The following is a 115,343-nucleotide window of genomic DNA, read 5'->3' as shown; positions in this document are numbered from 1 at the left end:
GCAGGTCGCACAGAAGTTGTGGCTGTGCGGGGAAATGAAACCGATGCGCGTGCCCGGCGCCTGGGGGATGCGCCAGTAGCGCGACGGGCCCTGGGTGGAGTCGGCGGACGGCAGCAGCTCGTAACGCTCGGCGATGCGTGCGCGTACCTGATCACTCGAGTAGAAGGCTTCGGCGCGGCTGTGCTCGCTGATGGCCCCCAGGGGCATCTCCTCGATGAAGGAAATGTCCAGGCCGCGGTCGATGGCAAAGCTCACCAGGTCGACGACTTCGTCGTCGTTGCGACCCTGCATGACCACGCAGTTGAGCTTGGTATGGTGGAATCCGGCCGCGTTGGCCGCGTCGATGCCGGCAATTACCTTGTTCAGGTCGCCGGTACGAGTGAGCTCGCGAAAACGCGCTGGATCGAGGCTGTCCAGGCTGATGTTCAGGCGCTTGACGCCGGCGTCGAACAACGGCTGGGCCAAGGTTTCCAGGCGCGAGCCGTTGGTGGTCATGCACAGTTCCTGCAGGCCGGGCAGGGCAGCGATGCGTCGGCACAGGTCGACGATGCCCGAGCGCACCAAGGGTTCACCCCCGGTCAGGCGAATCTTGCGAGTCCCCAGGGCGACGAAGCTTGCGGCCACCTGCTCGAGTTCCTCGAGGCTGAGAATCTGCTGGCGCGGCAGAAACGTCATGTCTTCGGCCATGCAGTACACGCAGCGAAAATCGCAGCGATCGGTGACCGACAACCTCAGGTAATCGACTTTGCGGGCGAAGCCATCGTGCAGGGTGCGCTCAGGGGTGTGCATCGGGGGTACCAGTAAAGGGCATGACCATTTCGACTGCCAACGCCATGCAGGCGTTGCAAAAAAAATACAGACCTTGAAGGTACGCGCCACACCGGGGTCAAGCCAATCGCTTTTTTCAATGCGGTCATCGACAGGATTGATCGGCCCCCGGTGCACTGCCCGATCATGGCATCTGCGGCAACTCGTTGGGGCGCAGGTCGAATACCAGCACCTCGGCGTCGACCCCGTTGGTCAACCGCAGCACGGTTTCCTCACGCAGGCGCACGCCATCCCCTTCATTCAGACGCTGGCCGTTGAGTTCGACGCTGCCCGTGGCGACGTGCACATAGGCGTAGCGGTTGTCCGCCAGCGTCAGCGTGGCCTGTTCCGCGCCGTCGAACAGGCCGGCGTAGACCCGCGCATCCTGGCGCACTTCAAGCGAGCCTTGCGCGCCATCGGGCGAGATGATCAGTTGCAGGCGGCCACGTTTCTGCTCGGGCGAGAAGTGTTCCTGCTGGTAGCGAGGCTCGGCGCCTGCTTGCTCGGGTACGATCCAGATCTGCAGGAAATGCACGGGGTCGACATCGCTGTGGTTGAACTCGCTGTGGGCCACGCCATGGCCAGCACTCATCAACTGCACGTCCCCTGGGCGAATGACCGAGCCGGTGCCCAAGGTGTCCTTGTGCGCCAGCGCGCCTTGCAGCACGTAGGAGAAGATCTCCATGTCGCGGTGCGGGTGCTGACCGAAGCCCTTGCCGGCGCTGACCCGGTCGTCGTTGATCACCAACAGGTCGGAGAAGCCCTGCTCCTGTGGGTTGCGGTAGTGGCCGAAGGAAAAGGTATGGAAGGATTGCAACCAGCCATGGTTGGCGAGACCGCGGTCCGAAGCTTTGCGAAGTGCGAGCATGGTGTTCTCCCGATTCTGGTGGGGGCGCAGCGTTGGAGGTGCTGTGCGATGGGTAAAGATTATGCGTTCGCCGCGCCGGGATAAATCGTTCCGGCAGCGCAGCACTGTCGCGCTCAGGTTGACAGTCATGAAGTGCAGGCTTGCTATGCGTGATCGAGTGGCGGTTATAAGCTAATGCTGCATAGTTATAATTGGCTATATCAGAAATTGTTATCCTGCCGCCCGGCTACCGCTCCCGCGATGCTGAATCTGATGTGTAGGACGTAAGAATGGACGTAGGTACCTGGGGTTTCACCGTGGCCGGGCTGGTGGTCGGTTTCATCGTCGGCATGACGGGTGTGGGCGGCGGCTCGCTGATGACGCCCATCCTGCTCTGGTTCGGCATCAATCCGGCCACGGCCGTCGGCACCGACCTGTTGTACGCCGCCATCACCAAGGCCAGTGGCGTCTGGGTGCATGGGCGCAACAAGAACATCGACTGGAAGATCACCGGCTGGCTGGCGCTGGGCAGCGTGCCCGCAGCGGCGCTGGTGCTCTGGTATCTGAAAAGCCTGGATGCCGAACCGCAGGCCATGGGCGCGGTGATCAAGCAGGCATTGGCTGCGGTGCTGTTCCTGACCGCGTTCGCCATCCTCTTCAAGAAGCGCCTGCAGGCCTTCGCCAGCCGCCATGCCGGCGACCGCTACAACCTCAGTGCCAGCACCCTCAACGGGCTGACGGTGATCACCGGCGTGGTCCTTGGTGTGATGGTTTCGCTCACGTCCATCGGCGCCGGTGCGCTGGGCACCGTGGCCCTGTTCCTGCTGTATCCGTTCCTGGCGACGCGGCGCCTGGTCGGCACCGAGATCGCCCACGCCGTGCCCCTGACCCTGGTGGCGGGCATGGGCCACGCCAGTATGGGCAACATGGACTGGTCGTTGCTTGGCCATTTGCTGCTTGGCTCGCTGCCGGGCATCTGGCTGGGCAGTCATCTGTCCGGGCGGGTGTCGGACGACATCCTGCGGCCTTGCCTGGCGGTGATGCTGCTGCTGATCGGTTTCAAGCTTGCTTTCTGAGCCCCTCCCACTGGCGCGGGTTATCTCATGTGCAGAGCAGATTCCATGAACGCGATAGACATTCGCCCAGTGCGATCGGATGAGGTCGCTGCAACCCTGGATTACGTCATGGCTGCGCGGGCCTCGATCTTTCCGCAGCTGGATGCCACGCAAGTGCCGGATGACCTGGCGCGCTTTGCCGAGGTTTACCTGGGCTCCGCCCAAGGCTGTTTTCTGCTGGCCTGGCAGGCGGGTCAGATCGTAGGCAGCATCGGTTACCTGCCCTACGACCAGCGCTTCAATCAGCTGCAGCTGCCGCTCGAAGCCACCGTCGAGGTCGTCCGGTTGTTCGTTTCGCCCAGCTGTCGTGGCGCCGGCGTGGCCAAGGCGCTGTATGCAGCGCTGCTGGCGCAGGCGCGTGCGGCAGGTGTGCGAACCCTGTACCTGCACACTCACCCATTCCTGCCCGGAGCCATCGCCTTCTGGCAGAAACAGGGGTTCGAGGTGCTCGACGTCGAGTCCGATCCCGTGTGGCAGACGACTCACATGCGCTGCGCCGCTTCAAGCTGAACCAACGGCCAGGGGCGCCGGTCGGTGATAGACATACCGAACGCCTTGGAGCCGCCAATGAAGCCCTATGTAATCTGCCACATGATGTCTTCCGTCGATGGTCATGCGCTGACCGACGGTTGGGCGCGGCCGTTCAAGAACGCCGCAGGTGAGCTGTACGAGCAGTTGGCCAAACAGTTCGAGTTCGATGCCTGGGCCTGTGGCCGGGTGACCATGCAGGAGATCGCCCACGACGAGGGTTATCCGTCCGGCCTGGCCACCGGGCCGATTGCGCGTACTCCGTATTTTGCCGATCGCGCGGCGAGCGCCTATGCCATTTCCATCGACCCGAAGGGCAAGGTCGGTTGGAAATCCAACACGGCGCTGGACTCGCACATCGTCGAAGTACTGACCGAAGGCGTCAGCGACGACTACCTGGCCTATCTGCAGTCGATCCAGGTGTCCTACATTTTTGGCGGCCAAGACACCCTGGACTTGAGTCGAGTGCTGGACATTCTCGGCCGTGAATTGGGCATCAAGCGCCTGGTCGTCGAAGGCGGACCGCACGTCAGTGGCTCCTTCGTGAATGCAGGGCTGGTCGATGAAATCAGTGTCCTGCTGCTGCCCTTGGTAGACGGCCGCGGCGAGCACCCGGCGTCGTTCGAGATCGACGCCGGGCAATGGCAGCAGCCGACCTACCTGGCCCTGGACAGTGCCGAAGTGCAGGAGGGCGGTGCGGTGTGGCTGCGCTACCGGCAGCAAGCACTGCCGGGCTGAAGGCCGGACGCGCTTAGCTAGGCCAGGGTCTGAGCGGGGACGCGTACCCAGCCCTCCATCAGGACTCGCGCGCTGCGGCTCATGATCGCCTTGGTCACTTGCCACTGGCCCGCGACTTCGTTGGCCTGGGCGCCGACACGCAAGGTGCCCGAGGGATGGCCGAAACACACCGTACTGCGCACGCCACCCCCGGCCGCGCGGTTGACCACGGTGCCGGGGATGGCCGCGGCGGTACCGATGGCCACCGCCGCAGTGCCCATCATCGCGTGGTGCAGCTTGCCCATCGACAGGGCGCGTACGGTCAGGTCGATATCGGCCGCGGCAACGGGTTTGCCGCTGGACGCGAGGTAGTCGGCCGGTGGCGCGACGAAAGCGACCTTCGGCGTGTGCTGGCGGGTCTTTGCATCCTCCAGGCGACTGATCAGGCCCATGCGCAGCGCGCCATGGGCGCGGATGGTTTCGAAGCGAGCGAGGGCCTGTGGATCGCCGTTGATCGCCTCCTGCAGTTCGCAGCCGTTGTAGCCCAGGGCGGCGGCGTCGATGAAGATGGTTGGAATGCCCGCGTTGATCAGGGTCGCCTCGAAACGACCCACGTTCGGCACGTCCAGCACATCGATAAGGTTGCCGGTGGGAAACATCGCCCCCGCCGCGCCCTCGGCCTCGGCAGCCGGATCGATGAACTCCAGTTGCACCTCGGCGGCCGGGAACGTCACGCCGTCGAGTTCGAAATCACCGGTTTCCTGCACCACACCGCCGCTCATGGGCACGTGGGCGATGATCGTCTTGCCGATGTTGGCCTGCCACACGCGAACCGTAGCGATGCCGTCGTGGGGGACGCGGGAAGGATCGAGCAGGCCAGTACTGATGGCAAAGGGGCCGACGGCGGCGGACAGGTTGCCGCAGTTGCCGCTCCAGTCGACGAACGCGCTGTCGATGGACACCTGGCCGAACAGATAGTCGACGTCATGCCCCGGCTGGCTGCTCGGGCTGACGATCACCGTCTTGCTGGTGCTCGAGGTGGCACCGCCCATGCCGTCGATCTGCTTGGCGTACGGGTCCGGGCTGCCGATCACCCGCAGCAGCAGGGCGTCACGCAGTGGCCCTGGCTGGCGCGCAGGCTCGGGCAGGTCGGCGAGGTTGAAGAACACGCCCTTGCTGGTGCCGCCGCGCATGTAGGTGGCGGGAATGCGAATCTGCGTCATGGAGCTGTCCTCAGTGAGCGCCGGCGGCATGGGGAGCAGGCGCGGTGGCCTGCAGGAAATCCTGGGCGAAGCGCTGCAGCACACCACCGGCTTCGTAGATCGAGACCTCTTCGGCAGTGTCCAGTCGGCAGGTCACAGGCACTTCCAGGCGCTCGCCATTGCGCCGTTCGATGATCAGCGTCACCTGCGCCTGGGGTGTCAGTCGGCCGATCACGTCGAACACCTCGGTGCCGTCGATACCCAGGGTCTTGCGGTCGGTGCCGGCAGCGAACTGCAGCGGCAGCACACCCATGCCCACCAGATTGGTCCGGTGGATGCGCTCGAAGCCCTCGGCGGCAATTGCCTCGACCCCGGCCAGGCGTACGCCTTTGGCCGCCCAGTCGCGCGAGGAACCCTGGCCGTAATCGGCCCCGGCAATGATGATCAGCGGCTGCTTGCGCAGCATGTAGGTTTCGATCGCTTCCCACATGCGCATCACCTGGCCTTCGGGTTCCAGGCGGGTCAGCGAACCTTGGCGAACCTTGCCGTTTTCCACCACCATTTCATTGAACAGCTTGGGGTTGGCGAACGTCGCGCGCTGGGCAGTCAGGTGGTCGCCGCGGTGGGTGGCGTAGGAGTTGAAGTCTTCTTCGGGCAGACCCATTTTGGCCAGGTATTCGCCCGCAGCGCTGTCGAGCATGATCGCGTTGGATGGCGACAGGTGATCGGTGGTGATGTTGTCCGGCAGCACGGCCAGGGGGCGCATGCCCTTGAGCGTGCGCTCGCCGGCCAGGGCGCCGTCCCAGTAGGGCGGACGACGGATGTAGGTGCTCGCCGGGCGCCAGTCGTAGAGAGGCGCGACCTTCGGCCCGGTGTCCTCGTGAATGGCGAACATGGGGATGTACACCTGGCGGAACTGCTCCGGTTTCACCGACGACTTGACCACGGCGTTGACTTCTTCGTCGCTGGGCCAGATGTCCTTGAGCCGAATGGGTTGACCCTGCGGGTCGAACCCGAGCACGTCTTTTTCGATGTCGAAGCGGATGGTGCCGGCGATGGCATAGGCGACTACCAAAGGCGGTGAGGCGAGGAAGGCCTGCCGGGCATACGGGTGGATGCGCCCGTCGAAGTTGCGGTTGCCCGAGAGCACCGCCGTGGCATACAGGTCGCGTTCGATGATCTCCTGCTGGATCACCGGGTCCAGCGCGCCGGACATGCCATTGCAGGTGGTACAGGCGAACGCCACGATGCCGAAGCCCAGGGTTTCCAGTTCCTCGGTCAGGCCGGCTTCGTCCAGGTACAGCGCCACGGTTTTCGAGCCCGGTGCCAGGGATGACTTCACCCAAGGCTTGCGGGTCAGGCCCAGGCGGTTGGCATTGCGCGCCAAGAGGCCGGCGGCGATCACGTTGCGCGGGTTGCTGGTGTTGGTGCAGCTGGTGATGGCGGCGATGATCACCGCGCCGTCCGGCATCTGCCCTGGCACGTCGGTCCAGGGGCCGGCGATACCTTGGGCGGCAAGGTCGCTGGTCGCCACCCGCGCGTGGGGGTTGCTCGGGCCGGCCATGTTGCGCACCACGCCCGACAGATCGAAGCTCAGGTCGCGTTCGTAGACGGCGGCGTCCAGGCTGTCGGCCCACAGGCCGGTAAGGCGCGCGTAGTCTTCGACCAGCTGCACTTGCTGCTCCTCGCGGCCGGTCAGGCGCAGGTAGTCGATGGTCTGCTGGTCGATGGCGAACATCGCCGCCGTGGCGCCGTATTCCGGGGCCATGTTGGAGATTGTGGCGCGGTCGCCCAGAGTCAGCTCGCGCGCGCCTTCGCCGAAGAATTCCAGGTAGGCACCGACGACTTTCTGCTGGCGCAGGTATTGGGTCAGGGCCAGCACCATGTCGGTGGCGGTGATGCCGGGTTGCAGCTGCCCGGTCAGTTCGACGCCGACGATCTCGGGCAGGCGCATCCACGAGGCGCGACCGAGCATGACGCTTTCGGCTTCCAGGCCGCCGACACCGATGGCAACCACCCCCAGCGCGTCGACGTGGGGCGTGTGGCTATCGGTACCGACACAGGTGTCGGGGAAGGCCACGCCTTCGCGAACCTGAATGACCGGCGACATCTTCTCCAGATTGATCTGGTGCATGATGCCGTTGCCCGGTGGGATGACGTCGACGTTCTTGAAGGCCTTGCGCGTCCAGTCGATGAAATGGAAGCGGTCTTCGTTGCGACGGTCTTCGATGGCGCGGTTCTTCTCGAACGCCTGGGGGTCGAAGCCGGCGCTTTCTACCGCCAGCGAGTGATCGACGATCAATTGGGTCGGCACCACCGGGTTGACCAGCGCCGGGTCACCGCCCTGGGAGGCAATCGCGTCGCGCAGGCCGGCGAGGTCGACCAGCGCGGTTTGGCCGAGGATGTCATGGCACACCACGCGCGCCGGGTACCAGGGGAAGTCCAGGTCGCGCTTGCGCTCGATCAGCTGGCGCAGCGAGGCGTCGAGTGTGGTGGGGTCGCAGCGTCGCACCAGGTTCTCGGCGAGTACGCGGGAGGTGTAGGGCAGGGTGGCGTAGGCGCCAGGCTGGAGGGCTTCGACGGCTTCTCGGGCGTCGTAATAGTCCAGTGGCGAGTTCGGCAGGGACTTGCGGTGTTGTGTGTTCATCAGGTCGGCTCACGGTGCAAGGCATGGTCAGGCATGGCAAAAGTTCGGCGGGGCGGCCTTCGCGGGCAGAGCCCGCTCCCACATAAAACCCAGCTCCAGATTCGGAGGATTGTGGGAGCGGGGCGGGCGGCGAGCCATCTACCCGCGAAGAGGCCCGCCAGGTCAGCGACGATCCAGGGGCACGAATGCGCGCTGTTCCACGCCGACATACTCCGCGCTGGGCCGGATGATCCGGTTGTTCGCGCGCTGCTCGAATACGTGCGCCGCCCAGCCCGTCACCCGCGAGCAAACGAAGATAGGTGTGAACAGTTCGGTGGCGATGCCCATGAAGTGGTAGGCCGAGGCATGGTAGAAGTCGGCGTTGGGAAACAGCTTCTTCTGTTCCCACATGATCTTGTCGATGGCCTCGGACACCGGGTAGAGCACCTTGTCGCCGGCTTCTTCGCTCAGCTTCTTCGCCCAGCCCTTGATCACCTCGTTGCGCGGATCGTTGTCCTTGTACACGGCATGGCCGAAACCCATGATCTTGTCCTTGCGCTCCAGCATGGCCAAGGTGCCGCGCACCGCCTCCTCGGGCGAAGCGAACTTCTGGATCATCGCCATCGCCGCCTCGTTGGCGCCGCCGTGCAGCGGGCCGCGCAACGAGCCGATGGCGGCGGTCACGCATGAATACATGTCCGACAGGGTCGATGCGCAGACGCGGGCGGTGAAGGTCGAGGCGTTGAATTCGTGCTCGGCGTAGAGAATCAGCGATACGTCCATCACCTTGCTGTGCAATTCACTCGGCGACTTGCCATGCAGCAGGTACAGGAAGTGCCCGGCGAACGTCTCTTCGTCGCTGCTGCAGCTGATACGCACGCCATGGTGGCTGTAGCGGTACCAGTAGCACATCATCGCCGGGAACGCCGCCAGCAGGCGGTCGCTCACGTGTTCCTGCTGGCCGAAGTTGCGCTCAGGCTCCAGCGTGCCGAGGAACGAACAGCCGGTGCGCATCACGTCCATCGGATGGGTGCTCGACGGAATGCGTTCGAGCACTTCCTTCAACGGCTGCGGCAGGTCGCGCAGGCTGCGCAGCTTGCCCTGGTAGGCAGCCAGTTCGGCAGGCGTGGGCAGCTCGCCATGCAGCAGCAGGTAGGCGACTTCCTCGAACAGGGCATGTTCGGCCAGTTCGCGCACGTCATAGCCACGATAGGTCAGCCCGGCACCGGGCATGCCGACGGTCGACAGGGCGGTCTGTCCGGCCACTTGGCCACGCAGGCCAGCGCCACTGAGTACTTTTGCTTCGGCCATGGGTTTTCTCCGATCTTGGATTTGTTATTGGAATGCAGTGATCATTTTTTCTGCGCAAACAGTGCGTCCAGCTTGCGCTCGAAGTCGTGGTAATCGATTGCCTCGTACAGCTCCATGCGAGTCTGCATGGTGTCGATGACATTCTGCTGAGTGCCGTCGCGGCGTATCGCGGTGTAGACGTTCTCGGCCGCCTTGTTCATGGCACGGAACGCAGACAGTGGGTAAAGCACCAGGCCCACGCCAACGCCACCCAGTTGCTCGGTGGTGAACAGCGGGGTGGCGCCGAACTCGGTGATGTTGGCCAGAATCGGCGCCTTCACCCGGCTGGCGAACAGCTGGTACATCTGCAATTCGGTGATGGCTTCGGGAAAGATCATGTCCGCACCCGCCTCGATGCAGGCGGCGGCGCGGTCCAGGGCGGACTCCAGTCCTTCCACCGCCAGGGCGTCGGTGCGCGCCATGATCACGAAGCTGTCGTCGGTGCGGGCGTCCACGGCCGCCTTGATGCGATCGACCATCTCCTGCTGTGAGACGATTTCCTTGTTTGGCCGATGGCCGCAGCGTTTGGCGCCCACCTGGTCCTCGATGTGCATGGCCGCTGCGCCGAACTTGATCATCGACTTGACGGTGCGCGCAACGTTGAACGCCGACGAGCCGAAACCGGTGTCGACATCGACCAGCAAAGGCAGCTCGCAGACGTCGGTGATGCGGCGCACGTCGGTCAGCACATCGTCCAGGCCGGTAATGCCCAGGTCGGGCAGGCCCAGCGAACCCGCCGCGACGCCGCCTCCGGACAGGTAGATGGCCTTGAAGCCAGCCCGTTGCGCGAGCAGTGCGTGGTTGGCGTTGATGGTGCCGACCACCTGCAGGGGTGACTCTTCGGCGAGTGCCTGGCGGAAACGTTGGCCGGGGCTGGACGGCTGATTCATGGTTGGGCTCCTGGGGTGTTGTTGTGGTTGGGTTCCAGGTAATGGCGCTCGATGTTGCGCTTGGACGCGGCGATGTGCCTGCGCATGAGCAACTCGGCCAATTCGCCATCGCGCTCGGCGATGGCGTCGAGAATACGGTGGTGTTCGGCAAAGGCCTGATGGGGGCGGTTGGGCGTGGCCGAGAACTGGATCCGGTACATGCGCACCAACTGGTAGAGGTCGTCGCACAGCATCTGCACCAACGTGCTGTTGCCGCTGCCCTGGATGATCCGGTAGTGGAAGTCGAAATCGCCTTCCTGTTGGTAGTAGCCGACGCCGGCCTGGAACGCGGCATCGCGCTCATGGGTGGCCAGCACCTCGCGCAGTTCGTCGATCTGCACCTGGCTCATGCGCGTGGCGGCCAGCCGGCAGGCCATGCCTTCAAGCGATTCGCGGATTTCGTAGAGTTCGATGAGTTCGGCGTGGTTGAGCGATACCACCCGCGCACCGACGTGCGGAATGCGCACCAGCAGGCGTTGGCCTTCGAGGCGGTGGATGGCTTCACGCAGGGGACCGCGGCTGATGCCGTAGGTGCGTGCCAGTTCGGGCTCGGAAATCTTGCTGCCAGGGGCTATTTCGCCGTTGACGATGGCCGCCTGGATACGCCGGAAGACGTTTTCCGAAAGCGTCTCGGTTTCACCCGCAACACTGGAAACGTGCGGCGCGTCATTGTTGGGCAGGACGTGCAACGAAACAGACGTGGCAGACATATTGTCGACACCTGGGCAGGTAGTGACAAAAAAATAGCCCTGTTTAAGCGGCTAGTCAATACGTCATAGGCGAAGTGTCGACAATCCTTGGTAGTGACCGGGGGCACTGGCCCCCGATACCGTGCTGCGCTCACTCGGCTGTGGGGTAGTCCACGTAGCCTTCGGGCCCCTGGCTGTACCAGGTTTCCATCACGTCCTTGTTTAGCCGCAAGCCTTCGGCGAACCGATGGGGCAGGTCAGGGTTGGCCAGGAACGGTCGGCCGAAAGCGATGGCGTCTGCTTCACCGGCGTCCAGCGCGGCCTGCGCTTTCTCATGGGTGTAATCGGAGTTGAGCACCAGTGTGCGGCTGAAGGCCTTGCGGATGACCGGATGCACGGGCGGGCGGTCGGCCTTGCCGAAGGTACCGTCGAGCGGTGGCTCACGCAGTTCCAGATAGGCGATGCCGATCGTGTCCAGCGCAGCGGCAGCAGCGGAGAACAGGGTTTCCGGATCGCTGTCGTTGACCCCCTGCGAATCGCCGTTGGGCGACAGGCGCACACCAGTACGTTCGGCACCGATGGTGTCGACAACCCGCTGTGTAACCTCGGTCAACAGACGGATGCGGTTTTCCACCGAGCCGCCGTAGGCGTCCTCGCGGAAATTGCTGTTGTCGCGCAGGAACTGATCGATCAGGTAACCGTTGGCCGCGTGGATCTGCACGCCATCGAAACCGGCGCGCATGGCGTTTTTCGCGGCATGCTCGTAGTCGTCGAGCAACCGTGGAATTTCGTGGATGCCCAACGGACGCGCCTGCACATAGGGCTGCTTGCCATCGTAGGTATGGGTCTGACCTGGCGCAGTGGTTGCCGATGAGGAAACCGGCTGCGCGCCACCTAGGAAGCTGGGGTGAACAATGCGGCCCATATGCCACAGCTGCAGGTCGATGCGGCCACCGACCTCATGCACCGCAGCGGTGATCTTCTTCCAGCCCTCGACCTGCTCGTCGCTCCAGATGCCGGGCGCGTATGGCCAGCCCAGGCCTTCCTGAGTGATTCCGGTGGCTTCGGTGATGATCAACCCGGCGCTCGCACGCTGGGTGTAGTACTCGATCATCAAGTCGGTGGGTACATGGTTGCGCGTGGCACGGCCGCGGGTCAGCGGCGCCATCAGGATCCGGTGGGGCAGTTTCTGCGCGCCGACCTGGATCGGGTCGAATAAAGAAGGCATCTGGTCTCCCTGGTCTGTGGGTTGAAAGGCGGCTCAGGCGGTGGCGAGGGCTTTGATGATGGCGTCATTGAAGGCCGGGATATCCTTCGGGTTGCGCGAGGTGATCAAGGTCCAGCCGTTGGCCCCGCACTGCTTGACCTCTTGATCCACCCAGCCAGCGGCACCGGCGTTGGTCAGGTCGAGGCTGACGCTGGGGTACGAGGTCAGGGTTTTGCCGGGGATCACGCCAGCATTGATCAGCAGCCATGGACCATGGCAGATGGCGGCCACGACCTTGCCGGCATCGGCGAATGCCTTGACCAGTTGCTGGGCATCGGTGTCCTGGCGCAGGGTGTCGGCGTTCACGGTGCCGCCGGGAATCACCAGGGCGTCGAAGTCGCTGGCGTTCAGGCCCTGGATCTTGCCGTCGGATTCAACGGTACGGTCTTTCTCGGTGTCCTGCTGGAAGGTCTGCACGGTGCCGCCTTCGCTCGAAGCGTGGGTCACGGTGGCGCCTGCTTCGCGCAGCGCTTCGAGAGGCTTGAGCAGTTCATCGCGTTCGATGCCGGTGTTGGCAGTGATGAACAGGACTTTCTTGCCTTGCAGTTGGGTACTCATGAAGGTCTTCCTCGGCTCAGTGGGTGCCTGGCACGCCAGGCGATCAGGAAATCTGAGCGCGGAGGAAAATGGAAAGTTCAGGCGGATTCTTCTTCGGTGCGGCGGGCGGGCAGGCCCGATTGCAGGCCTGCCTTTGCGTTTGCCGGCTCAGTAGCCTGCGGCAAGACCAGTGTTGCGGCGGGGATCGTTGGCGCCGTAGAAACGGTTGTTGGCCACCGGTTTGGCGCCCAGTGCCGGCGCGCCTACCAGGATCGCGGCCAGGTGATTGGCGTCCTGGGGCTCACCGAACTTGTGCCCCCAGCTTTCAAGAATCTTGCGGGTGTCAGGGCTGATGGCGAAGTTTTCCAGGTTGGTGACGTCGGGCATCCACTGCTGGTGGAAACGCGGCGCATTGACCGCCTGCTGGATGTCCATGCCGTAGTCGATGACATTGAGCATGGTCAGCAGGGTGGCAGTGATGATCCTGCTGCCGCCGGGCGTGCCGAGCACCATGACTGGCTTGCCGTCCTTGGTGACGATGGTCGGGCTCATGGAGGACAGCGGCGTCTTGTACGGCGCGATGGCGTTGGCCTCGCCCTGGACCAGCCCGTACATGTTGGCCACGCCGACCTTGGAGGTGAAGTCGTCCATTTCGTCGTTGAGCAGGATGCCGGTACCGCTGGCCATGACCCGCGCGCCGAACCAGCCGTTGAGGGTGTAGGTCACCGACACCGCGTTGCCCCATTTGTCGACGATGGAGTAATGCGTGGTGTTGCTGCCCTCATGGGGCGCCACACCCGGCTTGATTTCGGCGGAAACCCCAGCCTTGTTCGGTGCGATGCTGTCGCGCAGCTTGGTCGCGTAGTTGGCGTCGAGCAGGTGCGCGATGGGGTTCTTGACGAAATCCGGGTCGCCCAGGTAGCTGTTGCGGTCCACATAGGCGTGGCGCATGGCTTCGATCTGGTAGTGCATGCCCTGCGCCGAGCCATAGCCCAGCTCGGCCATCGGGTAACCCTGAAGGATGTTCATGATCTGGCAGATGACCACGCCGCCGGAGCTGGGCGGTGGCGCGGAAACCACATGGTAGCCACGGTAGTCGCACTCGATCGGGTCCAGTTCGCGGGTCTTGTACTTGTCGAGGTCGGCCTGGGTGATGATGCCCTTGCCCGCCTGGCTCGAATCGACGATGGCCTTGGCCACCCAGCCTTGGTAGAACCCGGCGTTACCCTTCTCGGAGATTTCCCGCAGGGTCCGCGCCAGGTCCTTCTGCACCAGCTTCTCGCCGGCCTTGAACGGCTGGCCCTGCTTAAGGAATATCTTTGCCGAATCCTGGCTGTCCTTGCGGAAGTCCTCGGTGGCGGTTTCCAACAGGTCGACATCGCCCTGGGCCAGGGTGAAACCTTCGTCTGCCAGCTTGATGGCCGGCGCCAGCAGATCGGCGCGTTTGAAGGTGCCGTACTTCTGCAACGCCAGCTCCATGCCCGACACCGTGCCGGGTATGCCTACCGACAAGTGGCCGTCGGTGCTCAGGCCCTCGATGACATTGCCGGCCTTGTCCAGGTACATGTCGGCGGTGGCGGCCAGCGGTGCCTTCTCGCGGAAGTCGAGGAAGGTCTTGCGGCCATCGGCCATCTGCAGGGTCATGAAGCCACCGCCGCCGATGTTGCCCGCAGCCGGGTAGACCACGGCCAGGGCATAGCCTACGGCCACGGCGGCATCGACGGCATTGCCGCCGTCCTTGAGCACATCCACGCCAATGTGGGTGGCCAGTTGCTGTGCGGTGACCACCATGCCGTTCTCGGCAGCGACGGGGGCGGGAGAGGCGGCGAACGTACAGGCGGGCACCAGCGCGAACGCAAGGGCGATCAGCGACTTGGGCAAGGGTTCGAGTTTCAAGAGGTGGCTCTCTTCTTCTGCGGATGGGGAGCAAAAAAGCGAATGGCTTCGCCAATCGCAAGAATAGCCGTGTTTCTCAATGTTGCTGGCGGCCGGCGGCCAACGCCGTCAGCTGCTGGCCGGCAGCATCGAAGTTATCCGTCGCCAGCCACCGCTCGAAGGCTGCGCGCAGCGCCGGCCATTCGCTGTCGATGATGGAAAACCAGGCCGTATCGCGGTTGCGACCCTTGTACACCAGCGCTTGGCGGAAGATGCCTTCGAAGCTGAAGCCCAGCCGTGCCGCGGCCTTGCGCGAGGGCTCGTTGAGGGCGTCGCATTTCCACTCGTAGCGGCGGTAACCCAGTTCGTCGAACACCCGGCGCATCAATAGGTACTGGGCTTCGGTCGACAGCGGGGTGCGTTTCATCAGCGGCGAGAACGTCACATGGCCGACCTCGATGACGCCATTGGCCGGGTCCATGCGCATCAAGGCCAGGGTGCCCACCGCGCGCTGGGTGCGCAGGTCGATCACCGCCCAGTGTTGCGGATCCTGGCTGGCTGCCGCGTGTCGCAGGTGACTGCGGTAGCTGTCCAGGTCGGCAAACGGGCCGACCGGCAGGTAGGTCCAGTCGCTGCCATCGGTCTGTTGGCAATAGCCGCTGAACAGGTCTTCGGCGTGGGCCGCAGCGTTCAGTGGCTCGAGCCGGCAATAGCGTCCTTCGATAACGTCGTGGGCCGGGCGAGGGCGAGGGCTCCACTCGGGAAGGGCGTGACCGACAGGCTGGTGGTGCTCGTTGCGGCTGTTCTGGTTGCTGGGCATGACGACTCCTGACGTGAGCAGAGTGAGGCAATAAGGTTGCACCGACCTCAGCGCGGATCCAGCACGATGCCGAAGCCTGTCTTGGCTTCGCTGACGATACGCAGGTGCTGGCGCTCGCCGGGCTGCGCCTGCAGGCGCAGTTCGCGGTTCAGGCGGCCTTTGCTGCACAGCAGGCCACCCTGCTTGTCGGTGGTGATGCCGACGATGTGTTCGCCCGGTGGCAGGTGAAAGGTCGCCACTTCACCCACGGCCAGCAGCGCGGCGGGTTCACGGTCGATCAGCAGTGCCACGTAGCAGCCGCCGCCCAGCATGCCGATGTCACGGTCCACCACCAGCTCGCTCGATGGCGACAGCGTTTGTTGCCAGGCCGACAGCCGTTCGGCCGGCACGGCTTTCAGGTGCTCCGAATCAGCGCGAAACGAGGTACAACCTGACAGGCTTGCCGCGGCCAGCATCATCCAGAACACACGCATCGTTCGATTCCTCATAGGGCACTGTGCTCCCACTCTAGCTCAAGCGAGAAGGGGTGCCGAACACTCGCAACGTGGCCAGCTTCAGAAAAGTTTTGAAACAGGTTCCCGCCAAGGTGCGCGATGGGCAAGAATGGCCAGGCTTATCCGTACGGACTGACCTGAACCTGTGGAGGTACCGTGGCACCTAGAGACCTGATGTTGGCCCTGGTCGTGATCGTTGTCTGGGGTTTGAATTTCGTGGTGATTCGCTACGGTCTCGATGGCTTGCCGCCGATGCTGCTGGGCGGCCTGCGCTTCACCCTGGTGGCGATTCCCGCGGTGTTCTTCATCCGCCGGCCGAACCTGCCACTGCGCTGGCTGATTGCCTATGGCGCGACCATTTCCCTGGGCCAGTTCGCGTTTCTGTTCGAGGCGATGGCCAATGGCATGCCCGCCGGCCTGGCCTCGCTGGTGCTGCAATCCCAGGCCTTCTTCACCTTGTTCTTCGCTGCGCTGTTCATTGGCGAGCGCCTGCGCGCCGCCAGCGTGGTGGGCTTGCTGGTAGCGGCCGGAGGGCTGGCGATGATCGGCCTGGAAAGCGATCAGGCCACGCCGTTGATGGCGGTCTTGCTGACCCTGTGCGCAGCGTCGATGTGGGCGATGGGCAATGTCATCACCCGCCGCTTCGGCAACATCGACCTGGTCGCTCTGGTGATCTGGGGCGCATTGATTCCGCCCTTGCCGTTCTTCGCCTTGTCGCTGTGGCTGGAAGGTCCGGCACTGATCCAGCAATCGCTGTTGGGCATCGGCTGGAAATCCATCGGTAGCCTGGTCTATCTGGCTGCCGTGGCTACGGTGCTTGGCTACAGCTTGTGGAGCAAGCTGTTGTCGCGCTATCCGGCCGGCAAGGTAGCGCCGTTTTCATTGCTGGTGCCGGTGGTGGGCTTGAGTTCTTCGGCCTGGATCCTGGGCGAGCGCCTGGGTGCCCTGCAGTGGTGGGGTGGAGCGCTGGTCATGGTCGGGCTGTTGATCAACGTGTTCGGCAGCAGCCTGTTCAGCCGCCTGGGCACGGGTCGCACCGAGGCGAAATCTCTGCAATGATGAGGCCATCGATACGTCAAGGAGATGCAGCATGATGATCCGGTCGCTGACCCTCGCCACACTGTTCGCGTTCGCGGCGCCCTTGCTGGCCGCCGATGGCGACAGCCCTCTGGCCCAGGACCGCGGGAGGGCCCGGCCGCTGGTGGTCATTGCTCCCAGCTCGGTGGATCCCAACCTGCTGAAGCTGCGCAAGGCTCTGGAAGAACCCGCCAACCGCGACGGCTTCAAACAGCGCGGCATGGTCCTGTACACCGTGATCAATACCATCGGCCAGCGTGACGGCAAGGATCTCGACCCACAGGCCACCATGTCGCTGATCCGCGACTTAAAACTGGGTGCCGGGTCCAGCCAGAAGTTCGTGCTGTTGGGCAAGGATGGCGAGAAGAAGCTCGAACAGGCGGGTTACGTCGAGCCTTCACAGCTGTTCAGCACCATCGACCAGTTGCCGGCAGCGGAAAAGGACGCCAGTGCACCCGCGGCGGCAGTGCCTGCTGCACAGGAGCCCGCCAGCAAGCCGGGCAAGGCGGCCAAGCCGAGCAAGGCGCCGCAGCCGCTCGACGATTGATCCGTCAGCGCTCTACGCCGCGTTGCGGCCTCGGATTCCTGCGTTCAAACCATGTTGAGGCGCTGCTTGCGCAGGGGTGGTGGGTAAGCGGCATCCAGCGAGGCTAGATCTGCTTCGTCGAGCTTCACCTGCAGTGCCCCGGCATTCAGCCTTACATGCTCGGGCGTGGAAGCCTTGGGGATCGCGATCACGTTGTCGTGGCGCACCACCCAGGCCAGGCATGCCTGGGCCGGCGTGATGCCGTGACGCTCGGCTACCTGGCGCAAGGCGGGTTGGTCGAGCAGGCGACCGCCCTGGGCAATCGGACAATAAGCCATCAATGGCATCGCGTGCTTCGCGCACCACGGCAACAGGTCGAACTCGATGCCGCGCTCTTCCAGGTTGTACAGCACCTGGTTGGTCGCGCATCCGGCGTCGTCCAGCTCGGTCATGTCATCGACATCGAAATTCGACACGCCCCAACGGCCGATCTTGCCCTGGGCCTGCAGCCGCTCGAACGCTTCCACCGTTTCGCTCAGGGGATACTGGCCGCGCCAGTGCAGCAGATACAGGTCGATGCGCTCGGTGTTCAGACGCTGCAGGCTGCGCTCGCAGGCCTTGATCACGCCCTGGCTGCTGGCGTTGTGCGGGTAGACCTTGCTGACCAGCATGACTTCGTCACGACGCCCTTGGATGGCTTGCCCGACGATTTTTTCGGCGCCGCCTTCGCCGTACATTTCAGCGGTGTCGAGCAGGGTCATGCCCAGGTCGATACCTTGCTGCAGCGCGGCGATTTCCTGTTGCGCACGGGCAGGGTCCTCACCCATGCGCCAAGTGCCTTGGCCGATTCTCGCGACCGGCCTGCCGGCCAGGCTGATGCTGTTCATCGCAATGCTCCGTGATTATCAACGTAATAGACGCGCCGCTGCTACAGGAGTTGGGCAGTGCGATGAAGCTGCGGTTCAACCCAGTAGGCGCTGCGCCGTGTGCTCCAGCAGCACCTCCATCAACGCGTGCGCGGCGGCCGACAGCTTGTGATCGGGCAGGCGCATCAGGCCGATGCGCCGTTCGATGCGCGGTGACTCCAACGGCACGCAGCGCGCACCCAGTTCATGCATCTGCTCGACACACAATGCCGGCACCGCGCTCACCCCCAGGCCGTGGGCAACCATGCGGCCGATGGTGCTTAACTGGTGGCTCTCGAATGCCACCGCAAGCTTGCCGTGCTGCTCGCTGATGGCGCTTTCCAGCAGCAGGCGAACCGCAGAAGGGCGCTGCAGGGCAATGAAATCATGAGCGAGCAGGGTCTCCCAGGTGAGCATCGGTTGCTCGGCCAGCGGTGAATCGGCCGCCACCACCGCCACGAACCGATCGGTGTAGAAGGGGGTGAACACCAGCGACGAGGTGCTTTCCGGCTCGAAGCCTATGCCCAGTTCGACCCGCCGATGGCGGACCATCTCCACCACGTGCTCGTTGATCACATCATGCACGGCAACATTGACCCTCGGGTGCCGGTCGCGAAAGATCCGCAGTGCTGCCGGCAGCAGGTTGCCGGCGAACGACGGCATGGCCGCGATGGACACTTTGCCCAACTGCAGGGTGAAGTGCTGGCGCAGCAGCTCTTCGGTATTGTCCCAGTCCGCCAGCAAGCGGCGGGCCAGTGGCACCAGCACCTCGCCTTCCGGCGTCAGGCTGACGCTGCGCGTGGTGCGGATCAGCAGCGCGCCGCCCAGGTCTTCTTCCAGGCCTTTTATCGTCAAGCTCAGGGCGGGCTGCGAGAGATGCAGTTTTTCACCAGCCTGGGCGAAGCTCAGGGCTTGGGCGACAGCGAGAAAAGCGCGCAGCTGTTTGACGTTCATCTATTTGCAAAACCAATCAATCCCCAAGAAAAACAAAATTAACAAATTACCATCGTGGGGAGAAGATACCGTCACGCTTGCCGTTGCCGACGTGACGGCGCCATAACAAACAAAACAAGGCGAACAATCATGGCTGGACTCGATAAACGAGTGGCAACCTATGCCCAGGCACTCGAAGGCCTGCGTGATGGCATGACCGTACTGGCCGGTGGGTTCGGCCTGTGTGGCATTCCGGAAAACCTCATTGCCGAAATCAAGCGACTGGGTGTCCGCGACCTTACGGTGGTGTCCAACAACTGCGGCGTTGATGGCTTTGGCCTTGGCGTGCTGCTCGAAGACCGGCAGATTCGCAAGATGATCGCCTCCTATGTCGGCGAAAACGCCCTGTTCGAGCGGCAGTTGCTCGATGGCGAGCTGGAAGTCGAACTCACCCCTCAAGGCACCCTGGCGGAAAAGATGCGCGCAGGCGGCGCCGGCATCCCCGCGTTCTTCACGGCTACCGGCTATGGCACACCGATAGCGCAAGGCAAGGAAATACGTGAATTCGGTGGCCGGCAGTACATTCTGGAGCAGGCCATCACCGGCGACTTCGCCATCGTCAAAGGCTGGAAGGCCGACCATTTCGGCAACGTCATCTATCGTCACACCGCCCAGAACTTCAACCCGCTGGCGGCAAGCGCCGGGCGCGTCACCGTGGTCGAGGTCGAAGAAATCGTCGAACCCGGCGTGCTCCTCCCCGAGCACATCCACACGCCAGGCATCTACGTCGACCGAGTGATCCAGGGCACCTTCGAGAAGCGCATCGAAAAGCGCACCCTCAAGGCCTGATTGCTCCCATCTGCTCTGCTACACAAGAGGTATTCCAAATGGCACTTACTCGCGAACAGATGGCCCAGCGCGTGGCGCGCGAACTGCAAGACGGTTTCTACGTGAACCTGGGGATCGGCATACCTACCCTGGTGGCCAACTACGTGCCGGCCGGCATCGACGTCATGCTGCAGTCGGAAAACGGTCTGCTGGGCATGGGCGAATTTCCCACCGAGGCTACCGTCGACGCCGACATGATCAACGCCGGCAAACAGACCGTGACGGCACGCGCCGGCGCGTCCATCTTCGACTCTGCGCAGTCGTTTGCGATGATCCGCGGCGGCCATGTCGACCTCACCGTGCTCGGTGCTTTCGAAGTGGACGTACAGGGCAACATCGCCTCGTGGATGATCCCCGGCAAGCTGGTCAAGGGTATGGGGGGGGCGATGGACCTGGTGGCCGGCGCAGAGAACATCATCGTCACCATGACCCATGCCTCCAAGGATGGCGAGTCGAAACTGCTGCCGTTGTGCACGCTGCCGCTGACCGGTGCCGGGTGCATTCGCAAGGTACTCACGGACCTGGCCTACCTGGAGATCGAAGACGGCGCGTTCATTCTCAAGGAGCGTGCGCCCGGTGTCAGTATCGATGAGATCAAGTCGAAGACGGCCGGCAAGCTGATCATCGCCGACGACGTCGTTGAAATGAGTTTCTGATTACGTTCCACCACTGCCTTCAGCCGATCTCATACCTATAAGAACAAGGGAAACACCACCATGTCTGCACAACTTGAAGAGAGCCGCTACGCTCGCTTCGCCCTGCGTTGTTCGAGCTGGGCCGAGCGCTGGTTCCCTGATTCCTACGTATTCGCCGCCGTTGCGGTGTTGCTGGTGGCACTGGGAGCACTGGCCATCGGCGGCACGCCGACCGCAACGGCAACAGCCTTTGGCGACGGATTCTGGAGCCTGATCCCGTTCACCATGCAGATGGCCTTCGTGGTGATTGGTGGCTATGTGGTTGCCAGCTCGCCACCTGCGGTGAAGTTGATCGATCGCCTCGCGCGCATCCCTCGCAATGGCCGCTCGGCCGTGGCCTGGGTGGCGTTGATATCGATGGTCGCTTCGTTGCTCAACTGGGGGCTGTCGCTGGTATTCGGCGGGCTGCTGGTGCGGGCATTGGCACGACGGACCGACCTGCGCATGGACTACCGCGCGGCCGGCGCGGCGGCGTACCTGGGGCTGGGTGCGGTTTGGGCGCTCGGGTTGTCGTCGTCGGCGGCGCAGCTGCAGGCCAACCCCGCCAGCCTGCCACCGTCGATTCTGTCGATCACCGGTGTGATTCCGTTCACCCAGACGATTTTCCTCTGGCAGTCGGGTGTATTGCTGCTGGCACTGGTGCTGGTTTCGCTGGTGGTGGCCTACGCCACGGCCCCGGGCCCCAACTCTGCCCGGGACGCCGAGGCCTGTGGCATCGACCCGGCTTTCAGTCTGCCGCCCCTGAACAAGCGCAGTCGACCTGGCGAATGGCTGGAATACAGCCCGCTGATCACCATCTTTCTGGTATTGCTGGCCGCGGGGTGGCTGTTCCACGAGTTTTCCACCAAGCCGGCGATCACCGCCATCTCCGGGCTCAATACCTACAACTTCCTGTTCATCATGCTGGGCCTGCTGCTGCATTGGCGTCCGCGCAGCTTTCTCGATGCAGTGGCGCGTGCAGTGCCGACCACCACCGGGGTGCTGATCCAGTTTCCCCTGTACGGCTCGATCGCCGCGATCATGACCACGGTCAAGGGTGGCGATGCGCAGACCCTGGCCCACCACATCTCCACCTTCTTCGTACAGATCGCCTCGCACGATACCTATGCGCTGTTGATGGGCGTCTATTCGGCAGTGCTCGGGTTCTTCATTCCGTCGGGCGGGGGCAAGTGGATCATCGAGGCGCCCTACGTCATGCAGGTGGCCAACGAGCTGCAATATCACCTGGGCTGGGCCGTGCAGATCTACAACGCTGCCGAAGCCTTGCCGAATCTGATCAATCCGTTCTATATGCTGCCTCTGCTCGGCGTGCTGGGCTTGAAGGCGCGCGATTTGATCGGTTTCTCGTTCGTGCAGCTGCTGGTGCATGCGCCTTTGGTGCTGTTCCTGCTTTGGGCGCTGGGCACGACCCTGGCCTATTTGCCTCCCGTTGCACCCTGAGACAGGCGTGATCTGCGCGCGACGTTGATCGGGAATATGCTCCCGCCGAGCGATTGTTTGCGTAGTGGCTATTGCGAAGTAGCCAGCGCTCGGGGTACACATCTAGGTTGAATGGGATATGGGCTGGACGCCCACCCATCGTGAACCGATGAAGGGAGATCTTGAAATGCTTGATAACGGCGCGGGCGGGGGTCCGGACCAAGGTGAACAGGTCAGTCGGATTATTTCCCAGGAAATACGCAACCTGCATACCGCAGCGTCCAGGGACCTGGATCAGGCAGCGGTGCAGATCATTGGCAAGGTCGAGGGTTTCAGGGAGCAGGGTCTGATCAGTTCGGAGGTCGCTCGGCAGCTGATCTTCGACGTGCGCAACGAGCGCAGCCGTATTAGCCGCTGAGCGAATGGTCAGCCGAGGTGGCGGCGTGAGTCAGCCGCCTGCTGTGTCGATATCGGCGTCGGTTTCTTCGTCGTCCGCACTGCCGGGGTCGACTTCAGGCTCCGATTTGAAATCGGGACTGAAGCGATTGCCTTCAGGGGTGGTTGGATCCCCGGTCTCGTCAGGCTTTGAGTCGAGTGGCGGTTCTTTGGGGCGGTTGCCCTGCGAATCGTCGGTATCACGCTCGACCGTATTCGGTGCAGGTGTGTGTTCGCTCATGGTGTTCTCCCGAGGTGGCTGGATGCGTGGCCGATCAGCGCTTGCCGCCTTCGGACCCGGTGCCGTCGCCACCGTCCATGGTGCCCGAACCAGGCTTGGTCACCGCGCCGCCCATCGAACTGCCTTCGGGGTTGCCGGTGTTCTGCGGCTTGATGTCGGTGCTGGTGCCGTTTCGCGGCGCGGCAGTGCCGTCGGTATTGCGATTGGTCATACCGCTATCGGTCCCCGCCGGCACGCCTACCGCTGAAGGTACGGTGCCCTTGGCGGCTGGGTTGGTCGGACCGGTGCTGTTGTCGGCCATGGCCGGTACGGCTGCAGCAGCCAACAAGCCTGCGAGTAACGCTGTGGTGATGTATTTCTGGCTTTTCATGGAGCTCTCCTTGTTCGTGAATGCTTCATGCATTGGGCTATGAGGGAGGCCAGGAGGTGCCCGCATGCCGACGAACGGCATGCCTGGCAAACTTGGTGGGGGCGGCCGTCGGCCGCTCACAGGGGGGAAGGGGCGATCAAGCGAGCAATTGCATGCCCAGCTGGAACGCGACCCATACGGCGAGGATGGTGGCGAAGCCCAGCGCGATGTTTTCGAACCAGTTGTTGCGATATTTACCGAGCAGCTTCTTCTGGTTGGACATGATCAGCAGGCCAAGGGAAATCACTGGCAGGCCAATGATGTTCAGCGCATTCACGCCAATGGTCAGGGTCACGAAGTCGGGCATGCCTGGCAGCGACCACACCAGCGGCGTAACCAGAATGAACAGCATGAACCATTTGTGCATCGGGTCATGGTGGAATTCCTTGCCGTACTTCTCGCGACGCTCGGGACGGATGTGCTGGAAGGCATCGGTGATCAGCATCGGGAAGGCCGTGGTCTTGCCGGCGATGCTTGCGAACAGTGTGGCGAACACGCCGACGAAGAAGATCAGCCAGCCGCCAGTGCCGAAGAACATCTGCAGTGCCGAGCCCAGGTCGTCCAGGGTCTTCACTTCGATACCGTTGGGACGCAGGATTTCCGCACCCACCACCCAGATGGCCAGGTTGATGATAATGCCGACGAACACCGCGAACAGCAGGTCGTTACGCTGGATGCGCTTGTGTTCAGGGCCTACCCAGCCTTTCTGGCGCATTACGTAGGGGTGGACGAAGTTGGCGATCGAGCCGGCCACCGCACCGATCACCGATACCGCGACCAGCAGCGCGCCATGCACGCCTTCATCAGGTGGAATGCTGAAGCCGATAGTCCCGGCCAGGATGCCGCCCACGTCCGGTTTGGACATGATCGCCAGCGCCATGAACGCCAGGGTCATCAGGGCCAGCAGACCTTTCATGACGCCTTCGATGAGCGAATAGATGTTGCGCCCCACCAGCAGCCACACACCCAGTACCACGGCAAAGGACGCCAGCAGTGGCTGATTGATGTGGAGCAGGGTGGCCAATGCTTCGCCGGCGCCCTTGATCATGTAGGCGTTGGTCAAGTGGCCCATGATCAATGCGTAGCCCAGCATGAACCAGGCAAAGAACGGGTGCAGTTGTGCATAACCCTGCAGGATGGTCATGCCTTGGTTGTTGCACAGCTGAAAGCGGGCAATGATGTTGACGATGAGGAATCTGAGCAGTAGCGATACTGCCAGCACCCACATCATGGCATAGCCGTAGTTGGCGCCCGCTACGGAGGAGGTGATCAAGTCACCGGCGCCCAGCCATGACAACACGGCGATAATGCCCGGTCCGATGATCTTGGCAAGGCGGCCCATGCGAGTCGTGGGAGCGGCCGCCTTTTTTTCGAGCGAGTGGGTACTCGTCATTGGGTGAATTCCCTTTGTTGTTTTTGTGGATGGATCAGGGGGTCATTCAATCATGAGTTAGGATGTCATATGACCTGACAAGTTGCAAAAAGGTGTAAGGGGATATTTCACATTTTTACGCTTTTAGTGACCGTACCCGCCGGTCGGTTGCGCTGAACCAATCCCGCCGCAGGCTTTCCGATGAGCCTTACCGCAAAAGGAATGCAGCCATGTCGCAGATCATCGTCGATGACATTCAGACGCCTGCCAAAGCCGACGCGGCAGCCGATGTGCTGATGTTCGGCAGCCCCAAGGATCGCCTGGACTTCTACCGCAAGGAGATCCAGTACGAAACCTCCATTCTTTCCAACCGCACCGACGCCTATCTGTCCGCACAGTCTTTCCTGGTCATTGCCTATGCCTCGTCCATGGCCAACCTGAACCCGGAGTGGGGCAAGCTGTTCACCTTGGTCGTGCCGCCGCTGCTGGCGCTGTTCGGCCTGGTCAGCTCGCTGCATGCCTGGCCGGGCATCCGCTCGGCCTACGACATCATCGACCATTGGCATTTCAAGCAGAGCCAGTTGTTGGACAGCGAGCCGGCGATGGGCGCGGCCTATGACGAGTCGCCGCTGTTCAGCGAGCGCGAGTCGAGTGAAAAGCGCTGGCGCGGAGCGTTGCTGTTCTCCATGAGATCGCCGTTCCTGTTCAGTGTGCTGTGGGTGTTGCTGTGTGTGTTCGCGGTGTATGCGCAGTACACCAATCCGGGCGGTTAGAACGAAAAAGGCCCCTGCATGTGCAGGGGCCTTCGGGTGATGCGGGGGTAGATCAGCGCACTGAACTGAAAGCCTCCTGGCGACTGCGCTCATACGCCTGCGAGTCCACTGCAGCGGCGCCTGGCTTGCCCAGCTCGTTCAACGGGATGCGATAGGTCTCCTTGGCACAGAACGCTGCCAACGCTGCGATGCAGCACACACCCAAGGCCAGTGAACCCACTACCATGGGGATGTTGGCGGAGCCCGGTGGAGCCATCGCGGCGAACAGCACCGGAAGCATGGCGGTGATCAGCGTGCCGACATTCTGCGAAATGGCCATGGCCGAGACGCGGTAGCGGGTTTCGAAAAGCTCAGGGTAGAAACTTGGAAACACCGCGTTGTAGCCCTGGTAGAACACGCCCCACATCAGAATCGACATGCCGATGGCCAGCGGTACGTTATGCACGCTGATCGCATACAGGTAGAAGAACGACAGGATGCCGGAGCTCAGTGCGCCACCGATGATCATCGGACGGCGACCGATCCGGTCCGAGAGGTTACCCACGAACGGGATCACGCATACCGCCACGATGTTGCCGATCACCGGGATCCACAGGTACACGCTCTTCGCGAAACCGATGCCGTAGGCCGGTTGCACCGCGTACGCGGCGCCGAAGATGGTCGCGACCACCGGGATCACGTTCATCAGCGCCATGCACATGACCAGACCCATGTTCCGCCAGCTGTGCTTGAAAGCCTCCAGGACCGGCGACTTGGTGATGGTGGCGCGCGCTTCCTGAGTTTCGAAGGCTGGGGTTTCATTGACCTCGCGGCGAATGATGTAGCCGGCGATCAGCACCACGGCACTGAGCAGGAACGGAATACGCCAGCCCCACGAGTTGAACGCTTCGTCGGGCATGAAATAGGCCAACGGCAGGAAAATCGCTGCGGCAAAGATTTGTCCGGCCTGCACGCCCTGCAAGGTGAAACTGGCGTAGAAACCTCGCCGTCCGAACGGCGCGTGTTCCAGGACCATGGAACTGGCTCCGGATATCTCCCCTGCGACCGCGAAGCCCTGGATCAAGCGCAGTACCACCAGCATGGCCGGTGCCCAGAGGCCGACCTGGCTGTAGGTCGGCAGCAGGCCGACGGCCATGGTGGCGAAGCCCATCAGGAACATGCACAACAGCAATACGTTCTTGCGGCCGCGGGTATCGCCCCAGTGGCCGAGGAAGAACGCGCCGATGGGGCGTGCAACGTAGCCTACGCCGTAGGTGGCCAGGGAGGCGACGATGGCGACCTTGGGGTCGGTGTTGGGAAAGAAGATTTGCGGAAAGATCAACGCCGCGGCCTGGGCATAGATGAAGAAGTCGTAGTATTCCAGAGCGGAACCGACCCAACCGCTGGCGGTGGCCTTCTTGGTTTGCTGCGAGCCGTGCGATTCTGACTGAGCATGCGCCATGCTGTGTCTCCGTTGTTTTTATTATGAAGCATTGGAACCGTTGGCTTCGTTTTCACCCCATTGCAGGCGACGCTGCGTGCGCTGGAGTGAGGCAAAACTAACTGGGTAGTTAATGTTTAGCAGTGGTGCCGAATGGGTGTCAATACGGCTGCATGCCAGGGTTGGAGCGGTCCGTGGGCCGGGGTGCATGCAAGACTGCCCCAAGTGGGTTCGGGTTTCAACCGACAGTGCCGGAATAGAGCGCTGCGCAGGCGCATGGAGCGGGTTGCCCGCGGGCGTGATCGTTGCCTAGCTTGCTTGCTATTGTAGCCGCTGATCGCACACATTTGATTTTTGATCCGCGCCGGTGCGCGGCGCTCCCGGACGCGGCTTGCGCCGCTGCTACAGGTTCTCGGTTCCACCGTATCCCCCGGTCGGCCAAGAACCCGAATCCCCCGTAGGAGCGGTCAGCGGCCGCGAAGAAGGCGCCGCAGTACGTCGTTCAATGCACGGTGTGTCATTTGCTGCAGCTGCTTGCGCGTGCGGCTCAGGCCAACTCGCGGACCAGATTGCCCAGCGTCTGTATCGCCGCCAGCTGAACCTTGCCCATAGGCGAGCCGTAGTTCAAACGAATGCAGTTGCCGAATCGGCCGCTGGCGGAAAAGATCGGGCCCGGCGCTATGCTGATGCCTTGCGCCAACGCCAGGCGAAACAGCTGCAGCGAATCGACTCTCGTCGGCAATTCGAGCCACAGGAAGTACCCGCCCTCGGGACGACTTACCCGGGTGTCCTCGGGAAAATAGCGTGCGATGGCTGCCATCATTGCGTGCTGCTGGCCCTGCAGTGCACCGCGCAACCGATGCAGGTGTCGATCATAGCCGCCGTGTTGAAGGTAGTCGGCAATGGCCGCCTGACCCGGCACCGAAGCGCAGATCGAGGTCATGATCTTCAGGCGCTCGACCTTCTGCGCAAAGCGTCCGGCAGCGACCCAGCCGATCCTGTACCCGGGTGCCAGGCTTTTGGCGAACGATCCGCAATGCAGCACCCAGCCATCGCTGTCATAGGCCTTGGCCGGGCGCGGCGCGTGTTGGCCGAAGTACAGCTCGGCGTACACGTCATCTTCGATCAAGGGCACCTGGTGTTCATGCAGCAGCGCTACCAGTTGACGCTTGCGCGCCTCTGGCATGCTTGCACCGATCGGATTCTGGAACGTCGGCATGCACCAGCACGCCTTGATCGGCAGGCGCTGCAGGGCCTTCGCCAAGGCATCCACGTCCAACCCGTCGCGCGGATGGGTGGGAATCTCCACCGCCTTGAGCTTGAGCCGCTCCAACACCTGCAGGCAGGCGTAGAACGCCGGTGCCTCGATGGCCACCATGTCACCTGGCTCGGTCACCGCCTGCAGGCACAGGTTCAAGGCTTCCAGTGCGCCGTTGGTGATCAGCAACTCATCGACCGGCAGGTTGATGCCGGCGATGTTGTAGCGCAAGGCGATCTGCCGGCGCAGCTCGGGGCTGCCTGGCGACAGATCGGTGACCGTTTCGCGCGGGTGCATGGCTCGGCTGGTACTGGCCAGCGAGCGCGCCAGGCGCGGCAATGGAAACAGGTCAGGGCTGGGAAAGGCAGACCCCAGTGGCACCGTGTTCGGATCCTTGATCGAATCGAGGATGGAAAACACCAGCTCACTGACGTCGACATCGGTCGACTCGGCCAGCACCTGCGAGGTCGCCGAGGGCTCCTCCAGCGATCGTTCGGCCAGCGCATTGACGAAGTACCCGGAACGCGGCCGGGCGCGGATCATTCCGCGTCGCTCGAGCAGGTAATAGGCCTGGAACACGGTAGAGGGGCTGACACCCTGAGTCTGGCTGGCATGCCGCACGGAGGGCACGCGCTCGTCGGGCTTCAGCACGCCGGTGCGAATGAGCTCGGCGATGTGGTGGGCAAACTGCTCGTAGCGTTTCATGACCGGCCTGGGTCCATGGGCGAGGGCCGCACTATGCCACAGCGGTGCGCACAGCCGGCAGGCCATGCGCACATGGCTTGCCGGTGATGCGTGCCGGGTTCAGGCCTGGATCGGCGCAGGGTCGATGGGAGGATCGACAATCGGGGTGGGTGGCACGGTCGGTTGCACCGGGACACCGTCCGGATCGTCTTGAGGCACCGTGGGTGGCACGTCCGGCAGGGGAGGATTGTCGATGTTCGGATCCGTTGATTCAGGCGGAAGAGGAAGGTTCATGGGGCGGCCTCTGGTAGGTAATGGACATATGCCTGTGGTAGACATCGTTTACAACGATTTCGGTCCGTCCAAGCGCGTTGCAACGTGTAAAAGCATATGAACTTTCCCTCGAGGCTTGGCTCCGAACCTAAGCGAAAGACAAACCCGGTTCACTTCACCGCTTGCACAAGCACAACAGCGTCCAGGTGACGCACAGGAGCGAGGCTCGATGACGGCTGATCAGACTTTCCAAGCGGACCAGAACGCGACCGACGAACAGACGCCAGACCACGTGCTGAGCCTGTCCCAGGCGCTGCTGCTGCCTCGGATCGTGATCGAAGACACGCAGCCTGTCATTGACGGTGGTCAGTTTGCCGTCAAGGCCATCGTCGGCCAGACGGTCACGGTCAGCACCAAGGTCTACGCTGACGGTCACGACAAGCTGGCCGTGGTCTTGCGCTGGCATGAGGCGGGCACCGACACCTGGCACAGCACTGCCATGCGCGAGCTGGGCAACGACAGCTGGGAAGCCGAGCTGGTCGTCGACAGCGTCGGCACTCATGCCTATTGCATCGACGCCTGGATCGACCAGTTCGCCAGCTACCGCTACGAACTGGAAAAGAAGTACGCCGCTGGCGTGACCATCGACCTGGAACTGGAAGAAGGCCGCGTGCACCTCGAGCAGGCCGCCAGCCGCAGCCAGGATACCCTGGCACGCCAACTGCGCCAGTTGCACGACGAATTGCAGGGGCTGGATCAGGACGCCAAGGTCGCGCTGCTGTTGCAGCGTGACACCCAGGCCCTGATGTCCCTGGCGGACTCGCGCGCGTTCCTCTGCTCCAGTGTCGAATATGCCCTGGACGTAGAACGCGAACTCGCGCAGTTCGCCAGTTGGTACGAGTTGTTTCCGCGCTCGATCACCGATGACAAAGCTCGTCATGGTACCTTCAATGACGTGCACAGCCGTCTGCCGATGATTCGCGACATGAACTTTGACGTGCTGTACTTCCCGCCGATCCATCCAATCGGACGCGCTCACCGCAAGGGCCCGAACAACTCCCTGACCGCCGGCCCGGACGATCCAGGCAGCCCTTATGCCATCGGCAGCGCCGAGGGTGGGCACGAGGCCATTCACCCGCAGCTGGGCACGCGTGAAGACTTCCGCAGGCTGGTGGCCGCGGCGGCCGAGCACGGTCTGGAAATCGCGCTGGACTTCGCTATTCAATGCTCCCAGGACCACCTGTGGCTCAAAGAGCACCCGGGCTGGTTCAGCTGGCGCCCGGACGGCACCATCCGCTATGCGGAAAACCCGCCGAAGAAATACCAGGACATCGTCAACGTCGATTTCTACGCTGCCGACGCGGTGCCGGGCCTGTGGACCGAGCTGCGCGACGTGGTGTGGGGCTGGGTCGAGGAAGGCGTGAAGATCTTTCGCGTCGACAACCCGCACACCAAGCCGCTGCCATTCTGGCAATGGCTGATCGCCGATATCCGCAGCAAGGACCCCAGCGTGATGTTCCTTGCAGAGGCGTTCACCAAGCCAGCCATGATGGCGCGCCTGGGCAAGGTCGGTTACTCGCAGAGCTACACCTACTTCACCTGGCGCAATACCAAGCCGGAGCTGACCACCTATTTCACCCAGCTCAACCAGGCACCGTGGGCGCACTGCTACCGGCCGAACTTCTTCGTCAACACGCCGGACATCAACCCGTTCTTCCTGCACGACAACGGCCGCGCCGGGTTCCTCATCCGCGCCGCGCTGGCGACCATGGGCTCCGGTCTGTGGGGCATGTATTCGGGTTTCGAACTGTGTGAATCGGCGCCCATCCCTGGCAAGGAAGAGTATCTGGACTCGGAGAAGTACGAGATCCGCCCGCGTGACTTCACCGCCCCCGGCAACATCATTGCCGAGATCGCCCAGCTCAACCGGATTCGCCGTCAGAACCCGGCGCTGCAAACTCATCTGGGCGTCGAGTTCTTTCAGTGCTACAACGACAACGTCCTGTATTTCGGCAAGCGTACCGCTGACCGCAGCAACTACGTATTGGTCGCAGTGAGCCTGGATCCGCACAACGTCCAGGAAGCCCACTTCGAGTTGCCGCTGTGGGAGTTGGGCCTGGACGACGATGCGGCCACCAACGGCGAAGACCTGATGACCGGGCATCGCTGGACGTGGCATGGCAAGAGTCAGTTCATGCGGATCGACCCTGCCTATCAACCGTTCGGCATCTGGAGGATCACCCGCGTACAGCCGTAGGCAAGTGCCACGTCGTACGTCGCACTCGGTGTCTCACGCTGCTCCAGGCGATGTCCAGCCGCTCCAGACACGCTGCTCACTACAGGGAATCCACAATGGCGAAAAAGCCTCGGTCGCAAGCGTTCATCGATGATCCGCTCTGGTACAAGGATGCGGTTATCTATCAGGTCCACGTCAAGTCGTTCTTCGACTCCGACAACGACGGCATCGGTGACTTTCCGGGGTTGATCGCCAAACTCGATTACATCGCCGATCTGGGCGTCAATACCATTTGGCTGCTGCCGTTCTACCCGTCGCCGCGTCGCGACGACGGCTACGACATCGCCGAGTACAAGGCGGTGCACTCGGACTACGGCACGTTGGCCGATGTGCGACGTTTCATCAGCGAGGCGCACAAGCGCGGCTTGCGTGTGATCACCGAGCTGGTGATCAACCACACTTCCGACCAGCACCCCTGGTTTCAGCGCGCGCGCAAGGCCAAGAAGGGCTCCAAGGCTCGCGATTTCTACGTGTGGTCTGATAGCGACGAGAAATACGACGGAACGCGAATCATCTTTCTCGATACCGAGAAGTCCAACTGGACCTGGGACCCCGTCGCAGGCCAATACTTCTGGCACCGTTTCTATTCGCACCAGCCGGATTTGAATTTCGACAACCCGCAAGTGATGAAAGCGGTCATCGACGTCATGCGCTACTGGCTGGACATGGGCATCGACGGCTTGCGCCTGGATGCCATCCCGTACCTGATCGAGCGCGACGGCACCAACAACGAAAACCTGCCCGAGACCCACCAGGTGCTCAAGCAGATCCGTGCCGAGATCGATGCCAATTACCCGGACCGCATGCTGCTGGCCGAGGCCAACCAGTGGCCAGAGGACACCCAGCTGTACTTCGGCGATGCTCACGGCGACAACGGCGACGAGTGCCACATGGCGTTCCATTTCCCGTTGATGCCACGCATGTACATGGCACTGGCGCAGGAAGACCGCTTTCCGGTCACCGACATTCTGCGCCAGACGCCTGCCATTCCAGCCAACTGCCAATGGGCGATCTTCCTGCGCAACCACGATGAACTGACCCTGGAAATGGTCACCGACCGTGAGCGCGATTACCTGTGGAACTACTACGCGGCCGACAGCCGCGCGCGGATCAACCTCGGCATTCGTCGTCGCCTGGCGCCGCTGCTCGAACGTGATCGCCGCCGGGTCGAATTGCTCAACAGCCTGCTGCTGTCCATGCCCGGCACACCGACCCTGTATTACGGTGACGAAATCGGCATGGGCGACAATATCTACCTGGGTGACCGCGACGGTGTGCGCACGCCCATGCAGTGGTCGATCGACCGAAACGGCGGCTTCTCGCGCGCCGACCCGGCCAGCCTGGTGCTGCCGCCGATCATGGATCCGCTCTATGGCTACCAGTCGGTCAACGTCGAAACCCAGGCCAACGACCCGCACTCGCTGCTGAACTGGACCCGGCGCATGCTCGCCGTGCGCCGTCAGCAGAAAGCGTTCGGCCGCGGTACCCTGACCATGCTCACGCCGACCAACCGCCGCATCCTGGCCTACGTGCGTGAATACACCGGCAGCGATGGCAAGACCGAGATCGTGTTGTGTGTCGCCAACGTCTCGCGTGCCGCCCAAGCGGCTGAATTGGATCTGTCCCCGTACGCCGGCATGGTGCCGGTAGAGATGCTCGGCGGCAGCGCCTTCCCACCCATCGGTCAGCTGAATTTTCTGCTGACCTTGCCACCCTACGGCTTCTATTGGTTCCTGCTGGCCAGCGAAACCCAGATGCCGAGTTGGCACGTCGAACCGGCCCAAAGCATGCCTGACTTCCAGACCCTGGTTTTGAAACAACGGATGGAGGAGTTGCTCGACGAGCCGTCGCGCAGCACTCTGGAAAACACCTCTCTGCTGCAGTACCTGCCCAAGCGGCGCTGGTTCGGCGGCAAGGATGTCGCCATCGACAACCTGCGCATCGCTTACGGCGTGCGCTTCGGCACGCCGCAAAGCCCGGTGCTCCTCAGTGAGCTGGAGGTCACTGCTGGTGGCCAGACCAGCCGCTACCAGTTCCCGTTCGGCTTCATTCCCGAGGAGCACAGCGGCTCGCCGCTGCCCTTGCAACTGGCGCTGTCGCGTGTTCGGCGCGGCCGTGAAGTCGGCCTGATCACCGACGCCTTCGTCCTGGAAAACTTCATCCACTCGGTGATCGAAGGGCTTCAGGTCGAGAAGACCCTGGCGACCGGCGAAGGCGAGATCCGCTTCCAGGCCACCGAGCATCTGACGGCCCTGAATCTCGACCAGACTTCGGTGATCCGCTACCTGTCGGCCGAGCAGTCCAACAGCTCGGTCGTGGTTGGCGGTAGCCTGGTGCTGAAGATGATTCGCCGCGTCAGCGGTGGCATCCATCCAGAGCTGGAAATGGGTGCCTACCTGACCGCCGCGGGCTACGCCAACATCTCGCCGCTGATGGGGTCCGTCAGCCGTGTGGATGCCAGCGGAACACCGCACTTGCTGATGATTGCCCAGGGTTACCTGAACAATCAGGGCGACGCCTGGGAATGGACCCAGAACAACCTCGAGCGCGCGATTCGCGACGAGATGGCCTTCGCCCATTCCGAACAAGGCCAGCGCTACGACGCACTGGGCGAGCTGGCAGACTTTGCCGGCATGCTCGGCCAGCGCCTGGGCGAGATGCACGTCGCCCTGGCGGCGTCCGAGGCCCAGGCCGATTTCCTCGCCCGGGTGAGCAACCAGAAAGATGCCCAAGGCTGGGCTACAAGCATCGCCAGCCAGGTCGAGCGGGCGCTGGGCCTGCTCGAGCAGCGCCGCGCCGAATTTGCCGAGCAGGACCAGGTTTTGGTGGCCGAGCTGCTGGGCCGACGCGAAGAGTTGCTGGCCCAGGTCGAGCGCCTCAGCGCGCAGGCCACTGGCGGTCTGATCATGCGGGTCCATGGCGACCTGCACCTGGGCCAGATGCTGGTGGTGCAGGGCGATGCCTACCTGATCGACTTCGAGGGTGAGCCTGCACGGCCACTCGAAGAGCGCCGCGCCAAATACAGTCCTTACAAGGATGTAGGAGGCGTATTGCGTTCGTTCGACTACGCTGCGGCCATGGCGATCCGCAATGTACAAAGCACCGATGCCTCCGAGGAAGCGGCATCGGCGCGCCAGCGCGTGGCCCAGCGCTACTTGGCCGATGCCCGCCATGCGTTCATCGGCGCCTACGACCTGGCGACCCAGGCCGTGCCACATCAGTGGCAGGACCCGGACGGCGCGCGCGCGGCACTGGATTTGTTCAGCCTGGAAAAGGCTGCCTACGAGATCGCTTATGAAGCGGAGAATCGCCCGAGCTGGTTGGCCGTGCCCTTGCACGGACTGTTCGGGCTCTTGAGTACGAGGGAGAATAAGCAATGAGTGCGCACAGCGAACATGGCAAGCGCGATTCCGGCGCGTTGCCGGCAAAAGCCGATATCGAGGCGCTGATCCGTGCCGACCATTCCGATCCGTTCTCGGTTCTGGGTGCCCATAGCGATGGCGGCACAGGCAGCTACATCCGTGCCTACCTGCCGACGGCCCTGAGCGTGCAGGTATTGGCCAAGGACGGGGGGCATCCACTGACGACCCTCGACCAGGGCGACGTGCCCGGGCTGTTCACTGGCCATATCGAGCAAAGCCAACCCTACCTGCTGCGCGTGCAGTGGGCCGGGGGGGTGCAGGTCAGCGAAGACCCGTACAGCTACGGCAATCTGCTCGGCGACATGGACATCTACCTGTTTGCAGAGGGCAAGCATCGCAACCTGGGCAGCGTCTTCGGCGCCCAGTTCATCGAAATCGAAGGCGTGCAGGGCGTGCGCTTCGCCGTCTGGGCACCGAACGCCAAGCGGGTTTCGGTGGTCGGTGACTTCAACGTCTGGGACGGTCGCCGTCATCCAATGCGCCAACGCTTCCCGGCCGGCGTCTGGGAGTTGTTCATCCCCGGCCTGCAGCCTGGCGAACCGTATAAATACGAGATTCTTGGCCAGCACGGCATTCTGCCGCTCAAGGCCGACCCGATTGCCCTGTGCACCGAGTTGCCGCCGTCCACCGCCTCGCGGGTGGCCAAGCCGATGCAGTTCGCCTGGGACGACAACGCTTGGCTGGATATCCGCGCCGAGCGTCACGCCCTGGGTGCACCACAGTCGATCTACGAACTGCACGCCGGTTCATGGATGTGCGAGCTCGACGAAGCAGGCGAGGTGGTTCGTCCCTACAACTGGCATGAACTGGCCGAGCGCCTGATTCCGTACGTGCAGAAGATGGGCTTCACCCACATCGAGCTGCTGCCGATCATGGAGCACCCATTCGGCGGTTCGTGGGGTTATCAGCCACTGTCGCAGTTCGCGCCGTCGGCCCGCTATGGCACGCCGGAAGACTTCGCGGCGTTCGTCAATGGCTGCCACAAAGCCGAAATCGGTGTGATCCTGGACTGGGTCCCGGCGCATTTCCCCACCGACGAGCACGGCCTGGCGCGTTTCGACGGCACTGCGCTGTACGAATACGACAACCCGCTGGAAGGTTTCCATCAAGACTGGAACACGCTGATCTACAACCTGGGCCGCACTGAAGTGCATGGCTTCATGATTGCCTCCGCGGTTCACTGGCTCAAGCAGTTCCATATCGACGGCCTGCGCGTCGATGCCGTGGCGTCGATGCTGTACCGCGACTATTCGCGCAAGTCAGGGGAATGGGTGCCCAACGAGTACGGCGGCCGTGAGAACCTGGAAACCATCGCGTTCCTGCGTCACCTCAATGACGTGGTGAAACAGGAAGCACCGGGGGCCATGGTGATAGCCGAAGAGTCCACCGCATGGCCGGGCGTGACTCAGCCCACACAGGAAGGCGGCCTGGGTTTCGACTACAAGTGGAACATGGGCTGGATGCATGACACGCTCAACTACGTCCAGAACGATCCGATCCACAGGCCGCATCATCACGGGCAGCTCAGTTTTGGTTTGGTGTATGCCTATTCAGAACATTTCGTGCTGCCGATTTCCCATGATGAGGTCGTGCATGGCAAACACTCGCTGATCGACAAGATGCCCGGTGACCGCTGGCAGAAGTTTGCCAACCTGCGTGCCTACCTGAGTTTCATGTGGACTCATCCGGGCAAGAAGCTGTTGTTCATGGGTTGCGAGTTCGGCCAATGGCGGGAGTGGAACCACGATCATCAGCTGGATTGGTACCTCACCGAGTACTCCGAACACAAGGGTGTTCAGCAGTTGGTCGCCGACCTCAACAGGCTGTACCGCGAAGTACCGGCACTGCACCAGCAGGACTGCCAGCCCGAGGGCTTCCAGTGGTTGATCGGCGACGACGCCACCAACAGTGTCTTTGCCTGGCTACGTTGGAGTGCCAATAACGAGCCGGTGCTGGTGGTTGCCAACTTCACGCCGGTTCCGCGCGAGGCCTACCGGGTAGGCGTGCCGTTCGGTGGCGAGTGGGAAGAGCTGCTCAACAGCGACGCCGAGCAGTACGCTGGCTCCAACTACGGCAACGGCGGCAAGGTCTTCGCCGAAGAGGAGGGCAGCCATGGCCAACCTCACGCCATCAGCCTCAACCTGCCACCGCTGGGTGTATTGATCCTGCGTCCTACGCGGGCCGATATCCAAGGCTGACGGTAATGAAAAGGGGCTCCTTCACGGAGCCCCTTTTTTTCGACTGAGTATCAAGTCTGCGTGTTCCAAGGGTCAGCGCAATCCCTCGTGCTGGGCGACGGTCGTCGACTCGCAGCTCCACAGTTCCAGTAGAAAATCACCCTCCCTGTGTTCCACCAGCCGGTGCATGCCCAATTCCGCGTGCAGCTGTTCATGGACCTGGGCGGCCGTCTGCGGCGCACCCTCGATACTCGCCAGCCAGTGACAGGCAACCACCTGGCCACCGGGGTTCAAGCAAGCACGAGCTTTCTCGATGACCTGGCTGAGGTCGGCGCGACTCAGGTAGTAACCCAGTTCATTGAGCACGATGAGGTCGAAGCGCTCGCTTGGCCAGTCGGCGGGCAGGGCGGCCTGTCGCGCCTGGGCGTGGGCGATGTCGCTCAGGCGCGCCTGGGTCAGGCCCACCGCGCGGGTGTTCATGTCGCAGCTGAGCAGGGCGTCGCAGCGCGTGGCCAGTGCCAGGCTGGTCTCGCCGTTGGCACAACCGGGCTCGAAGATCGCGCCATAGCGCTCCTTCGGCAGGCAGGCGAGCAGCAATGCCCGCTTGCGCCGCTCGTACCAGCGATGACGCATGGCCCAGGGGTCGTCGTTGCCCTCGTAGAGCTTGTCGAAATACTGGTTGTCGACACTTTGTCCGCTCATAGAAACACCACCTCGAACGGCTGCAGCAACCGCTCCAGTACGTAGGGGGGCAGCACAGGCGCCAGGCCTATCTGTGGATCGCCTTCCAGCTGACTGGCGAAGGCATGCACCGCATGGCTCTTGCGCGCCACCATCACCTTGTCCAGCGGCAGCTTGCGCGCGCGCGACCACGGGATCCGATCGTCTTCGGGCTGCGCCCAGTGCCAGGTCCAGATCGGCAGTTCATGATGGCTCGCGCCAGCAGCCGCGGCCGCCGTTGCGCCCGCACGGCCTACCGCCTCATGGTCGGTGTGGCCATCGTTGCACCAAGTGCTGAACACCACATCGGTGGGCTTGAGGTAGCGCTGAATGAACTCGGTCAGGCGTTGCTCCTCGTGCGCCACACCGCTGTCGGCAAAGCCTCCGCGAATCCATTGCAGGCTGTGCAACGGCAGGCCCAACCGGTGCAGCGCCTCGGCGCTCTCCTGCGGGCGCACTGCACTGAGGCGTTCGGCCGGCCACGTCTGCGAGCCCGGATGGCTGGCGCTGCCGTCGGTGACGGAGATGATCAGGATCTGCCGATCCAGCCCTGCCAGCAATTGCAAAAGCCCACCACAACCGAGCACTTCATCGTCCGGATGCGGGGCGATGATCACCGCCCGCGAGCCGGCCGGTACCAGAGTCTGGGCGTCGATCAATGGCAGTTCGGCCAAGTGCCGCGAGCCGCGCCAGGCCTGCAGGGGCGTGCCCTGGCCTACGATAGGGTTTTCTTTCATAAACTCCAGGTCCGCGTCGTGGGGGCGCCGAGCAACTGGCCCAGCGCAGCGAGGTCGCGCTCGGCATGGCTCTGTCGCAGGTATACCGGCAGATCGGCGATCAACCGGGCGAAATGAGGATCCTTGCAGTACGGGCCCGCGCCCAGGGCTCGGCCGACATGGCTGATGACGGTGTCGGCGGTGTGTTCAGCCACCGCGCGGCACAGTCGCGCCGAATGCTCGAAATGGCCATCGGGCTGCTGGTCGGCAGCAATCGCGGCCGAGCGCAGGACGGCAATGCAGGCCGCCAATGCTCGATCCACTGCGCCCAGGTGCGCCAGTGCATGAGGTTCGGGCCGGGCATGGCAGTGCTGGGCCAGATAGCGCCCAAGCTCACGGGCAGCACCGAACCAGCACGCGGCGATGCCGATGCCGCCCAGCCAGAAACCGGGGCGGTTGAGGTAGCTTCCTGCGGTTCCGACGTACCAGCCCTCGGCATTCTCCAGCAGGATCTCGACGCTGCCGGTGTTGGCCATGCCCACGGCGTTCCAGCCGTCGTCGGTGACGCACAGGTTGGCTTGGTCCATCGGCACCGCGACCAGTTGTTGCTGGCCATCGTCATCCCAGGCCGTGAGCAGGCCATGGGTGACGACGCTGGCGCCCGAACACCAGGCCTTGCGGCCGCTGAGCAGCACGCGGTCACCTTCGTGGCGAACCATCACCCGTGCCTGGGGCGGCTCCGAGGCCCAAGTGCCCCAGATCGAGCCCTCGGGCGCGGGATCGGCGCCCAGTTCCTGCATGATGGCCAACGCGTCAGTGTGGCCTTCGTACAGTTTGCACAGGCCCAGATCATGCCCGGCCACGGCCGCCAGGCACTGCCAGCGCTGCAAAGTGTCGCCACCGGCGGGCAGCGGCAGGCTGTCCAGGCCCGAGGCGCACAGCCGCCGCAGTTCCTTGCCCAGCGCTGCAGTGTCGGCGTAACCCTGCGCCGGCCAGGTCAGAGCCTCGGTCAGGGTCGGTTTCATTCTTCGACATCCCGGTGCAGTTCGAACATCAGCATCGAGCGACCGGTCACCTGGAATTCGCTGCCGAATTCCAGACGCTCATGCTCACCCAGGTCCGGGCGGTTGGTGTCGATGCGGCAATTCCAGTATTCACCTTCCGGTACTTCGGGAAGGGTGAAGTTGACGACGTCATGGTGAGCATTGACGATCAGCAGCAGGGTCGCATCGGCGCCCGGTTTGCGAATGCCACTGGGCTGCGCGCGGCCATCGAGCATCATCCCCAGGCAGCGGCCATGGGCGTCTTCCCATTGCTCGGCGGTCATCTCGTTGCCCAGCGGGTCAAGCCAGGTCACGTCCTTGACGCCGATGGCTTCGTTGTACTCGCCGACCAGAAAGCGATTGCGGCGCAGGATCGGGTAGCTGTTGCGCAGCTTGATCAGGCGTTTGACGAAACGCAGCAGGCTCTTGCCGTCTTCGTCGAGCTCCCAGTTGACCCAGCCGATCTCGCTGTCCTGGCAGTAGGCATTGTTGTTGCCACCCTGCGTGCGCGAGAACTCGTCGCCTGCGACGATCATCGGCGTACCTTGGGAGAACAACAGGGTGGTAAAGAAGTTGCGCATCTGGCGCAGGCGCAGTTCGATGATTTCCGGATTGTCACTGGGGCCTTCCACACCGTGGTTCCAGGAGACGTTGTTACTGGTGCCGTCCTGGTTGTCTTCGTCGTTGTCTTCGTTGTGCTTGTCGTTGTACGACACCAGGTCGCGCAGGGTGAAGCCATCGTGCGCAGTGATGAAGTTGACCGAAGAATAGGGCCGGCGACCGCGTTGGTTGAACATGTCGCCCGAGCCGGTCATGCGCGCGGCGAAGTCGGCAAGCTGGCCGTCGTCACCTTTCCAGAACGCCCGTACGGTGTCGCGGAAGCGATCGTTCCATTCGGCCCAACCCGGCGCGAAGCCGCCCACCTGATAACCACCGGGGCCACAGTCCCACGGCTCGGCGATGAGCTTCACCGAGCGCAGCACCGGGTCCTGGCGACAGGCGACGAGGAAGCTGTGCCGTTCCGAGAAGCCGTCGTGGTAGCGGCCGAGGATGGTTGCCAGGTCGAAGCGGAAGCCGTCGACGTGCATTTCCGAGGCCCAGTAGCGCAGCGAGTCGGTGACCATCTGCAACACGCAGGGATGGCTCAGGTCCAGCGTGTTGCCGGTGCCTGAGTCGTTGATGTAATAGCGCTTGTTCTCGGGCATCAGGCGATAGTAGGAGGCGTTGTCGATGCCGCGCATCGACAGCGTCGGCCCTTGCTCGTTGCCTTCGGCGGTGTGGTTGTAGACCACGTCGAGAATGACTTCCAGGCCGGCGTCATGCAGGTGCGCGATCATCTCCTTGAACTCGGCGATCTTGCCGCTGGCGATGTAGCGCGAATGCGGCGCGAAGAACGCGATGCTGTTGTAGCCCCAGTAGTTGTTGAGGCCTTTCTGCAACAGGTGCTGGTCGTTGACGAAGCCATGGATCGGCAGCAACTCGATCGACGTCACCCCCAGGTTCTTCAGGTGGTCGACCACTTCCGGCACGGCGAGGCCGGCGAAGGTCCCGCGCAGGGACTCAGGCACGGCAGGGTGCTGCATGGTCAGGCCACGCACATGGGCCTCGTAGAAGATGGTCTTGTCCCACGGCACACTGACGCGATGGTCGCGGCCCCAGGTGTAGGCCGGGTCGATGACTTTGCTCTTCGGCACGAACGGAGCGCTGTCGCGTTCATCGAAACTGAGGTCACCATCGGGATGGCCGATGGTATAGCCGAACAGGGCCTCGGACCACTTGAGTTCGCCTACCAGCTGCTTGGCGTAGGGGTCGATCAGCAGCTTGTTGGGGTTGAAACGGTGGCCGTTCTCGGGATCGTAAGGGCCATGCACACGGTAGCCGTAGATCAGCCCTGGGTGGGCGTCGGGCAAGTAGCCGTGGTAGATCTCGTCGGTGTACTCGGGCAACTCGATGCGCTCGATTTCCTCTTCGCCACTGGCATCGAAGATGCAAAGTTCGACCTTGGTGGCATTGGCGGAAAACAGCGCGAAGTTCACACCCAGACCGGTCCAGGTGGCGCCAAGCGGGAAGGGCAGGCCTTCGCGAATACGCGACGGTTCGGTCGGTTCTGGCGCGGGTGCAGCTTTCTTGTGCGGACTCATGGTCGATCCTTGCTCTTGGTTTGCACGCATACGGCGCAGGCAGATGTCATAGCATCATCGGTGTCTTCAGAGTCGGGAGGTGCTGAGGCAGGCAACGGGTCGGTGAACGTGCCGTCCGGGTGACGGGCACGTGAAGTTCGGTAACTGCAGTCATCCAGCCCTGGGGCTGGACCGACGGAAGATGTGCCCGCGTGCCAGGTGGCGGCAGTACGCGGGCGGGTGTCACTTTGCAGCGGGCTTTTTCGGTGGACGCGGCTTCTTCGGTGCCGGTGGCTTGCCAGCACCGTCGGCCTTGGCGGCGGGATCCGCTGCTGCATCGGCTGGCTCAGCAGCCTTGCCCGGGGCCTTGGGTTTGGCAGCAGGACCCTCGCCAGCTGGCTTGGGCTTGGGCTGAGCGGCCGCCTTGGGCTTGGCCGCAGCTTTGCCCTTGGCCGGCTTGGAAGGCGCTAGCGCCTCAGCCTCGGCCAGTTTGCGTGCCATCTCCCAATGGCGCTCGTCCTGCCCTTCGGGCTGACCTTCGGATTCCCAGATCTGATAGGCGAATTCGCGGACTCGTTTATCGTCGGCACTCATTTCAACGCTCCTTATTACAGCTCACTTTGTAGGAAGAGATTGACGGGAAACTCTTTCAGCGCAGTGCTCACCAACAATTCCTTCTCTGCTGTGACTGCGTGGTCGGAGAAAAGTCCCTTCAATGTAGCCCCGGATCGCACCGATGGCAAAACGACACGGGTGTCGCCCCAAGCGCTGGCATCGATCAAAGGCGTCTGTGCATCGGCCAACAGGCCGCTGGCCAGACGGGGCACGATCACTATGGCCGTCGTGCCGTCCAGTACGCGAGCGAACGCGTGAATGCGATCGGCATGCACACCCTGGACGTCGAGCTTCTGGTAGCTGCCGTCCCGGAATAGCGCCGGGTGTGCGGCACGCGCCTGAAGCGTGCGCTGGATCATGGCCTGCTTGATGCGACCATCGTGCCAGTCTTGCAGCAATTCGCTGACCGCAGGGCGGGCATCGAGCGAATGTTCGCGTGCGGCGTAATCTACCGGACGACGGTTGTCCGGATCGACCAGGCTGAAATCCCAGTACTCGGCACCCTGATACAGATCGGGGATGCCGGGCACGGTCATGCGTAGCAGGGTTTGCACCAGGCTGTCCAGCGCGCCGCTGGGCGCAATGGTGCGACTGGCGGCGGCAATGGCATCGCGCAGCGGGCGACCCTTGTCGCTCAACAGCAATTGCTCGAGAAAGTCGCGGCAAGCTTTTTCATAGGCTTCGTTCGGCGCACTCCAGCTGCTGATCAGCTTGGCTTCGCGCAACGCCTTCTGTTGCCATTGGTACAGGCGCTCGGCGTAGGCGGTCAGGCCTTCGACGTCGTCACTGCGCAAGTCCAGCGGCCAGCTGCCCAGCAGTGCCTGGTAAAGCATCAGCTCGTCGCCACCACTCGGTGCATGGCCGTCGCCGAAGGCACTGCGCAGGGGCGCAGCCAGCTCCAGCCATTGCTGCACTTGCTCGACGTACCAGGGTGCGCGCTCGCTGAGCACGGCCAGGCGCGTACGGGTGTCTTCGCCCCGCTTGTGGTCGTGGGTGGCAGTTGCCAGCAGATTGTCCGGGAAATGCTCGAGGCGCTGCTGACAGGCCTGGTCGAACGCTTCCGGGGTGCCGGCGAACAGTTCGGTCTCGAAACCGACGTCGTTGCGCGAAAGCAATACGGCAGAGCGGTAGAATGCAGTGTCCTCGACAGCCTTGGCCGCCGCCGGCGATGTCAGTTGCTGGAAGCGCACGCAGGCGTGGCGAATCAGCTTGCGTCGACGGCCGATGGGCAGCGCGCGCCAGCGTTCGCCACCCAGCCACCGCTGCAGGTAATCGAGTACCGGCCAGTCGGCTTCGCCCAAGGTGCCGCGTGCGCCGTCCATGGCCTTCTGGAAGAAAGCTTCGTCTTCAGCCGGGCGTCCGCACGGGTTGATATAGGTACGGTACACCGGGAAGTGCACGATCAGTTCTTGCAGCGCTCGGCGGATGGCGCCCAGGGTCAGGTCGCGGCTCATCAAGTCGCCACGGGCCACTTGCAGCAAGGCCTGGGCCACGGACTCGAAATCGCCGGCGAGGGAACCGTTGAGTACCAGGTTGCGAGCCACGTGGGCTTCTTCGATGAACTCGCTGGGGCGGCCACTGACGCGGCTCCACAGCTCGCCCAGTGGCTGCTCGCCGTCAGGGTCATGTTGCAGCAACGACACCTGGTTCATGAACTCGTAGCCGGTGGTGCCATCGACCTGCCAGTCACGGTGCAGTGTTTCGCCTGCGCCCAGAATCTTCTCGACGTAGATCGGTACGTGATCGATGCGCGCGGACTCCGGGCGCTGCTGCAACAGGGCGTTGACCCGACGTCGCAGTTTACGCGAGTAGCCACGCGGGTCGGCCAGGCCGTCGATATGGTCGATACGCAAGCCGTCCACCAGGCCTGCGCCGATCAGTTCGAAGATCTTCGCATGGGTCGCTTCGAACACCGCCGGCCGCTCGACACGCAGGCCACCCAACTCGTTGACGTCGAAGAAGCGCCGCCAGTTGATGTCGTCACCGGCGGTGCGCCAGCTTGCCAGGCGATAGGATTGTCGCTCCAGCAGCTCGTGCAGGCGGTTGAAGCCTTCGTCGCTGGTGGCATCGAACTGGGCCAGGGAGGCTTTAATGCCATCGTTCAGGCCGCCGCTGGCGACACGGGTCGCCAGGTCGGCTTGCAGCGCGCGAGCCTCGCCGTACGCGTCGTCGCTGCCATGCAGATTGGCGAAGCGCGCGCCCAACTCGCTGACCGGTGCATTGCCCGACGCCGCCAGGATGTGCGGGTAGTCGATCGGACAGATCGGAAAGCGATGCTCGTAGTGCTCAACGAAAAAGCTGCCTTGCTCGGCGTCGAACTTGAGCACCAGTTCACCGCCCTGCAGGGCCGCGCCGTAGTCGCTGCCCAGAAAGGGCAACAGCAACTGGCCTTCGAGCAATGGGTCGGGCGAGTGCCACTGAATGTCGAAGAACTCCGAATACGGGCTGCGACGCCCCCACTCGAGCAGGTCGAGCCACCACGGGTTGTGCGCACCCCCCACGGCCATGTGATTGGACACGATGTCGAGGATGAAACCCATGTCCTGCTCGCGCAGCGCTGCGATCAGCCGCTCCAGCGCGGGCTGGCCACCCAGTTCGGGGTTGACCTGGGTCGGGTCGACGACGTCGTAGCCGTGCATCGAGCCGGGGCGGGCTTTGAGAATGGGAGACGCGTACACGTGGCTGATGCCGAGCCGGGAAAAATACGGCACCAGGCGAGCGGCATCATCCAGGGTGAAATCCTTGTGCAACTGCAGCCGAACGCTGGCCGTCATTTTTTTCATCGGTAACGCTCACTGGCTTGTTGGCGGGCGCAGGCCAGCAGCTCTAGGCGTCTGGCAGCGTCTTCATCGTCGAGAAGATTCTGGGCATGGGCGCTGTAGCGGCGGCGCCAATTGGGATGACTGTCTATGGTGCCCGGCAGGTTGGCCTGTTCCTCGATACCCAAGGCATCGTCGATCGGCAGCAATACCAGCGGAGCAGGGGTCTGGCCAAGGAAGCGGGTACTGGCGTCGATCAGCGCATCAATGTCGTCCACGCCCTCCACCTGGCTCTGCTGCAGTTCGTGCGCAAGCACCTGGCGCAACGCGCGACGCTCGTGTTCGCGGGTCTCGCGCCAGTGTTTCTCGGTCGGCTCGTCGATCAGTTCCAGGTCGCGGTTCCAATCGATGTCACGCCCGCGCCACCAACCATTGAGGGTCGGCAGGTCGTGGGTGGTCGAGGTGGCCAGGGCGTTGTCTGGCCACGCTTGATTCTCGATGAACACGCCGTCGTTCTGTTCGAACAGCAGCACGCGCATCCCCAGCATCTGCCGGGCTGCCAGCTTCTCACGCAAGCCATCGGGCACCGTGCCGAGGTCTTCGCCCAGCACCACGGCCTGGTGACGGTGGGATTCGAGCGCGAGCAGGCGCAGCATGTCGTCGATGGGAAACTGCAGGTAGGCACCTTCGCCGGGCTTGGCGTCGGCCGGAATCAGCCACAGGCGCTGCAGGCCCATGATGTGATCGATGCGCAGGCCACCGGCATGGGCGAAATTGGCCCGCAGCATCTCGATGAATGCGCGGAAGCCATTGCGCTGCAGACCCTCGGGCGAGAATGCCGAGATGCCCCAGCTTTGCCCCGAGCGATTCAGAATGTCAGGCGGCGCGCCCACGGTCAGGTCGGCGAGCAACTCGTCCTGACGGCTCCAGGCCTGGCTACCGGCGCCGTCGGCACCCACGGCAAGGTCGGCGATCAGACCGATCTTCATGCCGCTGCTGCGCGCCGCTTGCTGCACCTTGGCCAGGCAGCGGTCGATCAGCCATTGGCAGAATGCATGAAAGGCGATCTCATCGCTGTGGGCTGCAGCGAACTCGGCCACGGCCGTGCCGCGTGGGTCATGCCACTGCTGGGGCCACTGGCGCCAGTCCAGGCTTTCACCGCGAGCCTTGAAGTCGGCCTGCAAAGCCTCGTAGCGGCAGTGATTCTCCAGCGCTTCGCCACCGGTGTGGCGGAACGCGTTGAAATCCGCATTGAGGGGGTGTTCGTTCTGGCAGAAGCTGTCATAGAGCGCACGCAGCAAGCGCTGCTTGGCCCCGGCGGCAGCTGGCCAGTCCACCAAAGGCAACGCTTCCAGCGCGTGCAGGGTATCGCCCAACCCGGAAGTTTCGATAGCGGTGCGCACGGCGTCTTCACCGAGCACCGCGGCAGGTGCCGCGTATAGGCTGTTGAGAAACAGCCGGCTCGAAGGCGAGTAGGGGCTGTAGCGCGTGTTGTCGCTGCTGCTCATGGCGTGCATGGGGCTGATCGCCAAGGCATCGGCACCGCGCTCGCCGGCACTGCGCACCAGCGTTTCCAGGGCTTGGGCATCGCCGAAGCCGCCATCACCGCTGCGGCGCACTGCGTACAACTGAACACCCAGCCCCCAGGCGTGGGCGGTGTCCTGGCCATAGGCGTCGGCGACGCTGAAGCAGCGTGGTGGCGCTACAGCCAGGGTGAAATGCTGCTGCTCGATGTGCACGTCCTGATAACCGACGGGCAACAGGCCGGGCAGGGCGCCGTTTTTGTCCAGGCTCAGCGACAGCGTACTGCCGTCTTCCAGCTTGACTTCGCAGGCCGTACCCGGCTCGAAGAACCGCGCAAGATCGAGCGGCTGGCCGTGTTCGACCGTCAACAGTGGGGGCAGGCGATGCGACTGTGCCGTCTTGCGCAACTCGTCCAGGCTTTGCTCGACCTCTTGCACTGAATCGGCAGGATGGCCCAGGCCACGCAGCACCTTGCGCAGGACAACGTCGGCAACCGTCTGCGGCTTGCCATTGGCATCGGTCCAGTCGACGGCGATGCCGGCGCGCTCGGCAAGATCGTGGAGTTGGCGTTGTTCGGTCATACCGCTGTCTCCGAGTCACCCGCCGGAATCAAGCTGACCAGAGCGGTAAAGGCGGGCAGTCCTTGGGTCAGTACGGTGGTGGTGTCGTTCTGGGGCCGGCTGTCGAACAGCAGGTGTTCGGTCTGCAGATGGGCCGGCACGGTCGCCTCGCTCAGGTTCAGATCGATGCGCAACACGCTGCCATCGCCCATTCGCCATTTTGCCGTCACCGCCTTGTCGGCCAATACCTGCGCGCCCAGTGACTGGGCACCATCGAGCCGCGGCACGATCTCGTCGCGGCGCAAGGCCAGCAACTGGCGATACAACTGCACCCAGGCCCCGTCCTGGCGGAACTGGAATTCGGCGAAGTCCGGCCGCGACGCTTCGAACGTGCTGGCAGCGTTCGGATCGGGAATCTTCGCCCGGGTTGCTTCGTTGGCGAAGGCGTCGAACGCGGCAAACTCGGCGCGACGCCCCTCGCGGACCGCTTCGGCCAATTCGCCGTGGTGATCGGTGAAAAACAGGAACGGCTCGTCGGCGGCCCACTCGTCGCCCATGAACAGCATGGGAATCATCGGCGACAGCAACAGCAAGGCAGTGGCGGCGCGCAGGGCCGGTTCGCTGCACAGCAGACTCAGGCGCTCACCCATGGCGCGGTTGCCGATCTGGTCGTGGTTCTGCAGAAACAGCACGAAGGCAGTGGGCGGCAGATGACCGCTGGGTTCGCCACGCGATTCGCCCTTCTGGTTGGTATCGCCCTGATAGATGAAACCCTGACTCAGGCACCGCGCCAGCTTTTCGGTCGACTGTTCGCTGAAGTCGGCGTAGTACGCCTCGTCTTCACCGGTCAGCAGTGCATGCAGCACGTTATGACCGTCGTCGTTCCACTGCGCGTCGTAACCCTGCTCGAGCAGATGAGCCTGGTTGTGCTCGTTCTCCAGCATCAGCCAGACGTGTCGATCGGCGCCGACCTGCTCGCGCAGGGTGGTGGCCATCTCCTGCAGGAAGGTCGGGTCCTGAATGGCATGCACGGCGTCGAAGCGCAGGCCGTCGAAACGGTATTCGAGCAGCCACATGGCCGCGTTATCGATGAAGAAACTTCTTACCTCATCACGACGGAAGTCGATGGCATCGCCCCACGGGGTTTTCTTGTCGTGGCGGAAGAAGCCCTTGGCGTAGCGGCCAAGGTAATTGCCATCGGGGCCGAAGTGGTTGTAGACCACATCGAGGATCACCATCAGGCCATGGCCATGGGCGCAATCGATCAAATGCTTGAGCTGTTCGGGTGTGCCGTAGGAGGCTTCCGGAGCATACGGCAGGACGCCGTCATACCCCCAGTTGCGTTCGCCCGGGAATTCGGCGATGGGCATCAACTCGATTGCGGTGACGCCCAGGGCTGCAAGGCGTGCCAGGTGGGATTCGACACCGGCGTAGCCGCCCAGCGCACCCACGTGCAGTTCATAGATGACCGCCTGGGACCATGGCCGGCCCAGCCAGCTGGTGTTCTGCCAACTGTAGGCCAGCGGGTCGACTACAAGGCTGGCTGAATGCACGTCGTCCTGCTGGGCGCGGGACGCCGGGTCAGGCACTGCCATCTCGCCATCGATATCGAAACGGTAGGCGGTACCGGCCGCGCACTTGTGTTCCAGGGTGAACCAGCCGTCGTTGCCGGCGAGCATGGGCAACGATTCGCCGTCGGCGATCTGCAGCCCGACCGAGAAAGCGTCCGGTGCCCACAATGCAAAGTGAGTGAGCCCGGAGTCCTGCATTACTGCACCGTGGGACCAGGTTTCAGTTTTCCGTGAAGGCATCGATGAAACCTCTTCCATTTATTGATTGATCGCCGTTATTTATGATTCGCAGAAGTCTTGCTGCCATGAACCAGCGCCTGATAAAGCTCGGCGTAAGGCTCCACCGCCTCGCTCCAGTTGAAAGGCTGGGTCATCGCGCGGCAGCGCATGGCGTTCAGCAGTTCGGGCTTGCCGAAGACATAAAAGGCGCGCGCCAGGGCGGCCTTGTAGCTCTCGATGGTCGACTCGCCGAACAGAAAACCGGTTACCCCGTCCTCGATGGTGTCGGCCAGGCCGCCGGTGTTGCGCGCCACGGGCAGCGAGCCGAAGCGTTGTGCATACATCTGGCTCAGGCCGCAGGGCTCGTAGCGTGACGGCATCAGCAGGAAGTCGCTGCCGGCGAACATGCGCCGGGCATCGGTTTCGTTGAAGCCGATGCGTACACCCACGCGACCGGGGAAGCGCAGGGCGAGCTCGCGCATGGCCTGCTCTTCCTCGGGCTCGCCGCGGCCGATGATGATCACCTGGCCGCCGTTTTCGACGATGAACTGTGTCACGCCTTCGGTAAGGTCCAGGCCTTTCTGGTAGACCAGGCGGGACACCACCGCGAACAGGGGGCCATCAGATTCTTCGATTTCGAACAGCTTGCGCACGTGGGCCGCATTGACCGCCTTGCCTTCCCAGTCGTTCAGGCTGAACGGGCAGACCAGGTGCGGGTCGGTGGCCGACTCCCAGCTGGCGTCGATGCCGTTGGGAATGCCGCTGAGTTTGCCTTGCTGCGCCTTGCTGCTGAGGAAGCCTTCCAGGCCGCAGCCGAATTCGGGCGTGGTGATCTCCTCGGCATAGGTGGCGCTCACCGTGGTGATGTGGTTCGCGTAGGCCATGCCGGCCTTGAGAAACGACAGCTTGCCGAAGAACTCCATGCCGTCCTGCTGCATCGCATGATTCGGAACGCCCAGCTCCGGGCAGCAGCCGCGGCTGAACACACCCTGGTAGGCCAGGTTGTGGATGGTGAAGAGGGTAGGCGTACGCAGACCACGCCAGTGCATGTAGGCAGGCGCCAGGCCGGCAGGCCAATCGTGGGCGTGCACCAGATCGGGCTTCCAGTGCACCATGCCCTGGCCTGCGGCGATGTCGGCGGCTGCCAGGCCCAGGCGGGCGAAGCGGATATGGTTGTCCGGCCAGTCACGACCGTTGTTGGCGCCGTAGGGGGTGCCATCGCGCTCATACAGTTCTGGGCAGAGCAACACGTAGATGACCAGCCCGTCGGGCATGTCCATGCGGCCGATCTTGCACGGTGGCAGGGCGGCATGGCCGCTGAGTTCGCCGACCACGTGGATCGGGTTGTCGCTGTTGAGCACTTGCGGGTAGCCGGGAATCAGTACGCGAACGTCATGTACCTGACTCATGGCGCGTGGCAGCGCCGCCGACACGTCACCCAGGCCGCCGGTCTTGACCAGGTCGGCAATTTCCGATGTCACGAAAAGAACTTTTTGTTTGTGGACGCCAGACGGCGTCTGCAGTGCTTTGCTGGTAGGCGTGGGAACCTGCAAGTGGGCAGGTTCCGCCGCTTGCCTGTTGAAACGCTCTCCGTGGTTTTCGACAGCGGCACTGATCATTGTTCTCTCCCGTGCATTACGTACTTGTATGGCAGATCCTGACTCTAAAAAAAGCGCTGATCGATTAGCGCTTCCCGCTGACACACGCACAGGCGCCGCAGGCAACGGCGTTCCTGCCGCAGGCTGCAATGATTCACGGGATGGCAGGCTTGGCGGACAAGAAACATCAAATAACCTGCTCCCTATCCTGACCTGTCTGATTTGCAAAAAGTTTCGAGTTTTTTGCATCGGATTTCCAAGCGATACATCGCCTGTGGCCTGAGTGTAGGAGATCCGCCATTTTTTTGGGCCAGGCGCGCGACTGACGGCCGATAATTATTGGCACACTCGTACTACAGGCCTCTGCCAGAGGGCTTCCAGCGCACTTTGGCTGTGCGCCGAAAGCGCTTTTGCGCGGTCGTCCATGCCTGCCTCGCAAACCGTTGCGATTTGTGTCGGATCCCAGGTATGAACGTTGATGAAATCGACAAAAAAAGCCAAGTTTTGCCCAGCGTCGCAATCGACCAAAGGTATACTCGGAAACTTACCGGTATCGTCCGGGACTAACTTGGAAGCTCGATCGGGCAATACCCGTACAGGCTTTCAGGACAACACCGTTCAAGAAATATCTTCTTCAAGTAACATAGAGTGGAGCTCTCGCATGCAACTGGGAATCATTGGGCTGGGCCGCATGGGCGGCAACATCGCCAGAAGGTTGATGCGCGCGGGTCATCAAACGGTGGTCTTCGATCGCAATCAGGATTCAGTGCATGGCCTGGCCGGTGAGGGCGCCATCGGGGCCGCCGATCTAGCCGATCTGGTGAGCAAGATGGACACGCCGCGCGCGGTCTGGGTCATGCTGCCCGCCGGCGCTCCCACCGAGGCGACCATCGCCCAGCTGGGCGATCTGCTCGAGCCGGGCGACGTGATCATCGACGGGGGCAACACCTTCTACAAGGATGACATCCGTCGCGCACGCGAGCTGGCTGCCCGCCAGTTGCACTACGTCGACGTCGGCACCTCTGGCGGCGTGTGGGGCCTGGACCGCGGCTATTGCATGATGATCGGCGGCGAGCCGGACATCTTCGAACGCCTCGACCCACTGTTCGACTGCCTGGCGCCGGGCATGGGCGACATCCCGCGTACCCGTGATCGCAACAGTTCGGACGATCGTGCCGAGCGTGGCTACATCCATGCAGGTCCGGCCGGTTCCGGGCACTTCGTCAAGATGATCCACAATGGCATCGAGTACGGCATGATGCAGGCCTTCGCCGAGGGCTTCGATATCCTCAAGACCAAGTCCAGCAGCGAGCTGCCGGAAGATCAGCGTTTCGACCTCAACCTGGCCGACATCGCCGAAGTCTGGCGTCGCGGCAGCGTGGTGTCGTCGTGGTTGCTCGACCTGACGGCCGATGCCCTGGCCAGCGATCAGCAGCTGAGCCAATATTCCGGCGTGGTGTCGGACAGTGGTGAAGGCCGCTGGACCATCGACGCGGCGGTCGAGCAGGCCGTGCCGGTACCGGTGTTGTCCAGCGCCTTGTTCGCGCGCTTCCGCTCGCGTCAGGACGCGACCTACGGTGACAAGATCCTCTCGGCGATGCGCTTCGGCTTCGGCGGTCACGTCGAGGTTCCCAAATGAGTAGAGCGACCTCGAAAGTTGATGCCGCTCCACCGTCAACCCTGTTTCTGTTCGGCGCCCACGGCGACCTTGTCAAACGCTTGCTGATGCCGGCCTTGTACAATTTGAGCCGGGATGGACTGCTGGACAACGGCCTGCACATTGTCGGGGTCGATCACAATGAGGTGAGCGACGCGGACTTCGCCGCCAAGCTCGAAGCCTTCATCATCGAACAGGCGCGCGCCAAGGGCATCGACGAGCCGGACAAAGTGCTGGATCCGGCGCTCTGGGCCAAGCTGCGCAAGCGCATCAGCTACATTTCCGGCGACTTCCTCGACGACGCCACCTACCAGGCGATTGCCGAACGCATCGAAGTCAACGGTACCGGCAATGCCATGTTCTACCTGGCCACCTCGCCGCGCTTCTTCAGTGAAGTCGCGCAGCGACTGGGCAGCAGCGGGTTGCTCAAGGAGCAGCCTGACGCCTTTCGCCGGGTGGTGATCGAAAAACCCTTCGGTCACGACCTGGCGTCCGCCGAAGCGCTCAACGCCTGCCTGTTGAGCGTGATGAGCGAGAAGCAGATCTATCGCATCGATCATTACCTGGGCAAGGAGACGGTGCAGAACATTCTGGTCAGCCGTTTCTCCAACGGTATTTTCGAAGCGTTCTGGAACAACCACTACATCGACCACGTGCAGATCACTGCCGCCGAAACGGTCGGGGTTGAAACCCGTGGCAATTTCTACGACCAGACCGGCGCGTTGCGCGACATGGTCCCCAATCACCTGTTCCAGCTGTTGGCGATGATTGCCATGGAGCCCCCGGCGGCCTTCGGCGCCGACGCGGTCCGCGGCGAGAAGGCCAAGGTGATCGGCGCCATTCGCCCCTGGTCCAAGGCCGATGCCTTGAAGAATTCGGTCCGTGGCCAGTACACCGCGGGGCAGGGCGACAAGCCCGGCTATCGCGAGGAGCCCAAGGTCGACCCGCAGAGCACCACTGAAACCTACGTGGCGCTCAAGGTCATGGTCGACAACTGGCGCTGGGTTGGCGTGCCGTTCTACCTGCGCACCGGCAAGCGCATGAGCGTGCGCGACACCGAAATCGCCATCTGCTTCAAACCGGCGCCCTACGCGCAGTTCCGCGACACCGAAGTGGACCGTCTCAAGTCCAATTACCTGAAGATCCAGATCCAGCCGGACGAGGGCATGTGGTTCGACCTGCAGGCCAAGCGCCCTGGCCCAGCCATGGAGCTGGAAAACGTCAAGCTGGGCTTTGCCTACAAGGACTTCTTCCAGATGCAGCCGTCCACGGGTTACGAGACGCTGATCTACGACTGCCTCATCGGCGACCAGACCTTGTTCCAGCGCGCCGACAACATTGAAAACGGTTGGCGCGCCGTGCAGCCGTTCCTCGATGCGTGGCGCGACGGTGGCAGCATTGCCACCTACGCGGCTGGCGAAGACGGTCCGGAAGCAGCCGACGAGTTGTTGGCGCGCGATGGCCACCATTGGCATCGACTGGGATGAGTGCGCCCTCGCAACACCTCATCCAGTTCGTCCTCAGCGACATGGACGGCACCCTGCTGATGCCCGATCACAGCCTGAGCCCTGCCGTCATCGAAGCGGTGGCGCAGCTGCGCGCCGCCGGGGTACGGTTTACCCTGGCCAGCAGTCGCCCACCACGGGCAATGCGCGAGCAGATCCGGGTTTTGGGAATCGACCTGCCCACGGCTGCATTCAATGGGGGCGTGCTGGTCAATCCTGACGGCAGCGAGCTGCAGTCCCATTGGGTGGAGCGCGAGGCGGTCGATACCTGTCTGGCGATGTTTGCCGAGCACCAGTTGGACGTCTGGGTATTTGCCGACGATCAGTGGCTGGCGCGCGACCGCGAAGCTCACTATTTTCCCAAGGAGCTGCACGCTCTGGGCTATGAGCCGCTGATCGTCGACGATTTCACGCCCTATCTGGACCGTGTGCACAAGATGGTCGCAACCTCCAATGATTTCCAACTGCTGATCGATCTGGAAAAGCAGCTGCAGGCACCATTGAGCGGCAAGGCGATTGCGGCACGCTCGCAGCAGTATTACCTGGACATCACTGCGGTGTTGGCGAACAAAGGTGAAGCCTTGGCAACCCTGGCGGGAAGTCTGGGCATCGATCTGGCCAATACCGCCGTATTGGGCGACGGCGCCAACGACGTAGCCATGTTCAAGCGCGCCGGGTTCTCCGTGGCAATGGGTCAGGGCGAGCAGGGGGTGCGCGATCAGGCCGATGCGGTTACCTCCAGCAACGCGGCAGATGGCGTAGCGCAAGCCATACACGAACTGATACTGCCCCGCACTCGAGGTTGATGCAGTTTTCCGGCGCGGCTCCGATTCCCGGTCCGCGCCCGTGATCATGAGGGTTCCATGCCGGCGCTGATCGAAGACTATGCCCTGTTGGGCAACTGCCGTACCGCTGCTCTGGTTGACAAGTCGGGTTCACTGGATTGGCTGTGCTTTCCCCGTTTCGATTCCCCGGCCTGTTTCTCGGCCCTGCTGGGTGACAGCGAAAACGGTCGCTGGCGTATCTGTCCCAGCGATCCGTTGACCGGCACCGAGCGCCGCTACCGCGACAGCACCATGACCCTAGAGACCGTGTTCCATACCGAACACGGCAGCGCCATGCTCGTCGACTGGATGCCGGTGGGCGAACAGGACTGCGTGGTGCGCACTGTGGTCGGCCTGAGCGGGAAGGTCGCGTTCGACATGGAACTGGTCATGCGCTTCGACTACGGCAGCAGTGTGCCCTGGGTCGAGCAGGCGCACCCCAGAACGCTGACTGCAGTGGCCGGCCCCGACATGCTGGTGTTGCGCAGTGCATCCGACCTGCATGCGGTGGACCACCGCACCGGCAGCCGCTTCACGGTCGGTGCTGGCGAGCGGCTGTGCTACCGCCTGAGTTTCCAGCCCTCGCACCTGCCTTTGCAGCCAGCCTTGGATGCCGACCGTTGCCTGGCCGAAACAGAACGCTACTGGCGTGAATTTGCCGAGCGCTGTCCGCACGTAGGGGCCTGGACACCGCTGGTGAAACGCTCGCTGTTGACCCTCAAGGCCATGACCTATGCCCCCACGGGCGGCATCGTTGCTGCGGTCACCACCTCGCTGCCCGAACAGCTGGGCGGCGAGCGCAACTGGGACTACCGCTACTGCTGGCTGCGCGACGCCACCATGACCCTGCTGGCCTTCATGAACCTGGGCTACTACGAAGAAGCCGCCGCCTGGCGCAAGTGGTTGATGCGTTCGGTTGCCGGCAACCCCGAGCAGATGCAGATCATGTACGGCCTGGCCGGCGAGCGCCGATTGCCCGAACAGACCTTGCCATGGCTCGCGGGTTACGAGGGTTCCGCGCCGGTGCGCATCGGCAACGGCGCCGCGACCCAGCGCCAGCTGGATGTCTACGGCGAAGTGGCCGACGCCATGAGCCAGGCCATCCGCGCCGGACTGCCGCGACACCCGCGTGGCGCCGCGATTTTCCGCGTCATACTGCCGTACCTGGAAAGCATCTGGGAGCAGCCGGACGAGGGGATCTGGGAGATTCGCGGTGCGCCGCAGCACTTCACCCACTCCAAGGTCATGGCCTGGGTGGCTTTCGACCGTGCGGCGAACCTCGCCGAGCCCACAGAGGAGGGACGGGAGCAGGCCGCGCGTTACCGCGCCGTCGCCGACCGCATCCATGCCCAGGTCTGCAGCCGGGGCATCGATGCGCAGATGGGGCATTTCGTTCAGGCCTATGGCTCGACCCATACCGATGCCAGCCTGCTGCAGATTGCCTTGACCGGTTTCCTGCCGCCGGACGATCCGCGGGTGGTGGCTACCGTGGCACGTATCGAGAGCACGTTGATGCGCGACGGTCTGCTGCTGCGTTACGACACCGCCCACGGGGTCGATGGCCTGGACCCTGGCGAAGGGACTTTTCTGGTGTGCTCTTTCTGGCTGGCCGATGTCTATGTGCTGCAAGGCCGCATGGCCGACGCCGAACGGCTGTTCGAGCGCCTGGCCGGTCTGTGCAACGACGTTGGCCTGCTGGCCGAGCAGTACGACCCACAGGCGGGGCGCATGCTGGGAAATTTTCCCCAGGCGTTCAGCCAGTTGGGCATCATCAATACCGCGCTCAACCTGTACCGCGCGCAGAACCCGGCCCAGGCCCGCGCTGCCGCCGCCGTGGGCGCGCGCGTGGAATGATCGCGCGGCTGCAAGACGAGGATTCGATTCGATGAGTGAACGCTGGACCACAGCGGTGCTCGATACCGCACAACCCGGTGGCTGGGCCGTGGCTCGCAGCAGCCAGGGATTTCTCTGCAACGCCCAAGGCGTACTGTTCGAGCGTGACTGGCTCAAGCAGCGACCCATCGATGTCCTGACCGAACACGGCATCGGGCATTTCGACGGCCGGCCGGTTTACCTTCTGGAGCTGCGCAGCCCGGACGCACCGGACGGCTGCCACTGGCAGGGCCTGCGGCAGTTCATGCTCGAAGGCGATTTCCAGGTCTACCGCATGCTCGGCTATGCCGCGCAGATCGGCACCTGGGCGCGTGAGCATCGGTTTTGCGGCAGTTGCGGCGGCTCGACGTTGCAGGTGCCAGGTGAACGTGCGATGCATTGCGCGCGCTGCGAGTTGCGCAGCTATCCGCGGATCTCGCCGAGCATGATCGTACTGGTCACGCGCGGCGATGAAGTCTTGCTGGCTCGCTCTCCACGGTTCGTGCCGGGTGTCTACAGCACGTTGGCCGGCTTTGCCGAGCCGGGCGAGTCTGCCGAAGACTGCCTGCGCCGTGAGGTGATGGAAGAGGTACAGGTGAGCGTACGCAACATCCAGTACATCGGCAGCCAGTGCTGGCCGTTTCCGCATTCGATGATGCTGGGTTTCCATGCCGAATACGCCGCCGGCGAGATCGTGCCCCAGCTCGACGAAATCGAAGACGCCCAGTGGTTTCGCATCGATGCATTGCCGGCCCTGCCGGCCGGGCGCTCGATTGCCCGGCACCTCATCGACCTGTACGTGGCGCGCCGCTCAGGCCTGCCCGAACCAGTGCTGCCAGGCTAGCCGTACGGTCAGGGCCAGCACGATGGTAATGAACACCGGGCGGATGAACTTGGCGCCGCCGCCGATCGCCGTGCGTGCGCCAAAGAACGCACCCACCGTCACCGCCAGGCCCATGCTCAGGCCGATCAGCCAGTCGACCTGACCGCTGATGATGAACACCGTGAGTGCGGCGATGTTGCTGACGAAGTTCATGCTGCGCGCCACGCCGCTGGCGCGGACCAGGTCCAGTGGGTACAGCAGCATCGTGCTGACGGTCCAGAAGGCCCCGGTGCCGGGGCCTGCCACGCCATCGTAGAAGCCCAGCGTCAAGCCTTGAGGCAATTGCCATTTGCGCTTGATCGGCGCGTGGCTGTCCAGCGGCGCCTTGGGTGTGCCGCCGAACAGCAGGTACAGGCCGCAAGCGAAGACGATCACCGGCAGCATCCGGTTCAGCCATTCGGCAGGCATGTAGTGCGCCGCACCCGCACCGAGAAACCCGCCGACCAGGGTGCCCAGCAGGGCATTCTTCCATTGCCGCGGATGGAACAGCTTGCGTTTGTAGAAGGTATAGCTTGCAGTCGCGGCGCCAAAGGTCGAGCTGAGCTTGTTGGTGCCCAGCACCAGGTGCGGTGGCAAGCCTGCAGTGAGCAGGGCCGGCGTGGTGAGCAGGCCACCACCGCCAGCGATGGCGTCGATGAACCCGGCCACGAATGCGACCAGCACGAGAATGAGCAGGATGCTCGGCGTGACGCTGAGATTGGACAGAAGATCGAAAGACATGGGGTCGGCTTCACGGCAGGGTGCATGCGAAAGGCGCAGGCGAATGCAGCCATTCTAGCCGGTGCGCGGCGCTGCATGCATCCGTAGGAGCGGTCTTTGGCCGCGAATGGGAAGCCGCGGAGCCGCAGATCCACCGCGCCGCCCGTTTCGCGGCCAAAGACCGCTCCTACAGAGGAGCCTGATACCGTAGGAGCGGTCAGCGGCCGCGAAAGCAACGCCGCGGAGTTCCAGACTCGCCGCGCCGCTCATTTCGCGGCCACGGACCGCTCCTACACAGGAGCCTGATACCGTAGGAGCGGTCAGCGGCCGCGAAAGCAACGCCGCGGAGTTTCAGGTTCACCGCGCCGCCGAGATAGGGCTAGCCGATCTGCTCTTTCGCCAGCTTCACCACATTGTCCACGGTGAACCCGAACTTGGCCTGCAGCTTGTCGATCGGCGCCGAGGCCCCGAAGCTGTTCATCACCACCTTCGCACCGGTGGCACCCACGTAGCGATCCCAACCCAGCGGTCCGGCCTGCTCGATGGCCACGCGCGCAGTCACCGCAGCCGGCAGCACCTGTTCGCGATACTGCGCATCCTGCTCCTCGAACAACTCCCAGCACGGCAGGCTGACCACGCGGGCCGCGATACCTTGCTCGTGCAACTGCTCATAAGCCTGCACGGCAAGGCCCACTTCACTGCCAGTGGCGATCAGAATCACCTGCGGATTCTCGCTGTCGGCCAACACATAGCCGCCACGGGCGACGCCCTCGGCACTGCCGAAGCGCTCGCGATCCAGGGTCGCCATAGGCTGACGCGACAGCACGATGCACGACGGCCGATCGGTCTGTGCCAAGGCAATCTTCCAGGCCTGGGTGGTTTCGTTGGCGTCGCCTGGGCGTAACGTCAGCAGCCCCGGCGTCGCGCGTAGCTGGGTCAGGTGTTCGATGGGCTGATGGGTCGGGCCGTCCTCACCGACACCGATGGAGTCGTGAGTGAAGACGAATACCACCGGCAGCTCCATGATTGCCGCCAGGCGAATCGGCGGTTTCATGTAGTCGCTGAACACCAGAAAGGTCGAGGTGTACGGACGGATGTAGCACAGCGCCAGGCCATTGGCGATCGCGCCCATGGCGTGCTCGCGGATGCCGAAGTGCAGATTGCGCCCCTCAGGCTGGGTTGCCGAAAAACTGCCGGCACCGTCGAACGTCAGGTTGGTCTTGGTCGACGGCGACAGATCGGCCGAACCGCCCAGCAACCAGGGAATCTTCTTGGCGAACGCGTTCAGCACCTTGCCGCCCGCGGCACGCGTCGCCACACCCTTGGCGTCGGTGTCGAAGGCTTCCAGTTCGGCCTGCCAGCCTTCGGGCATTTCCCCAGCGCGCATGCGCCGCAGTTCCTCGGCCAGGTCGGGTTCGCGTTCTGCCAGTGTCTGCAACTGCTGTTCCCACTGCGCATGGCGTTCACCATGGCTGCTCAGCAAGGTGTCACGCAGATGATGAGCCACGCCGTCAGGCACCGAGAAGCTGCTGTTCTCATCCCAGCCGTAGGCTTTCTTGGCCAGCTTGATCTCATCGTCACCCAGCGCTTCACCGTGGGCAGCGGCGGTGTTCTGTTTGTTCGGCGCGCCATAGCCGATCACGCTGTCGACCATGATCAAGGTCGGCGCGTCGCGGTTCTGGGTGAACTGCTCGAAGGCTTTGGCCAACGCTTCGGTGTCGTTGGCGTCGGTGACGTGCAAGGTGTTCCAGCCGTAGCCCTTGAATCGGGTCAGCACGTCTTCGCTGAACGCCAGTTCGGTGTGGCCTTCGATGCTGATCGTGTTGTTGTCGTAGATCCAGCACAGGTTGGCCAGCTTCAAATGGCCGGCCATCGACGCGGCCTCGCTGCTGACGCCTTCCATCATGTCGCCGTCGCCGCAGATCGCGTAGACGTTGTAGTCGAACAGCTTCAGGTCGTCGCGGTTGAAGCGCGACGCAAGCCAGTGCTGAGCCATGGCCATGCCAACGCTGTTGGCGCAACCTTGGCCCAGCGGCCCGGTAGTGGTCTCGACACCGGTAGTGAAACGGTATTCGGGATGCCCGGGAGTCTTGGAGTCCATCTGCCGAAACTGCTTGATGTCGTCCAGGCTGACTGCAGGCTGGCCGGTCTTGGTCCCGTGCTCGTCGATTTCTTCGACGCCCGCCAGGTGCAACAGCCCGTACAGCAGCATGGAAGCATGGCCGGCGGAGAGCACGAATCGGTCGCGGTTGGGCCAGTCGGGATGCTCGGGGTGGTAGCGCAGGAAGCGGCTCCACAGGGTATAGCCCACCGGCGCCAGGGCCATGGGTGTGCCGGGATGCCCGGAATTGGCTTTCTGCACGGCATCCATGGCCAACGTGCGCAAGGTATTGATGCACAGCTGGTCGGTGGCGGTGGAACTGGCTGGATTGGAAACCTGATTTGTCATATTGATTCGATCCCACATTGAGTTCGCGAGGAAATCGCGGTGAAGATGTCGTCAGGGTTGACCCTTGAGCGGCCGGGTAAGTTGCGTTGCAAGGCCGTGCTCTGCACTTCAACCAATTGTTACCTGCCGTGCAACTCAGCTTTATCGAAATCCGGTTTGCCCGGCGCCCGTCTCCCGGCCTAAGCTTGCCCGTTCGATGCCGTACGCCCTTATCAGTGGAATCCATGATGCCCAGCCAGTTTCCTTCCGCCAGGCCGCGCCGCCTGCGCCGCAACGCTTCTTTCCGCGATCTGTTCCAGGAAGCCGAATTCAATCTTGGCGACCTGGTGCTGCCGATTTTCGTCGAAGAAGAGATCGACGACTTCGTGCCCATCAACAGCATGCCGGGAGTCATGCGCATTCCCGAGTCGAAGCTTGCGGGCGAGATCGAGCGCTACGCGCGTGCCGGCATCAAATCGGTGATGACGTTCGGCGTGTCTCACCACCTCGATGCCGATGGCAGCGACACCTGGAACGAAAACGGTCTGGTGGCGCGCATTGCCCGTATCTGCAAGGACACCGCTCCCGAGATGGTGGTCATGGCCGACACCTGTTTCTGCGAGTACACCTCCCATGGTCACTGCGGGGTTCTCCACGGTGAGCATGTCGACAACGACGCCACCTTGATCAACCTCGGCAAGCAGGCCGTGGTTGCGGCCCGCGCCGGTGCCGATTTCATTTCGCCGTCGGCGGCCATGGACGGTCAGGTCCAGGCGATCCGTGCTGCGCTGGACGAAGCCGGTTTCTTCGACACGTCGATCATGGCCTATTCGACCAAATTCGCGTCGTCGTTCTACGGCCCGTTCCGCGAAGCCGGTGGCACGGCCCTCAAGGGTGATCGCAAGACGTACCAGATGAACCCCATGAACCGTCGTGAAGCCGTGCGCGAATCGCTGCTCGACGAGCAGGAGGGCGCGGACGCCTTGATGGTCAAGCCTGCAGGGGCCTACCTCGACATCATTCGCGATATCCGCGAGGCGTCGCGCCTGCCGCTGGCTGCGTACCAGGTCAGTGGCGAATACGCGATGATCAAGTTTGCCGGCCAGGCAGGCGCGGTGGACGAGCAGCGTATCGTCCGCGAGAGCCTGGGCGCGATCAAGCGCGCCGGCGCCGACCTGATCTTCACTTACTTCGCCATGGACATCGCCCGCGAAGGCATCTGACTCGTCGATTCACTCGCCCTGGCGCATCGGCATGCGGTCGATGGTGCTGAACAAAGCCTGCGGATCGACGGGCCCCGGTTGGTCGACCTTGATGCCGCCGTCCTTGCCCACCAGCAAGACCCGGGCCTGGGCATCGGCCGGGTGCCTGAGCGCCTTGAGCAGCGCCGCGCTGGACTCATTGCTCAACGGCTGGCCATTGCGGCTGGCCCGGCCGCCGACGATTTCGTAGAGCACCATCTCGCGTTCGACGAACGCCTCGCGGTTGACCGGCCTGGCCAGCGCGGTGCGCAGGTCGACCAGGGTGGCATCGCGTGCATCAGGCGCAATGACGATCAGTGGACGACTCTGCCAGCGTTCGGCAACCAGCGGGTTGCCGTCGCTGGCATGGGCCAGGGACGCGCCCAGCGCCAGGGCTGTGATCAGGTTTTTCATGTTCCATCTCCTTTCAACGAGCAGGGTCTGGCCCGACAGGGGCATTCTCGACAATGGCATTCCCGGTAGAACTTGGGCAGGTGCGGTGGGTTCCAAGCCGTATCGTTCCTGCGCAATGGGTAATGCAATGCCACTTAGAATCCAGCAACACGATATAGAACAAACCAATCTGCGCACCGTCAGTGAAATATGGCTGGCGGGCCCGGCATGCACATTCAGTGCTGAAAGCGAGCTCGACACTCTGTGTTTCTGGCGTGGAAGTCCGGCTGTCAGCCACGACATGCTCAGCGAAGGTACCCATGAGCAGAATCTGCAGCGTCTGTGGCTGCTCATTCCTGACTTTGCCGATAATTCCGCCGTTGCGGCGGTAGAGGCCAGGCTGCGGACTGCTCTGGAAAAGCAGTACATGGAAGGTGAGTTCTATCCTGCGCAGCAGAAAAATACGACTGAGTTGTAGTCAACTCTATTTACGTTTCCAAACAATGCAGAAAGCCCGGTCAGTCATTGACGGTTCGGGCATATTGCATGAGCCTGCGTCTAGGTTTGCATCGTAACCTAATGATTTAAAACGTTATTGTTTTTAAGTGGTGTGGCACGCGTGGTGCATTGTTCTCCCCGCAAGCATTACGTGAGCGATCACACACGTTGAACCTGCTAGGAGCACGACAATAATGATGACCCCTGCTGACCACCTTCCTCCTGCCGCGCTATCCGCTTCGACGGACAGTTCCAATCACTCTGGTGTTTCCTGGGCCGCGATTTTCGCCGGCGCAGCGGGTGCCGCCGCCTTGTCCATGATCCTCGTGGTGCTGGGCTTCGGCCTCGGATTTTCGGCCATATCGCCGTGGGCCGACAAGGGTGTGAGCGCCACTACGCTCGGCGTTTCCACGGTCATTTGGCTGACATTCACGCAAATCGTCGCTTCCGGAATGGGCGGTTATCTGGCCGGTCGCTTGCGGGTGAAGTGGGCCAACATGCACGGCGACGAAGTGTACTTCCGCGATACCGCGCACGGTTTCCTGGCGTGGGCAGTGGCCTCGCTGGTCACTGCGATGCTGGTGTTGGGTTCGGTCGGCAGTGCGATCGGCGGCGGCGTGCAGGCCGGCGCCAGCGTTGCCTCCGGTGCCGCCGTGGCAGCGGGCAGTTCCGCGAATGACAACGCCAGCGACCCGTACGGCTACTTCGTCGACATGCTGTTTCGCGACAACCGCCCGGTAGCGGTCAGCGATGACGCAGCCCATGCCGTGGTGACTCGCATCTTCGCCCGGACGGTGAGCAACGATGGCCAGCTCGCCGGTGAAGACCGCGCCTATCTGGCGCAACTGGTCAGCCAGCGTACCAACCTGACCCAGGCTCAGGCCGAGCAGCGCGTCGATCAGGTCTACGGTCAGGCGTTGAAGTCGGTCGAAGACGCTGAAATGGCCGCCCGCCAGGCTGCCGATACCGCTAAGAAAGTTGCTGCCGCCACGGCGCTGTGGACGTTCGTCGCCTTGCTCTGCGGCGCGTTCTTTGCCAGCTTCGCGGCGACCTTCGGTGGCCGCAGCCGGGATGCCGTAGTCTGGCATGAACGCGACCGCACCCGCACTCACGCACCCACTTCGATTCGCTGATCAAGGAGTACTGCCATGCGCTCGATTCTCTTGTTTTTCCTCGGTGTGCCTATCCCGATCATCATCTTGATCGCGCTATTCATGCACTGATTCATCCAGCAGTTGCATGACAAAAAACGCCCCCGGCGCGATTCCATTGCCCGGGGGCGTGTCGTTTGAGCCTGGTGTAATGCGATCTCGCGGTCGAAAATTTGTTGTCCTGATGTTTCATTTGTCATCAATGGCGCCCCGAATCCTGTGTGCTTGGCCATACTGGGGTCTGCCATCTTCGTGGGAAATGTCTTCCCGACTCGCGTGAAAACCCTGAGGGGCTACTCCATGCCGACCCGCCGCCAATTCGTTCAGTACACCGCCATGTTGAGCGCAGCCGCCAGTTGGGGCTCGCTCATGTCACCCCTGGCATTCGCCGCACAACCCTTGTTGCAGCGCAAGATTCCCGCCTCCGGTGAACAGCTTCCGGCTATCGGCCTGGGTACCTCGCAGACATTCAACGTCGACCCCGCTTCGGCAGACATGGCGCCTCTGCGCGATGTGCTCAGGGCCTTCGTCGATGGTGGCGCCAGGGTGATCGACACGGCGCCCAGCTATGGTCGCGCCGAGCAGGTGACCGGCGACCTGGTGAACCAGGCCGGCGTGCGCGACAAGGTGTTTCTCGCAAGCAAGGTATCTGCGACCGGACGCGAGGCCGGCATGCGCCAGATCGAAGCCAGCTTCAAGGCGCTGCAGACCGACAGGATCGACCTCATCCAGGTCCATAACCTGCAGGACACCCGTACCCAGTTGGCATTGCTGCGTGAACTCAAGGCCCAAGGCCGTATTCGCTACATTGGTGTGACGCATTACGTGGAATCGGCCCACGACGAGCTGCTGGCCGTGCTGAAGAAAGAGCCGGTCGATTTCGTCCAGGTCAACTACTCGATAGGCGCGCGCAACGCCGAGCGTACCCTGTTGCCGTACTGCGCCGATCACGGCATAGCCACCTTGATCAACCGCACGTTCGAAGCTGGCCGGCTGTTCGCCAAGGTCAAAGGCCGCGCTCTTCCCGAGTGGGCTGCGGCCGAGCTGGATGCCAGTTCATGGGCCCAGTTGATGCTCAAGTTCGTGCTGGCCAACCCTGCGGTCACCACGGTGATTCCAGCCACCTCGCAGCCGCGCTATGTCCTCGACAACCTGTTGGCCGGCCAGGGCCGCCTGCCCGATGCCGGCCAGTTGCAACGCATCGCCGCCGAATTCGCCTGAGGTGCGCTACCTATGATCAGCGTCAGTGCGCGTCTGCGTCAGGCGATCAATGCCCGAGCCGATGAAGGGCGGGCAGCGCTGGCCGCGTTCGCGTTGTTTTTCTGCCTGTTCTGCGGCTATTTCATGCTGCGGCCGATCCGCGAATCCATGGGCATCCAGGGCGGTGTGGAAAACCTGCAATGGTTGTTCACGGCCACCTTCGTCGCGATGCTGGTGGCCGTGCCGCTGTTCGGCTGGCTCAACTCCAGGGTGCCCAGGCTTCACTACATCGACTGGGTATACGGATTCTTCGGCGGCAACCTGTTGCTGTTCGCCGCCGCCTTCGCTGCTGCCGAGCAGGGCATCTGGCTGGCGCGAATCTTCTACGTATGGATCTCGGTCTATAACCTGTTCGTCATCTCGGTGGCATGGAGCTTGATGGCCGATGTGTTCGATGGCGCCCAGGCCAAGCGCCTGTTCGCGTTCATCGCCGCTGGAGCCAGCGTCGGCGGCCTGGCGGGGCCGGCCACGAGCGCGCTGCTGGTCGGCGCCATCGGCGCCAGCGGGCTGTCGATACTGGCGGCAGCATTGCTTGGCGTCGCGATCTTGCTGAAACACCGATTGATGAGCTGGCGTGCCGAGCACGGGGCAGGGCGGCCGGGTGCCGCGCACGCCGAAAGCCCGCGCAAGCCGGTGGCCGGCAACCCGTTCAGTGGGCTGACGCGTGTGCTGCAATCGCGCTACCTGCTGGGCATTTGCGCCTTCGTCGTGCTGTTGGCCACGGTCAGCACCTTTCTGTATTTCGAACAGGCCCGTCTGGTCGCCGAACGCTTCCCCGGTCGCGAGGAACAGGTGCGGGTATTCGGCATCATCGATTTCGTGGTCCAGGCCGGTGCGCTCATCGCGCAGTTGTTCATCACCGGCCGGCTGGCGCAACGGCTGGGAGTGAAGACCTTGCTGGCGCTGGTGCCGGCGCTGGTCTGCCTGGGCTTCATCGGCCTGGCGCTGGCACCCACTTTCGCCATGCTGGCTGGGCTGATGATCGTGCGCCGCATCGGCGAATACGCCTTCGTACGTCCCGGTCGCGAAATGCTCTTCGCCCCATTGGACGCCGAAACCAAATACAAGGCGAAGAACTTCATCGACACGGTGGTCTACCGCGGCGGCGATGCCTTCAGTGGCTGGGTGAAGAGCCTGCTCGACCTGCTCGGACACGGCGTGCTGCTGATCGCCCTGGTGGGCGCTGCCTGCGCAGCGCTGTGGGGAGTGGTGGGCTGGTACCTGGGTGGCAAAGCGGATGCAGCCTCTGCAGAACATTCGGACGCTCGCAAATAAACTGCCTGGATGACCCACGGTTGGCTACAGTAAAGCTGAGTTCGGCCGACAACTTCTGATTACACCCATACGTTCGGACATGATGTCTACGACCAGACGCTTCACCTGCACCGGCCTGTTCGCGCTGATCAAACGGTTGTGCAGCGTACCTCAAGGCAATTCGCGTCTGCTGGCGGCCCAGTACCAGGCCCTGGCCAGGCAGATTCCCCTGATGTACTTCATCCTGCTCATCAACAGCTGGGCGCTGGCCTTCACCCACATGGCCAGCTCGCCCGTGTGGATGACCGTGCACATACCGCTGGTACTGACCCTCATCAGCCTGGTACGAGCGTTGGCCTGGCGCCGCGGTTGGCAGCAGCAACCCGACGACGTCGAAGTCGCCCAGGCGCTGGCGCGGACCAACCGCATCTGTTGTGTCGTGGCCATCGGTTTCACCGTTTGGGCGCTGGCGCTGTTTCCCTATGGCGACAGCTATGCCAAGGCCCATGTGGCCTTCTACATGGCTATCACGGTGATCGGCTGCATTTTCTGCCTCATGCACCTGCGCTCCGCCGCCCTGATGACGGCCGCCGTGGTCAACGTGGCCTTCATTGCCTTTTTCGCCTCCACCGATAACCCGACGTTCATCGCCACCAGCGTCAACGTGATGCTGGTCACGGGCATCATGCTGGTGGTGTTGCAGAACAACTACCGCAACTTCACCGGCCTGGTGAACGCCCAGGCGCACAGCGAAGCGCTGAGCGACGAGAACTTCCTGCTGGCCAACAAGGACAGCCTGACCGGGCTACCCAATCGCCGCTGGTTCTTCAACTGCCTGGACACCTGTCTGGCCCAGGCAGGGGAGCAGGGGCACAGACTGGGCGTGGGCATTCTCGATCTGGACGGATTCAAGCCGGTCAACGACCTGTACGGGCACAGTGTCGGCGACCGCCTGTTGGCCGAGGTCGGCACGCGCCTCGCTGCGCTGCTGCCGGATGGCGTTCACGTTGCGCGTCTGGGTGGCGACGAGTTTGCACTGATCCTGCCCGATTGCGGCGACAACGCGCAGATTGCAGCCTTTGCCGAACGCATCTGCATCGAACTGGGCAAGCCCTACCTGTTGGTCGATGTGCCCATCCAGGTCGGTGTTTCGATGGGCCTGGCGACCTTCCCGGACCTTGCCACCGATGCGCACGAGCTGTTCGAGTACGCCGACTACGCGCTGTACCACAGCAAGCGCCATGTCGTCGGTCACATGTCGCTGTTCTCGGCGCTGCACAGGAAGCAGTTGCAGAGCGCGATCCTCACCGAGCAGGCGCTGCGTCGTGCCGATCTGGATCGCGAGTTCAGCGTCGCCTTCCAGCCCATCGTCGAGTTGCAGACAGGCGCCACCGTGGCGTTCGAAGCCTTGGCTCGGTGGCAGAGCGTGGAGCTGGGGCCCGTGCCGCCCGGCCAGTTCATTCCGGTCGCCGAGCGCAGCGGCATGATAAATCGTCTGACCCTGCCACTGTTGGCCAAGGCCCTGCAGGGTGCATGCACCTGGCCGGCGCCGATCCGTTTGTCCTTCAACCTGTCGGCCCACGACTGCGGCTCCCCCGAAGCCGTGCAGGCCATCGTCAAACTCCTGGCCAACGGCCCGTTCGACCCCAGCCGAGTCGACCTGGAAATCACCGAAACGGCGACCCTGCAGGATCTGGACCTGGTTCAGGAAGCGATCGCATCCCTGCGGGCCCTGGGCTGCGGTATTTCGCTCGACGACTTCGGTACCGGATATTCGAGCCTGAGCCATCTACACGCGCTGGCCCTGACCAAGCTCAAGGTGGACCGCAGTTTCGTCGCCCGCCTGCACGAGAAACCGGCCAGCTACAAGATCGTCAAATCGCTGCTGGCCTTGACCCAGGACATGGATCTGGATTGCATCTTCGAAGGGGTGGAAACCCGCGAGGAGGCGCAGGCGCTGGCATTGCTGGGTTGTCGCTATGTCCAGGGCTATTACTTCGCCAGGCCCATGCCCGCGGACACTACCGCGACCTGGCTGGTGCAGAGCCTCGTACCGGAGAAATGGCTGGCAACCTCGACCTAAACGCGCCGTTGTCGGGCCGGATGGCCGTGCACCGACGGACCGTTGCTCGACTAACCCTTTGCTTTCCTTGCACAATCTTGGACAATCACGCCCCTTTTCAAGGCCGGGGCGCTGCCAGCTGCACGTTTTTCCCGCTTCCGGCCATCAGTTGAACACAGGCAAGCGGAGATTCGACCGGATGAACGAGCAGGCCAACAGCCTCGACCCACGCTACGCCCAGGCGCCCGCCGCCCTGAGCCCCTGGAGCCGCCACGACACCACCTGGATGCTCGGCCTGTTCGGCACTGCGATCGGCGCCGGCACCTTGTTCCTGCCGATCAACGCCGGCCTTGGTGGTTTCTGGCCGCTGGTCATCCTGGCCGTGCTGGCGTTCCCGATGACCTACTACGCGCACCAGGGCCTGACCCGCTTCGTGCTTTCCGGCCGCGCCGGCACGGACATCACCGATGTCGTGGAGGAGCACTTCGGCCTCAAGGCGGGGGCGTTGATAACGCTGCTGTACTTCTTCGCCATCTTTCCGATCCTGCTGATCTACAGCGTGGGCCTGACCAACACCGTCGGCAGTTTCATGGAGCATCAGTTGCACATGGATACGCCGCCACGGGCGGTGCTGGCGCTGGTACTGATTCTCGGTCTGTTGATCGTGGTGCGCTGCGGCGAACAGTTCATCGTCAAGGCGATGAGCCTGATGGTCTATCCGTTCATCGTCGCGCTGGTGTTGCTCGCGCTGTACCTGATTCCGCACTGGAATGGTGGCATCCTGGCGACCGCCGGGGACCTGCCCGCGCCCGGTGCGCTGATCCATACCCTGTGGCTGGCGATCCCGGTAATGGTGTTTTCCTTCAACCATTCGCCGATCATCTCGGCCTTCGCCGTGGACCAGAAGCGTCGCTACGGCGAGCACGCCGACCAGCGCAGCAGCCAGATCCTGGCGCGCGCCCATGGCTTGATGGTGGTGCTGGTGCTGTTCTTCGTGTTCAGTTGCGTGCTGACCCTGTCGCCTGAGCAGCTTGCCGAAGCCAAGGCGCAGAACCTGTCGATCCTGTCCTACCTGGCCAACCACTTCAGCAATCCGGTGATAGCGTTCGCCGCACCGCTGATTGCGATCGTGGCCATCGCCAAATCGTTCCTGGGCCACTACATCGGTGCCAGCGAAGGCATCAAGGGTCTGGTTCTGAAATCCGGCCGTCGGCCCAATGCCAAGGCCCTGGATCGTTTCACCGCACTGTTCATGTTGTTGGTCTGCTGGCTCGTCGCCACGCTCAATCCGAACATTGTGCGCATGATCGAAAGCTTCGGCGGGCCGGTCATTGCCGCGCTGCTGTTCCTCATGCCGATGTACGCGATCCGGCGTGTGCCGGCCATGCGCAAGTACGCCGGGCACGTGTCCAACGTATTCGTGACGCTGGTAGGCCTGGTGGCGATTTCGGCGCTGGTCTATTCGCTGAGCGCCTGAGCAAGCCTGTTACACTGACCCTCGATGCCCGACCTGCGGCCGCCGATTTGCGGCATGCCCAGGGCGGGCGCGCACCGAGGTGGTCGCGATGGACGAAGTACAGCAACTGGCTGACATGCTCAAGGAACACGCCGCAGCCCAGCAACGCCTGCAGCAGGCGTTCAAGGACCAGTGCCAGCACTGGCAAGCCAGCATCCAGGCACTGTTCGGTCAAATCGAAACCTGGCTGGCGCCCCTTACCGATCGGCAACTGCTGGCGATCGAACGTTCGCCCTGGGTCGCCACCAGCAGCAATTACCCCAGCGAGCACTCGCCTTTCATCAGTGAATCGCTGGCAATCATTCTCGCCCAGCGCCGGGTCGAACTGGTGCCGCAGGTGATGGGGCAGGGTGGGGCGATGGTGATAGCCGTCGCGGGTCTGACTTCGGATCGTCACGGCAGCATTTCCATCGTCAAGGACTCGGCGGATGGTGCCTGGTACTGGCGCAAGGAACGTGGCACCAAGGAAGCGGAGTCCAATGTGCTGGATGCCGATTTCTTCGCCCAGCAGCTTCAGGGGCTGATTCCAAAGCCGCGCGACTGAGCAGCGCGACGCCGCCGACTGCAAGCATTGTAGGGCTTTCACGGTGCTGAAACGCTTCTTTGAAATTTCTGTACAAGTATTTTATTTCTATTGATTTCAGTGGGTTGCGCTGATTTTTCGCTGAGCCGCAAACTCTCGTTGCACCTGTTCGAGCGCAGGTATATATCTCTTGGAACGAAACTGTTCTGTAGTCCCGAGGCCTAGTCCGCCGCGGGTAGGACGCCGATCACAGGCTCTACAGGAGATAGACCATGCTTCCCCCCGGACTCAGCGCGCTGGAGCTGCGCAATATCGTCGAACTGGCGTTTTTGCCACGCAAATGCGTGTGCACAGTGATCGGCGATGAATCGCTGTGTATCAAGCTGTTGAACGAGCAGACCGATGAGGTCGAGCTCTTCAAGGCGGATATTCCCTTTCAACGAGTGGTCAGCGCTGTCGAACGGGCACGGCTCGTTCTGGAACTGGAAAAGCCGCAACCTGCCACCACTGTCCATGCCCGTGCCAGAGCTGGTTGAGCCTCGTTTCAGGAGTGCCAGGGCGTCTGTGTGGCTGGAACACTTATTTTCAATCTACGCATAGGCCGTGCGTCACTTTTCATGGTTAACTTTGCCCTTTCTCAATCCCGAAAAAGGACAAGGCTCATGGCTCAAGTGACGCACAAAGGCAACGCGATCAACGTCAGTGGCGAGCTTCCCCAGGTCGGTGCCCAGGCGCCGGCGTTCACCCTGGTCGGCGGTGGCCTGGCCGAGGTGTCGCTGCAAAGCCTGGCCGGCAAGCGCAAGGTGCTGAACATTTTCCCAAGCATCGATACCCCGACTTGCGCCACTTCCGTGCGCAAGTTCAATGCCCAGGCCAACGACGTGGCCAATACGGCCATCCTCTGCATCTCCGCCGATCTGCCGTTCGCCCAGGCCCGTTTCTGCGGCGCCGAAGGCCTGGAAAACGTCCAGAACCTGTCGACTTTCCGCGCCCATGATTTTCATCACGCCTATGGCGTCGACATTGCCGACGGTGCCCTCAAGGGGCTGACCGCGCGTGCAGTCGTGGTACTCGACGAGAACGACAAGGTGCTGCACAGCGAGCTGGTACCGGAAATCGGCCAGGAACCTGACTACGCAGCCGCCCTCGCTGTACTGAAGTGATCCGTCGCAGTATCTGACAGCCCGCAGTGACCCCGGACGCGGCTCGCGCCGCTGCTACAAAAATTGCGATGTTTCTGTAGCAGCGGCGCAAGCCGCGTCCGGCGACACCGCGCTCCCGTAGCAGCGGCGCAAGCCGCGTCCGGCGACACCGCGCTCCCGTAGCAGCGGCGCAAGCCGCGTCCGGCAGCACCGCGCTCCCGTAGCAGCGGCGCAAGCCGCGTCCGGCAGCACCACGCTCCCGTAGCAGCGGCGCAAGCCGCGTCCGGCAGCACCGCGCTCCTGTAGCAGCGGCGCAAGCCGCGTCCGGGAGCACTGCGATGTGTCTGATGCTTGCGCGCAAGCCACGACGCGGCTCGCGCCGCTGCTACAGGGCGTGTTATTTCCTGCCAAGGTAAATTGCCCGTAAAGGCGCTTTGCTTATGCATCCCGACTCCTTATCGTTCAGCCTCCTCAAAGTAGAAGCCCACCCGCACAATGGTCGATCATTCAATGCAGTCCCCAGGTCCCCGTAAATCGCGTCGCTGGCTGTTCGGCCTGTTGATGGTGGTGGTTGTCGCCGTGTTGTGCTGGTGGTTCTGGCCAGCCACCAAGAATTCCCAGAACGACGCGGCCTCGGCGCCCGCCGCCGGGCGCAATGCAGGTGCCGCGCGGCCCGGCTTCGGCGGCTCTGCCGAGCCCACCCCGGTGCGTGTTGCCGAGGTGATCACCGGCGACTTCCCGGTGTATTACAAGGCCCTGGGTACGGTGACGGCGACCAATACCGTGAATGTGCGCAGCCGTGTCGCAGGCGAACTGATCAAGGTCAACTTCCAGGAAGGGCAGCGAGTCAAGGCCGGGGACCTGCTGGCCGAAATCGACCCGCGCAGCTATGAAATCGCCCTGCAGCAAGCCCAGGGCACGCTGGCGCAGAACCAGGCACAGCTGAAGAACGCGCAGATCGACCTGCAGCGTTACAAGGGTCTGTTCGCCGAAGACAGCATCGCCCGCCAGACCCTGGACACCCAGCAGGCACTGGTGGGCCAATATCAGGGCACCATCCAGACCAACCAGGCTGCGGTCAACGACGCCAAGCTCAACCTCGACTTCACCCGCATCCGCGCGCCCATTGCCGGCCGTCTGGGCTTGCGCCAGCTGGACATCGGCAACCTGGTGGCCGCCAACGACACCAATGCGCTGGTGGTGATCACTCAGGTGCAGCCGATCACGGTGGCCTTCACCTTGCCTGAAAGCCAGCTCACCCCGGTGCTGGCGCGCTATCGCAGCGGCGCGAAACTGGCAGTTGAGGCCTGGGACCGAGGCGACACGCGCAAACAGGCCACCGGTGTGCTTGGCAGCCTGGACAACCAGATCGACACCACCACCGGCACGCTGAAGTTCAAGGCGCGCTTCGAGAACCAGGACGAAGCCCTGTTCCCCAACCAGTTCGTCAACGTACGGCTGCTGTCCGATACCCTCAAGGGCGTGGTGCTGGTGCCCTCGGCGGCCGTTCAGTATGGCGTCGACGGCACCTTCGTCTACGCCATGGATGGCAACGACAAGGTCAAGATTCGCCAGCTCAAGGTGGGCGCGACCGACGGCAGCAATACCGTCGTCGAGCAGGGCCTGGCGCAAGGCGACCGGGTGGTGCTCGAAGGCACCGACCGCCTGCGCGACGGCAGCCGTGTCGAAGTGGTCGATGACAGCGCCAAGGTGCCGACCTCGCCTGGGCAACACCTGCAGGGGCAGGACGGAGCCGCTGTGCCTGGAACGACGGGCAAGACCGGCGCATGAATATCTCGCGGCTGTTCATCCTGCGGCCTGTCGCAACGACGCTGACCATGCTCGCCATCGTTCTGGCGGGCGTGCTCGCCTATCGTTTGCTGCCGGTGTCGGCGCTGCCGCAGGTCGACTACCCGACGATTCGGGTCATGACGCTCTATCCCGGCGCGAGCCCGCAGGTGATGACCAGTGCGGTCACCGCCCCCCTCGAACGCCAGTTCGGGCAGATGCCCGGCCTGACCCAGATGGCCTCGACCAGCTCGGGCGGCGCGTCGGTGCTGACCCTGCGCTTCAGCCTGGAAATCAACATGGACGTCGCCGAGCAGCAGGTGCAGGCGGCGATCAATGCGGCGAGCAACCTGTTGCCGTCCGATCTGCCCGCGCCGCCGGTGTACAACAAGGTCAACCCGGCTGACACCCCGGTGCTGACCATAGCCATCAGCTCCAAGACCATGCCGCTGCCCAAGCTCAACGACCTGGTCGACACCCGCATGGCGCAGAAGATCGCTCAGATCAGTGGCGTGGGCATGGTCAGCATCGCTGGAGGGCAGCGCCAGGCGGTGCGCATCAAGGTCAACCCTGAAGCCCTGGCGGCCAACGGCCTGAACCTGTCCGACGTGCGCACCCTGATCGGCGCCTCCAACGTCAACCAGCCCAAGGGCAACTTCGACGGGCCCACGCGGGTGTCGATGCTCGACGCCAACGACCAGCTGCGCTCCCCCGAGGAATACGCCAATCTGATCCTGGCGTACAACAATGGCGGGCCGCTGCGCCTGCGTGACGTCGCGCAGATCGTCGACGGCGCCGAGAACGAGCGGCTGGCTGCCTGGGCCAATCAGAACCAGGCGGTACTGCTCAACATCCAGCGCCAGCCGGGCGCCAACGTCATCGACGTGGTCGACCGGATCAAGGCACTGCTGCCGACCATCACCGACACCATGCCGGCCGGGCTCGACGTCACCGTGCTGACCGACCGCACCCAGACCATCCGCGCCTCGGTCACCGACGTGCAGCACGAACTGCTTATCGCCATTGCCCTGGTGGTGATGGTCACCTTCCTGTTCCTGCGTCGCTTCAGCGCCACCCTGATTCCGTCCATCGCCGTGCCGCTGTCGCTGGTGGGCACCTTCGGCGTGATGTACCTGGCCGGGTTCTCGATCAACAACCTGACCCTGATGGCGCTGACCGTGGCCACCGGCTTCGTGGTCGACGACGCCATCGTCATGCTGGAAAACATCTCGCGCCACATCGAAGAAGGCGAAACACCGATGCAGGCTGCGCTCAAGGGCGCGCGGCAGATCAGCTTCACCCTGCTGTCGCTGACGTTCTCGTTGATCGCGGTGCTGATCCCGCTGCTGTTCATGGCCGACGTGGTCGGGCGCCTGTTCCGCGAGTTCGCCATTACCCTGGCGGTAGCCATCCTCATTTCCCTGGTGGTCTCGCTGACTCTGACGCCGATGATGTGCGCGCGCCTGCTCAAGCGCGAGCCGAAGGAAGAGGAGCAGGGCCGCTTCTACAAGGCCAGCGGCGCCTGGATCGACTGGCTGATCGCGCGCTACGCCGGCGGTCTGCGCTGGGTGCTGCGCCACCAGCCGCTGACCCTGCTGGTGGCGGTTGCCACCCTGGGCCTGACGGTGCTGCTGTACCTGGTGGTCCCCAAGGGTTTTTTCCCGGTGCAGGACACCGGGGTCATCCAGGGCATTTCCGAGGCCCCGCAATCCATTTCCTTCAAGGCCATGAGCGAGCGGCAGCAAGCCCTGGCCAAGATCATCCTGCAGGATCCAGCCGTCTCCAGCCTGTCTTCGTACATCGGGGTAGACGGCGACAACGCCACGCTCAACAGTGGCCGGCTGCTGATCAACCTCAAGCCCCACGGCGAGCGCGACCTCACGGCCAGCCAGATCATTGCGCGCCTGCAGCCGGAGGTCGACAAGCTGCTGGGCATGCGCCTGTTCATGCAACCCGTGCAGGACCTGACCATCGAAGACCGGGTCAGCCGCACCCAGTACCAGTTCAGCCTGTCGTCTCCGGATGCCGACCTGCTCGCCACCTGGAGCGCACGCCTGGTGGACGCCCTGAAGCAGCGACCCGAGCTCACCGATGTCGCCAGCGACCTGCAGGACAAAGGCCTGCAGGTGTACCTGGTGATCGACCGCGATGCTGCCAAGCGGGTCGGAGTGGACGTCGCCGATATCACCGACGCGCTGTACGACGCCTTCGGTCAACGACAGATTTCCACCATCTATACCCAGTCCAGCCAATACCGCGTAGTGCTGCAGGCCACCGATGCCAGCACCCTGGGACCGCAGGCGCTGGAGCAGATCTACGTCAAGGCCAGTGTCAACGGCACCGGTACCACCAACCAGACCGCCGACAGCGACACCACGGCGACCAGCGGCACCCAGGTGCGCCTGTCGAGCCTGGCGCACATCGAACAGCGCCAGGCGCAACTGGCGATCGCGCACATCGGTCAGTTTCCGGCGGTGATGATGTCGTTCAACCTGGCCGAGGGCGTGGCCCTGGGCAAGGCGGTCGACGTGATCGAGCAGGTGCAGCGCGACATCGGCATGCCGTTGGGTGTGCAGACCCAGTTCCAGGGTGCGGCGGAGGCCTTCCAGGCGTCGCTGCAGAGCACCTTGCTGCTGGTGCTGGCGGCCATCGTCACCATGTACATCGTGCTGGGTGTGCTCTACGAGAGCTACATCCACCCCATCACCATTCTGTCGACGCTGCCCTCGGCGGCGGTGGGGGCCCTGCTGGCATTGCTCATCAGCGGCAACGACCTGGGCATGATCGCCATCATCGGCATCATCCTGCTGATCGGCATCGTCAAGAAAAACGCGATCATGATGATCGACTTCGCCCTGGAGGCCGAGCGCAATCAGGGTCTGGACCCGGAAACCGCAATCTACCAGGCCGCGCTGCTGCGTTTCCGGCCGATCCTGATGACCACCATGGCCGCGCTGTTCGGCGCGGTACCGCTGATGCTTGCCAGTGGCTCGGGTGCGGAACTGCGTCAGCCGCTGGGGCTGGTGATGGTCGGCGGGCTGTTGGTGAGCCAGGTGCTGACCCTGTTCACCACCCCTGTCATCTACCTGTACTTCGACCGCCTGGGGCGGCGCTGGGGACGCCAGCCGGCCGCCGTGGAACAGGCTGAATCATGAACCTGTCCGGACCTTTCATCCGCCGCCCGGTGGCGACCTTCCTGATGAGCGTGGCGATCATGCTGCTCGGCGGGGTCAGCTTCAGCCTGCTGCCAGTGTCGCCGCTGCCGAGCATGGACTTTCCGGTGATCGTGGTTTCCGCCAACCTGTCCGGTGCCAGCCCCGAGGTCATGGCCTCGACCGTGGCCACGCCCCTGGAACGCTCGTTCGGGGCGATTCCGGGCGTGACCACCATGAGCAGCCGCTCAAGCCAGGGCTCGACGCGGGTCATTCTGCAGTTCGACCTCGACCGCGACATCAACGGCGCGGCCCGTGAAGTGCAGGCGGCGATCAACGCTTCGCGCAACCTGTTGCCCAGCGGTATGCGCAGCATGCCGACCTACAAGAAGATCAACCCCTCGCAAGCCCCGGTCATGGTCCTGTCGCTGACCTCCAATGTGCTGGAGAAGGGCAAGCTCTATGACCTGGCCTCGACCATCCTGTCGCAGAGCCTGTCCCAGGTGCCCGGGGTAGGGGAGGTGCAGATCGGCGGCAGCTCGCTGCCCGCAGTGCGCATCGAGCTCGAACCGCAGTTGCTCAACCAGTACAACGTCTCGCTCGATGACGTGCGCACGGCCATCGACGGCACCAACGTGCGCCGGCCCATCGGTTTCGTCGAGGACGGCGAGCGCCAGTGGCAGGTGCAGGCCAACGACCAGTTGGACAAGGCCGACGACTACAAGCCACTGATCATTCGCTACCAGGACGGCTCGGTGCTGCGCCTGAGCGATGTGGCCAAGGTCACCGACGGTGTGGAAGATCGCTACAACAGCGGCTTCTACAACGACAACTCGGCCGTGCTGCTGGTGATCAACCGTCAGGCTGGCGCCAACATCATCCAGACCGTCAGCCAGATCAAGGAACAGCTGCCGGCCCTGGAAGCGCTGTTGCCCGAAAGTGTCGAGCTGAACATCGCCATGGACCGCTCGCCAGTGATCACCGCCACCCTGCACGAGGCCGAGATGACCCTGCTCATCGCCGTGGTGCTGGTGGTGTTGGTGGTGTTCCTGTTCCTGGGCAATTTCCGCGCCTCGCTGATTCCCACCCTGGCCGTTCCGGTGTCGCTGGTCGGCACGTTCGCGATCATGTACCTGTGGGGTTTCTCGCTGAACAACCTGTCGTTGATGGCGCTGATCCTGGCGACCGGGCTGGTGGTGGATGACGCCATCGTGGTGCTCGAGAACATTTCCCGGCACATTGACGACGGCGTGCCGCCGCTGCGCGCCGCCTACCTGGGCACGCAGGAAGTGGGCTTCACCCTGCTGTCGATGAACGTCTCGCTGGTGGCGGTGTTCCTCTCGATCCTGTTCATCGGTGGCATCATCGAGAGCCTGTTCCGCGAATTCTCCATCACCCTGGCCGTGGCCATCGTGGTTTCGCTGTTCGTTTCCCTGACCCTGACCCCAATGCTTTGCGCGCGCTGGTTGAAGCCGCATCGGCCCGAGCACGACAACCGCTTGCAGCGCCTGAGCAACCGCATCAATCAGCGCATGGTCGCCGGCTACGACCGCAGCCTTGGCTGGGTCTTGCGTCATCGTCGGCTGACCCTGCTCAGCCTGTTGCTGACCATCGTCGGCAACGTGGCACTTTACGTGGTGGTGCCCAAGACCTTCATGCCGCAACAGGATACCGGCCAGTTGATCGGCTTCGTGCGTGGCGACGACGGCCTGTCGTTCTCGGTCATGCAGCCGAAGATGGAAACCTATCGCCGCGCGCTGCTCGCCGACCCTGCGGTCGACAGCGTGGCCGGTTTCATTGGCGGCAACAACGGCAGCAACAACGCGACCATTCTGGTTCGCCTGAAGCCGATCGAAGTGCGCAAGATCAACGCGCAGCAGGTCATCGAACGGCTGCGCAAGGAACTGCCCAAGGTGCCCGGCGGCCGCCTGATGCTGATGGCCGACCAGGACCTGCAGTTCGGCGGCGCACGCGAGCAGAGCACCTCGCAGTATTCGTACATCATCCAGAGCGGTGATCTGTCGGCCTTGCGCACCTGGTACCCGAAAATCGTCGCGGCCTTCCGCGCACTGCCGGAACTGACCGCCATCGATGCGCGCGAAGGGCGTGGCGCCGCGCAGGTGACGCTGATCGTCGACCGCGACAAGGCCAAGCGCCTGGGCATCGACATGAGTACTGTGACCTCGGTGCTCAACAACGCCTACAGCCAGCGGCAGATTTCCACCATCTACGACAGCCTCAACCAGTACAAGGTGGTGATGGAAATCAACCCCAGGTACGCCCAGGACCCGATCACCCTGGAGCAGGTGCAGGTGATCACCATGGACAACAAGCGCGTACCCCTGTCGAGCATCGCCCACTACGAAAACAGCCTGGCCGACGACAGTGTCAGCCATGAAGGGCAGTTCGCCTCGGAGAGCATCTCCTTCGACCTGGTCAACGGGGTGACCCTCGACGTCGCCACGCCGTTGATCGAGCGGGCGCTGGTGCGAGTCGGCCTGCCCGAAGACATCATCGTCAAGGTCGCCGGCACCGGCGATGCCTTCGCGGCGGCGCAGAAGAGCCAGCCGTTCATGATTCTCGGCGCGCTGGTCGCGGTCTATCTGGTGCTCGGCATTCTGTACGAAAGCTACATACATCCGCTGACCATTCTGTCGACCTTGCCCTCGGCGGGGGTGGGCGCGCTTTTGAGCATCTACCTCACCGGTGGCCAGTTCAGCCTGATCTCGCTGCTGGGCCTGTTTCTGTTGATCGGCGTGGTGAAGAAGAACGCCATCATGATGATCGACCTGGCGCTGCAGCTCGAGCGCAACGAGGGGCTGGGCCCGGCCGAGTCGATCCGCCGCGCGTGCCTGCTGCGCCTGCGCCCCATCCTGATGACGACCATGGCGGCCATTCTCGGCGCACTGCCATTGATGTTCAGCACCGCCGCCGGTGCCGAGATGCGCCGGCCGCTGGGCCTGACCATCATCGGCGGCCTGGTGTTCAGCCAGATCCTCACGCTTTACACCACTCCGGTGGTCTACCTCTATCTGGACCGCCTGCGCCACCGCTTCAACACGTGGCGCGGCGTGCGTACCGATGCCGCTCTGGACACTCCGCTATGACCGATTCCGTTTTTCCGCGCGTCTCGCGCCTTGCCAGTGTGGCGCTGTGCAGCCTGATGCTGGGTGCCTGCACCCTGGGCCCGGACTACCAACGCCCGACCATCGCCACGCCGGTGGCATTCAAACAGGCCGATGGCTGGCGCCAGGCCAATCCCAGCGATGCCCTGGCGCGTGGCGCCTGGTGGGAACTGTACGGTGATCGCCAACTCGATGCGCTGGTGGTCAGGCTCAACCGTTCCAACCAGACCGTTGCCCAGTACGAAGCGCAATACCGGCAGGCCCAGGCGCTGGTCCGCAGCACCCGCGGCGCGCTGTTTCCCACCGTCGATCTGAGCGCCGGCAAGACCCGCTCCAGCCAGGGCACCGGCAGCAGCGGTTCGAGCCTGAGCCAATCCAGCAGTGGTATCCGCGACACCTACAACACGCAGCTGGGCGTGAGCTGGGAAGCCGACATCTGGGGCAAACTGCGCCGCGGGCTGGAAGCCGACCGCGCCAGCGCCCAGGCCAGCCTGGCGGATCTGGCGGCGATGCGCCTGAGCCTGCAGTCGGAGCTGGTACAGAACTACCTGCAGTTGCGCGTGATCGATGAGCAGAAGCGCTTGCTCGAAGCGACCGTCCAGGCGTATCAGCGCTCCCTCGACCTGACCCAGAATCAGTACCGCGCGGGCATTTCCGGCAAGGATGCGGTGTTCCTCGCGCAAACCCAGCTGAAATCGACCCAGGCCGACCTGATCGATCTGGTCTGGCAGCGGGCGCAGTTGGAGAACGCGATCGCGGTGCTGATCGGCATGGCACCTTCGGAATTCAGCCTGGCCGGCAGTACCGACATTCCGTCGTTGCCGGCCATTCCCCTGGCGCTACCGTCGCAACTGCTTGAGCGCCGTCCCGACATCGCCGCCGCCGAGCGCTCGGTGATGGCCGCCAATGCCGAAATAGGCGTGGCCAAGACGGCCTATTTTCCCGACCTGACCCTGAGTCTGGCGGGCGGCTACAGCAGCAGCAGTTTCAGCAACTGGGTATCGTTGCCCAATCGTTTCTGGTCGGTCGGCCCGCAGTTGGCGATGACCCTGTTCGACGGTGGGCAGCGTGCGGCCGAAGTGGACCGCAGCGAGGCGGCCTATGACCAGACCGTCGCGCAGTATCGGCAGACGGTGCTCGATGGCTTTCGCGAAGTGGAAGACTACATGAGCCAGTTGAAAGTCTTCGACGAGGAAGCCTCGGTGCGCAACGAGGCGCTGCAGGCGGCGCGGGAGTCGTTGCGACTGACATCCAACCAATACAAAGCCGGCCTTATTGGCTATCTTGATGTGGTCAACGTGCAGGCCACGGCGTTGAGCAACGAACGCAGCGTATTGACGCTGATGCAGAGTCGGCTGGTCGCCAGCGTGCAGTTGATCGCGGCGCTGGGCGGCGGCTGGCAGGAACCGGCACAATAGCGGGTTTGCCACGCGCACGTCCCTGGCAGCGGCGCAAGCCGCGTCAACGCTGGGCGCCTTTCGTCGGATTCAGCGTGGCGTTCGTGACGCGGCTTGCGCCGCTGCTACAGGATGGCTGCGCAGAGTCACGTCACCCTTTGAAACCCCGCACGGCCTTGTCGAGATATCGATGCTAATTGGTACTTATTCTTCCGCTCTTGTCGTCGTATCGCTGTGTGTTGCCATTCTGGCGTCGTACACCGCGCTTGATCTGGTCGGGCGTATTGCCACGGCGCAGGGCCGGGCTGTGTACCTGTGGATGAGCGGCGGGGCGCTGGCCATGGGCATCGGCGTGTGGTCGATGCATTTCATCGGCATGCTCGCTTTCGAACTGCCGATCCAGTTGGGCTACGACCTCAGCCTCACGGCAGCTTCGCTGCTCATTGCCGTGCTCAGTTCCGGCTTTGCCCTGTGGCTGGTCAGCCAGCCGCAGCTGCCGGGGCCGCAACTGGCCGTCGGCGCGCTGATCATGGGCGCCGGTATCAGCAGCATGCACTACACCGGCATGGCGGCGCTGCAGATGCAGCCAGGCATCGTCTACGACCCTGTGCTGTTCGTTGCGTCGCTGGCGATTGCCGCAGGGGCTTCCGGTGCCGCGTTGTGGATCGCCTTCCGCCTGCGCCGCAATCGTCCCAATGTACGCGTGGCCCGTGCTGGAGCCTCGGTGGTGATGGGCATCGCCATCGTCGGCATGCACTACACCGGCATGGCTGCCGCCGAATTCCCGGCGGGCAGCGTCTGCGGCGGGGCCCTGAACGGCTTGACCGGCGACGGCCTCGACTATCTGGTGCTGGTGACCACCCTGGCGGTGCTGGGTATGACCCTGTTGACGTCGGTACTGGATGCGCGCATGGAGTCGCGTACCTCGGCGCTGGCCAACTCGCTGACCCTGGCCAACCAGGAGCTGACGCAACTGGCCCTGCACGACAACCTGACCGGGTTGCCCAACCGCATACTGCTGGCCGACCGCATTGGCCAGGCGATCAGCCAGGTCGATGCCGTCGGCGGCTACCTGGCGGTGATGTTCATCGATCTGGATGGCTTCAAGCCCGTCAACGACGCCTTCGGCCATCACATGGGCGACCAGTTGCTGCGTGCCGTGGGCTCGCGTCTGCGCGGCGGTCTGCATGGTCAGGACACCCTGGCGCGGATCGGCGGCGACGAGTTCGTCCTGCTCGTCAGCCTGGAAGAGCCGGCCTATGCCAAGGGTATCGCCGCGCAGCAGGTGCATCTTATCGGTCAGTCTTTCGAGGTGGCAGGGCACACATTGCAGATTTCAGCGAGCATCGGTATTGCCCTGTACCCAGGCAACGGCGTCGATCAGAACGAGTTGCTGATGAATGCCGACGCGGCCATGTACCACGCCAAGAGCATCGGCAAGAACGGCTACAGCTTTTTCGAAAGCTCGATGAACACCAATGCCCGCAAGCAACTGCAGCTGCTGCAGGAACTGCGCATGGCAGTCACCGAGCAGCAGTTGCGTCTGTTCTACCAGCCCAAGTTCGGTGCCCGCAGCGGCGAGCCGATCGGCGCCGAAGCGCTGCTGCGTTGGCAGCACCCGCGAATGGGCCTGCTGGCGCCTGCCGCCTTCATCGACCTTGCGGAGAAAACCGGGCTGATCATCGACATTGGCAGCTGGGTGCTCGACGAGGCCTGTCGGCAGATGCGCGAGTGGGTCGACCAGGGCTTCGGGCACTGGCGCATCGCGGTCAATCTTTCCGCCCTGCAGTTCGGCCATGCCGGCCTGGTCCGCGGGGTGGCCAGCACCCTGGATCGGCACGGGCTCGACGCGGCCAACCTGACCCTGGAAATCACCGAAACCACGGCGATGAGCGACGCCGACGCCAGCATGAACGTGCTGCAGCAGCTTTCGGACATGGGTGTCGATCTGTCCATCGACGATTTCGGCACGGGTTATTCGAGCCTCATGTACCTCAAGCGGCTGCCGGCCAACGAGCTGAAGATCGACCGCGGTTTCGTCCGTGACCTGGAGCAGGACAGCGACGACGCCGCCATCGTGTCGGCGATCGTCGCGCTAGGTCGGGCGCTGGGCCTGCGGATCGTGGCCGAAGGGGTGGAAACCAGCAATCAACAGCAGTTCCTGACCCGCCTGGGCTGTGATTCCCTGCAGGGCTATCTGCTTGGCCATCCGCTTCCGGCCGAGCGTTTCATGCACGACATTCAGGCGGCCAGGCAGGTCAAGAGCGCCAGCCGCGCCTGAATCCGTCTTTGGAGGCTACGTATTTCATGGAAAAAGTCATTGTCATCACAGGTGGCAGCCGAGGTATCGGCGCTGCGACCGCGCTGCTTGCGGCAAGCCAGGGCTATCGTGTGTGCATCAACTATCGCAGTGACGACGCAGCGGCCATGGATGTGCTGCAGCAAGTGCGGGCGCTGGGCGTGCAGGCCATCGCGGTGCGTGCCGACGTCAGCCGCGAAGAGGGTGTGTTCCGTTTGTTCAGCCAGGTTGATGCCGAGTTGGGCCGGGTCACTGCGCTGGTCAACAACGCGGCCACCAACGGCCCCAGGGCGCGGTTGGACGAGATGTCCGAGCAGCGCCTGCTCGGGTTGATGACGACCAACGTAGTCGGCCCCATGCTGTGCGCCAAGCATGCGGTAGGGCGGATGTCGCGGCGGCATGGCGGCCAGGGTGGGGTGATCGTCAACGTGTCGTCGATCGCCGCTCGGCTGGGTTCCGCGGACGAGTACATCGACTACGCGGCGTCCAAGGGGGCTATCGATAGCTTCACCATCGGGTTGGCCAAGGAGGTGGCCGGCGAGGGCATACGGGTCAATGCGGTTCGTCCCGGAATGATCTTCACCGATTTCCATGCCCTGTGCGGTGAACCGGGCCGGGTTACGCGCAAGGAAGGCGCCGTGCCCATGGGCCGCGGTGGCCAGCCGGATGAGATTGCCCAGGCGATCATGTGGTTGGTGAGCGATCAGGCCAGCTACACCACCGGCGCCCTGCTGGACGTCGGCGGCGGCCTGTAAACCCGACCCCCTCCGGTAGGAGCGGTCATCGGCCGCGAAAGAATCGCCGCCGTGTACCCGCCACACCGCGGCGCCTGGTTCGGGGCCACGGGCCGCTCCTGCGGATCCGCCAGCAGAGCGTCGATGTTGTGTCGCTTGTGGCGGGACAAGGGGTTTGCGACACAAAGGTTTGCCGTAAACGTCAGCGCCGTTCGTGGGGCTTGCCATTAGATGGCCATAGGCTCGAAGATGTACGCCGTTGGTTTTCTGGCATGGAGCGTCTATGAGTTCCGATTCCCCGACCTTTGCCGAGTTCGGCAAGGGCTCTACGCCCATGCTCGAGGCAGCATCGCTGGAAGCGATTCTGCAGCAGGCCCGTGAATGGCCCCACAGCACTGCGTGGGCGTGGTATCGGGCGGGCGAACAGCTGCATCTCGAAGGCCAGGGCGACCTGCAGCGACACTGGCCCCTGGTGCTGGCCAACCACGAACTGCAGCGTTTCTGCGAAAGCTGCAGCCTCCAGCTGTGGCCGACTGGGCAGGGCGAAGGGGTACTCGGCTGGCTGATGGCCCCTGTGCACGTCACCCACGACGGGGCCCTCGCCGACCTGGCCGCTGCCATCGGTCGCCAGGTGCAGACCGACGCTCTGGCCCGCGCGCAGATCACTCAACGCGTACTTTACGAAATCACCTACCTGGCCAGCTCGACCCGCGACCGCGGGATTTTCCTGGTGGGTGTACACAAGCTCCTGGCGAGCCTGATCGATGCAGAGAACTTCTACCTGGCGCTCTACGATGCGCAAAGCGGCAAGATCACCTACCCCTACTACGTGGACGTCATCGACGTCGAAGCGCTGGAAGCGGAAAACTACGAGTACCTGACCCCCGAACATCTGTCGCTGACCGGCCAGGTACTGACCAGCGGCCAGCCCCTGCTGATCGACGCCAAGGGTATCGCCCTGGCAGGGCGGCAGGGGCGTTTCCACTGCGTGGGGCACATCCCCGAATTCTGGATGGGTTCGCCGCTCAAGAACGCCCGCGATGAAGTGTTCGGCATGATCGCCATGCAGGTCTACGACGTCGAACGGGCCTACAGCGCGGAAGACCGTGCCCTGTTCCTGGTGGTCGCCCGGCACGTTGCCATGGCTCTGGATCGGATTCTGCATCGTGCCGACCTGGAAGAAACGGTGTCGCGGCGTACCCAGGAATTGTCCCAGCTCAATGCCGCGCTGCGCCTGGAAGTCTCCGAGCGCAAGCGCGCAGAGCACCTGCAGGTCGCGCTGTTCCAGATTGCCGAGCTGTCGAGCAAGCCAGGCGAAATCGACGGCCTCTATCACAGCCTGCACGTGATCGTCGGCGACCTCCTGTACGCACGCAACTTCTACATCGCGATCTTCGACGGCGAAAGCGGCGAAGTCAGCTTTCCTTACTATGTCGATGAGCAGCTCACTGGCCGCCCGCAGCCGCGCCGGGGGCGGCGTGGCCTGACCGAGTACGTGATTCGCCAGCGCTGCGCCTGCCTGATCGACTTCGACGCCGCGACGCGTCTGATGATCCAGGGTGAAATCGAAGACAGCCGCGAGCTGGTCCGCTCGCAATCCTGGCTCGGTGTTCCGCTGTTCGACGATGATCGCGTGCGCGGCGTACTGGTGGTGCAGAGCTACGCCAGTGACGTGCACTACACCCTGCGCGACCAGGACCTGCTGACCTTCGTCTCGCGCCACATCGACACCGCGCTGTCGCGCCGCAGCGCTGCCGAAGCCATCTACGAAGCCAACCTGCGGCTGGAAGCGCGGGTGCAGAGTCGAACCCGCGAGCTTGACCATGCCAACGCCAAGCTGCAGTACGAAAACGCCCACGACGCACTGACCGGGCTGCCCAATCGCATTCACCTGCAGCAGCGTCTGGCCCTGGCCTGGGACCAGTACTGCACCGATGGCCGCGAACTGGTGGTGATGTTCATCGATCTGGACCGTTTCAAGATGGTCAACGACAGTTTTGGTCATCACTTCGGCGACCAGTTGCTCAGGGAAGCCGGTGCGCGCCTGCGCAGTTGCCTGCGTGAGGATGACCTGCTGGCCCGCCTGGGCGGCGACGAGTTCGCCGTGCTGGCGCCGGATTCGAACCTGGAAGCTGCCGTGGAAATTGCCGAGCGCATTCTGGTGGCGTTCGATCGGCCCTTTTTCATCAATGCCCACGAGGTGTTTTCCTCGTGCAGCATCGGCATCGTCGGCGCCGACAGCCAGTTCCACAGCGAGACGGCCGACTTGCTGCGTGACGCCGACAAGGCGATGTACCGGGTCAAGAATGCCGGTCGCGACAGCTATGCAGTGTTCAACCAGGCATTGCGCCGCGAAGTCTCCGACCAGGTCGAACAGGAGGGCGCGTTGCGCAATGCGCTCAAGCGCAGCGACGAACTGCTGCCCTATTTCCAGCCCATCGTCGACGTACAGACCGGCGAGGTGCGGGCGCTGGAGGCCTTGATCCGCTGGCACCAGCCGGACGGGCGCATCGTCGCCCCCGGGCATTTCCTGCCCGCGCTCGAAGGCCTGCGGCTGATCGGCCGCCTCGACCTCTACATGCTGACCTGCGTAGCGGAGATTCTCGCCCAGCCGGCGCACGCAGACTGGCCGCCGGTGCACGTGAACTGCTCCAGCTACAGCATTACCCGCAGCGGGTTCGCCGACGAAGTGCTGGCCGTGCTCGCGCGGCACCACGTAGCGGCGTCGCGAATCTGCCTGGAACTCACCGAGGGCGCGCTGGTGGCCGAGCCGGCCATGGCGCAGCGGACCATGCAGCAGCTGGCCGAGCACGGCATGAGCGTGGTGCTCGATGATTTCGGAGCCGGTTTTTCATCGCTCAGCTACGTTCACCAATACCAATTCAACGGGTTGAAGATCGACAAGTCGTTCATTCTCGAATTGACCAGCAGCGCGCGCAGCCGGGCCATCGTCCGTGCCATCGTGCGCATGGCCGAATCGCTCGGGCTGACGGTTGTCGCCGAAGGGGTGGAGGACCTTGCCACCCTGCAGTTGTTGCGCGAGATGGGTGCTTCCCAGGCCCAGGGCTATTACTTCGCCCGGCCCGCAGCACTGCACGATCTGGATCTGGCGGCTTGCCGGGGCATCGTGGCGGCGTCGCAGCGGCCGGGTGCCTTGCATGACGTATGATCGGCGCCATCGTCCTTGAGAACTTACCCATGACCGATGTTGTATCCAGGCACGCCGATGTAGTGATCATCGGTGGCGGCTTGAGCGGGACCCTGCTGGCGGTGCAGTTGCTCAGGCAACCTCACCCACGGCGGATCGTCATCATCGAGCCGCGCCCCGAGCTCGGCCGAGGTGAGGCTTACAGTGCCACCGAGTTGGGGCACACCCTCAATGGCAATGCGGCGCGCATGAGCGTCGACCCCGACAACGCCGACGACCTGACCGAATGGCTGACCCGGTTCATCGACGACGGCGGGTGGCCGCAGTCGGCCGAGCAGTCGCTGCCGGTGGCGGAGCTGTTCCCGCCGCGCGGCATCTTCGGGCTCTATGCCCAGCAACGCCTGGCCGAGGCACGTGCAGCGGGTGCCCGGTACGGGGCCACGGCAGAGCATGTGCGCGCGCAGGCGATCGATCTGCACACCCATGCCGAGCAGGTCGAGATCACCCTGGACAACGGCCAAGTGTGGTACGGGCGGCAGGCGGTGCTGGCCACGGGCATGTTTCCCGCCGCGCGCACCGCCTTGAAGGCGCCGGGTGGGCTGAACGCTGGGGCGGTCGACCCGTGGGACGTGCAGGCCATGCGTGGCCTTGACCGTCAGGCCCGGGTGTTGATCATCGGCTCGGGACTGACCATGGTCGATGCCGTGGTCTCGCTCGACCAGGCCGGCCATCGCGGGCCGATCACGGTGATTTCGCGGCACGGTCTGTGGCCTCATGTTCGTCGCCAGCCGCCGAGCTGGCCGGATTTCCTGGCGGCGGCCGACGATGTGCGCAGCCCGCGCCAGCTCATGGCCGAGGTACGCAAGCAATGCCGCCAGGCGCTGCAGCAAGGTGTCGACTGGCAGGCGCCGCTGGACACCGTGCGTGCGCATATCGCCCGGCTCTGGAGCCAGGCCAGCGAACGCCAGAAACGCCAGTTCGTACGCCATGTACGGCCCTGGTGGGAAAGCCACCACCATCGGTCACCGCCGCCCAGCGACGCGCTGGTGCAGAGGCTGATACGCGAGGGGCGGCTGACCCTTCAGGCGGCCAGCTATCAGCGCGCCGACGGCACGACCCTGACCATCCGCCGGCGGGGCGAATCTGCCTCGGTGCAGCTGCACGGGGATGCGTTGATCAATTCCAGTGGTATCGAATATGACTGGCGGCGGGTCGACAAGCCGTTGCCGCGCCAGCTTCTGGCGCGTGGCTTGATCCGGCCGGGGCCCTTGGCCCTGGGCATAGAGGCTGACGTCGATGGTGCTGTCGTGGACGCCCAAGGGCTGGTCGCCGAGCGACTGTTCGCCATGGGCCCGCCGTTGCGGGGGATGTGGTGGGAGAGTACCGCTGTGACCGACGTCGCGGCGCAGGCCAAACGCCTGGCAACGACCCTGCTGAGCCGCTGCTGAACCCGTAGTGCACCCGCCACACCGCAGCGCGCCCTTCGCGGCCACGGACCGCTCCTACAGGGATTGTGGTTCCTCTTTTCGGGCGGTTATCGGCTGTGAAAAGAGGACCCGGTACAGCCCACAGACCGCAGCCACCGTTTCGCGGCCACGGACCGCTCCTACTGGGGAACCCCAATCTTCGTAGGAGCGGTCATCGGCCGCGAAGCAGGCGCTGCGGTCATTCAGGCAGATCGGCGCACTGCTCAGTCGTTGGGTTCAGTGGTATTGACGTACGGCGGCACCTTGGCCAAGGTCAGCGATCGTGCCTGATCGGCTTGAATACCCTGGCGCGGAGCCAGCGGCTCGAGCTTCTGTATCTCGCCGGTCTGCAGCGAGCGCTCGATCGCGGCCAGTACCCGCACGTCACGCCAACCCTCGTCACCGTCCGCTTCAGGCTGGCGGTCTTCGAGAATGCATTGAGAGAAGTACTCCGTCTCGCCGCCGAACTGATCGACCACCGGGAAGGTATGAGCCTGCGTTTCGCCGTCGATGATCGCGCGATAGGCAATGGCGACGCCTTCACCGAAACCGAAGCAAGGCGATGCCTCGAACTCCCCCTTGGTACCGATCAACTGGAACCGCTCGGTTGCCGGCAGGCTGTAGCTGACGGTGAACGTAGCCTGACGCTGCTCGGAGAACCGCAGAGTCACACTGACGGTGTCTGGCGTGTTGATCGGCCGTCCGGGTGTTTGCGCACCAACGGCATGCACTTCCAGCGGCTCGCCGCCGAACAGGTTGCGCACGGCATTGAGCGGGTAGGGCCCCATGTCCGCCGCTGGGCCCGCCCAGAAGCCGCTTTTCATCCGGTGGTTCTCGGCATCGGTATGTTGCGTGAAGGTGGCGGTAAACAGCCGTGGCTCACCGATATCGCCGCGGCGCACGCGCTGGACCATGTCCACGGTGCCCGGCTCGCAATGCAGACGGTAGGCGATCATCAGCTTGGCGTTGCCACGCTCGGCAGCCGCATTGATTGCCAAGCAGTCTTCCTCGCTGGCGGCCATGGGTTTTTCCAGCAGCACGTGAATACCGGCTTCCAGCGCCGGGACGGCGAATTCGCGATGACGGAAGTTGGGCGTGGCCAGGTAGATCGCATCGATCTCGCCCGACGCCAGCAGTTCGGGAAACTGCTCGTAGCTATAACTCTTGAGGTCATACATTGCGGCCAGTTCATCGGCCTTGATCGGGTCGCCGGTTACCAGTGCAGTCATCACCGAATTGCTGGTCTGGTCCACACCGGGCATGAACGCACCTTGCGAAATCCAGCCACCGGCAACCACGGCGTAACGAATTTTTCCCTGAGCATCAGGCATGGGTCGGGCCTCCTTGTGTCACCAGGCGAAATGCGTGGCGTATAGGAAGTCGGCAAGCTGAGAGGGCAGGAGTTCCCGAAGATTGGGAAGAGGGGGGAGAAATCGAGATGGTGCGAGGTGCGGGAATCGAACCCGCACAACCAAAGGTCGTCAGATTTTAAGTCTGATGCGTCTACCAATTTCGCCAACCTCGCATAGTCGCGCATCATACTGATTAGGCTGAGAAATGTCATGCGCTAATGGTTCGATGGCGCGGCCTGCAAAACATGCACCCGCAGTGGCTAAAATCAATTTGCCATTAATGAACGTAAAGCCTACATGGCGCGTCCTAATTTGCTAAGGTGGTAGCCGATTGTAAGTTTTTCACATGCCACGGTTGGCGACCATGCAATGGCTTGCAGCGCCGCGCTGATAGGCCGCCAGGAGATCCACTGTGACATCACGCGAGACTTCGGTCCTGCTCGCCGCTGCCATCGAGCAGTGCGCGAGCGAGCCCATACGTACGCCGGGCAGCATCCAGCCGCAGGGTTTCATGCTGGTGCTCGACGCCGCCGCCCAGCGTGTGCTGCAGGTCAGCGACAACGTCCGCCATTGGCTGCAGCTCGAGCCTGCGCACCTGCTGGAAACGCCGGTCGCCGACCTGATCGAGCGAGGTGCGGCACTGTCGGCGCGCCTGGCCGCCTGGTCCGGGGAAGAACAGCAGCCATTTCATTTCGCCGATGTGCGCTTCGCCCAGGGCAGCCGTCGCCAGATTGCCACGGCGATGATGGTGCACCGCGTCGACGGGGTGATCGTCGCCGAGTTCGAGCCCGCTGCCGATGAGGCCCATGCCTATGGCGCCCTGTACCCTATGGTGCGGACGTTCATTGGCCAGTTGCACAACGCCCAGGACGTTCTCGAGTTGTGCGAGCGCTCGGTGGTCGAGGTAAAACGCGTCACCGGCTTCGGCCGGGTCAAGGCCTACAGTTTCGACGAGGCCGGCAACGGCACCGTGCTGGCCGAGGCACGGGACGAGGGCTACCCCAGCTACCTCGGGCTGTGCTTCCCGGCGTCCGATATTCCGCGTCAGGCCAGGGAGTTGTACTGCATCAACCGCATCCGGGTGATCGAAGATGCCAACTACCAGGCATCGCCGCTGATTCCGGCCAACAACCCCCTGAACGGCGAGCCGTTGGACCTCAGTCATGCAGCACTGCGCAGCGTTTCACCCGTGCACGTGCAGTACATGCGCAACATGCAGACGATGGCGTCGATGTCGATTTCCATCGTGGTCGACGGTCGGCTCTGGGGTCTGATCTCCTGTCACCACGACCAGCCTCATGCGGTCGGTTTTCAGACCCGTACCGCCTGTGAGCTGCTGGGCAGCGTCCTGTCGCTGCAGATCGAAACCAAAGCCATCCATGCGCAGCATGAGCGCATGCTCGAACTGCGTCGGCAGATCGTCCAGCTGCTTTCCGCCATGGCCGACAGCGACAGCGTGCGTGCCGGCCTGCTGACGCTGCCCGAGACCTTTCTGGGCTTCGTCCGCGCCAGCGGTGCGGCGATCATCGCCGAGGCTCGCTGCGAGTTGCTGGGTGACACACCTCCGCAGGCGTTGGTCGATGCGCTGGCAGTGTGGCTGGCCGAGCGCGGCGGGCAGGAAATATTTCACAGCGACAACGTCGGTCGGGACCTGCCCGAGCTGCCCGAACTGGCGCGTTACTGCGGCGGTGTGCTGGCCGTGGCGATTTCCGAGATTCATTCCCACTATTTGATCTGGTTCAAGCCGGAGCAATCGCACACGGTGACTTGGGCAGGGCGGGCAGAAAAAAGCCTGGACAGTGCCGGTGTGCTCAATCCACGCGCCAGCTTCGATAGCTGGAAGCAGGAAGTCAGCGGCTTCTCAAGCCCCTGGGACGCACTCGAGATCGAAGGCGTTCACGAACTGCGCACTGCCGTGCTCGGCATCGTCCTGCGCAAGGCCGAGGAACTGGCGCAGTTGGCGGGTGAACTGAAGAAATCCAACAAGGAGCTCGAGGCGTTCTCGTACAGCGTGTCCCATGATCTGCGTGCACCGTTGCGCCACATTGCCGGCTACGCCGAATTGCTGGCCGATTTCGAAGGCCCGAAGCTGTCCGAGCGAGGCTTGCGTTTTCTCGAACACATCGGCGAGTCGGCGCGGTTTGCCGGCACCCTGGTCGACAACCTGCTGAGCTTTTCCCAGATGGGCCGTTCGGCCCTGCGTTTCACCGACGTCGACCTCAACGCGCTGGTCGAGTCCATCCGCCTGGAGATGCAGCCCGATTACGAAGGTCGCGATCTGCAATGGCAGGTGGCGGCACTGCCGCGCCTGGTGGCCGACGCCGCGTTCGTGCACCTGGCGCTGCGCAACCTGTTGTCCAATGCCATCAAGTACAGCCGCACCCGCGAGCATGCGGTGATCGAAGTCGGCGCCTACCAGCAGGACGCCGAGACGATCATTTTCGTGCGTGACAATGGCGTGGGCTTCGACATGGCCTACGCCGGCAAGCTGTTCGGGGTGTTCCAGCGCCTGCACCGCATGGAAGAGTTCGAAGGGACCGGGATTGGCCTGGCCAGCGTGCGCCGCATCATCGAACGACACGACGGCCGGGTGTGGGCCGAAGGCGCCCTGGATCAGGGCGCCACTTTCTACATGGCGTTGCCGCGACGTACACATTCCGCCGGCACGAATCTACCGAGGTAAGCGATGCTCAAACCTATTCTTCTGGTCGAGGACAATCCCAAAGACCTGGAGCTGACACTGGTGGCGCTGGAGCGCAGCCAACTGGCGAACGAAGTCATCGTCATGCGTGACGGTGCCGAAGCGCTGGACTACCTGCTGCGCCGCGGCAGTCATGCGGCGCGTGACGCGGGCAACCCGGCGGTGCTGCTGCTGGATCTCAAGCTGCCAAAGGTCGACGGGCTGGAAGTGCTCAAGGTGGTCCGCGAAACCGAACAGTTGCGCAGTATTCCCACGGTCATGCTGACCTCATCCAGGGAAGAACCGGATCTTGAACGGGCTTACTCACTTGGAGTGAACGCTTACGTGGTCAAGCCGGTCGAATTCAAGGAATTCGTGTCTGCCATCTCCGACCTGGGTATTTTCTGGGCGGTGTTGAACGAGCCCCCACCCGGCTCGTCGCGAATCGTTCGTCGTCCCGGCTCTTGAGTCCTGCTCGCGCTGTGTGACGGTCGAGACCAACCACACCCAGCGTGCCCCACCCAATGGCGCACGGACGGCGCTAAGCGCGCCACACTCCAGCCACGTATTCGGATCTCTATGCCGCCCAAGCCTTTGCAACTGCTGTTCGTGGAAGACAGCCCCCTCGATGCCGAACTGGCGCTGATGACCCTTGAGCGCGCGGGCGTGGCCGTCGAGTCGACCCTGGTGTTCAATCATCAGGGTGTGGAGCAGGCGCTGGCGGACGGTGCGTTCGACCTGATTCTGTGTGACTACATGCTGCCAGGCTCATCCGGCCCTTTGGTGCTGCAGGCAGCGCAGCGCCTGGCGCCGATGACGCCGTTCATCTTCCTGTCCGGGGTCTACGGCGAAGAGCATGCGGTCGAGATGATGCGCCAGGGCGCTATCGACTATGTGCTCAAGCAGAACCTGAGCCTGTTGCCCCGTGCCATCCAGCGTGCCATGGACGAAGTCCACGAGCGTCATCGTCGGCGCGACGCAGAGCGTTCCCTGCAGCACGCCGAAGTGCGTGCGCACATCGCCACCAACGCAGCGCGCATGGGTGTCTGGGACTATGCGCCGCCCAGCGACACACTGCTCTGGGATGAACGCTGCCGGGCACTGTACGAGCTTGACCCCGCTGCCGAGGTGAACCTGGCGCTGTTTCTCGACTACTGCCACGGCGAAGACCTGCCCGTGGTTCAGGAGCGCATGACTGCAGCCTTGACGGTCGACGATGGGCGGTTGTTTCATATCGAGTATCGCGTGCGTCTGGCCAGCGGTACCCTGCGCTGGATTGCCAGCCATGGGCAGGCCTTCTTCGAAGACGGCGTGTGCGTGCGTTTCACCGGCGTCATCCAGGACATCACCGAGCAGAAGCAAGCGACCCAGGCCCTTGAGCAGCTCAACGAGATGCTTGGGGAGCGGGTGGTCAAGCGTACCCGCGAGCGCGACCGCACCTGGGAGCTGTCCCGCGAGTTGCTGGGGGTAATGCGCTTCGACATGTCGCCGGTGTCGCTCAACCCCGCGTGGGAATCCACACTGGGCTGGACCCGTGAGCATCTGGGCAGCATCCAGTTGTGGGAGATCATTCATCCCGACGATCTCGCGGCAACCCGCCGCGAGACCGAGAACATCGCCAACGGCAATGTCTCGACCCGCTTCGTCAACCGCATGCGCCACGCCGACGGAAACTACCGTTGGTTGTCCTGGACCATCGTTCCGGACGAGGGGCTGATGTACACCGCCGTGCGCGACATCACCGGTGAGCGTGAAGTGCTGGATGAGCTGGCCGGTGCCAACCATCAGCTGCGCGAGCAGATCGACGAGCGCCAACGCATCGAGGCCACGCTGCACCAGCTGCAGCGCCTGGAAGCGGTCGGCCAGCTGACGGCGGGTGTGGCGCACGACTTCAACAACCTGCTGACGGTGATCCTGGCCAGTACCACCTTCATTGCCCGCGATTTCGAAAAGGGCAGGACCGAACGCATTCAGGGCCGCCTGCAGAACATCAAGGAGGCGGGCGAACGCGGTGCCAAGCTCACCGGTCAGTTGCTGTCCTTCTCCCGCCGCCAGCGCCTCGAGCCGGTTGCGGTGAACCTCAACGGTACCGTGGAAGGCATGATCGAGCTGTTGCAGCGCACCCTGGGTGGCAGCATCTGGATCGAAACCGACACCGCGCCCGACCTGTGGAATGCATTGGTGGATCCGACCCAGACCGAGATGATCATTCTCAACCTGGCGATCAACTCCCGCGATGCCATGCCCGGTGGCGGCACCTTGCGCCTGTCCACGGCCAACGAAACGGTAAGCATGGCGGCGCAGCGTCCGGAAGACCCGGAGCCCGGCAACTACGTGGTGCTGTCGATCCAGGATTCGGGTACTGGCATGAGCCAGCAGGTGGTGGCCAAGGCCTTCGAGCCGTTCTTTACCACCAAGGAAGTGGGCAAGGGGTCAGGCTTGGGTCTGGCTCAGGTGTTCGGCTTTGCCAAACAGTCGGGTGGGGGCGTGGCGATCATGACCTCGCCGGGCTACGGCACCACGGTGAAGGTCTACTTGCCGGGCGTTCCGGATCAGCTTGTGGCGCACGCAGACGAGCCTGCCTATATCGCAGTCGCTCAGAACGAAGGCGAGCGACGGACCATCCTGCTGGTCGACGACGACCATGGCGTGCGCGAGGTGACGGCGACCATGTTGCAGAGCCTTGGCTACAGCGTGATCGAGGCCGACAGTGCCGAGCAGGCGCTGAACAAGTTGGACCCCAGTGTCGACCTGGTGCTGACCGACTTCGCCATGCCTGGCACCAATGGCGGGGAGCTGGCGCACATGATTCGTCGCCGTCACCCACGATTGCCGATCGTGTTCGTGACCGGTTATGCCGAGCTCGAGGGCCTCGATTCCGAGCACTATCCTTTGGTACAGAAACCCTTTCGCGAACAGGACCTGGCGAGCAAGATCAGCGCTGCCTTCCGTGCCTAGCAACGGCTGCCGGCCGACTCAGCGGCCAGTTGCCTTGGGCACCATGGGTACGCCGGCCTTGATGCGTTCGTAGATTTCCTGACGATGCACCGCCACGTCCCGTGGCGCATCTATGCCCAGGCGGACCTGACCGCCCTTGACGTCGATGATGGTGATACGAATATCGTCTTCGATAACGATGCTTTCGTCGGTGTTGCGCGTCAATATCAGCATGATGGAATCCTTGCGCTCGAGGGATTTCGTTCCTGGCATCTCTGATTAGTGACGTATGCCGTGTGGGAATAATTCCTTTTGAATGCGCGCACCCTGCCTGCAACTTTTCTTCCGGCAGAGTTGTACTGAACCACCAGCCGTGTAGAAGGTCGGTTACATAAGGCATCGCCTTGATTACCCACAAGAGGTAGGCATATGACAGACGTAGAATTGGAAACCACCAAGCAGTTCATGGAATGGGAAGACTCGTCAGCGAATTATCTGGACGAGCAAGTTCGCCATGAGGAAACCCTCAAGAACGGCTGCCGTATCGTGGTGCGCGCACGCAAGATCGGTGAAGACAAAATCTCGGTGTTCTTCGGTACTTACGGCGTGGATGGCCGGGTGATCAAGGAACAGACCGAAATACGTGATGGATTGACATGTGCCAAGGATGCCCTGGCGTTCGCTACGGACAAGGCGAAGCGTCATGCAGGCGGTGGGGCAGGGGCTCCGGACGACAATCATCACCAGGCAACGCCTGTCTGACGTTGTCAGCGGTGACTTCGCGCCGCTGTGCAGTCTGGCCAAGGCCAGCTGCATGGCGGCGTTCGAAGGACCGCGGCAATCGGCCGATCAGGCCTGGCCATTTTCCTTTTCCGGTGCAGGGCTGCCTGCCTGGATACGCTTGAAGATCTCTTCGCGATGTACCTGTACATCCTTCGGCGCATCGATGCCGATTCGCACCTGCATCCCTTTCACGCCAAGGATAGTGATCTTGATGTCGTCATGAATGACGATGCTTTCGCCTACCTTGCGGGTGAGTATCAGCATGAACGGCTCCTTGATTCCTTTGCTTAGAATTTATCCGGTGTTTGTAGGGTGTCGATTGCTACCTGAATACGGACGCAACGTGACAAATTTAATTCCCTCGAAGCGCCCTGTTTGTGGATACGCGGCAGTCATGGCACAACGAGTGGCACTAGGCGCCAGTATGGCGTGGTTCTGTACAGGCGCCTAGCAGATTGGCATTACGTTTGGTTTATCGGGGCGATAGTGGCACTCTTGCCACCATCGCTGAAACGAAACCCTAGGGTTGCCACTGGGTACGCTGGCCACTCAGCTTCCTGTCAAGAAAGCTGGCGGCGCTGATCAGTGCCAGATGGCTCAATCCCTGGGGGGTATTGCCGAGATGATGGCCATGCCGATCGAACTCTTCGGCGAACAGACCCAGCGGGTTGGCATAGCGCAGCAACTGCTGGAACTCCAGATGCGCCTTTTCTACCTGTCCAGCCCGCGCCAGGCACTCCACATACCAGAACGAGCAGGCGGTGAACGCACCTTCGTCGCCGGGCAGGCCATCATCCTGGCGGTAGCGGTAGACCATGCCGTCACGCACCAGCGTGCGCTCGATTGCCTCGAGTGTGCTCAGCCATTGCGGGTCGCTGGCACCCACGAAACGCACCAGTGGCATCAACAGCATGGAACCGTCGAGCTCGACGCTGCCCAGCTTCTGTACGAAATGCCCAGCATCGGCGTTCCAGAAATTGGTCCAGATGTCGTCGTGGATCGCCTGGCGTTCCCTGTCCCAGCGCTCGAATGGCGCTGGCAGCGAGCGTTTCTCGGCCAGACGCAGGGCGCGATCGAGGGCAACCCAGCACATCAGGCGTGAATGCAGGTAATGCTCGGGCGGGTTGCGCATCTCCCAGATACCGACGTCCTTTTGATGCCAGCTGCTGCACACCTTGTCGACGATGTGGGTGACGTGCTTCCAGCCCTGGTGAGAAATCGCCTCGCCATACTTGTTGGCCAGGTACACGGCGTCCAGCAGTTCGCCGTAGATATCCAGCTGAACCTGATCATGGGCGCCGTTGCCCACCAGCACCGGCTTGGCACCGCCATGCCCGCTCAAGTGATCGAGCTCGGACTCTGGCAGCTCTTCGCGTCCGTCCAGGCCGTACACCACGCCCAACCGGGCTGGCTCGTCGCAGCATTCGCCGACGCGATCGCGCACCCAGCGCATGTAGTCGTTGGCCTCGGTGGTGAAACCCAGGCGCATGAAGGCATACACGGTGAACGATGCATCGCGGATCCAGGTATACCGATAGTCCCAGTTGCGCACGCCGCCGGGGGCCTCGGGAAGGCCGAACGTGGCGGCGGCAATGATCCCGCCATGACGGCGCGACGTCAGCAGTTTCAAGGCCAGTGCGGAGCGGTCGACCATTTCACGCCAGCGACCCTTGTAGTTGGAATGGCCGATCCAGTTGCGCCAGAACGCCAGGGTTTCGTCCAGGCATGCCTGGCCTTCACCGGCACGCACCATCGGGTCTTCGGCGCCGCCGAGGATGAATTCGGCGCATTCGCCTTCCTTGAGTTCGAACACGGCGATGGCGCTGTGCGCCTCGATGCGCAAAGCCTGGGTTGCCGACAGCCGCAAGGTGGGCTGGCCTTCGGCGCTGAAGCAGACGTCCTCGCCGCTGGCATGAGCCCGGGTATCGGCGCGGCTGTAGTCATGCCGAACCCGGCAGCGCAAACGGATGGTAGCAGTACCGTTGCGCACCTCTATGCGGCGGATCAGCCGGGGCAGGGCGTCGGCCTCTGCGGCGACCGGCATCAGATCGGTGACCTCGACCACCGCGTCATGGTCGATCCAGCGGGTTTGCAACACGTTGCTGTCGGGCAGGTAGATCTGCTGGCGGCGCGCGCCGGGCAGGTCCGGGGCGAGTTCGAACACGCCCGCACGGTCGCAGTCCAGCAGCGCCGTGAAAATGGAAGGGCTGTCGAATTCCGGCCAGCAGCAGAAGTCGATACTGCCGTTGTCCGCGACCAGCGCGGCGCTGCGCATGTCGCCGATGATGCCGTGGGCCTCGATCGGGCTTTGCAGGGTGCTGCAGACGTCTTCAGCCATTGTTTCGGAACCCCGGATACAAGCTCATGCCACCGTCGATGAACAGCGTGGTGCCGTGCACATAGTCACTCAGATCGGATGCCAGCCAGACGACCGCGTTGGCAACGTCGTCTACCTCGCCGACCCGACCGTAGGGAATCAGTTCGAGCAGTTTCTTCTCGGCGTCGCCTTGGGTGTTTTCTTCGTTGATGGCGGTGCGAATCGCGCCGGGGGCGATCGAGTTGACGCGAATGCGCTGCTCGCCGACTTCCTGGGCGATGCTGCGCATCAGCAGATCGATGCCGCCCTTGGAGGCGGCGTAGTTGACATGGCCGGCCCAGGGAATCAACTGGTGCACCGAGCTCATGTGGATGATCTTGCCGGCCGCCCGCGACAGCCAGGAGCGCGGGCCCTGTTTCTGGAACTGTCGCAGGGCAGCGCGGGCACAGAGGAATTGGCCGGTGAGGTTGACCTCGATCACCTTGTTCCAGTCGGCCAGGGTCATGTCGACCGTGGCAGCATCACGCTGCAGGCCCGAATTGGCGACCAGAATATCCAGTGCGCCGTAGGTGTCGATGGTGGCGGCGAAGAGTCGCTCGACGTCGTCTTCCTTCGACACGTCCGCGCCCACCGCAATGGCTTTGCCACCCCCCTCGCGAATCTCTGCAACCAGGCGTTCGGCGGGCTCGGCGTGGGAATTGTAGTTGACGACCACAGCGGCCCCGGCGGCGGCCAGTGCCTTGGCGGCAGCGGCGCCCAGGCCGGAGCTGGCGCCGGTGACCAGGGCAACCTGTTTGTCCAATGAAATCTGCATCCGGGATGATCCTCCAATAATGGCGTTTCAATGCTGACTGACGATGCGGTGCGGGAGTTCAGCGCGGAAACGTTTGGGCACGAATGCCGAAGGCAGCTGCCTAAATCCAGTACCGGCTCGATGAGCCGTCCAGCCCCTGCCAGGAGAGACACCGTGGACAAAGAATCCAAGCGTGAAGACCTCGACCACAAGCCGGAAAATGCCGGCAAGGTGGGTGAGGAACACAAGCGCGCCAACCAACAGGGCGAAAAGGCCCGCAGCCCGTCCGACGAAGGCCAGAGCAAGCCGGTCGGTTGAAGCAACCCTGGGCAGCCCCGCGCGCTGGGGCTGCCGCCATGTGCACTCGGTGGACAGCCGCTATGCAGGTTCCGCCAGTGCGCTTTGCAGGTAGGCGGCAGTGCGGCTGGCGCTGACCTTGGCCACGTCTTCCGGGCGTCCAGCGGCCACGACTTTACCGCCTTGGTCACCGGCCTTCGGGCCGATGTCGATCACCCAGTCCGCCTGCGCTACCACGCGCATGTCGTGCTCCACCACGATCACGCTGTTGCCGGCATCCACCAGATGATTGAGTTGCTGCATCAGCCGGTCGACGTCGCTGGGGTGCAACCCCGTGGTCGGCTCATCGAGCACGTAAAGCGTGGCGCCCCGCTGGTTGCGCTGCAGCTCAGTAGCCAGTTTGATGCGCTGTGCTTCACCGCCGGAAAGCTCGGTGGCCGGTTGGCCCAGGCGCAGGTAACCCAGGCCGATGTCACGCAGCACGGTCAGTGGACGCAGCACTGCCTGCTGCTCGGCGAACACCTCGCACGCCTGATGCACCGTGAGCTGCAACACGTCGGCGATATTGCGGCCTTGCCATTTCACCGCCAGGGTCTTGGGGCTGTAGCGCGCGCCATGGCAGGTCGGGCAGGGGCTGAACACGCTGGGCATGAACAGCAGCTCGACGCTGACGAAGCCTTCGCCTTCACACTCGGGGCAGCGCCCCTTGGCCACGTTGAAAGAAAACTGCCCGGCATCGAAACCGTGCCGCTGCGCATCGGGGGTGGCCGCGAACAGCTTGCGCACGGCGTCGAACAGCCCGGTGTAGGTGGCCAGGTTCGACCGCGGCGTGCGACCGATAGGCTTCTGGTCGACCTGCACCAGGCGCTTGATGCTGTGCATGCCTTCGACGATATATCCCGATTCGGTCTGCGGTACGGCGTCTTCGAGCACGTCTTCGACATCTTCGCGAGCCTGGCCCAGATGCTCGCCCACCAGTTCCAGCAGCACCTGGCTGACCAGGCTCGATTTACCCGAGCCGGAAATCCCGGTAACGGCCGTGAAGCACTGCAGGGGAAAGTCGGCAGCGACTTTGTGCAGATTGTTGCGGCTGACGTCGGCCAGCTTCAGCCAGCTTGCGGTAGGCCGACGCGGGCGCGGCAGCGGCACGGCGCTGCCGTACAGGTAGGCACGGGTCTGCGACGCGTCGACCTGGGCCAGCCCTTTGGGCGGTCCGCTGTAGAGCACCTGGCCGCCTTGCTCGCCCGCCAGTGGCCCGACATCCACCACCCAGTCGGCGCGGCTCATGGTGTCCAGGTCGTGTTCGACCACGAACAATGAATTGCCTGCCGCTTTCAGTCCTTGCAGGGCGGCGTGCAACGATTCGCCATCGGCGGGGTGCAGGCCGGCGGTCGGTTCGTCCAGCACATAGACCACGCCGAATAGCTGCGAGCCCAGCTGGGTGGCCAGGCGCAAGCGCTGCAGCTCGCCCGAGGACAAGGTTGGCGTACTGCGTTCCAGCGCCAGGTAGCCCAGACCAAGGTCGATCAGGGTGTTCAGGCGACCCAGCAGGTTCTGCGCAAGCTGCTCGGCGGCCATGCGCTTCTCTTCACTGAGCTTCTTGCCGACTTGCTTGCCATCTGCCACCGGCTTGAGTTTCTGCGCCAGCTGGGTGAGCGGCAGTCGCGAGAACTCACCAATGTCCAGCCCGGCAAAGGTCACGCTCAGTGCTTCCGGCTTGAGCCGCTTGCCGGCGCAGACCTCGCACGCGGCACCGATCATGAACTGACTGACGCGCTTTTTCATCAGCGCGCTTTGCGAGTGGGTGAAGGTGTGTAGCACATAGCGCCGTGCGCCGGTGAAGGTGCCCTGGTAGCTGGGCTCCAGCTTGCGCTTTAGCGCGTCGCGGGTCTGCGCCGGGGTCATCCCGCCGTACACCGGCACCGTCGGCGTTTCCTCGGTGAAGAGAATCCAGTCGCGCTGCTTTTTCGGCAGGTCACGCCACGGCACGTCGACGTCGTAGCCCAGGGTCACGAGGATGTCGCGCTGGTTCTGGCCCTGCCAGGCTGGCGGCCAGGACGCGACCGCGCGCTGGCGAATGGTCAAGCTGTCGTCGGGCACCATGGTTTTTTCGGTGACCTCGTACACCCGGCCCAGGCCGTGGCAATGCGGGCATGCCCCCTGTGGCGTATTGGCCGAGAAATCTTCGGCGTAGAGCATGGCCTGGCCAGGCGGATAGGCGCCGGCCCGCGAATAGAGCATCCGTACCAGGCTGCCCAGGGTGGTGACGCTGCCCACCGACGAGCGTGTGCTCGGCGTGCCGCGCTGCTGCTGCAAAGCCACGGCCGGCGGCAGCCCCTCGATGCTGTCGACATCGGGCACCCCGACCTGATCGATCAAGCGCCGGGCGTAGGGCGCCACCGATTCGAAATAGCGCCGCTGGGCTTCGGCGTACAGGGTGCCGAAGGCGAGAGACGACTTGCCCGAGCCCGACACCCCGGTGAACACCACCAGGGCATCGCGGGGTATATCGACGTCGACGTTCTTGAGGTTGTGTTCGCGCGCGCCGCGCACTTGGACGTAGCCGCTGGGAGCGGTAGGTTTCATGAAAAGCCTTGGAATGTATGAGCGTTGCTATAACCGACCGCAGTGGCCACGCACAATTCCGGTGGTCGTTGCAGCGCTCGCTCAGGCCGCCGCCACCAGCCGCTCCAGGAACGTGGCCAGGGCCACTTCTTCCAGGCGCAGCCCCTTGCGCTGACGCGGCTTGGGCAACTTGGCCAGCTCGCCCATGACGAAGTGCTCCAGCACCTTGGGGTGGATGTAGCACTTGCGGCACACCGTAGGGGTATTGCCCAGTTGCCTGGCCACGGCCTTGACCATGTCGACGATGTGCTGCTTGGCATCGGGTTCGGGCTGCCAGTGCAGCTCGCGCAGCATGGCCAGCGCCAGCGCGCTGCCGGCCCAGGTGCGGTAATCCTTGGCGGTGAAATGCGCGCCGGTGATCTGGTGCAGATAGGCGTTCACATCATGGGAGCTGACGCTGTGGCGTTCACCATGCTCGTCCAGGTACTGGAACAGGTTCTGCCCAGGCAGCTCCATGCAGCGTTTGACGATGGTGGCCAGCCGACGGTCCTTCACCGTCACGGCGTGTTCGACGCCACTTTTGCCGCGAAACTGGAACGCGATGGTATGCCCCTTGACCTCCACGTGCTTGTTGCGCAGCGTGGTCAGTCCATAGGACTTGTTGTCCCGGGCGTACTGGCTGTTGCCAACCCGAATCAGCGTGTTGTCGAGCAGCGAGACGACCGCGGCCATGACCTTGTTGCGGTCCAGGCCCGGCGCAGCCAGATGTGCTTCCAGCTGCCGGCGCACCTTGGGCAGCATCTTGCCGAACTCGATCATGCGCGAATACTTGTCTTCGTCGCGCACCTCGCGCCAGCGCGGGTGGTAGCGGTACTGCTTGCGGCCGCGGGCATCGCGCCCGGTGGCCTGCAAATGGCCTTGGGGGTCGGCGCAGATCCACACATCGGTATAGGCCGGTGGAATCACCAGTGCATTGATGCGCTTGATCTCGTCGGCATCGGTGATGCGCTCGCCGCTGGCATCGAAGTAGGCGAATTTGCCGCGCAGGGTCTTGCGGCGCAACCCTGGCTGGTTGTCGTCCACGTAATGCAGGTCTGGCGGGAGTACAACGGTCTGAAGGTCGTCTTCGATGTCAGGCATGGCTCGGCTCAGTGAAGGTACTTAGCCTTGTAGACAGTAGGAATCTTTCGCCGTGCAGTCAGACAGATCGCCCGTATTGTCAGACTCGTCACTTCATCGGTCAGACCTGTCTGACAGCCAAGCCAGCGAGGCTTCGGGACAATGTCGCCCATCGAGTTGAACGCCGCTCAGCCGTGAACGCTGCGGCCAATTCGATCCATCGTCCCTATGCCCAAGCTGGAGAAGTCCCCATGAAGAAAATCTACGCCGCGTTCCCATTGGCTTGTTGTCTGGCCAGCCCGGTGTGGGCTGCCGATCAAATCGAAAAGCAGGTCACGGTGACCGCAACGGTTCCCACCGCTGCCTTCTTCGTCGAGCCCATCGGCGGCAACTGGATGAACGACCCACAGGACATGGCCTACAACTCGTTCACCAAGACCTTCGCACCGATCCGCAAGCAGCTGCAGGCCAAGAACACCGCCGCCGGCGGTATCAGCGCCAAACTGATGCGCCCGGCGGTGATCGTCAGCGGTGCCGACCAGATCCCTCTCACCGTGTCGGTAGGCGGCAAGAGCCTGAACCACACCACTGCGCAGCTGGTGGTCACCCAGGCCGATGCCCAGGCCGGCAACGGCGCCGTGGTGGACTTCCAGATCGCCTCGGCACTGGCGGCCGGTACCGCACCGAACGCAGGCAACTACCAGGGTGAGGTGAACATGATGTTCGAACCCGGTCCAGTCGTTGCGCCCTGACCCAGCATAGACCCCACCACCCACGCGCTTCCTGGCCATCCACCCGTGCTGGGCCGCGAAGCGCGTTCACGAAAAGACCTGCATGTTCAAGACTACCTCATTGGCCAACGCCATCGGTGTGGCGCTAGGCGCGGGCTGGCTGCTGCTCGGACCCGTGCCGGCGCACGCCGCCAACACGCCGCCTGCCCTGGGGATCCTCGGCCAGGCCCAGGGCCTGTCGGCAGATTTCGCCGAGCATTTCTTCGATGTCCCGCTGGCAGTGCGTGTCGATCTGGACGGCCGCCTGCTGGGCGAGGCGCTGGTGGTGCTCGGCCGTGACGACACGCTGCAGTGGCTCGAGTACACCGACACCAGCGAAAGCCGGGAGACCCCGGTGGTACGGCAACGCTGGGCACAACGGTTGAGCGAGGGCGTGAGTCTGGGCAGCTGCACGACACAGTGCACCGATGGCTTGGTGGCCGTGCATTACAGCCTAGTCAACTCGCAGCTCTCGTTGCTGACGCGCGCCGTCGAGCAGACCACCGATGTCCAGCGCTACCATGCCTTGCCCGAGCAGGCCGAGCACGGGCTGATCCTGCGCAACCAGCTCAACCTCAGCCAGGCAGGCGATGAAACCGTTGGCCGCTACGCCGTGCAAGGGGTGGGCAGTGTCGGCGACTGGAGCACCCAGGCCAACCTGCAGATGGACAAGACCAATTTTCATGGCCTGCGCCATCGCGTGGACCAGCTCTATGCCGAACGCATCGAGCGCGATCGTTTCCTGCGCCTGGGGTATTTCGACCCGGTCGCCCAAGGCCTGATACGCCAGCCGCGGTTGATGGGCAGCACGGCGCAAACCGCATTGGGGGTCATGCTCGGCAGCAGCGACACGCTGTACATCGACAATGGCACAACCAGTACCACGCCCATCTATGTCACGCCCAGCCGGCCCGGTACGGTCGAGATCTACCGCAATGGCCAGCTGATCAACACCCAGGCGGTGCAGCCGGGCCTGCAGACCCTGGACACACGGGTATTGCCCGGTGGCATCTATGCGGTGGAAGTGCGCTTGCTGGAGGACGGCCAGGTGACGTCGCGCAGCAACGAGTTCGTGTACAAACCCAGTGCCTGGCGCAACCCGGAACAGCGCTGGCGCTACAACGCCTACGTGGGTCGACAGAGCACGCTGTTCAGTAACTGGGAGCAAGACCCGAACGGCGGGCTGGCTGCCGGTGTGATGACTAACTACCTGATGCATCCACGGGCAATCGTGGGGCTTTCGGCGCAGCAGGTCGATACGCAGACGCAAGTGGGCACTTCACTGGACTGGGATGCCCTGGACCGCCTGAAGCTGTATGGCAACCTGTACCGCACCGACCGTCGCGGCAATGGCTACGACCTGCAGGGCGTGTGGAGCCATGGCTCGGGCAATGTGGTGCTCAACCACAACCGTGCCTGGCTGCACCCCCAGCGCGAACGCGGCGACAGCTACTACGTGGACCGCCGCGAGCCGGCTCGGCTCACCACCCAGACCTCGCTGTCGGTCAGCCATCGGCTCACCCGCAACAGCACGCTCACCGCCCGGCTCAGCCGAACCGACGGGATTGAAGCCGGCAATGCACTGGACCTGGGCTGGGCACGTTATGGCCAGTTCATGGGCACCGACGCCAACTGGCGAGTTTCGCTCTTCGACCGCCCCGGCACCGCCAGCACCGACGACCAGCGCAACCGCGGTATCAACCTCACGCTGAGCATGGCGCTGGGTGGGCCGGGCAAGCGCTTGTCTGCCAGCCTGGGCACCCGCACCGGGCGCGACGGCGAACGCGATCGCAATGCCTCGCTCAGCTACCAGCAGGACATGGGGCAAGGCACGCTGCGTACCTTGGGCGGGACCCTCAATGCCGACCGCTACGGCACCGGGCTGGGGGTCAACGCGGGGTTCCAGAACAGCGCCCTGTACGGCGATGCGTTTGCGCTCAGTTCGTCCTACAACGGCCAATTGTCTTCGGGCCTGAACATTGAAAGCACCTTGGCGCTGGGTGATGGCAAGGCTGCGTTCAGCGGCGAAGTCATGCCCCACGACGCCAGCCTGATCGTCGACCTGGAGTCGGACGTCCCTGGGCTCGAGCTGCGTGCCGATGACCACCTGGGCGGCGCCGCGCTGCTGCGTCCCGGGCGCAACGTGCTGCCGGTGGGTGCCTATCGCGCTGGTCACGTGCAGCTGGGCTTCGACAAGCAGGACCACCTGGCGGCCGACATCCAGCCGCCGACCCTGGACTACCACCTCAACAAAGGCGCGGTGCAGTACCGCCAGTTGAAGGTGGTGCGTACCGTCACCGTACTGGGTCGGGTCGTCGACCACGAGGGCAGGGCACTGAAAGGGGCGCAGGTGATCAACCATGCCAGCCGCAGCGTGACCGAAGCCGATGGCTTCTTCGCACTGGAAATGAGCGAGAGCAATCCGACCCTGGAGATCCGCCAGGGCGGCGTCCAGCGCTGCCTGCTGACCCTCGACACCCACACCAGCAAGCGCGAGCAGGATGTGCTGCTGCTGGGTGATCTTGCATGCGTCGCCGAGGGCGTTGCCGCCCTGACGACACCGAAACCGACAGGAGAGGCCGGATGAACGGCATTGTCGCAAAACATCGGTCACGTGCCCTGCTGGCCTGGGCCCTGATGGTTCTGGCTGCACCTGCGTGGGCTGCCGACGTTGTGCTTTCTGCTGTCTACGACGCTACACAGCAGGGCTTCAGGACCACCACACCGGTTGCGCGTTTCTGCTCGCGATTTCCTGGGATGTGTCTCTCAAGCGCATCGGCCAATTTGCCTATCACGTATCGCAAGGGCACCGAGCATTCGGCGCCCGACGTCCGCGACCAGTTCTATATCCGCATGCCTACGCCGGTGACGGTACAGCTGCGCAATCAGGTAGGCGATACGCATCATGTGGTGTTCACCACGACACGCCATAGCCACCACACGCGGACCTCACCAGACGGCCCTCCCAACACCACCCCGCACAACAGTAGTTGCGCCATCAACGCCGTGGCATCGGATACCACCTGGGCGGCTGCGCTCTGGCGGCTGCGCAGCACCACCAGCGGCGCCGGTTGCTATTCGAGCAGTCACCGAGGCAGTCCCGGAGACTTGCGCAGCAGTAGGGTCACCGAGTTCGGCATCCTCTATACCCTTCAAACCCCTTCGCCATTCAGAATGAAGAACGGCCGCTACACCGGTGAAGTCACCTTCACCGTGGGCAACGGCGGGCAGATCGACCTGGGCAACCAGGTGACCGAACTCAACGACGACACCCTCACCATCAAGTTCCAGCTCGACGTGCAGCACCCCTTCATCGTGGAAACCCCGCCCGGTTCCGAGCTGGCCGTGCTCGAACCGCAGGGCGGCTGGTTGAACTGGAGCGGCGGCGCGCGGACGCCACCGCGTCTGTACCGCGACCACCCCCTGCGACTGTGGTCGGCGGGCCCGTTCAAGGTGCATACCCTGTGTGAATTTCCCATGGCTGACCAGTGTGCAATCCGCAACCCCGGCGACGACCACCGGGTGCCGGTGGAGGTTGCTCTGTCTCTGCCCAGCGGCGCCGAGCACAACGGCGCACCGGCGCGGCGAGTTGCGCTGCCGGTGGAGGCGGTGAACGCCCTGGAGTTCGACGCCCAGGCACCGCTGCTCAATCGCCCGGGCATGCTGCATTACCAGGTGGTGCAGCCTTACGTCGCGCAGATGATGCAGCGCGCCGGAGCTCGTTATGAAGGCTGGGTGCGGATTGTCTTCGATGCACAACTGTAAACAAGGAGATCCAACCCATGCACAAGACTCTGGGGGCATTGGCCCTGATGATGGCCAGTAGCGCCGTGCTCGCCGGCCCCGAGCTCAATATCGGTGCCTTCTACGACTATCTGGAAGGCCCGCGCAGTACCTTGGTCAAGCGCGTGCGCAACGGCGGCGATGCCACCGCATTCGTCAAGGTCGAAGTGGTTGAAATCATTCATCGCCCGGGCCAGCCCGATCTGGAGCGATCCCTGGAAGGCTTGCCCGTGGCCGAACGGCCCTTGATCGCCAGCCCGGCGCGGTTGATCGTGCCGGCCAACGGCATGCAAAGCGTGCGCTTGCTGCACCGTGGCGAGCGCCAGCAGGAACGCTACTTTCGCGTGCGCTTCATGCCAGTGATGCCCACCGGCAACGACGACTTCGCCATGACCGACCAGCAGGCGCAGCAGTATCGCGAGTCACTGCGAGCCGGCGTGCAGGTGCTTTCCGGTTACGGTGCATTGCTCTTCGTACAGCCGCAGCACACCCGGTACGCCACCGATATCCGTGAAACCCCCGGCAGCCTTCAGGTGCGCAATGACGGCAACGCCACCATCGTGATGGACCACTTCAACGACTGCGATCGCAGCGGCAAAAGCTGCGCAACCGCCACCCTGCATCACGTACTGCCCGGCCTGGAACGGCGTTTCGACAAGCAACCGGGGCGCACCTACAGCTTCGAGCTGATCGAGGGTCAGGCGCGGCGAAAGGTGATCAGTGAAGGGTAGGGTGCACACAGTCGGAAACGCCCTGCGCACACTGGAGCATCTACCTACATCGCAAGCGGAAAAGTCCGGATTTGTGCCACTGGCCGATGCGCTATACAACACTCACCCACTCCAAGGAGGTGTTCCATGCGCAAGGCATTGATCGTGGATGACCATCCGTTTATCCGCGCCAGTGTCAGGACGCTGCTGGCTCAGGAGCTGCAGTACCAGGTCATCGAAAGCGGCAACAGCACCGAAGCGGTGCGGTTGTATCGCGACGAGCGGCCGGAGCTGGTCATCCTCGACCTGTCGATGCCCGGCCTCGACGGCTTCGATGTGCTCAGGCGCATGAGGGAATCGACCTCGCCGGGCAAGATCATCGTGCTCACCTCCATGCCTCCCGGCTACTACTCGATGCGCAGCATGAAAGCCGGTGCGACCGCTTTCGTCTCCAAATCCGATGCGCTCGACCAACTGCGCAAGGCAATCGCCGCGGTGCAATCGGGATACACCTATTTTCCGGACTGCACCGACGTGTCCCTGGGCCGCGTGGACAGCGACAGCGCCGAGGCGGCACGAATCTCCAGCCTCACCGACCGCGAGATTCTGGTGCTGGTGAACCTGGCCAAAGGCCTGTGCAATCAGGACATCGCCCACACCATGCTACTCAGCCACAAGACCGTCAGCACCTACAAGATGCGCATGATGCGCAAGCTGCGGCTCAACTCGGTGATGGAAATGACGGACCTGGCCAGGCGTCACGAATTGATCTGAGCCCCGTGCCGAAACGGTCGGCTCCGTAGGAGATTTCGCCGAAAGCTTGGGAAATGTCCGGCTTCAATGTCATCCCGGCGCGGCAATACTGCCGCCGCCGAACAAGGAGGGCGATACGGGCACGGACATCCTACGGTGTGCGGGAAAATTTCCTTCAGGTATCCCGGAACCTTCCCATCGCTAATTCAGAATTTGACGACCGACTTCGGCCTGAATTTACGGAACACTCCTACGGTAGATGGCCTCGTCTGCGCTTGACAGCTGTCTCCTGATCCAGAACCAACAGAGTCGATGCAGAACGCTGCAAAGGAAGCCCGCGCCGGGCATGCAAGCGCCGTCCCGCGCTCACGCACTCAGGAGAAAGACATGCGTACAGCACTGATAATTGATGATCACCCGTTCATTCGATCGAGCGTCAAACTCTTGCTCAAACAGGAACGCTTCAGCGTAGTGGCGGAGGCCCAGGACGGTGTCGACGGAGTCCTGATGGCAAAGACTCACCACCCCGACCTGATCGTCCTGGATATTTCCCTTCCCGGGCTGGACGGCATGGAAGTCATCGCCAGAATCAAGGAGCTGGGAACCAGCAGCCGTATCGTCATTCTCACTTCCCAGGCCGCCGAGCACTTCTCCCTGCGCTGCATGAAGCTGGGCGCCATGGGCTATGTGTCCAAGCGTGATGACCTCAACGAGCTGCGCAAGGCGGTGACGGCCATCGGCTCCGGGTTCACCTATTTTCCGGTCGTGGCTTTCAGCTCGGTGCGCAGCAGTGACGGGCTGGGCAGCGAAACGGAGTGCATCGCGCGCCTGACCAATCGCGAGCTGACCATCCTCCAGCACCTGGCTCGCGGGCTGAGCAACAAGGCCATCGGCGAATTGATGCTGCTGAGCAACAAGACCGTGAGCACCTACAAGTTCCGCCTGATGGACAAGCTGCAGATGAGCTCGCTGGTGGAACTGGCCGAGCTCGCCAAACGTAACTTCCTGGTGTGATGAGCCTGATCGCGTGGGTCGGCCGCAGCACTCGCTGGGTGCTGGTGTGGCTGGCCGGCACGGCACTCGCCCATGCCCAGGTGCTGCCGTTGCACGGACGCTCGCAGCCCGAGCCTGCCTGGTTCGAACGGTTGCACATGCAACTGGCCGACCGCGACCGACAGTGGCTGCGCGCACGACGCGTTTTGCGCGTCGCCGTGAGCCGTCCGGACTACGGCCCTTTCGACCTTTCCGCCAATGGCGGCAGCTATGAGGGAATCAGCGCCGACTACCTGGCGCTGGTGGCTCGGCTGCTCGAACTGGATGTCGAGGTGCAGGCCTATCCTTCCCGCGAGCTTGCGCTTGCCGCGCTCGAAGCGGGCGAGGTGCAAGTGTTGGGCACCACCAGCCGCCGTGAAGCCTTGCGTCACGGCCTGCTGCTTTCCGACGCCTACATACAGGATCGGCCCGTGCTCGCCATGCGACCCGGCCAGTCGCTCGACGCGACCGCGCCGCTGCGCATTGCCCTGGTGCGCGATCACGTCGCGGCGAGCGAGGTCCGCGAACGCTTCCCGGAGGCCCAGCTGCAATTGCATCCGACACCCTCGAACGCCCTGGCAGCGGTGGCCTATCAGCAGGCTGATCTGTTCGTCGGTAACGCGCTGGCGGTGTTCCACCAGGCCGACGGCAGCCAGCTGCCCGGCCTGCGCCTGCAATCGGCCGAGGGCATTGGCGGCAATGCTTTCGGCTTCGCCGTGAACCCACGCGATGCGCGTCTGCTGCGCCTGCTCGACAAGGCCCTGGCGGTGGTGCCCGACGAGGCCCGGGCGGCCATCGCCCGGCGCTGGAGCGTCGAGCGCCCGCGCGTGGCGGAACCGGCTGCACTGCCCCTGACCGCCACGCAGCGCCAATGGCTGGCCGGGCGTACCGAACTGCGGGTGCTGATGGATCCGCGCTTCGTGCCGGTCAGCTACCGTGACGATCAGGGCCGCTTCGCCGGCGTGGCCGCCGACGTGCTGCACCAGATCGCGCGGCGCACCGGGCTCGCCATCGAGGTGATCGAAAGCACCTCGCTCACGCGCATGAGCGAAATGATCGAGCGCGGCGAGGCCGATCTGATCGCCGCGATGATTCCCAGCCCGGAGCGCCAGACTCGCCTGGCGTTCAGCCGCGGCTACCTGAGCAGCTCCCCGGTGCTGGTCACGCGCGAGGGCGGGCGCGGGCCGGTTTCGCTGGAACAATCGGCGGGCAAGCGGGTGGTGCTGGTGGAGGGCAGCCTGCTGCATGAGTGGCTGCAGGAACACTACCCCTCGATCAACCGCCTGCGCGCCGCAAGCTCCGCCGAGGCCCTGGCCATGCTCGACCGCGGTCAGGCCGACGCGGCGGTGCTGCCATTGATCGCGGCGCGCTACATGATCGCGCGGCAGTACCGTGGTCGGCTGCGCGTCAGCGCGGCGCTGCCGGTGGCGCCGGTACATTTCGCGTTCGCCGTCTCGCCCCGGGCCCAGGTGCTGCAGTCGATCCTCGACAGCGCCCTGCAGGACATTCCGCCGCCACACATGAGCGAGCTGACGCGCCATTGGCGCACCGAAATGATCGTCGCCGATGGTCTTTGGCAACGTTACCGCGGGGCCATCATCCAGGGGTTCGCCGCCGCCTCGCTATTGTTGCTGCTGGCACTGGGCTGGGTCAGCTACCTCAAGCGTCTGATCCGCCAGCGGGTCGATGCCGAACGGGCTCTGACCACACAGCTGGAGTTCATGCGGGTAATGATCGACGGCACACCCCATCCGATCTACATCCGAGATCGCCAGGCACGCCTGATCAACTGCAACACCAGTTACCTGCAGGCCTTGGGTGTGACCCGCGAGGCGATCCTGAACAAGCCGCTGACCGGCTATGGCCTGCTCGAAGAACGGCACGCCCAGTTGGCCCAGGACGCTTATCTGCAAGCCATGGAGCACGGCGAGCCAGTGGTCGAGGATCGCACGCTGACCTTGCCGTCGGGCGAGGTGCTGATCATCCACCACTGGATGCTGCCGTACCGCGGCGGCGACGGACGAATCCAGGGTCTGATCGCCGGGTGGGTCGACATCACCGAGCGCCAGCGCCTGTGCGAGGCGTACCGAGACGCCCAGGCGCAGGCCGAAGCGGCCAACCAGGCCAAGACCACCTTCCTGGCAACCATGAGCCATGAAATCCGCACGCCGATGAACGCCGTGCTGGGCATGCTCGAACTGGCCCTGAAGAAAGCCGAGCAGGGCATGCTCGACAAGCCGGCGCTGGAGGTTGCCTCGCAGTCGGCCAACGGGCTACTGGCGTTGATCGGGGATATTCTCGATGTCACGCGCATCGAGGCCGGTCGCCTGGAACTGCTGCCGGCGCCGTGCCAGTTGGGGCAACTGGCCGGTGAAACCGTGGGGCTGTTCCAGGCCCAGGCGCGGGAGAAATACCTGCGGCTCAAGCTGGAGGTTCTCGGTGCCCCCGACACCTGGCTCAGCGTCGATCCGGTGCGGTTCAAGCAGATCATCGCCAACCTGCTGAGCAACGCCATCAAGTTCACCCGCGAGGGGCAGGTCTCGGTGGTGCTCGGGGTCTGGCCGCAGGCGCACGGCGCGCGGGTCGAACTGAGTGTGGAGGACAGCGGGCAGGGCATTGCCCAGGCCGACCTGTTGCGCTTGGGCGCGCCTTATCGACAGGCCGCCGGTGGCCGCGGCAGCCGCGTCGGTGCCGGTCTGGGCTTGAGTATCTGCCGCAGCCTGGCCGACCTGATGGGTGGCAGGCTGGAATTGCACAGTGTGCTTGGCTGCGGCACGCGGGTGCAGCTGCAGTTCGACGCGGTGCCTGGCGCGAACGCACCGCCGTCGGCCGCTCGCGAGCCTGCGCGCATTGACCTGCCGGCGTTGCAGGTGCTGGTGGTCGACGACTACCCCGCCAATCGGGTGCTGCTGGAGCGCCAACTGACTTTTCTCGGCCACCGCGTAACGGTAGCCGAGCACGGTGCTGCCGGGTTGCGCGCCTGGTTGCGCGGCGCCTACGACGTGGTCATCAGCGACTGCAACATGCCCGGCATCAATGGCTATCAGTTGGTCAAGGCGGTGCGTGAGCACGAACGGCGCAAGCATCAGGAACCGTGCCTGTTCCTCGGTTGTACGGCGAATGCCCAGATCAGCGAGCGCCGCCGTTGCCTGCAGCAAGGCATGGATGACTGCTTGTTCAAACCGTTGAGCCTGGAAACCCTGGCACTGCACCTGGACCCGCACCGCGCCCGTCGCATGCTCGGTGCGCCGGAAGACGACGTCGACCTGGGCAGTCTCGATCAGCTCACCGGCGGCGATGCCAGCCTGTTGCTGCGCCTGCTCGATGATCTGGCCGAGAGCAATCTGCAGGACCTCAAGCGCCTGCATTCGCTGTCTCAGCCCTACCAGACCGGCGAAGTCGCCGACCTGGTGCACCGGATCAAGGGCGGGGACCGCATCGTTCGGGCGCGACGCCTACTGGCGGCCTGCGAAGCCCTGGAACAGGCCTGCACGGCAAGCTCTTCGGTTGAGCGGATGCGGCGTGGCGTCGACGATCTGGCGGCGGCCATGGTTGGCCTCGATGATTACCTGGCACGGCACGGCACATCCGGCAAACCGTAGGAATTTTCCGATGCGTATTGGGAAATTGCCTGCATCCCGGTCATTGCACGGAGTTGAACATAGGCATGAAGAAACAGGGGAAGTGATCGTGTCAGACATCAAGCCAACGGTGTTACTCGTCGAAAGTCATGGGTTCCAGCGTGCGATCGCGGTGCAGATGCTCAGCCAGCTGGGTTGCTCGTGCGTGTACCAGGCGCAGACCAGCGAGCAGGCGCTGCAGTTGCTGCGCGAGCACCAGCCCATCGATGTGCTGGTGTGCAACGTCGACGTGCTGGGCGTGGGTGCATTGCGCATCATCCAGGAAGCGGTTACCCGCAAGCGTGTGCGCGCCGTGCTGATCGGCGGCGGGATCGAGCCGGAAGTGCGCACCGGGCTGTACCAGTGGGTATCGATGCTCGGCCTGGAGTACCTGGTCGACGCTGGCAGCCCGTTGGACTTCAACCGCTTGCAGCGATTCTTCGAGGCCTTGAACACGCCTCGCGGCGCGCTCGTGCCAGCGCCTGCGAAGGTGCGGATCGGGCGCGTGGAGGTGCAGGCGGCGATCGCTGGCGGCCAGTTCGAGGTGTGCTTCCTGCCGCGCTGCACGGTGGCCGACGGACGCATCCGCAGCGTCGACGCGCAACTGAGCTGGCAGCATCCACGGCATGGCCTGCTGGCCATGCCGCAGTTCTGCCCGGCGGTGGAGCGGGCCGGGCTGGGCAATGCGTTGCTGCTGTACATGGCCGAGCAGGCGGTCGAGGTGCAGCAGCAGCTTGCCCAAGCCGGATTGCAGGTGGGCCTGAGCCTGGGTATGCGGCTCGAACAGCTCGGTCACCAGCCGCTGATGAACGAGTTGCTGGGCATATTGCGTGGGCACCTGACCGGCAAGCACCGCGTGGCGCTGGAGCTCAGCCATGTCGGCCTGGCCCGGCCCAAGGCGGAATACCTGGAAACCCTGTTGCGCGTGCGGTTGATGGGCTGTGACCTGGGCATGCAGGGGTTCGGTTTCGGCGGTGCCTCGCTGCAGCGCCTGTGTCAGTGGCCGATCAACCAGCTGCGTCTGGCGTCACCCTTTCTGCTGGAAGCCCCGCACCAGTCGCGCCATTTGGCGGTGGTGCAGCACATGTCGGTCGCCGCGCGCACGTTGGGTATCGAACTGACGGTGGCGGGGGTGCAGAGTGCGGTGCATCATCTGCTGTTGTTCGACCTCGGCTGCCTGCGCGGACAGGGCGATTACTTCGCCAAGCCGCTGAGCGCCGACGCGCTGCGCGAACGTCTCCAGCAACCGAAAACGCTGCAACCGATACGCCGGGAGTAGCCCCGTCCGCGTGCGCGTGACCTGTAGCAGCGGCGCAAGCCGCGTCCGGGTGCGCTGCGGAGTGTCAGGTGGGTTGCGTGCGCCG

General features: G+C 63.5%; 88 protein-coding genes and 1 tRNA gene (1 of these 89 cut by a window edge). 49 read left to right on the top strand and 40 right to left on the bottom strand.

All coding sequences use genetic code 11. From position 1 onward, the window contains the following. A protein-coding gene (gene moaA, locus IFT80_RS08510) for a GTP 3',8-cyclase MoaA (protein ID WP_192059681.1) crosses the window boundary here: on the bottom strand, positions 1-789 show its 5' portion. Its footprint begins 216 nt before the window's first position; only the first 789 of its 1,005 coding nucleotides appear in the window; it begins with the start codon at positions 787-789; its stop codon lies off the left edge, out of view. A 163-nt stretch (positions 790-952) separates the two neighbouring features. Continuing rightward, complete coding sequence (locus IFT80_RS08505) at positions 953-1,675, bottom strand: pirin family protein (RefSeq protein ID WP_122477788.1); 723 nt, start codon at positions 1,673-1,675, stop codon at positions 953-955. 269 nt (positions 1,676-1,944) lie between these two features. Here IFT80_RS08505 and IFT80_RS08500 point away from each other — a divergent pair, with 269 nt between their 5' ends. The 3 genes from IFT80_RS08500 to IFT80_RS08490 are packed head-to-tail and all read left to right on the top strand — an operon-like array spanning position 1,945 to position 4,035. Beyond that, entirely contained in the window at positions 1,945-2,730 is a 786-nt protein-coding gene (locus tag IFT80_RS08500; protein WP_122477789.1) for a sulfite exporter TauE/SafE family protein, read from the top strand. Positions 2,731-2,775: 45 nt separating this feature from the next. Beyond that, positions 2,776-3,279, top strand: coding sequence for a GNAT family N-acetyltransferase (locus IFT80_RS08495; RefSeq protein WP_192059679.1), 504 nt, complete (start codon positions 2,776-2,778; stop codon positions 3,277-3,279). Between the two features lie 57 nt (positions 3,280-3,336). Then, on the top strand, positions 3,337-4,035 hold the full coding sequence (locus IFT80_RS08490) for a dihydrofolate reductase family protein (RefSeq protein ID WP_192055301.1): 699 nt from the start codon (positions 3,337-3,339) through the stop codon (positions 4,033-4,035). Between the two features lie 17 nt (positions 4,036-4,052). Here IFT80_RS08490 and prpF read toward each other — a convergent pair whose 3' ends face one another. From prpF to IFT80_RS08440, 10 genes are all read right to left on the bottom strand, one after another. After that, a complete protein-coding gene (gene prpF / locus IFT80_RS08485) occupies positions 4,053-5,237 on the bottom strand; it encodes a 2-methylaconitate cis-trans isomerase PrpF (protein WP_192059677.1) in 1,185 nt (394 codons plus the stop codon). Positions 5,238-5,247: 10 nt separating this feature from the next. Beyond that, positions 5,248-7,863, bottom strand: a complete 2,616-nt coding sequence (acnD, locus tag IFT80_RS08480) for a Fe/S-dependent 2-methylisocitrate dehydratase AcnD (protein ID WP_192137294.1) — start codon at positions 7,861-7,863, stop codon at positions 5,248-5,250. Positions 7,864-8,025: 162 nt separating this feature from the next. Continuing rightward, the gene (prpC, locus tag IFT80_RS08475; protein ID WP_192137292.1) at positions 8,026-9,153 is read right to left on the bottom strand and encodes a bifunctional 2-methylcitrate synthase/citrate synthase; all 1,128 of its coding nucleotides are present in this window, start codon (positions 9,151-9,153) and stop codon (positions 8,026-8,028) included. Between the two features lie 41 nt (positions 9,154-9,194). Continuing rightward, positions 9,195-10,082 carry a methylisocitrate lyase gene (prpB, locus tag IFT80_RS08470; protein ID WP_122477799.1) on the bottom strand — a complete coding sequence of 296 codons (888 nt, stop codon included), beginning with the start codon at positions 10,080-10,082 and terminating at the stop codon, positions 9,195-9,197. Further along, on the bottom strand, positions 10,079-10,831 hold the full coding sequence (locus tag IFT80_RS08465) for a GntR family transcriptional regulator (protein WP_244646817.1): 753 nt from the start codon (positions 10,829-10,831) through the stop codon (positions 10,079-10,081). Before IFT80_RS08465 ends, prpB begins: the two co-directional genes overlap by 4 nt. 130 nt (positions 10,832-10,961) lie before the next feature. Further along, positions 10,962-12,038 carry an alkene reductase gene (locus tag IFT80_RS08460; RefSeq protein ID WP_192137290.1) on the bottom strand — a complete coding sequence of 359 codons (1,077 nt, stop codon included), beginning with the start codon at positions 12,036-12,038 and terminating at the stop codon, positions 10,962-10,964. A 33-nt stretch (positions 12,039-12,071) separates the two neighbouring features. Continuing rightward, positions 12,072-12,635 (bottom strand): type 1 glutamine amidotransferase domain-containing protein, encoded by a 564-nt coding sequence (locus IFT80_RS08455; RefSeq protein WP_192059671.1) that lies wholly within the window; start codon positions 12,633-12,635, stop codon positions 12,072-12,074. 147 nt (positions 12,636-12,782) lie between these two features. Next, positions 12,783-14,510: a gamma-glutamyltransferase gene (gene ggt, locus IFT80_RS08450; protein ID WP_192055294.1), complete on the bottom strand. Its 1,728-nt coding sequence runs from the start codon at positions 14,508-14,510 to the stop codon at positions 12,783-12,785. Positions 14,511-14,586: 76 nt separating this feature from the next. Continuing rightward, positions 14,587-15,309 (bottom strand): GNAT family N-acetyltransferase, encoded by a 723-nt coding sequence (locus tag IFT80_RS08445; protein WP_192137288.1) that lies wholly within the window; start codon positions 15,307-15,309, stop codon positions 14,587-14,589. 47 nt (positions 15,310-15,356) lie between these two features. Next, a complete protein-coding gene (locus tag IFT80_RS08440; RefSeq protein ID WP_185793226.1) occupies positions 15,357-15,782 on the bottom strand; it encodes a 3-isopropylmalate dehydratase in 426 nt (141 codons plus the stop codon). Between the two features lie 195 nt (positions 15,783-15,977). On the opposite strand from IFT80_RS08440, the gene IFT80_RS08435 reads away from it, so the two are divergent. Both IFT80_RS08435 and IFT80_RS08430 read left to right on the top strand, forming a co-directional pair. After that, positions 15,978-16,862, top strand: a complete 885-nt coding sequence (locus tag IFT80_RS08435; protein WP_197975811.1) for an EamA family transporter — start codon at positions 15,978-15,980, stop codon at positions 16,860-16,862. Positions 16,863-16,893: 31 nt separating this feature from the next. Next, a complete protein-coding gene (locus IFT80_RS08430; RefSeq protein ID WP_122477809.1) occupies positions 16,894-17,427 on the top strand; it encodes a DUF4174 domain-containing protein in 534 nt (177 codons plus the stop codon). A 44-nt stretch (positions 17,428-17,471) separates the two neighbouring features. Here IFT80_RS08430 and IFT80_RS08425 read toward each other — a convergent pair whose 3' ends face one another. Continuing rightward, entirely contained in the window at positions 17,472-18,293 is an 822-nt protein-coding gene (locus IFT80_RS08425; RefSeq protein ID WP_192137286.1) for an aldo/keto reductase, read from the bottom strand. Positions 18,294-18,368: 75 nt separating this feature from the next. Beyond that, positions 18,369-19,265, bottom strand: a complete 897-nt coding sequence (locus IFT80_RS08420; protein ID WP_192137284.1) for a LysR family transcriptional regulator — start codon at positions 19,263-19,265, stop codon at positions 18,369-18,371. A gap of 129 nt (positions 19,266-19,394) precedes the next feature. On the opposite strand from IFT80_RS08420, the gene IFT80_RS08415 reads away from it, so the two are divergent. From IFT80_RS08415 to IFT80_RS08400, 4 genes are all read left to right on the top strand, one after another. Continuing rightward, positions 19,395-20,093 (top strand): CoA transferase subunit A, encoded by a 699-nt coding sequence (locus IFT80_RS08415; protein ID WP_192137282.1) that lies wholly within the window; start codon positions 19,395-19,397, stop codon positions 20,091-20,093. Between the two features lie 38 nt (positions 20,094-20,131). Continuing rightward, positions 20,132-20,788 (top strand): 3-oxoacid CoA-transferase subunit B, encoded by a 657-nt coding sequence (locus tag IFT80_RS08410; protein WP_192103484.1) that lies wholly within the window; start codon positions 20,132-20,134, stop codon positions 20,786-20,788. Between the two features lie 60 nt (positions 20,789-20,848). Further along, a complete protein-coding gene (locus IFT80_RS08405; RefSeq protein ID WP_192137280.1) occupies positions 20,849-22,267 on the top strand; it encodes a short-chain fatty acid transporter in 1,419 nt (472 codons plus the stop codon). A gap of 166 nt (positions 22,268-22,433) precedes the next feature. Further along, entirely contained in the window at positions 22,434-22,664 is a 231-nt protein-coding gene (locus IFT80_RS08400) for a hypothetical protein (protein ID WP_163007557.1), read from the top strand. A 30-nt stretch (positions 22,665-22,694) separates the two neighbouring features. Here IFT80_RS08400 and IFT80_RS08395 read toward each other — a convergent pair whose 3' ends face one another. The 3 genes from IFT80_RS08395 to IFT80_RS08385 all read right to left on the bottom strand — a co-directional run bounded on the left by IFT80_RS08395 (position 22,695) and on the right by IFT80_RS08385 (position 24,724). Then, a complete protein-coding gene (locus IFT80_RS08395; protein WP_192137477.1) occupies positions 22,695-22,922 on the bottom strand; it encodes a hypothetical protein in 228 nt (75 codons plus the stop codon). Between the two features lie 34 nt (positions 22,923-22,956). Beyond that, on the bottom strand, positions 22,957-23,292 hold the full coding sequence (locus IFT80_RS08390) for a hypothetical protein (RefSeq protein WP_122477822.1): 336 nt from the start codon (positions 23,290-23,292) through the stop codon (positions 22,957-22,959). Between the two features lie 136 nt (positions 23,293-23,428). Next, a complete protein-coding gene (locus tag IFT80_RS08385) occupies positions 23,429-24,724 on the bottom strand; it encodes an Nramp family divalent metal transporter (RefSeq protein ID WP_122715514.1) in 1,296 nt (431 codons plus the stop codon). 209 nt (positions 24,725-24,933) lie between these two features. Here IFT80_RS08385 and IFT80_RS08380 point away from each other — a divergent pair, with 209 nt between their 5' ends. Further along, positions 24,934-25,476: a hypothetical protein gene (locus tag IFT80_RS08380; RefSeq protein ID WP_446730981.1), complete on the top strand. Its 543-nt coding sequence runs from the start codon at positions 24,934-24,936 to the stop codon at positions 25,474-25,476. 52 nt (positions 25,477-25,528) lie between these two features. On the opposite strand, the gene IFT80_RS08375 is transcribed toward IFT80_RS08380, so the two are convergent. The 3 genes from IFT80_RS08375 to IFT80_RS08365 form a co-directional block, all read right to left on the bottom strand. Continuing rightward, complete coding sequence (locus tag IFT80_RS08375) at positions 25,529-26,917, bottom strand: MFS transporter (RefSeq protein ID WP_122796998.1); 1,389 nt, start codon at positions 26,915-26,917, stop codon at positions 25,529-25,531. Positions 26,918-27,443: 526 nt separating this feature from the next. Beyond that, positions 27,444-28,859, bottom strand: coding sequence for a GntR family transcriptional regulator MpaR (gene mapR, locus IFT80_RS08370; protein ID WP_192137278.1), 1,416 nt, complete (start codon positions 28,857-28,859; stop codon positions 27,444-27,446). A gap of 99 nt (positions 28,860-28,958) precedes the next feature. Then, on the bottom strand, positions 28,959-29,132 hold the full coding sequence (locus IFT80_RS08365) for a hypothetical protein (RefSeq protein ID WP_192137276.1): 174 nt from the start codon (positions 29,130-29,132) through the stop codon (positions 28,959-28,961). A gap of 208 nt (positions 29,133-29,340) precedes the next feature. Between IFT80_RS08365 and IFT80_RS08360 the strand changes: the two genes are divergently transcribed. The 3 genes from IFT80_RS08360 (at position 29,341) to glgB (ending at position 37,027) form a co-directional block, all read left to right on the top strand. Further along, positions 29,341-31,368: an alpha-1,4-glucan--maltose-1-phosphate maltosyltransferase gene (locus IFT80_RS08360; protein ID WP_192103494.1), complete on the top strand. Its 2,028-nt coding sequence runs from the start codon at positions 29,341-29,343 to the stop codon at positions 31,366-31,368. A 95-nt stretch (positions 31,369-31,463) separates the two neighbouring features. Beyond that, positions 31,464-34,787, top strand: a complete 3,324-nt coding sequence (treS, locus tag IFT80_RS08355) for a maltose alpha-D-glucosyltransferase (RefSeq protein WP_192137274.1) — start codon at positions 31,464-31,466, stop codon at positions 34,785-34,787. After that, positions 34,784-37,027, top strand: a complete 2,244-nt coding sequence (gene glgB / locus IFT80_RS08350; RefSeq protein WP_192137272.1) for a 1,4-alpha-glucan branching protein GlgB — start codon at positions 34,784-34,786, stop codon at positions 37,025-37,027. Before treS ends, glgB begins: the two co-directional genes overlap by 4 nt. A gap of 72 nt (positions 37,028-37,099) precedes the next feature. On the opposite strand, the gene IFT80_RS08345 is transcribed toward glgB, so the two are convergent. From IFT80_RS08345 to glgA, 9 genes are all read right to left on the bottom strand, one after another. Further along, on the bottom strand, positions 37,100-37,708 hold the full coding sequence (locus IFT80_RS08345; protein ID WP_192137271.1) for a class I SAM-dependent methyltransferase: 609 nt from the start codon (positions 37,706-37,708) through the stop codon (positions 37,100-37,102). Further along, positions 37,705-38,463: a PIG-L deacetylase family protein gene (locus tag IFT80_RS08340; protein ID WP_122477836.1), complete on the bottom strand. Its 759-nt coding sequence runs from the start codon at positions 38,461-38,463 to the stop codon at positions 37,705-37,707. Before IFT80_RS08340 ends, IFT80_RS08345 begins: the two co-directional genes overlap by 4 nt. Continuing rightward, positions 38,460-39,467 (bottom strand): acyl-CoA dehydrogenase family protein, encoded by a 1,008-nt coding sequence (locus IFT80_RS08335; protein WP_192137269.1) that lies wholly within the window; start codon positions 39,465-39,467, stop codon positions 38,460-38,462. Before IFT80_RS08335 ends, IFT80_RS08340 begins: the two co-directional genes overlap by 4 nt. Next, positions 39,464-41,626 (bottom strand): glycogen debranching protein GlgX, encoded by a 2,163-nt coding sequence (gene glgX / locus IFT80_RS08330; RefSeq protein ID WP_192137267.1) that lies wholly within the window; start codon positions 41,624-41,626, stop codon positions 39,464-39,466. Before glgX ends, IFT80_RS08335 begins: the two co-directional genes overlap by 4 nt. Positions 41,627-41,848: 222 nt before the next feature. Continuing rightward, positions 41,849-42,199 carry a DUF2934 domain-containing protein gene (locus IFT80_RS08325; protein WP_192055273.1) on the bottom strand — a complete coding sequence of 117 codons (351 nt, stop codon included), beginning with the start codon at positions 42,197-42,199 and terminating at the stop codon, positions 41,849-41,851. A gap of 14 nt (positions 42,200-42,213) precedes the next feature. Beyond that, positions 42,214-45,003 (bottom strand): malto-oligosyltrehalose synthase, encoded by a 2,790-nt coding sequence (locus IFT80_RS08320; protein WP_192137265.1) that lies wholly within the window; start codon positions 45,001-45,003, stop codon positions 42,214-42,216. Next, positions 45,000-47,084 (bottom strand): 4-alpha-glucanotransferase, encoded by a 2,085-nt coding sequence (malQ, locus tag IFT80_RS08315; protein ID WP_192137263.1) that lies wholly within the window; start codon positions 47,082-47,084, stop codon positions 45,000-45,002. The genes IFT80_RS08320 and malQ overlap by 4 nt, the downstream gene beginning before the upstream one ends. After that, positions 47,081-48,874, bottom strand: coding sequence for a malto-oligosyltrehalose trehalohydrolase (treZ, locus tag IFT80_RS08310; RefSeq protein WP_192137261.1), 1,794 nt, complete (start codon positions 48,872-48,874; stop codon positions 47,081-47,083). Before treZ ends, malQ begins: the two co-directional genes overlap by 4 nt. Before the next feature lie 35 nt (positions 48,875-48,909). Next, positions 48,910-50,472 carry a glycogen synthase GlgA gene (gene glgA, locus IFT80_RS08305; protein WP_192059637.1) on the bottom strand — a complete coding sequence of 521 codons (1,563 nt, stop codon included), beginning with the start codon at positions 50,470-50,472 and terminating at the stop codon, positions 48,910-48,912. Between the two features lie 457 nt (positions 50,473-50,929). Between glgA and gnd the strand changes: the two genes are divergently transcribed. From gnd to nudC, 5 genes are read left to right on the top strand one after another with little or no spacing between them, the layout of a single operon-like run. Continuing rightward, complete coding sequence (gene gnd / locus IFT80_RS08300; protein ID WP_425311959.1) at positions 50,930-52,090, top strand: phosphogluconate dehydrogenase (NAD(+)-dependent, decarboxylating); 1,161 nt, start codon at positions 50,930-50,932, stop codon at positions 52,088-52,090. Continuing rightward, positions 52,087-53,595: a glucose-6-phosphate dehydrogenase gene (gene zwf / locus IFT80_RS08295; RefSeq protein WP_122796984.1), complete on the top strand. Its 1,509-nt coding sequence runs from the start codon at positions 52,087-52,089 to the stop codon at positions 53,593-53,595. The genes gnd and zwf overlap by 4 nt, the downstream gene beginning before the upstream one ends. Further along, positions 53,592-54,419 (top strand): Cof-type HAD-IIB family hydrolase, encoded by an 828-nt coding sequence (locus IFT80_RS08290; protein WP_122796983.1) that lies wholly within the window; start codon positions 53,592-53,594, stop codon positions 54,417-54,419. Before zwf ends, IFT80_RS08290 begins: the two co-directional genes overlap by 4 nt. Before the next feature lie 57 nt (positions 54,420-54,476). Beyond that, entirely contained in the window at positions 54,477-56,291 is a 1,815-nt protein-coding gene (locus IFT80_RS08285; protein ID WP_192137259.1) for a glycoside hydrolase family 15 protein, read from the top strand. A 31-nt stretch (positions 56,292-56,322) separates the two neighbouring features. Then, on the top strand, positions 56,323-57,153 hold the full coding sequence (nudC, locus tag IFT80_RS08280) for an NAD(+) diphosphatase (protein WP_192103521.1): 831 nt from the start codon (positions 56,323-56,325) through the stop codon (positions 57,151-57,153). On the opposite strand, the gene IFT80_RS08275 is transcribed toward nudC, so the two are convergent. Next, entirely contained in the window at positions 57,121-57,912 is a 792-nt protein-coding gene (locus IFT80_RS08275) for a TSUP family transporter (RefSeq protein WP_192059626.1), read from the bottom strand. The two genes, nudC and IFT80_RS08275, sit on opposite strands and share 33 nt — an antisense overlap. A gap of 358 nt (positions 57,913-58,270) precedes the next feature. Next, on the bottom strand, positions 58,271-60,340 hold the full coding sequence (gene tkt, locus IFT80_RS08270; protein ID WP_192137257.1) for a transketolase: 2,070 nt from the start codon (positions 60,338-60,340) through the stop codon (positions 58,271-58,273). Between the two features lie 227 nt (positions 60,341-60,567). On the opposite strand from tkt, the gene hemB reads away from it, so the two are divergent. Next, positions 60,568-61,542 carry a porphobilinogen synthase gene (hemB, locus tag IFT80_RS08265; RefSeq protein ID WP_192137255.1) on the top strand — a complete coding sequence of 325 codons (975 nt, stop codon included), beginning with the start codon at positions 60,568-60,570 and terminating at the stop codon, positions 61,540-61,542. Between the two features lie 9 nt (positions 61,543-61,551). On the opposite strand, the gene IFT80_RS08260 is transcribed toward hemB, so the two are convergent. Further along, positions 61,552-61,974 carry a DUF4174 domain-containing protein gene (locus IFT80_RS08260; protein WP_192137253.1) on the bottom strand — a complete coding sequence of 141 codons (423 nt, stop codon included), beginning with the start codon at positions 61,972-61,974 and terminating at the stop codon, positions 61,552-61,554. Between IFT80_RS08260 and IFT80_RS08255 the strand changes: the two genes are divergently transcribed. The 17 genes from IFT80_RS08255 to IFT80_RS08175 all read left to right on the top strand — a co-directional run bounded on the left by IFT80_RS08255 (position 61,973) and on the right by IFT80_RS08175 (position 88,450). Continuing rightward, positions 61,973-62,431: a hypothetical protein gene (locus IFT80_RS08255; RefSeq protein WP_244652370.1), complete on the top strand. Its 459-nt coding sequence runs from the start codon at positions 61,973-61,975 to the stop codon at positions 62,429-62,431. The genes IFT80_RS08260 and IFT80_RS08255 overlap by 2 nt on opposite strands. Positions 62,432-62,645: 214 nt before the next feature. Then, entirely contained in the window at positions 62,646-63,584 is a 939-nt protein-coding gene (locus IFT80_RS08250; protein WP_192059616.1) for a hypothetical protein, read from the top strand. Positions 63,585-63,902: 318 nt separating this feature from the next. Continuing rightward, positions 63,903-64,823 carry an aldo/keto reductase gene (locus tag IFT80_RS08245; protein ID WP_192059614.1) on the top strand — a complete coding sequence of 307 codons (921 nt, stop codon included), beginning with the start codon at positions 63,903-63,905 and terminating at the stop codon, positions 64,821-64,823. Positions 64,824-64,835: 12 nt separating this feature from the next. Next, positions 64,836-66,137 (top strand): NTP/NDP exchange transporter, encoded by a 1,302-nt coding sequence (locus IFT80_RS08240; protein ID WP_192137251.1) that lies wholly within the window; start codon positions 64,836-64,838, stop codon positions 66,135-66,137. Positions 66,138-66,219: 82 nt separating this feature from the next. Beyond that, positions 66,220-68,199 carry a putative bifunctional diguanylate cyclase/phosphodiesterase gene (locus tag IFT80_RS08235; RefSeq protein ID WP_192137249.1) on the top strand — a complete coding sequence of 660 codons (1,980 nt, stop codon included), beginning with the start codon at positions 66,220-66,222 and terminating at the stop codon, positions 68,197-68,199. A 178-nt stretch (positions 68,200-68,377) separates the two neighbouring features. Beyond that, on the top strand, positions 68,378-69,655 hold the full coding sequence (locus tag IFT80_RS08230; protein ID WP_192103531.1) for a serine/threonine transporter: 1,278 nt from the start codon (positions 68,378-68,380) through the stop codon (positions 69,653-69,655). An 88-nt stretch (positions 69,656-69,743) separates the two neighbouring features. Then, on the top strand, positions 69,744-70,238 hold the full coding sequence (locus IFT80_RS08225; RefSeq protein ID WP_122477871.1) for a hypothetical protein: 495 nt from the start codon (positions 69,744-69,746) through the stop codon (positions 70,236-70,238). Between the two features lie 251 nt (positions 70,239-70,489). Then, positions 70,490-70,753 carry a DUF1652 domain-containing protein gene (locus tag IFT80_RS08220; protein ID WP_122477873.1) on the top strand — a complete coding sequence of 88 codons (264 nt, stop codon included), beginning with the start codon at positions 70,490-70,492 and terminating at the stop codon, positions 70,751-70,753. 126 nt (positions 70,754-70,879) lie between these two features. Continuing rightward, complete coding sequence (gene tpx / locus IFT80_RS08215; RefSeq protein WP_192103533.1) at positions 70,880-71,380, top strand: thiol peroxidase; 501 nt, start codon at positions 70,880-70,882, stop codon at positions 71,378-71,380. A 474-nt stretch (positions 71,381-71,854) separates the two neighbouring features. Continuing rightward, positions 71,855-73,150: an MdtA/MuxA family multidrug efflux RND transporter periplasmic adaptor subunit gene (locus IFT80_RS08210; RefSeq protein ID WP_192059605.1), complete on the top strand. Its 1,296-nt coding sequence runs from the start codon at positions 71,855-71,857 to the stop codon at positions 73,148-73,150. Continuing rightward, positions 73,147-76,302, top strand: a complete 3,156-nt coding sequence (locus IFT80_RS08205) for an MdtB/MuxB family multidrug efflux RND transporter permease subunit (RefSeq protein ID WP_185793259.1) — start codon at positions 73,147-73,149, stop codon at positions 76,300-76,302. The genes IFT80_RS08210 and IFT80_RS08205 overlap by 4 nt, the downstream gene beginning before the upstream one ends. Next, positions 76,299-79,406: an efflux RND transporter permease subunit gene (locus IFT80_RS08200; protein ID WP_192101929.1), complete on the top strand. Its 3,108-nt coding sequence runs from the start codon at positions 76,299-76,301 to the stop codon at positions 79,404-79,406. The genes IFT80_RS08205 and IFT80_RS08200 overlap by 4 nt, the downstream gene beginning before the upstream one ends. Then, positions 79,403-80,842, top strand: a complete 1,440-nt coding sequence (locus IFT80_RS08195) for an efflux transporter outer membrane subunit (RefSeq protein WP_122477882.1) — start codon at positions 79,403-79,405, stop codon at positions 80,840-80,842. Before IFT80_RS08200 ends, IFT80_RS08195 begins: the two co-directional genes overlap by 4 nt. A 169-nt stretch (positions 80,843-81,011) precedes the next feature. After that, the gene (locus IFT80_RS08190) at positions 81,012-83,102 is read left to right on the top strand and encodes a putative bifunctional diguanylate cyclase/phosphodiesterase (protein ID WP_122477884.1); all 2,091 of its coding nucleotides are present in this window, start codon (positions 81,012-81,014) and stop codon (positions 83,100-83,102) included. Between the two features lie 26 nt (positions 83,103-83,128). Then, positions 83,129-83,875 carry an SDR family oxidoreductase gene (locus IFT80_RS08185; protein WP_192137247.1) on the top strand — a complete coding sequence of 249 codons (747 nt, stop codon included), beginning with the start codon at positions 83,129-83,131 and terminating at the stop codon, positions 83,873-83,875. Positions 83,876-84,188: 313 nt separating this feature from the next. Continuing rightward, positions 84,189-87,023 carry a bifunctional diguanylate cyclase/phosphodiesterase gene (locus IFT80_RS08180; RefSeq protein ID WP_244647982.1) on the top strand — a complete coding sequence of 945 codons (2,835 nt, stop codon included), beginning with the start codon at positions 84,189-84,191 and terminating at the stop codon, positions 87,021-87,023. 29 nt (positions 87,024-87,052) lie between these two features. Continuing rightward, positions 87,053-88,450, top strand: coding sequence for an FAD/NAD(P)-binding protein (locus IFT80_RS08175; RefSeq protein WP_192137245.1), 1,398 nt, complete (start codon positions 87,053-87,055; stop codon positions 88,448-88,450). A gap of 242 nt (positions 88,451-88,692) precedes the next feature. On the opposite strand, the gene IFT80_RS08170 is transcribed toward IFT80_RS08175, so the two are convergent. Both IFT80_RS08170 and IFT80_RS08165 read right to left on the bottom strand, forming a co-directional pair. Beyond that, on the bottom strand, positions 88,693-89,799 hold the full coding sequence (locus tag IFT80_RS08170) for a Gfo/Idh/MocA family protein (RefSeq protein WP_192137243.1): 1,107 nt from the start codon (positions 89,797-89,799) through the stop codon (positions 88,693-88,695). A 108-nt stretch (positions 89,800-89,907) separates the two neighbouring features. Further along, a tRNA-Leu gene (locus IFT80_RS08165) sits at positions 89,908-89,993 on the bottom strand. A 239-nt stretch (positions 89,994-90,232) separates the two neighbouring features. On the opposite strand from IFT80_RS08165, the gene IFT80_RS08160 reads away from it, so the two are divergent. From IFT80_RS08160 to IFT80_RS08150, 3 genes are all read left to right on the top strand, one after another. Continuing rightward, the gene (locus IFT80_RS08160; protein ID WP_192137241.1) at positions 90,233-92,503 is read left to right on the top strand and encodes an ATP-binding protein; all 2,271 of its coding nucleotides are present in this window, start codon (positions 90,233-90,235) and stop codon (positions 92,501-92,503) included. A 3-nt stretch (positions 92,504-92,506) separates the two neighbouring features. Beyond that, positions 92,507-92,968, top strand: a complete 462-nt coding sequence (locus IFT80_RS08155) for a response regulator (RefSeq protein ID WP_122477893.1) — start codon at positions 92,507-92,509, stop codon at positions 92,966-92,968. Between the two features lie 111 nt (positions 92,969-93,079). Continuing rightward, positions 93,080-95,458 (top strand): hybrid sensor histidine kinase/response regulator, encoded by a 2,379-nt coding sequence (locus IFT80_RS08150; RefSeq protein ID WP_192137238.1) that lies wholly within the window; start codon positions 93,080-93,082, stop codon positions 95,456-95,458. Between the two features lie 18 nt (positions 95,459-95,476). Here IFT80_RS08150 and csrA (IFT80_RS08145) read toward each other — a convergent pair whose 3' ends face one another. After that, complete coding sequence (csrA, locus tag IFT80_RS08145) at positions 95,477-95,671, bottom strand: carbon storage regulator CsrA (RefSeq protein WP_122477896.1); 195 nt, start codon at positions 95,669-95,671, stop codon at positions 95,477-95,479. A gap of 195 nt (positions 95,672-95,866) precedes the next feature. Here csrA (IFT80_RS08145) and IFT80_RS08140 point away from each other — a divergent pair, with 195 nt between their 5' ends. Further along, positions 95,867-96,199 carry a hypothetical protein gene (locus tag IFT80_RS08140; RefSeq protein WP_122477898.1) on the top strand — a complete coding sequence of 111 codons (333 nt, stop codon included), beginning with the start codon at positions 95,867-95,869 and terminating at the stop codon, positions 96,197-96,199. An 87-nt stretch (positions 96,200-96,286) separates the two neighbouring features. Here the strand turns inward: IFT80_RS08140 and csrA (IFT80_RS08135) are convergent, their stop codons facing one another. From csrA (IFT80_RS08135) to IFT80_RS08125, 3 genes are all read right to left on the bottom strand, one after another. Further along, the gene (csrA, locus tag IFT80_RS08135; protein ID WP_192137236.1) at positions 96,287-96,484 is read right to left on the bottom strand and encodes a carbon storage regulator CsrA; all 198 of its coding nucleotides are present in this window, start codon (positions 96,482-96,484) and stop codon (positions 96,287-96,289) included. Positions 96,485-96,740: 256 nt separating this feature from the next. Then, positions 96,741-98,558, bottom strand: coding sequence for a glycoside hydrolase family 15 protein (locus IFT80_RS08130; protein ID WP_192137234.1), 1,818 nt, complete (start codon positions 98,556-98,558; stop codon positions 96,741-96,743). Then, on the bottom strand, positions 98,551-99,351 hold the full coding sequence (locus IFT80_RS08125; RefSeq protein WP_192049308.1) for a glucose 1-dehydrogenase: 801 nt from the start codon (positions 99,349-99,351) through the stop codon (positions 98,551-98,553). The genes IFT80_RS08130 and IFT80_RS08125 overlap by 8 nt, the downstream gene beginning before the upstream one ends. 153 nt (positions 99,352-99,504) lie before the next feature. On the opposite strand from IFT80_RS08125, the gene IFT80_RS08120 reads away from it, so the two are divergent. Beyond that, positions 99,505-99,648, top strand: a complete 144-nt coding sequence (locus IFT80_RS08120) for a hypothetical protein (RefSeq protein WP_192137232.1) — start codon at positions 99,505-99,507, stop codon at positions 99,646-99,648. A gap of 60 nt (positions 99,649-99,708) precedes the next feature. Here IFT80_RS08120 and IFT80_RS08115 read toward each other — a convergent pair whose 3' ends face one another. Then, positions 99,709-102,213 (bottom strand): excinuclease ABC subunit UvrA, encoded by a 2,505-nt coding sequence (locus tag IFT80_RS08115; protein WP_192137230.1) that lies wholly within the window; start codon positions 102,211-102,213, stop codon positions 99,709-99,711. An 81-nt stretch (positions 102,214-102,294) separates the two neighbouring features. Then, positions 102,295-103,332, bottom strand: a complete 1,038-nt coding sequence (locus IFT80_RS08110; RefSeq protein ID WP_185793271.1) for a DNA topoisomerase IB — start codon at positions 103,330-103,332, stop codon at positions 102,295-102,297. A gap of 230 nt (positions 103,333-103,562) precedes the next feature. Here IFT80_RS08110 and IFT80_RS08105 point away from each other — a divergent pair, with 230 nt between their 5' ends. The 8 genes from IFT80_RS08105 to IFT80_RS08070 all read left to right on the top strand — a co-directional run bounded on the left by IFT80_RS08105 (position 103,563) and on the right by IFT80_RS08070 (position 115,258). Next, on the top strand, positions 103,563-104,063 hold the full coding sequence (locus tag IFT80_RS08105) for a CS1 type fimbrial major subunit (RefSeq protein ID WP_122477908.1): 501 nt from the start codon (positions 103,563-103,565) through the stop codon (positions 104,061-104,063). An 82-nt stretch (positions 104,064-104,145) separates the two neighbouring features. Beyond that, complete coding sequence (locus IFT80_RS08100) at positions 104,146-106,668, top strand: TcfC E-set like domain-containing protein (RefSeq protein ID WP_192137228.1); 2,523 nt, start codon at positions 104,146-104,148, stop codon at positions 106,666-106,668. Positions 106,669-106,865: 197 nt separating this feature from the next. Then, positions 106,866-107,846, top strand: coding sequence for a hypothetical protein (locus IFT80_RS08095; RefSeq protein WP_192137225.1), 981 nt, complete (start codon positions 106,866-106,868; stop codon positions 107,844-107,846). Positions 107,847-107,863: 17 nt separating this feature from the next. Then, on the top strand, positions 107,864-108,595 hold the full coding sequence (locus IFT80_RS08090) for a molecular chaperone (protein ID WP_192137223.1): 732 nt from the start codon (positions 107,864-107,866) through the stop codon (positions 108,593-108,595). 126 nt (positions 108,596-108,721) lie between these two features. Next, positions 108,722-109,348, top strand: coding sequence for a response regulator transcription factor (locus IFT80_RS08085; RefSeq protein ID WP_192137221.1), 627 nt, complete (start codon positions 108,722-108,724; stop codon positions 109,346-109,348). Positions 109,349-109,714: 366 nt separating this feature from the next. Continuing rightward, on the top strand, positions 109,715-110,341 hold the full coding sequence (locus IFT80_RS08080; protein ID WP_122477914.1) for a response regulator transcription factor: 627 nt from the start codon (positions 109,715-109,717) through the stop codon (positions 110,339-110,341). Beyond that, a complete protein-coding gene (locus tag IFT80_RS08075; RefSeq protein WP_192137219.1) occupies positions 110,341-113,961 on the top strand; it encodes a transporter substrate-binding domain-containing protein in 3,621 nt (1,206 codons plus the stop codon). The genes IFT80_RS08080 and IFT80_RS08075 overlap by 1 nt, the downstream gene beginning before the upstream one ends. A gap of 88 nt (positions 113,962-114,049) precedes the next feature. Then, positions 114,050-115,258 carry an EAL domain-containing protein gene (locus IFT80_RS08070; RefSeq protein ID WP_163007560.1) on the top strand — a complete coding sequence of 403 codons (1,209 nt, stop codon included), beginning with the start codon at positions 114,050-114,052 and terminating at the stop codon, positions 115,256-115,258. Positions 115,259-115,343: the final 85 nt, after the last annotated feature.

This window comes from Pseudomonas sp. CFBP 8771 (assembly GCF_014841695.1).
GTDB classification, from domain to species: domain Bacteria; phylum Pseudomonadota; class Gammaproteobacteria; order Pseudomonadales; family Pseudomonadaceae; genus Aquipseudomonas; species Aquipseudomonas baltica.
This window is presented reverse-complemented; position numbering and strand designations above follow the sequence as displayed.

Coding starts and splice junctions, on each gene's coding strand:
- IFT80_RS08085 (WP_192137221.1), top strand. CDS start 108,722: ATGCGCAAGGCATTGATCGTGGATGACCATCCGTTTATCCGCGCCAGT.
- IFT80_RS08200 (WP_192101929.1), top strand. CDS start 76,299: ATGAACCTGTCCGGACCTTTCATCCGCCGCCCGGTGGCGACCTTCCTG.
- IFT80_RS08125 (WP_192049308.1), bottom strand. CDS start 99,351: ATGCAGATTTCATTGGACAAACAGGTTGCCCTGGTCACCGGCGCCAGC.
- IFT80_RS08210 (WP_192059605.1), top strand. CDS start 71,855: ATGGTCGATCATTCAATGCAGTCCCCAGGTCCCCGTAAATCGCGTCGC.
- IFT80_RS08115 (WP_192137230.1), bottom strand. CDS start 102,213: ATGAAACCTACCGCTCCCAGCGGCTACGTCCAAGTGCGCGGCGCGCGC.
- IFT80_RS08205 (WP_185793259.1), top strand. CDS start 73,147: ATGAATATCTCGCGGCTGTTCATCCTGCGGCCTGTCGCAACGACGCTG.
- IFT80_RS08110 (WP_185793271.1), bottom strand. CDS start 103,332: ATGCCTGACATCGAAGACGACCTTCAGACCGTTGTACTCCCGCCAGAC.
- IFT80_RS08175 (WP_192137245.1), top strand. CDS start 87,053: ATGACCGATGTTGTATCCAGGCACGCCGATGTAGTGATCATCGGTGGC.
- IFT80_RS08250 (WP_192059616.1), top strand. CDS start 62,646: ATGATGACCCCTGCTGACCACCTTCCTCCTGCCGCGCTATCCGCTTCG.
- IFT80_RS08335 (WP_192137269.1), bottom strand. CDS start 39,467: ATGAAACCGACCCTGACCGAGGCTCTGACCTGGCCGGCGCAGGGTTAC.
- IFT80_RS08075 (WP_192137219.1), top strand. CDS start 110,341: ATGAGCCTGATCGCGTGGGTCGGCCGCAGCACTCGCTGGGTGCTGGTG.
- IFT80_RS08405 (WP_192137280.1), top strand. CDS start 20,849: ATGTCTGCACAACTTGAAGAGAGCCGCTACGCTCGCTTCGCCCTGCGT.
- IFT80_RS08245 (WP_192059614.1), top strand. CDS start 63,903: ATGCCGACCCGCCGCCAATTCGTTCAGTACACCGCCATGTTGAGCGCA.
- IFT80_RS08455 (WP_192059671.1), bottom strand. CDS start 12,635: ATGAGTACCCAACTGCAAGGCAAGAAAGTCCTGTTCATCACTGCCAAC.
- prpB (WP_122477799.1), bottom strand. CDS start 10,082: ATGAATCAGCCGTCCAGCCCCGGCCAACGTTTCCGCCAGGCACTCGCC.
- IFT80_RS08325 (WP_192055273.1), bottom strand. CDS start 42,199: ATGAGTGCCGACGATAAACGAGTCCGCGAATTCGCCTATCAGATCTGG.
- IFT80_RS08260 (WP_192137253.1), bottom strand. CDS start 61,974: ATGAAAAACCTGATCACAGCCCTGGCGCTGGGCGCGTCCCTGGCCCAT.
- tpx (WP_192103533.1), top strand. CDS start 70,880: ATGGCTCAAGTGACGCACAAAGGCAACGCGATCAACGTCAGTGGCGAG.
- IFT80_RS08275 (WP_192059626.1), bottom strand. CDS start 57,912: ATGTCTTTCGATCTTCTGTCCAATCTCAGCGTCACGCCGAGCATCCTG.
- IFT80_RS08090 (WP_192137223.1), top strand. CDS start 107,864: ATGCACAAGACTCTGGGGGCATTGGCCCTGATGATGGCCAGTAGCGCC.
- IFT80_RS08375 (WP_122796998.1), bottom strand. CDS start 26,917: ATGGCGCATGCTCAGTCAGAATCGCACGGCTCGCAGCAAACCAAGAAG.
- IFT80_RS08380 (WP_446730981.1), top strand. CDS start 24,934: ATGTCGCAGATCATCGTCGATGACATTCAGACGCCTGCCAAAGCCGAC.
- treS (WP_192137274.1), top strand. CDS start 31,464: ATGGCGAAAAAGCCTCGGTCGCAAGCGTTCATCGATGATCCGCTCTGG.
- prpC (WP_192137292.1), bottom strand. CDS start 9,153: ATGGCCGAAGCAAAAGTACTCAGTGGCGCTGGCCTGCGTGGCCAAGTG.
- IFT80_RS08490 (WP_192055301.1), top strand. CDS start 3,337: ATGAAGCCCTATGTAATCTGCCACATGATGTCTTCCGTCGATGGTCAT.
- nudC (WP_192103521.1), top strand. CDS start 56,323: ATGAGTGAACGCTGGACCACAGCGGTGCTCGATACCGCACAACCCGGT.
- IFT80_RS08105 (WP_122477908.1), top strand. CDS start 103,563: ATGAAGAAAATCTACGCCGCGTTCCCATTGGCTTGTTGTCTGGCCAGC.
- IFT80_RS08345 (WP_192137271.1), bottom strand. CDS start 37,708: ATGAGCGGACAAAGTGTCGACAACCAGTATTTCGACAAGCTCTACGAG.
- IFT80_RS08285 (WP_192137259.1), top strand. CDS start 54,477: ATGCCGGCGCTGATCGAAGACTATGCCCTGTTGGGCAACTGCCGTACC.
- zwf (WP_122796984.1), top strand. CDS start 52,087: ATGAGTAGAGCGACCTCGAAAGTTGATGCCGCTCCACCGTCAACCCTG.
- IFT80_RS08180 (WP_244647982.1), top strand. CDS start 84,189: ATGCTCGAGGCAGCATCGCTGGAAGCGATTCTGCAGCAGGCCCGTGAA.
- csrA (WP_192137236.1), bottom strand. CDS start 96,484: ATGCTGATACTCACCCGCAAGGTAGGCGAAAGCATCGTCATTCATGAC.
- IFT80_RS08400 (WP_163007557.1), top strand. CDS start 22,434: ATGCTTGATAACGGCGCGGGCGGGGGTCCGGACCAAGGTGAACAGGTC.
- IFT80_RS08460 (WP_192137290.1), bottom strand. CDS start 12,038: ATGCCTTCTTTATTCGACCCGATCCAGGTCGGCGCGCAGAAACTGCCC.
- IFT80_RS08395 (WP_192137477.1), bottom strand. CDS start 22,922: ATGAGCGAACACACACCTGCACCGAATACGGTCGAGCGTGATACCGAC.
- IFT80_RS08420 (WP_192137284.1), bottom strand. CDS start 19,265: ATGAACGTCAAACAGCTGCGCGCTTTTCTCGCTGTCGCCCAAGCCCTG.
- IFT80_RS08155 (WP_122477893.1), top strand. CDS start 92,507: ATGCTCAAACCTATTCTTCTGGTCGAGGACAATCCCAAAGACCTGGAG.
- acnD (WP_192137294.1), bottom strand. CDS start 7,863: ATGAACACACAACACCGCAAGTCCCTGCCGAACTCGCCACTGGACTAT.
- IFT80_RS08100 (WP_192137228.1), top strand. CDS start 104,146: ATGTTCAAGACTACCTCATTGGCCAACGCCATCGGTGTGGCGCTAGGC.
- treZ (WP_192137261.1), bottom strand. CDS start 48,874: ATGCCTTCACGGAAAACTGAAACCTGGTCCCACGGTGCAGTAATGCAG.
- tkt (WP_192137257.1), bottom strand. CDS start 60,340: ATGACAAATCAGGTTTCCAATCCAGCCAGTTCCACCGCCACCGACCAG.
- prpF (WP_192059677.1), bottom strand. CDS start 5,237: ATGACGCAGATTCGCATTCCCGCCACCTACATGCGCGGCGGCACCAGC.
- IFT80_RS08230 (WP_192103531.1), top strand. CDS start 68,378: ATGAACGAGCAGGCCAACAGCCTCGACCCACGCTACGCCCAGGCGCCC.
- IFT80_RS08220 (WP_122477873.1), top strand. CDS start 70,490: ATGCTTCCCCCCGGACTCAGCGCGCTGGAGCTGCGCAATATCGTCGAA.
- IFT80_RS08500 (WP_122477789.1), top strand. CDS start 1,945: ATGGACGTAGGTACCTGGGGTTTCACCGTGGCCGGGCTGGTGGTCGGT.
- IFT80_RS08410 (WP_192103484.1), top strand. CDS start 20,132: ATGGCACTTACTCGCGAACAGATGGCCCAGCGCGTGGCGCGCGAACTG.
- IFT80_RS08320 (WP_192137265.1), bottom strand. CDS start 45,003: ATGAAAAAAATGACGGCCAGCGTTCGGCTGCAGTTGCACAAGGATTTC.
- glgX (WP_192137267.1), bottom strand. CDS start 41,626: ATGAGTCCGCACAAGAAAGCTGCACCCGCGCCAGAACCGACCGAACCG.
- IFT80_RS08150 (WP_192137238.1), top strand. CDS start 93,080: ATGCCGCCCAAGCCTTTGCAACTGCTGTTCGTGGAAGACAGCCCCCTC.
- IFT80_RS08415 (WP_192137282.1), top strand. CDS start 19,395: ATGGCTGGACTCGATAAACGAGTGGCAACCTATGCCCAGGCACTCGAA.
- IFT80_RS08495 (WP_192059679.1), top strand. CDS start 2,776: ATGAACGCGATAGACATTCGCCCAGTGCGATCGGATGAGGTCGCTGCA.
- IFT80_RS08425 (WP_192137286.1), bottom strand. CDS start 18,293: ATGAACAGCATCAGCCTGGCCGGCAGGCCGGTCGCGAGAATCGGCCAA.
- IFT80_RS08170 (WP_192137243.1), bottom strand. CDS start 89,799: ATGCCTGATGCTCAGGGAAAAATTCGTTACGCCGTGGTTGCCGGTGGC.
- IFT80_RS08440 (WP_185793226.1), bottom strand. CDS start 15,782: ATGCGTGTGTTCTGGATGATGCTGGCCGCGGCAAGCCTGTCAGGTTGT.
- IFT80_RS08195 (WP_122477882.1), top strand. CDS start 79,403: ATGACCGATTCCGTTTTTCCGCGCGTCTCGCGCCTTGCCAGTGTGGCG.
- IFT80_RS08185 (WP_192137247.1), top strand. CDS start 83,129: ATGGAAAAAGTCATTGTCATCACAGGTGGCAGCCGAGGTATCGGCGCT.
- IFT80_RS08255 (WP_244652370.1), top strand. CDS start 61,973: ATGTTCCATCTCCTTTCAACGAGCAGGGTCTGGCCCGACAGGGGCATT.
- IFT80_RS08140 (WP_122477898.1), top strand. CDS start 95,867: ATGACAGACGTAGAATTGGAAACCACCAAGCAGTTCATGGAATGGGAA.
- IFT80_RS08290 (WP_122796983.1), top strand. CDS start 53,592: ATGAGTGCGCCCTCGCAACACCTCATCCAGTTCGTCCTCAGCGACATG.
- csrA (WP_122477896.1), bottom strand. CDS start 95,671: ATGCTGATATTGACGCGCAACACCGACGAAAGCATCGTTATCGAAGAC.
- IFT80_RS08235 (WP_192137249.1), top strand. CDS start 66,220: ATGTCTACGACCAGACGCTTCACCTGCACCGGCCTGTTCGCGCTGATC.
- hemB (WP_192137255.1), top strand. CDS start 60,568: ATGCCCAGCCAGTTTCCTTCCGCCAGGCCGCGCCGCCTGCGCCGCAAC.
- IFT80_RS08225 (WP_122477871.1), top strand. CDS start 69,744: ATGGACGAAGTACAGCAACTGGCTGACATGCTCAAGGAACACGCCGCA.
- IFT80_RS08445 (WP_192137288.1), bottom strand. CDS start 15,309: ATGCCCAGCAACCAGAACAGCCGCAACGAGCACCACCAGCCTGTCGGT.
- IFT80_RS08365 (WP_192137276.1), bottom strand. CDS start 29,132: ATGAACCTTCCTCTTCCGCCTGAATCAACGGATCCGAACATCGACAAT.
- IFT80_RS08190 (WP_122477884.1), top strand. CDS start 81,012: ATGCTAATTGGTACTTATTCTTCCGCTCTTGTCGTCGTATCGCTGTGT.
- IFT80_RS08505 (WP_122477788.1), bottom strand. CDS start 1,675: ATGCTCGCACTTCGCAAAGCTTCGGACCGCGGTCTCGCCAACCATGGC.
- IFT80_RS08385 (WP_122715514.1), bottom strand. CDS start 24,724: ATGACGAGTACCCACTCGCTCGAAAAAAAGGCGGCCGCTCCCACGACT.
- IFT80_RS08465 (WP_244646817.1), bottom strand. CDS start 10,831: ATGTCTGCCACGTCTGTTTCGTTGCACGTCCTGCCCAACAATGACGCG.
- IFT80_RS08240 (WP_192137251.1), top strand. CDS start 64,836: ATGATCAGCGTCAGTGCGCGTCTGCGTCAGGCGATCAATGCCCGAGCC.
- IFT80_RS08430 (WP_122477809.1), top strand. CDS start 16,894: ATGATGATCCGGTCGCTGACCCTCGCCACACTGTTCGCGTTCGCGGCG.
- glgA (WP_192059637.1), bottom strand. CDS start 50,472: ATGATCAGTGCCGCTGTCGAAAACCACGGAGAGCGTTTCAACAGGCAA.
- IFT80_RS08080 (WP_122477914.1), top strand. CDS start 109,715: ATGCGTACAGCACTGATAATTGATGATCACCCGTTCATTCGATCGAGC.
- IFT80_RS08390 (WP_122477822.1), bottom strand. CDS start 23,292: ATGAAAAGCCAGAAATACATCACCACAGCGTTACTCGCAGGCTTGTTG.
- mapR (WP_192137278.1), bottom strand. CDS start 28,859: ATGAAACGCTACGAGCAGTTTGCCCACCACATCGCCGAGCTCATTCGC.
- IFT80_RS08340 (WP_122477836.1), bottom strand. CDS start 38,463: ATGAAAGAAAACCCTATCGTAGGCCAGGGCACGCCCCTGCAGGCCTGG.
- IFT80_RS08360 (WP_192103494.1), top strand. CDS start 29,341: ATGACGGCTGATCAGACTTTCCAAGCGGACCAGAACGCGACCGACGAA.
- malQ (WP_192137263.1), bottom strand. CDS start 47,084: ATGACCGAACAACGCCAACTCCACGATCTTGCCGAGCGCGCCGGCATC.
- IFT80_RS08130 (WP_192137234.1), bottom strand. CDS start 98,558: ATGGCTGAAGACGTCTGCAGCACCCTGCAAAGCCCGATCGAGGCCCAC.
- gnd (WP_425311959.1), top strand. CDS start 50,930: ATGAAATCGACAAAAAAAGCCAAGTTTTGCCCAGCGTCGCAATCGACC.
- IFT80_RS08435 (WP_197975811.1), top strand. CDS start 15,978: ATGTTGGCCCTGGTCGTGATCGTTGTCTGGGGTTTGAATTTCGTGGTG.
- glgB (WP_192137272.1), top strand. CDS start 34,784: ATGAGTGCGCACAGCGAACATGGCAAGCGCGATTCCGGCGCGTTGCCG.